Source organism: Pseudoalteromonas sp. SWXJ133 (genome assembly GCF_015864365.1).
Classification (GTDB): domain Bacteria; phylum Pseudomonadota; class Gammaproteobacteria; order Enterobacterales; family Alteromonadaceae; genus Pseudoalteromonas; species Pseudoalteromonas arctica.
Genome location: NZ_JADYXJ010000001.1, coordinates 57,672 through 173,014 on the forward strand (window position 1 = coordinate 57,672; position 115,343 = coordinate 173,014).

Genomic DNA, 115,343 nt, shown 5'->3' on the forward strand with positions numbered 1-115,343 from the left:
TAAAGCCACTCTTAATATTTAATATAACTTCAGAGCAGTAAAGCGGGCCTGTTAAAAACATTAAGGCTTGAGTAATAAAATTTACTTGTATGTTTTACTTTCAACCTATATTGTCAACAATTAACACAATATAAAGAGGGACTATAGTGATTAAAAACAAAAAATCAATTCTTAGCTTACTGATAATTAGCGCTATAAGCTTAGCGGGATGCAGCCAAAACACACAAACGCCCAGTAGCCAAACAAGTAATAACGTTGTATTTTCTGATGTGTCTGAACAAGCAGGCTTAATAACACAAAAAAACTGGAAGTATGGCGGCCCTACCATTGCCGATATAAACAGTGATGGTCATTATGATCTGCTGCTAACAAATCACGACACCACCCCTATTCGTTTATTTATGGCAAATGGAGATGGCACATACACACTACAAAACGATATTTTTCCACGAGCAGATCTACACGGTATGTCGGCCGGTGATTACGACAACGATGGCGATCTCGATGTACTTATTGCACTAGGCGGTGGAAATGGCACCACACCTCAACCCCAGCGACTACTTAAGAACAATAATGGTAAATTTGAAGATAAAACTGTTGAAGCTGGCTTATCTAAAATGGGGGCTCGCGGGCGCTCTGTGCGCTGGGTTGATGTAGATGCCGATGGTGATCTTGATTTTATACAAGTAAACGCCGAAAAATTAATTCACGAAAACTCACCACGCAATATCATTTTTGAAAATCTCGGTAATGGAAAGTTTACTTATCACCCATCAGCTACTTTTGAAAATATAAAAGCCGAGCGTGTATTATTAACCGATTACAATAACGATGACATACTCGATATTTTTGCTTTTGATGGATACAACGATTTAACTATTTATCAAGGTAATAACGACTTTACCTTTGCCAATGTTACTAAAGATCTATTAGGTGCAAATAGTGAAGCCTACAAAGGCACGCTCGCAGTTGCACAAGCTGATATAGATAACGACGGCGATATGGACTACTACCTTGCTCGCGGAAAGCTAAGCTACGCTATCGCTAATAACAGTCTATCGTTTAATAAAGGCAGCAAACGGCTAGACCTGCGTGATGAAGGTAATAAAAGCCACGATGGCATAACACTCATTACCGACAACACAAACTCAGGAAGTCTTATACTAAGTGACTTTTATCACTTCCCGCGTGCCAAGCTATTAAGCCAAATGGATGTATACATAGGTGAGAAAAAAGAACTAATAAATACACCTAGTAAAAACACCACCATTAGCCAGAAAAAAGCGCAAGGGTTTCCAACTAAGCTTGATAAAACCGGCTGGTACATTGGGTATTTAGGGAATAATAAATGGCGAGTGGAATGGGTACTTACCGACAACCTTGCATGGGATGTACGCGCATCATTCAAAAATGTAAAAAACTATCAAAGCGATTGGCAACCACAAAATCTCGCCCTTCCTGATGTATTACTACGTAACGATAATGGTAAGCTGGTTGATATTTCATCTAAATTATCAGCATTAACAAACAGTAATAACTGGGGAGTTGTACCCGGCGATTTTAATAACGACACAAAAATAGACTTTATGGTCTATCGCTTTGGCGAACTAAAAGAGCGAGTTGCTGATGTTTTACTCATTAACCAAGGTGATTACAAATTTAAAGCAACAATCACTCACAACGCTGATACCGAACGTGGCTTAGACTCACACGGCGATATGGGAGCCGCATTTGACTTTAACCTAGATGGAAAACTCGACCTACTAAGCGGAGATGAAGATAACGGCCAATGGCATTTATATAAAAATACCACTGAGTTAAGTCACGCCCACTTCACCCTTATTAGAGTTGGATACTCAAAAAGTGGGGTTGATCCGTATGGTGCAAAAGTACAAATTAAAACAGCAACTGCGAACCAATATCAAGTTATTGGCTCACAAAGTGCTACTCACTCGCAAAGCTTACTTAATATTGTGCATTTTGGATTAGCACAAGCTGATACGCTTTCATCAGTTGTAATTACATGGCGAGATGGCAGCCAAAAAACGCTCACTAATGTTAAGGTAGACTCACTAATAAAAGTGGGAGAATTTAAGTAAGTCCTGTTTAATATGTACTAGCTCAGGCTTGATCTGACAGTTACCCATTTTTCTAATGATGACTGTTAGTTTAGATTTGAGCTAAATTATTTTCTGCCCAAACCGTTTTTCCATCCAGTGATGTTTTAAGTGGTGTTCGACCGCAACATACTTTCCCTTGATGAGTCCGATCATTGTTGTAGTAATCCATCCATTCGTCCAGATCTTTTTATAGTTCTTCCTTAAGCGTATAGCTAACAATTGAACGAACACCACTACCTGAAAAAAACACGCCTAATTTACGAAGCTCATTGCTGCTTCTATGATGGCCGTGAGCAGGATAGTCAACTGCATATTTAATGACGGCTTGCTCTGTTTCTTCGTCAACGCGATTCTTTATATTTAGTGTACGGTGGTTCTTTTCGATTAACGCATCAATCCCCCCTCATTAACGAGTTCTTGATAACGATAAAATGTATCTCGTGATACGCCCATGACTTTACAGGCTCTTGATACATTGCCTAGTTCTTCAGCAAGGTTAAGTAAACCGGCTTTGTGTTTTATGGTTGGGTTGTTAGTGTGCAACATGAGAGTTACCTTTTTGTTTGTTTTGATTTAAAGATTCGACACCTTTATCAAAACGGGTAACTCTCACTTTTTCAAGTTGAATTGTCAGATATTGTCTGAACTAATACATATAAGTTAACTTAATATATTTTTGCCTTTATTCTCTTGTTGATGAATAGTTACTGGCCATCCTGGATACTGATTACTTGCTTTACCATCGGCTATATCTATTAAAAACTTATATGCTTCCATTGTGTATGTCAGCTTTTCAGAATCAAATGTAATAAAGCCAAAACCACTCCCTTTCTCATGTGCCTTTACATAACGATTACTGGATTTACCAACCTGTGGATTTCCTACCGCATAGACATAAATCTTATTACCGAAAGTGTCATTATATTCGCCAGTTTCGCCAAGGCCGTGTGCTGGCCGGTTTTGGTAAGGCATGCTCATCGAATCAGGTTTCCACCATCTTGGCCAACCGGCAGAAATAGCTGGCGTACAAAAAGCCCAATTGCTATCTCTTTGCTGGTTTACGCCATATTGCGATAAAGAACCTAAATGGGTATCTCCACAAATATGTAACGCCATAGAGTCACGCATTGCGTCAATTGCACGGTTACGTGCAGATGCAGGCCAACCACTCGAATCAAAATCATATTTCAAGAAGCGATCAGGTAGGGGCTGATGAGTAGAAATAGCAGCAAACACCGTTTGACTTAATACCGCTTTTAATTTATGCCCACGCCAATCATTACCCCACTTTATAAGAAAGTTCTCTTGGCGGTTTCCTAACAGGTCTAAGCCGGGGGGATTGAATATAGGATTATAAAAAAGTGGGTCTTCATCTTGTCCCGTTTCGCCAACCGCAACATTAATACGCTCTGGGCCACTTTTCCATTGTCTGTCGGCAAGAATCGCAAAACCGACACCGCCATATAGCATAGTGCCATAATACGAGCTAATACCATTAGTTGGCGTTGGATCATAAGGATCTGGATTATGGTTGAGAGTGGTTTTATGTATCATATTTATCACGCGTGCAGAATCAATATAACCACCTAATGCACTTGCTGAAGGGTCTTTGGAAATGTTTTCCATCCTTGCACCACCTTCCCCCCACAAATTACCTTGGAGTACATCATGATCATCGGGCAAACAAATTGTCGGTTGATTACGCATTACCTCTTTGAAAGCCAAGCCAAACTGATAGAATTTGCGTAAGTAATTTAAAATCGCTAAATTATCTGGAGTACGAATTACACCAAATCCGCCATGACTTTCATAAATTTGATCACCAGAAAAGAACACCAAATCGGGGTTTAGTTTTTCGACATTTTGAGCAACAGGTTGGTACGGAAAACCATAATCATTTTGACACGTGAGCGCGGCCATTCGTAATTTTTCACTCGCTGGGTTCGCTTTTATAATCCCTGAATATATATCTGGGGTTTGTGTACCATCTGTGTGTTTTTCACGGTATACAACCCGAAAAGGCGTATCGCGTGTTTCATCCCAATTAGCAATACGAAAGGTCGCCAACCAGCCATCATGGTCTATGACTTGCGAATCAATAGCGAGCCACTGATCATCACGCTGTATTTGTAGTTCTATTTGCTGATTATCTTGTTCACCTATAGGCCCTGTGTAAGCACTCAACTTCATCACAAAGCCTTCATCACTCAATGTATCGTTTAACGAATACATAGTCCAAAGTATCGGACCAAACGCTTGTTCATCTATTACTGAAAATGCTTCACCTTGCATGGTCCAATTACTAAATTTATATCGTGCGCCCAACTTGTCTTCAGGTGCATTTTCATATGTGACGGATGGAATCGAAAAGTTACTCACCAACGCCACATTGCCTAATAATTCAGTGGCTGCAGCCAAATGAGTGAGAGTACCTATCACTTTTCCTGACGACGTTAAACTAGCCGTTAACTCTAAAGCCATGGCACCTGATTGAGGTGTTCCAGTCAGCGTTAAAGTAACAGCTTGATCCTCTATCGGAATCGATATAGGCACGGTGTTATTGCCTAACACTAAATCGTTGTTTTTAATACCAAGGTCATAACCCTGCTGTACAAAACAATTACTACGGTATTCATTTAATTCACTTTTAGCACCAAGACGAATACCCGCGCCACCATCGTTGCTGTTTTGCTCTAAGCGAGACACTTGCACCGACATTGTAAAAGATTGGTCAAGATGCGCTATTTGGTGAGTGAGTGAATGAACACTACGATTACCACCTCTACTTCTACATTCAGCAGCACCATTAACTACGCGCCAATCCTCCATTGGATTAGCCCAATATTGTTTTCCAAGCCATACTCTATCATACGTTTTATACCAATTATCATGATGAGATTTAGTACCGCGGGTAGTTGTTGAAGCCACTGTCCCAAAACTGCTAGTGCAACCAGAAATTCCTGTAGCAGCAACACCAGCAGCAAGCATTTTGAGGACTGAACGACGAGATATGTTTTTGTTCATAGTTTTAATCTCACAAATCAAATATTGTTAACAGTAAACAAACTATATTTGATTTTTTACTAAAGATCAGCATTTTTTTTTTCTAAAAACGGTTACAAATTGATAAAAGTTAATTGCAAGTATTATCAGAGATGTTTACCTAGACACTAAATATTTTAGCTAGCTTGTTATAAAAAGGTATTATTGCAGATAGTTTTCTTAACCCGCCCTATATAAAGCTTTGTTTAGATAACCGATTAGAGCTTCCCACTATGAGAAAACTACAGTAACAATTTCTAAAATGAGATAGATTCTCCACTTTCAGTTAATAAATTTTTTGGGCTTGTTTATAAGTCATATCGCCTTTTTCTACAGCGTCGACAACTTGCAATTTAAAGCCTAATGAATAATCTCGTGTGTTCTTTTAATCGGTGTGTTCTTTTAATCGGTGTATTATTTGACTTGGTCATAATAAGTCCTAAATGTGTAAACACATTTCAGGACGAGACAAGTAACAAAAGCCAAAAAGCCCGCAGAAATGCTGCGGGCTTTTTATTAGATTAAAAATTTAGAAATTAATACGGGTATTAAGTCTCAATGTCCGGCCTGTTTTATATGCGTAAACAGTACGTGATTTAGTTGCATCGCCTTCAAGCGGGCTGCCTTCAGAAAACGTTTGGCCACCAGCATTTAAGAAACGACTGGTAAAGTATTGTCTTACGCCTTCGTCGGTTACATTGGCAACTTGTAGTGATACCGTCATGTAGTTATTTACTTTATAACTTGCAGAAAAGTCGAGCGTTTTACGTCCCTCTTCCCACAGCGATCCGTTTTCCCATGAGCGTTGTACTAGCTGATCGGTTGTCCCTTGGTAAGATAGACGTAATTGATGACCATCTTTTTCCCAAAAACCCGTTACGTTGTAGCTATGCTCTGGCGTATAGGCAACCGCCAATGAAGGAATTTTTACATTATTATCAATCGATGATACTTCTTGATCGTACTTACTGTCTTGATATGTATAGTTAGCCTGCAAGCCAAGGCCGGACCAAATACCCGGTAAGTTATCGTAGGTTTGCATGTATTGAAGCTCTAACCCTTTAATACTTGCCCCTTTACCATTTTTAATTCGGGTGGTGTTAAATTTGGCACACATTTGCTCTAAGTCGCCCGAATACATCCACTCTTTTTGATAATCCTGGCCACCTTGAAAACGCTTAGGCATACATTTTTCTAAGCTATCTTGGCCTGCAATAAGTACTAAATCGTCTGGGTTATAAGATTCGCCCTCTTCGAGTCCCACTCCACGTAGGTCATCCATGTAGGTAACAATCGTTTCAGACTCTTCAAAGTTTGTCATGTCTTTATAAAATAATGATGCTGCTAATAATCCCGAATCGTTGAAATACCATTCATATGATAAATCAAGGTTTATTGATTCAAGTGGATCGAGTTTAGGATTGGTAAGCGTAATTGAGTTGTTACGGTTTTCACCGCCCCATTGTGTTTCTCTTACTTTAAAACCAGGACGTAGTGAATCTATTTGTGGACGAGCCATTGTTTTAGATGCTGCAAAACGAATAATGGTGTCTTCACTTTGCAAGTAGTTAATATTGATACTGGGTAAAAACAAATCGTAGTCGTGCTCACCAGTTACTGCAAACGAGCGTAAGCTTCTGTCTTCTGTTGGTAATAAGTTTCCATTTGCATCAAATTTACGCTCGCCATATATCCAGTTTTTTTCGGTTGATACATCAGAATGGCGCCATAACCACCACTCAGATTCATTTGGATTACCACGTACAGCGTTAGGATCATGACACGCGCCTTGAGCAGGAATAGCCACATCGTCTGATTTATCAATAGTGCCTTTTGTGTCGTAGCCTAGACCATCGGTTCTCGACCAGCGTATTTCTTCGTTGTAATCTGCACCATAAAATTGCGTTGCAGCACACAGTGGTAAGCTAGTATCACGCAACTCTGCTAATTTAAATGGGTCCATTAAACGAGCATTATTTGAAGGGTCAAATGCAAACTGTACACCCGATGCACCTTGCACTTCTACAGTCGTTTTTACATAACGCACACCCACATCACCTGTAACACGTCCATCTGCTAATTCAAAATTTAGCTTGGTGTAAAATGCTAAGTTATCTAGCTCTGTATTGCGAGTGTTTGAATCGTCTGTGGCAAAAGCAACTTCTGGACTCCCTAAAGCTACTTCAAATGCTTTAAAAGCCGAAAATCGATTCCACCCATCGGTTACATTGTCGCGGCCATAACCTAAATCAGCCATAAAATCGTCAACAGGAAACCCTTCACCGTTGGTTATTAAATCACCAGAAATATCTCTTAAACCGCTACCAAGTACTGCAGGTTGGCCTGTTGCAGGGTTTATAACTACAACCCCCTCGCCTACACTATTAAAGGCACCTTGCTGAGCATCTACATATTTTGTACGTTTTGACCATTTTGCACCAAATTCAATTGAGCGTACATAGCTTGTGTCAAGCACGTAATCAAAATCGACAAAGAGCGATTTTTGTTCATCTTCGACTTCGTTGAGGGTTCTGCCCATGTACGATAAATGCTGCGCTTTTAGCTCATCCGGATTAAATCCCGTGGTGCTGTAGTTATCCCATAGATTTGTTGGGTCACCAAAAGTGTCGTTTTCGCCGTAATCAATTAAGCCGGTGCCTGTAACTAATTTACACGGACCGCCTGCTGTACAGTCATAACCAACAGGCTCCATATCCTCTGGTGGCACATTTACTAAGCTCCATGCACTAATATTGGCAAAATTTTGCAGTGCAACGTACACTGAGTTTTCTGGTATTTGCTGCGTTTTAGAGTACCCAACGCCAGCTTCCATCGAAAATGAGTCACTAAAACCGTGATTCATATCAAGTGAGTAAACTTGGTTTTTATTTTCAAATTCACCTTCTGACTGCACTAAACCACCGTTACCAAAGCGGTTGATAAATTTAGTAAATGTATTCGTTTTTAAATCGATTGTACGCCAGCTAGCTTCAGGATCAGTAAATTTAGCTGTCACGCCAGAAAGGCCTGGGTCTTCACCTTCAACTAAGTTTTTAGTTTCCATTGAGCGCGTATTAATACCATGCATTGAGTTATTAACATCTTGTTTTGCAAGGTTTGCGTTAAAGTTAAACTCTGTGTTTTCACTTGCTCGCCACTGCAAACCTAAGTTAATACTGGTGCGGTCATTTTGACTATCAAAAAGCTGATAATTAACTAAACGAGGTGTAATACCTACCGCATTTTCAACAACGTTGCCATTTGTATCTGTTGCTAAAGGCGACTGAACTGCTGTCCACTCTGTAGCAGAGTATTGGTCTTTTCGGTATTCGTTAGTCTCTTTAACTGCAGTAAAAACCACGCCAAAGGTATCGTCAAAAAGCTTTTTCGACATCGTACCCGATATTTTATAATTTTCTTTATCAGATAAATCGTTGTACCTACCTTCTAAAGTCATAGTGGAAATTTCATAATTTAAATCAAGCGGCTTTGTAGTCGAAAGATTGATATTTGCGCCTAGCGAACCCTCTTCATGATCTGCACTCGGTGTTTTTACCACTTCAATTTTAGATAAAATATCGGATGAATACTGCGATAAGTCTACGCCTTGGCTAAAACCTGTAGAACCTAATTGCACACCATTCATGCTAATATTGTTTTGTTGTGAGTTAGCACCACGCACAGATATTCGTGCACCTTCACCATCAACGGATTGTACTGATACACCAGTTACACGCGAAAGCGCATCAGCAATATTTTGATCGGTAGACTTACCTATATCTTCCGCGTTAATCGAATCAACAACGTTTTCAGCAAAACGCTTATCATTAATAGATTTTTTGAGACTGGCGGCTAACCCGCTGACTTCAATTATTTCAATATCGGCTTCTACTTTCGGTTTTTCTTGTGTGCTTTCGTCTTGCTTGGCGTAAACCAATTGTGTTGCAAGTACTGCAGCTGTAATCGCGCTCAACTTGAACGCTTTGTTGATGATTGTCATGTGTGTTCCCTTTCTAAGGTATTATTATGTTGTCAGGTTAATCTTTTGTAAACAATAATATAATAACCAAACAATTGTCAACTGTATTTTGTTAACAATATTTATTTGATTATAAAAAACCAACTTAATGCGTAAGCATTAAATTGCTCTTAAGTAACAGTGTTAAAGTAAATATTTACACAGAGTTTATCGTCAATAGTTCTAGCCTAATCAAAATTCTTTTATATACGGCCAACCAGTAAACTGCTTTTCTGTTGATGGATCTGTATTCCACTCCCAGCACTCTAATTGATAATATTTTTTTGCATGGTTTATTTTAATAATTCCATAACCTTCACTTTTTAAGTTTCTGTCAGCTAAAAACTTACCCCACGTTGTATTTTGTTTAGCAAAAAGTTTATGCGTAACTTTTGGGTTAGCTGCCGCTAGAACTCGCATTTTATTGCCAAACGTGTCGGTAAAATCACCGGTGTTTTTGTCGTTGTTTCGCTGATTTGGTAAAGGTGCGTAGGGTTCAAACCATCGCTGCCAAAATGCTGCGCTAGCTGGGCCTGCAAAAAACAAGCTGCCATCATCAAAAGTATTGATTCCTTGATAGGCAAGCAATCCGAGGTGTTGATCTCCCGCAATTACTAATGCGTTAGCGTCACTTACTAGTTTTACTGCGCGTGTACGCCCATCAGCCGGGTAGCCATTTGCATCGTAATCTATTAATGCTTTGCCATTTTCATCGGTTTGAGGCGACCCCCACATGGAAGCTGTAATACATATTTTAGGTTTACCCGGGTGCATAGTTTGCCAGTCTTTTAAAAAGGCTTCTTGGCGTTTACCTAATAACTCACCCGTTGTGGCAAGCTTATTAGCTTTGTAGTCAGGTGGCGTTTTAAATTTACGATCCTCAACCATCGCAAAACTAATACCGCCATATTCAAATGCAGCATAACTAACCGGAATATCATATTTTATCGGTGTGGGATCGTAAGGGTCCGGATTATGCCCATTTTGCATACGGTAGATCATTCTAACAAGGTCTTTGTCCCACTTATAACCGCCGTCTTCCTCTTTTAGCATATCGGAGTGATCGCCACCATCGCCCCACAAGTTACCTTGCAGCACATCATGGTCATCAACTAAAACAAGTGTAGGCTTATCTTTTATACTATCGGCAAACGCCCAGTACCATAAGTACCATTTATATAAGGTATCTAGTTTGGCATCTTTGGTGTGGCGACCATAGCGAGTCGGGTATGTTTCGTAGTACTGATCGCCACAAAAGACATACATATCAGGGTTATGGTAATTAGCATTTTCTACAAGTTCAGTGTGAGGAAATAAAATATTGTCTTTGGTGTAACGTCCTAAATCGCGCTCGCTACTAATAAGGCGTGTGTAATGTGTGTTGTCTAAGCTTTTAGAAGTAGGAATAATACAAGAGTACAATGCAATCGTGAATTCTTTAGTATTTTGTGGGTCCTTAGCAATAGTGCCAAAGTATAAAGTGTCTTCAGGCTTTTGTGGGTTAACAATTCTGTATTGAGCTTGTTTTAAATAGTTCCAATTACTTAACCTAAACCTTGCTACAAACCCATCTTCAATTTTTGCTGTGCCTGCATGCTGCCAATCCAATTGGTTTTCAAACTTATATTGCAGCTCTACGCGTGAAAATTCTTTAATATTAATAGGCATTAACTGACAAGATAACTTGAGTACCTGTTTATTAACGCTATACATACACCCCATAACCGGGCCTAAGGTATTGGCATTATTTAGAGTTATTTTACCGCCACCGGTTTCAATATCACTAAACCCCCAACGTGCGCCTGCTACAAAAGGCTCTGAGGAGCTTAATAACGAAATCCCCCCTTGCAGTTGTTCTGCGGGTACTTTGTGAAGTACTGCAAATCCTAACTCCTGGGCTGTATTTGTGTTACTTGCCACAAGACGAATATCAAAATGGTGTGCATCTATTGGGTCTAAATGGCAATCGAGTGTTATTTTATCGCCGCTTTTATATTGTTGTATATTAAATGGAGTACGATTAATAATAGTAAAATCAAGCGCTTTGCTTTCATCATCAAACTGTCTAAATGATAATTTACCTAAACTGTCAAAGGCGGCAATTATTCCGCCATTTTCGCCACCAGCTCGCTGTGCTAAAGCAGCACCTTTAGCTGATAGCTCACCTTTGCCAATTCCTAATAAAAATCCACAAAAGCCCTCTTCATTCGGTGTTAAATTGCGTACGGTGGCTTTTATACGCCCACTTTGTAATGAGCCATTAAGTTGCCTGGTGAGTAACGATACAGTACGCGCTTCAAAATCTTTTCCTTCTCGGGTACATAAAAGCTCATTACCTATACGCTGCCAATCTTGTAGTCTGTTGCCCCAAAAATGCTTACCAAGCCACACCTGCTTACTAAAATTAGTATTATCTAATGGCGCAGTTGAGGTTAAGTCACCTCGGTATGATGCAAATAATCCGCTGCAACCACTTAACAGGCTTGAACTTAGTAGACCAGCGCTGAGTTTTAAAAAACTTCTCCGTTTCATTTTAATCACCTTTATTATTGTGTGTTAATAAGACGCCTTGTGTAGACAGTGTTTTTACATAAGGGGGTTATGCATTCAGGTAGCCATTAGGGTTATTACTTTGCCAGCGCCATGTGTCTTTCATCATGTCTGCGAGGGTATATTGACATTGCCAGCCTAAAACAGACTGGGCTTTAGATGAATCGGCCCAAAAGGCAGCTAAGTCGCCATCTCGGCGCTTTACAATGTCAAAGTTAATATCAACTCCGGTATACTCAATAAATGCTTTTACTATGCCAAGCACAGAATAAGGAGTACCAGTGCCTAGGTTAAATGCTTCATATAGACTGTGGTGTTGCTCGCCAAGCCATTTAAGGGCTTTAATATGACCATTGGCTAAATCACTAACGTGTATATAGTCACGCTCGCATGTGCCGTCTTCAGTAGGGTAATCGCCTCCATAAATGGCTAATTTGTCACGTTTACCTACAGCAACTTGAGCAATAAAGGGCATTAAATTGTTAGGAATACCTAATGGATCTTCCCCTATTTGGCCGCTAATATCTGCGCCAATAGGATTAAAGTAGCGTAAGCTTGCTACTTGCAAACCAGTATTTGAGGCTACTATTTCTTGTAGTATTTGCTCAATCATTACCTTTGTTTGCCCATACGGGCTTGCTGCACGCCCTAGAGGTAAACTTTCGGTATAAGGCACCGAGGCGCCTTGTCCATAAACTGTAGCTGATGAGCTAAACACGAGTTTATTAACATTATATTTAAGCATGCATTGGCATAAATTTAAGGTAGACACCAGGTTGGTATAATAATACTCAAGTGGTTTTTCTATGGATTCGCCTACCGCTTTTAAACCTGCAAAGTGAATAACTGAATCAAATTTATGCTCGCTAAACGTGGCAGACAACTTATCGTTATCAAGTAAACTGGCGTGAATAAATTCAACTTTTCGCTTTGATAACGCTTCTACGCGAGTTAGCGATTCACGACTCGAGTTACTTAAATCGTCTATTACTACTACGTCAAAACCATCTTTTAATAAGCTTAAAACAGTATGGCTGCCAATATATCCCGCGCCTCCTGTTACCAGTACTTTTTTCATTAGATTGTCCTTATGCTCTTATAAGTGATACACCAGCTGAAGGTACGCTTGTGTAAATCGTTTCTTTTAATCCTGTTTGTTGCTCGTACTGCGTTTCAATAGCACTAATTACATTCTCTACCAAAAAATTAGGAACAAACGCCACTACACAACCACCAAAGCCACCGCCCGTCATTCTTACGCCGCCGTGTTCGTTAATTACTTTTGCGATAATATTAACAAGAGTGTCGATTTGGGAGGTGGTTATTTCGAACAAATCCCGCATAGAAGCATGGCTTTGTGCCATTAGTGTGCTTAGTTTGGCGATATCGTTATTAGTAAAAGCTTGCATAGCTTCTAATGTGCGCACATTTTCATACACTATATGCTCAACACGTTTAGCTACACTTGGGTCAAGGGTATGCTTTTTACTTTCGTACTCACCAATACTTACTTCCCGCAAGCTCGGTTTAGACAAGGCTTCTGCTCCTGCATAACATTGTTCTCGGCGTAAATTATATTCACTATCTAGCAAGCCACGTTTAACGTTTGAGTTAACCATTAAAATGGTCATCTTTGGGTCAATACTCACTTCAATTAAATCAAGTGAGCGGCAATCTATACCCAATGCTTGTCCTTGCTGACCACACGCCGATATAAGCTGATCCATAATTCCACAGTTGCAGCCCACAAAATTGTTTTCGGCTGCTTGTGCAATTTTGGCTATGTCTTTTCGCTCAATAAACAGTTCGCATAAGTGATTAAATGCATAAGCAATACCTACCTCAAGTGCAGCCGATGAGCTCAGACCAGCTCCTTGCGGGACATTACCTGTGATGCATATATCGCAGCCACTGAGTTTATGATTTCGTTTTTGCAGTTCATCAACTACGCCGCGAACATAATTACTCCACGTTTGCGTACTGTGGCTATTAAGCGGTTTATTTACTAAAAAGTTGTCGGTTTGGTTATCGCAATCAAGTGCAAGTACATTTACTACATCGTCAGTTCGAGGGGACACCGCAATGTAAGTAGCGTATTCAATGGCACAAGGCAGTACAAAACCGTCATTGTAATCGGTGTGCTCACCAATTAAATTAACACGCCCTGGGGCTTTGACAACAAAGTCGGCATCGCGTCCAAAGTGGTTTGAAAAAGCTAACCGTGCGCTTTGTTCAACATTCATTTAGTGCTCTCTTTATAATGCGTTAGTGATTGTTTCTTCAAAATAGTGGCAGCTTGCTCTGGCGTTATATCGCGCTGTGCTTCGGCCATCATCTCGTAACCAACCATAAATTTTTTAACACTGGCTGATCGTAGTAATGGCGGTAAAAACTGCGCATGTAATTGCCAAAATAAGTGGCTTTGACCATCATAAGGCGCGCCATGCCAGCCCATAGAGTAAGGGAACGAGCACTGAAACAAGTTGTCGTAACGAGTTGTTATATTTTTAATAATTTCAGCTAGAGTACTTTGTTGAGCGTCTGTCAGCTCTATCATTTGAGTAACTGCAAACCGAGGTAATAGCAGTGTTTCAAATGGCCATGCAGCCCAATAAGGAACAACCACAAGCCAATCATCGTTTACACATACTACGCGTTCATTTAATTCCATCTCACGTTTTGCGTAATCGAGCAATAAACTACTGCCATACTGTTTATAATAGTTACTAAGGTTTGTATGTTTACGTGCAACCAAACTCGGTAATTTATTTTGTGCCCAAATTTGACCATGTGGATGCGGGTTAGAGCATCCCATTACAGCGCCTTTATTTTCAAATACCTGAACCCAGTTGTAAGTTTTTGATAACTCTTGGCATTGCTCTTGCCATGTGCATACTACATTTGTAATTTGCGAAACACTGAGCTCTGGTAGTGTTTTTGCATGATTAGGCGAAAAACAAATAACACGCGCAGTGCCACGCTCTGTATGCATGCTAAATAGGGGATCGATTTGCTCCACATCAGGCACACCTTCACGCAAGGCGGCAAAGTCATTAGTAAACACAAAGGTGTTTTTGTAATCTGGATTTACTTCACCGTTAATACGCGTATTGCCTTTACATAAAAAGCAGCTTTCGTCGTATTCTGGTTTAACCTCAATATCTACACTTTCTTCTTGACCTTGCCATGGGCGTTTAGCCCGGTGTGGCGACACCAACACATATTCATTTAATAATGGGTTTAAACGCCGGTGTGGATGCTCTGTCGGGTCAAATTGATTTTGTTGCTCACTCATTCTTTACTTTCCCTAGTTACTGTTTTGAAAGGTACCGGCGTCGAGCACTTGCTTACGAGGAGTAAAACGACAAATATAGTTCCAGTTCCAACTGGCATCGTATTTATGGCACAACCCCCAGCTAATTCCAGGTGCTGGATTTTGCTCAAACCCTTGCGCTGGTCGATATAAGCCTATCGCTTCTGGACCGCCTTTTATATGCGCCATAATTTCAAAATTAATACCGTCCTGAGCAAATTGAATGGTGTTTTTTTCAGGGCCATCGGTTGTTAGCAAACTAGCAATACCCCCTTTATAATTCCAAACAACGACCTCATGACCGCTATTTGAAATAGGGTTATAAGGCGATTTAACATAAGGACCTAATACATCATCAGCAATAGCAACACCGTGTTTTATTTCACGACCACCAAAGTTCATTCCTTCGCCTTGGGTTTCGCCTTTGTAGTACAAGTAAAATTTATTATTAAAAAATACTAAACATGGGTCGTGTACTTTATGACTATCAAAACTACCTTTAGCTGTTACTGCAAAACGACTGTCTTCATCACCAAGCCATTTACCATCTTTGCTTGGGCTTACAATCGGTTTTGGTGATTTTATCCACGGCCCAAATGCAGATTCAGAGTGAGCTATTGCAATATGTTCGTACTGACGATTTGTATAAGGTGTTTGTACTGTTTGATAAACCAAATAATAATGACCTTGGTGTTCAAACACTTCAGGCGTAAAAATTGCTCTGTCGTCGTAATCACCTGGTTTACCTGGGCTTACAGCTAAGCCTTGTTCTTGCCATGTAATACTGTCTTTTGAGGTGGCATGCCAAACTTGCGTTAAATCCCATGGAAATACTTTGTCATTCGGATTAGTAGAGTTAAAACCAACCGTTTCCCCCTCACCTTTGGTGTACCAACAATGGTAAACACCATCAATGTATAAAACAGATGAAGGATCGCGACGTATAACCCCTTCTTCATAGGCAAAATCACCCAGCAACGGTTCTATATCAAATTCTGTAAGCCACTGCGGGCCATATTTATCGTAGCCACGCTCTATTGCACGCTTACTTGCTAAACTTAATTTTTTATCAGACATGTTAATTCCTTACTTACCTAGGCTTATATTTAGCGACTGGTATACGTCAAGAGGTAAAATCGCGCCTTGATGCTGCACAACTTGTGAGGCAACACTGTCAGCCATTTCTAATGCATTTTGAGGGTTTTGTGCACACATTCTGGCGGCTAAGTAGGTTCCGGCAAATGAGTCACCTGCCGCTGTACTATCAACTTGCTTTGCAGCGGGTGTAAACGGACATGACGCTTTAAGATCATCTTTGCAATAAACCTGCATCCCGGCACTACCAGCTTTAATAACAATTTCGTCGATATCAAATTGTGTACAGTACTGAACAATCTCTTCAATGCTTGAATGACCGAATAACACACGGTGATCATCAAGACCTGGTAAAACTACATTACTAAGCGCATAAGCACGCTCTAGCCATTCAATAGCGTGGCTTTTTGATTGCCACATACGCGCGCGATAATTAGGGTCGAACGCAATTGTGCAGCCTTGTTTTTTAAGAGCAGCTAATAATGTGAGTAAACCTTGTTTAGATTCATCATCTAAAATACCTAAACTAATGCCACTGAAAAACACCCAGTCTGATTCTTTCAAACCTAAATTAAATGGCTTTTGAGTATATAAACTCATCATATGCTTCGCTGCTGATTGATTACGCCAATAATCAAAGCTTCGCTCACCATCAGCATCCGTTGAAATAGCGTAAATACCCACGTTATAGTCTGCTGTTGTAATCACGTTTTGTGTATTAATACCTTCTTGTTGCCAACATTTGAGCATATTGGCACTCAGGACGTCGCTACCTACAGCTGTAAATAGCGCGCAATTTAGTGTGTTAGCAAAACGCTTTGCATACACAAGAGCATTGTAAGTATCGCCCGCAAATGACTGCTTGCATTCGCTAATACCTGTTGGTACTAGCTCAACCATACATTCGCCTATAGCGAGTAAAGTACTCACACACCCTCCTGTACTTTTTTAGTGTGTAGGCCTTCTAGGTAGACTTCAATTTCTTCTATCGATTTATTTTTAGTCTCTGGCATAAACTTAAATAACAATGCAAAGCCGGCTACACCCGATACGGTATAAAGTAAAAAGATGTTTGCAGCGCCTAAATTACTTAGCTGCCATGGGAAAAACTGCTGAACAAAATAGCTAATTACACTGGCTATAAATGCAAAGGTAGGAATGGCCACACCTCGAATACGAGTCGGGAATATTTCAGAAAATATTACCCACATAATTGGCCCAATCGAAAAGTGAAAGGCTGCAATAAAGCCCGCTATACCAAATGATATAAGTGGCGCGTTTATAGTTGCTGCGCGTGAAATTAAATCGCTTTCAAATAATTGCTGTTGCGAAGCTGTAAGTACGCTCGCTAAAGCCTGCTTAAATTCAATATCACTGTGATACACGGTACCAATTATGTGCTCCAGTCCTGTAATAGAGTTTAACGCTGAAAACGAGGTTATATCTTCAGCCGACAAACTATATTCTGCCTGGCTAAAGCCTAAATAACACATAAACAAACTAATTGTTGCAGCTGCTAATCCCCAAATAACAAGGGGTCTGCGCCCTAACTTATCTATCAAAGCAATAGCTACCACAGTAAATACAATACTGACTAAACCAATTAAAACAGCGTTAAAAAAAGCAGCATCAGTGCCGACTCCCAGTTGTTCAAACACCGTTGGAGCATAAAACATTATGGCGTTAATCCCCGTCACTTGCTGCACAATAGCAATAGTAAAAGCAATAATGACAGCTGTGCGAACACGACTTTCGAGTAGCTGTTTAAATGAAGAAAAATACCCACCTGTTTCGCTGTAATCAACCAAGCTCTCTTTAATACTCTTAAGTTGCTCTTGGGCCAATTCAGTATTTTTATTTAAACGATGCAAGATAGTTATAGCGCGTGTTTCGTTGCCTTTCATAACTAACCAACGCGGGCTTTGGGGAATAGTAAATAATAATAAAAACCATAAAATAGCAGGAATAATCTCAACGCCTAGCATCCAGCGCCATAAATTATCTTGTACATTCCACTGTGTTACCCACTCAAAATTACTGTGAGCTAAATCAACAAGTAAGTAGTTAGCAAAATACGCTGCGGATAATCCAACAACAATATTTATTTGAATCATAGACACTAATTTACCACGGTACTTAGACGGTGCAACTTCACCTATATACATAGCAGCGACCGATAAAGACGTGAATGCTAATCCACCTATAAAACGAGCAGTAACTAATAGCTCGTAACTTGGCGCGAAAACCGATGCAATTGCCGACAGTATGTATATAAACGCAATGCCTATTAAGGTATTTTTTCGGCCAAACATATTGCATATGTAACCGGTAATGACTAAAGCAAATAGCACACCAAAACCAGGCGCACTTACTACAGTGCCTATTTGGATGTCAGATAAATTAAATTCTGCAGATACAAAACGAACCGTACCTGAAATAAGAGCAGCGTCTAATCCAAAAATAAAGCCACCAAAGGCGACGATAAATGCAAAGAAAAACACATTACGTTTGCTACCATTCATACTTCTATCCAACTTTGTTGTTATCATTGTGTGTTGCTTTATATAGAGAATAAAGCGAGTGCTAGTGTCAAAACCCAACATTGTTAACAATTAACCATGAGTAATAACTTCGAGACTATTTCAAAATTAACGCACTTGCAACATCTATTTTAAGAAATCATGCTTTAACTTAAACTCTTTTACAATTAACATTAAAAATTAGTTAAACAAAATCAAAAGTTTATTATAAATAACACATAAAAACAAAAATTGCACATTGTCAACAATATTCAATTTGGTTTTTTTGTTGTATGGTATGTTAAATTGTAATTAAAGGTTGAACAGCAATGAAATATAAAAAGAACATACTACTCACATCGCTCTTACTTGCGCTAAGTGCCTGTAACCAACAAGAAATCAAGGTTGAAAAACCAACCAATGAGCCTACAGAGGTTAATTCAGCAGATACATTAATGTATTTATTTGCTGATGCTGCACACACACAGCTAACCCCAGTTCAATACAAAAGTAATGCAGCCACTGTAAAGGCAGAAAACTCTGTATTAGATGTGACATTTCAATCTAAGAAAAATTCGTACGCTAGTATTGTTTTTTCACCGGAAAAACCTTGGGATTGGAGTGAATTTAGTGATTTTAATCTTGCCTTTGAATTGGCAAACCCAGGAACACACTCTGTACAAATCTATTTAGATATCTCCGATATTGACGGTGCTAACTATACGCGTAGCGTTAATGTGCCGGTAGGTGGATACAACACGTATTACGCAAAACTTGACGGCCACGACCTTGCAACGCCCGATGGCAAAGAAAATGTAGAACTTAACTTTACCTCAGGACTTCGTTCAAACCCTGATACATGGGAGTCTGATGAGGTACAGTTTATTTCTATGTGGGGTAAAAAAAATCTTAACTTAAAAGGCATCGCTAAAATAGCAATTAGCGTGCAAAGTACATTGCATGACAAAGAGCTGGCAATAAAATCTATTTCACTTCGTAAAAACCCTCAATTTAATACTGCTTTTTTAACCAAAATTGTTGATGAATTTGGCCAAAATGCCAAACAAGAATTTTCAGGGAAGGTACATTCAGAAGCCGAGCTATTGAGCGACAAAAAACAAGAAGCAGCACAGTTACTTTCTAAACGCCCTACTAATCGCTCACGCTTTGGTGGCTGGGCAGAAGGTCCAAAATTAGAAGCTACTGGTTATTTTAGAACGGCTAAATATAATGATAAATGGTCATTAGTCGACCCTGATGGCTATTTATACCTTGCAACCGGTATTGATATCATTCGTCTTGCAAACTCAACCACACTAACTGGTTACGATTTTGATCAAGCATTATTGGCAAAACCAGCGGATGCAGGGGTAACACCTGAGGATTCAAAAGGGTTAAACCAAGTAAATAAAGAAGCGCTTAAAAGCCGCTTTGTAGCGTCACAAGTGCGTAAAAATTTATTTGAATGGCTACCTGATTATAATGAGCCTCTAGGTAAACATTTTGGCTATCGTAAAAGTGCGCATTCGGGTCCGTTAGAACACGGCGAAACATATAGCTTTTACGCAGCTAATTTAGAACGTAAATATGGTCAAAATAATGCAGATTACATGCAAAAATGGCGAGAAGTTACCCTCGATAGAATGATCACATGGGGCTTTAGCTCACTGGGTAATTGGACTGATCCGAGTTATTACGATAATCAAAAAGTGCCCTACTTTGCCAATGGTTGGATTATAGGTGATTTTAAAACCGTATCAAGCGGAAGCGATTTTTGGGGAGCCATGCCGGATGTATTCGACCCTGAATTTACAGTGCGTGCTAACGAAACCGTTAGTGTTGTTGCAAAAGAAGTTAAAAATTCGCCTTGGGCAGTAGGCGTATTTATTGATAACGAAAAAAGCTTTGGCCGCCCTGATTCCGTTAAAAGCCATTATGGTATTGTTATTAATACCTTAGGCCGTGATGCTAAAACAGTGCCTACTAAAGCTGAATTTTCTCGTTTAATGAAAGAAAAATATACCGATGTCGCTAAACTTAATAAGGTATGGCACTTAAACTTAGCCTCATGGGTTGAGTTTGACAAAGGTGTAACGGTTGATATAAAAAATGAAGAACAACTGAGTGATTTTGCTATTTTACTTACAGCCTATGCCGACAAGTATTTTAGTGTTGTAGATGCTGCTATGGATAAATACCTGCCAAATCATATGTATTTAGGTGCACGTTTTCCGGATTGGGGCATGCCAATCGAAGTGGTTAAAGCATCTGCTAAGTATGTAGATGTAATAAGCTTTAATGCATACAAAGAAGGCTTAAGAGAAGATAAATGGGCATTTTTATCACAATTTGATAAACCAGCAATTATTGGCGAATTTCATATTGGCGCATCTGACTCGGGTTTGTTTCACCCTGGGTTAATACATGCAGCTAACCAGCAAGACAGAGCAAAAATGTATACAGATTACATGAACTCAGTCATCGACAACCCTTACTTTATTGGCGCACATTGGTTTCAATATATCGACTCGCCAATTACTGGTAGAGCCTACGATGGCGAAAACTATAATGTTGGCTTTATTAGCGTTACAGATCGCCCCTATACTGAAATGGTTGAAGCAGCTAAAGCAATGAATGAGTCTATGTATGAACGACGTTTTAAAAAATAATCGTAAATACAGTCATTAATTGTACATTTATTGGTCTATTGTAATGTGTTGACAATAGACCATTCCACTTTTTTTATATACACTGAGATAAGTACATGATCTTGACTAAATTAACAAAGCTTATTAATTAATGTTAGGGTCAGATAAAGTTAATCAAATTTAGGAATAAATATGGCTGGTAACAGAGCAACTAAAATTTTATCTGTAAAAGATCAAATAGCTGAGCAATTACGCTCAGATATAATCTCTGGTGAAATGCCACCACAAACTAAGTTAAATGAAAAAGAGCTGGCAGAGCGATTTGGTCTCTCCAGAGGTCCAATTCGAGATGTGATTTTGCAATTAACAAAAGAAGGTCTGTTGATTTCGCGAAATAATTGCGGCGCATCAGTCAACAGCGTACTAGAGCCTAAGCTACAGCGTTTAATGATTAAACTTCGTCGCAGCATAGAAGAGTACGCAATCACAGAGTTAAACGGTAATTTAACTGATCAAAACATTGCTGAACTAGAAGGCATTTTAGCATCTTTAGAAGACGCGCTCGATAGAGAAGATTATACCGAAGTAACTAAAATTGATATTTCGTTTCATCAGTATTTAATATACCAAGCTGGGGGCGAAGAGCTGGTAAATATTTGGTATCCGTATGTCATGCGTATGCGTTTAAACTATAAGCGAATTACTTCAAGTTCTGAATGTGTAAACGAGCACCGCGCTATTTTAGAAGCACTAAAAGCACAAGATAGCGCCGCAGCAGTTAAGGCTGTAAAACATAATATCAAGTAACTACTTTCGAAGTCATTTTGATACTCCGTTATATAAACTAGCGGCTATGAAGTCATAAGGGCGTGTTGATCTTTGTAGATTGAAATTTTTTCAATCTAGGAGCCGATTTAATCGCGGCCCGAGATTTGTAGTCTAGTGGGCTACCGAGCAAAAGCTCCGCGTCCAGCTCACGCCCCTTACCATCATCCACATCCATGTAGGTAAGAAAGAGTAAATCGCTCTCGTTTATATAAATTTCAGTTATAAAAAACTACCCTTTATTTATTACATTAAATGCATGAACACTCAATATCACTGAACGAGCTTTACACGCATTGAAACTGATGCGCTACGCCCTAAATTATCAACCACTCTTACGTCAAATTCGCCTACTTGCGGGTGCCAGAAAAAAGGCGTATCTCGCTCTACTTTACCTACAAAACTGTTATCTACAAACCAGTATAAAATACGTGAATCTGTATCTGTGGTTGCACTAAAAGGCAGGCTTTCTTGCTTTAATTTACTGGCTCTTATCGTGTAGCTAATTAAATTACTCGGGGATGTAATACTCGGTGCTGAGCCTCGTGTACTCGTGTCATTAATTAAGCATGAATCTAAATAAGGTGGAGGCTGGCGTTTAACAATACCTGCTTGCTTAAATAATCTGACTAAGTCAGATGGCCAAAATTCATAAACTGCTTTTGTCGTTGTAGATTCATCATACTGACAAGCACGTAATCCCGACGCTTTATCAATATAAATTTCACGATGTACATCGGACACTTTAATTGGCGACTTACCTGGAATAAAAAGCCCTTTTTCTGTTTTAGGGCAATGCACATTAGGTAAATCACCTGTTGTAGAGCAAATATCTACTTCTGTAATATTTAAACCACCTGGTTTTATATTGCCTTTGATTAAGCCGTAACTATCTAATGAACGTATTATTTCGAAAAACAAAGGCGCGGCTGCTTGTCGCCCAATAAAAGATGGGTGCCCTTCTCCTGAAAAATTACCAACCCATGTAGCTAAAACATACGGGCCAATAATACCTACTGACCATGCATCACGAAAAGCAAATGAAGTACCTGTTTTCCAATATACAGGATATGATTGCCTTCTTTCTTTTTGAAATGAGATCTCATCAACTGCACTATTTTTACTTAGCATTTGTAAAGTCAGGTAGGCTGCCTCTGGGCTGATGAGTTGCTTGATATGTTTGTTTGGGTTGTTTGGGCTGTTTGGGTTGTTTTGGTTAATAACAGTGGCGTCTTTTTTTAATATAACTTCATCCTTATACACCCCTAAATTAGCTAACATAGCGTATAACTTAACGAGCTCTAGCATCGTTACTTCACTGCCGCCCAGCGCAAGCGCTAAACCATAAAACTCTTTAGGCTGAAGCTTTTTAACATCGGCAGCAACGAGTAAATCGTATAACCCAACTTTTTGTAAGCGATACATCAAATTAACGGCAGGCACATTACGGCTCAACACGAGCGATTCAGTGGCTGATATAGGGCCTAAAAACTGTTGATCGTAGTTCTCTGGTGTATATCCTCCAAAGCGTTTGGGGGCATCTTTTACAAGCGTTAATGGATGAATTAACCCTTCGTCTATAGCAAGCGCATAAATAAATGGTTTAAGGGTTGAACCTGGCGACCGTTTAGCTCTTACACCATTTACTTGACCGCTAATGTCATTATTAAAAAAATCCACAGAGCCTAATTCAGCAACTACTTCCATAGTTTTATAATTTAGTAAAATAGCAGACGTATTACTAAGCCCGTCTCTTTGCCTACGATTAATATAATTTTTTGCATGGCGCTGAAGTAAGTTTTGTAAATTAAGGTCTATCGACGTTTTATATTCTCCCGGCTTTAGGTGCGGGTACTCGCTTTGTAAATTATTAATAAAATGTGGGGCTTCAAAAGGTAAGTCTGAAGAGGCATATACCTTTATCGGTAATTGCATAGCTGCTAGCCAATGTTTATCCTCTGGATATTTTTCAAGCCAACGAGTAAACAGTTTTTTTCTTGTTTCTAGCAATACCAATTTAGCCGACTTTTTAATGGGATTTCGTTTGGTTGGGTTTTGCGGAATTAAGCTAAGTAATAATGATTCAGGTAAATTAAGATCAATGGCTGGTTTCTTAAAGTAAATTAAACTAGCTGCACCAACACCTTCAATATTTGATCCATAAGGCGCTAAATTAAAATACGCCTCGAGTATTTGGTTTTTACTGTAGTGTCGCTCAATTTGTAACGCTCGAAGTATTTGTTCTACTTTTCCAAAAATAACATGCGTGTTCATCTCAAAGTGCAACCGGGCTACTTGCATTGTTATTGTTGAGGCACCAACTCGGTGACTTCTTTTAATATAGCTAGTATAAAACGCATTTATTAAAGCAATAAAATCGACACCAGTATGCTCATAAAAGTCTTGGTCTTCATACAATAAAGTCGCTTGTTGAACGCTCAAAGGGATTTTATCTATTGGCGTCCATAATCTATATCTATCGTCTGCGGCTAAAATTAAACGAAGTAATTTATCACTGCTATCGTAAAAAGCCGTTGAGTAAGCATTGGGCTGGGTAATAACAGGCTTTGGAGTAAATAAATACAACAGCACTGCAAGCAGTGCTGTTGTAAAAAAAGCCGTTTTTATTATAAAACTAAACTTTTTATTTAGCGGCGGTAACATCAAAACGACCCGATTTTGAGTGCGCTTTAATACTTAAATCATACATAGATTCAGCATAAGCCGATGGCACTACAAAGCTGCCAGATGCAGTAGCCTTAATCTTGTAAGTAAGCTCAGTCATGCTATCGCCAAAGCTGCCATACAATATAACGCGATCCTCTCGAATATCTTTATAATCAGAGGTCCAGCGATTATAGCTATTGCGAACGCTGTCTCTGAGTACTTCAAATCCACCAGGTAGTAAATCAATAACAGCAACATCCGAAATATTTTTACCCGTTGTACTACGCACTCGTAATACAACGTTTAGTTCTTGACCTTGAACAGCGGTGGTTATCACATTACCTTTATCGTCTTGGTATTCTCTGACAACTTCTAAGCCATTACTTAATGACTTTTGTGGCACGTTTGTATCAAAACCAGCTTGGCTCATCATGTAAAATGAGCGAGGTGGCGCTAATACATCTAGCGTTTTAACGTCATTTAAAAACGAGGCTTTAGGATAAGGTGCATAAGTTACGTCTAATGCCTTTTTATCTGCCTTTGTCGTTGTTGCCATTATTTTTACATCTTCAGGCTGGGCTTGTGATAACGCAACTTTTGAGTATGCCGTCATAGCAAGTACAGACCAAGCAGACGACAACGTGTTGTAGTCTCCTTTAAAAATAGGGTCAACTACAGTAAACAAATCATCTTTAGTTAACTGCTTTAAGCGAGCAGGAAAATGTTTTGATAACAAATAAATATACTGTCCGTCGTGAGCTAAACGTGAGTCGTAAGCGCCCCAATTATCGTGTTGCGTATTTTGCCCAATTTTATAGCTATTGATCAGTGCTTGCGCTTTATCGCTTGCACGTAATAGCTGATAAGTTGCGCCCATAAACGCGGACGTTATATCTTGTTGCCATATTTTGCTATTACTCGCATTTACGCTTTTTTCTAAATCAGATAAGTAATTAGTTGTTACCTCACCTTGTCGTGTTAGCAAATAAATAGCATAAGCGCGGTTTCTGTCATTCGTCTCTAAAGATCCGCTCGCTATACTGCGCACACCTTCAAAACCACTGTTCCACATATCATAAGGTATTGCGACGCCCGCTTCTTTTGCATCTAATAAAAAATGCATAACATAAAGAGAAGAATAAATAGATGCACTAGAATTACCCGGCCATAACATAAATCTACCATCAGGTAACTGACGTTGACGAAGGGTGTCTATTAAGTTGTTTATACGCTCATGTTTATAAGATACGTCGCCCATATAACTTGGGTGTTCTAAATAACTCAGCACCGGAAACACACTACTCACCACTTGCTCGGTACACATATGAGGAAAGTTATCTAAATAACTAATAAGACCATCAACAAGGGCTAACGGGCTTTGTGAAGCGGTAATATTATTTTGTGCTAAATTAGCATATAGCTGTCTCGAAACCGCTATTTCTTTTTTACCTGATTCACTAAAGCCACTTTCAAAACTACTAACAAATGCAACCGCAGGGCGTACACTTAACGTAGCCGTACGTTGGCTAACATTGTCTCCCGACAGCGCAGTAAATGTAATTGATGCAGCGCCAAGCTTGTCGAGCACTTTTACTCTAAACGTTAATGTGTCTTCTGATTTTTCATCAATATTTAGCGTTAGTTTTTTATCACTTATTATTTCAATGTTGCTTGAAGCAAGCGCTTCTACCGTAATTGGGAGTTGTTTACCTGAATCCTCAACGCCATTGGCAATACCAAGTACAATATCAAACTCATCGCCTGGTGCCGCTGTCGTTAATACATTAGGGCTTAATACAAAGGGCCCTTTTACAAGTGTTGTACTTTCTTTAACACCAACACCCTCGTCATTTACGGCAATCGCAATTACACGTACCTGACCTGCAAAAGTATCTGGAATAGTGAACGTATGTTTTTTCGTTTTAGCATCAGCCGATAAAATACCAGACCAAAATGCGACTGGTTTTTGTACCTTACGAGAAAACGGGTTAAGTTGCTTGCTCTTGCGGTTCATTGCCATTGATTCAGCATAACCACCACCGGCAGCAGCAAGCTCTTGCACTAGTTTAAATTCAGGTAAAATAAGATCAACAATTTGCATAGTGCTAACTTCTAAAGCACGTTTTTGTAAGAAGTGATTTAACGGCTTTGGCGTCCGATAATTCGCCACTTGTAAAATACCTTCATCTACAGCAAATAACAGAACACGTGACGGTGATTTAGCACTATATGAAATGACTAGATCGTCACCTGGTTTTACTTTATCAGGTATGTTTACGTCAAAATCTATTGCGCGTTTACTACGATCAATCGCAAATGGTTTAACTGCGTAGCTTAATGGGCTTGTAAATATTTCTTTCGATTCAAGGCTTCGAACAAATGAAACATTAACATACGCATTGCCTTCTATCCCTTTAGGTAGCGTTATTGTTTGTATGCTACTTGTTGTTTTACTCTCAAACCATTTAAATGCGTGTACTTTATTGGTTTCAATTGTAATTAAACCCGAGCCAACATAAGGCGCTACAATACTTATTTCAATTGTTTCGCCCGGTTTGTAATCCGGTTTATTTAATTGAACTTGCAGTTCAGCATTCTTTTCAAGCTTACCCGCTATGTTACCCGTACCGGTTACCGTAAACGATACTCTACTGACGGTATTCCCTTTGGCATCAACGAGTTCTATTAAGTAATCACCTGGCTCAGCTGTGGGTAATTCGTAGTTTGCGCCATCTTGTTTAATGTAAAACGGATTGCTTGATACCTGTTTGTTTTTTCTAACCGATTGGTACTTATAAGTGCCGTTATTTTGTTGCACCAACGTAGATACATATTGTTGTTCTATTAAATTTAGCGATAAATCATCACGCGCAACTTGCTCAGTTTCTGAATTAATATTAATAAATTTTACAACACGTTTTGACTCTTTTGATATGTAGCTTAAATCGCCATCGGCTTTATAACCAACTAATTGCTCAACTGGCGAAACAAGCACCGAGCTGCTTGCGCGAACACTTTTACCACCGCCTTCTTCATACCCTTGTACTGCAAAATTTAACTGATAAGTACCTGCCTCATAGCGGGTTAAGTCAATATCAAACTCTGCTTTGCCTTGTTCATCAGTTTTGGTTTCGGTTAATGATTCATTACTGTGTCTAATATTTTTCCCTTCACTGTGGGGATCTGAAAACACATAATCTTTGTATTCATTAAAGTAAAAACCAGCTGGCGATAAACGTAAATCAGCGGTAACGCGTCTATTTTGAGCAGGTGTACCAAATAAGTTTTGAAGACTCACCAATGCTTTAAATTTTGAGCTGTTTACCCACCCCTTAGCAGATGACTGAGAAAATTGACTGCTAATTTTCAATCTATCAGGCACAAACTCTTCAACTTTAAACTCAGTACTGCCTAATTGATCGCGGCTATTATTATTTTTAATAAGTTGCACCGATACATAATACGTTCCTGTGTTGGCGCTACTTTGTGTTTTAAAGTTAAAATCAAGCAATCCGTACTTATCCAAGCTCACACGTTTATTATAAACAGTTGCCCCTTTAGGATCGGTAATTATAAGTTCAAGCGGTATATCGCCCAGTTTTGTAAAGTTTTGTTGCTTCACAATCGTGGCAAGTTTAACGCTATCGCCTGGTCGATAAATTCCACGGTCAGAAAAAACAAACGCATCTATTTTATTACTACCACTGAGCCCAGAACTTACACCGCCGGTATCAAACCGAGAGTAGTTAACCATTCGAGCATAGCGATTATAAGGAATAAAAGACATGTCACTTTTAGTTTCGACTACAAAAGCAACGGGAGTTTGATCATCAGTAAACCACGTTGTGTTGTCGAAAAATGCGTGCCCCTCAGAATCTGTTTTAGTATTTAAAATAACTAATCCGTTTTTACCCAATAACGACACCTTCGCTTTTGCTACCGGTTTTCCTGTTTCAATAGATTGGATAAATATATCGCGAGATCCATCTGCATTATTTTTTACCAAAATACCTAAATCAGTAATAAGGATAAGTCGTTTTTCTTGGGGTCCATATACGTAATTATCTTCTGTATTTAACGCTTGAGCATTTATAAAAAATAAGCCTAAACCAACTGACTCATTATACTTACTACTCAAATCAATAGATGAATAGACCGCTTTTTTAGGGTGCTCCGATTTTAAATTAACTCGTCTGGTAAAAATTGAACTTATGTTTTCTTCTGTAAAGTAATAATTATTAAATTCTGGATTAGAAATATCACCACTGGTTTGACTTATAAGGTGGTTAATTTGATTGGCTTCTACCCTACCTACTTTAACTTGAAGTGCGTTTACACCGCGGGTCAAAAATGACAATTTATGATCGCCATTTTTTGATAATATAGACCCTTTAGACATAATATTTACTTGTGTCGGATAAGCCGGCGTATCTAAAATAGTGTCGTATTTATTCACCATCGTAAACTCACCCGTCGACTTTAATCCCTTATCAATCGCGATATAAACTTGCTGGTTTTGAGGGGCGTCAAACGTAAAACTGTGTAACTTAGTTGTATCTTGCGCGGTAGGAATCGCATTTAACTTAACTTTTTGAGATTGCTTAAGCACTGCATCAGTAACTTCTCGTGGGCTACTGAAGTACTTATAGTTACCTTTTGAATCTTTAGTCGGTAATACGTAAGCAACCGTTTTACTAACCACATCTTGCGATGAAATATCGTCTGTGAAGTCTAAAACAAGTGTTTGTTCGGGCTCCCCTTGCGTATTTTTTACCATCAACACATTGGCAGTATTTACTCTAAAAAAGCTATTTACACTTGGGATCAACACAGCGTCTTTAATCTCTACTGTTGTTTTAGAAGGACCCATAACCGGCTTTACACCGCTATTAAGCACAAAATACAGATAGCTTTCGGTATCTTGAATACGTATTTGCTCTGAAGTAATGTAAATCTCTCGTTGATGTTTGTCGTAAGTAACATCAAATTTATATTGCGCGAGTTCGTTCTTGCCATCTTGATCAAGTGATTGAGTCAGCTTTAAATTATTTTTTATGGTGCTTATATCTGTTGGGTGAGTCGCTTTTAATGTTGCAACCACCTTGTGACTTTTTTTAACGTTAGGATCTTGATAAAAAGCGAGCGAGCTAAGTGTTAGTTCAAAGTTGGGAGTTTTAAATACATGCTCATTATCGCTTAGGTGTATATCGCTTTTAAAAATAGACGAATCAAAACGTACTGTATATTCTTGCCCTGCTGACCAATCTTGTTTTGGGATAAATTTAAGCTGGCTTTCACTATTCCAAGACCACTGTCCAATGAGCTCTGGCGTGACTTTAATACCTTTGGGGATCACTTTACCAACAAGCGCAAGCTTGGCCACAGAGTAAGACACTGCATCCGTGTTTTCTACATCATCTAAAGCGGGAGTAAAATCAATATAAAGCGGTTCAGGGTTTAAAACATCAGATAAAGTGGTAACAGCAGGTGTAGAGTGAGTTGCTTTGTAACTAATTGGCTGTGGTAAGGAAAGAAAAAAACAATAGCCTGCTATAATTAATATCAGCATTAGCACGGCGCTAAAAAATGCTGTTTTACGCTCTTTAGCAAATCTAAGCACATTATTTATAGCAGTAATTAACCACTTTGGCTTGTGCCAAATAATGACACCAAATACATTTAAAATAACAAAAAACGTGGTCAGTAAAATCCACACACTGCCAACTGTTTTTTCGGTTACATTTACGTTGCCAAATAAGCTTGCAACCAAACCAAACAAGCCCGTTCCTATGGCTGAAAAAACAATACTCATAAATAAGCTCGCTATTTTGGGAGCGAGTTTACTTTGTTTAAGATTAACCTCTTTTGGGTTAGCCTCTTTTGAATCGGTTTTTGTATTCACGTTCAAAATCCTTTTTCTTTATACTGCATATCAATAAATGAGAGAACTCATACTTATAATCTGATTATTTATATTCTTGTGGGACGAAACGGTAATGCCCCGTAATTTTAAAATCGAAAAGCATGTCGCTTTTTTCAGGTCCTCGACCAATATTATGAACAATTAATGGATTCCCTGTGTCTTTTGCTAACTCATTCACAACCATACCAATATGCGGCAAATTACCTGGCAGCATCCACGTTACAATGTCACCCGTTTTATAGTCGTTCGCGTTACTTGATTTAGTGAGCACTTGACCATGATTTTTAAAGTAAGCCTGTAAGTTTGGCACTCGGCGGTGATCTATATTTTTATCAGGTTTGGTTAAACCCCAAATACGCTTAGAGGGATATAGCTCAAAGCTTTTTAGCATGTCCTCATGCACAAGCTTTTGCAAATCAATACCTAAAAGTCGATATGATCGAATAACTACATCGGTACACACCCCTACATTAGCGGGCACATCGCCACCCGGATAAGTAATAGAGCGATAAGACCCATCGTAGGTAACGTTGTATGTTGTTCTTTCAAGCAGCGCTGCAACAATATCGTCATCAAACGATGCCGCATAGGCATTTACACTAAGTAAGCTCAGTAAAAAAACAGTAAAGCGTGTCATATGCAATCCTTTGAAAATGTTCGTTAACTACAACGCTTGAACCACGTGTTCAGGCACGTTTATTTTCTTGCCATTATTTGTAAAGTGCTTATCAAGACCATACGCCATTACTTCAAGTGGCGCAGCTGCATAACCAACCTGCTGAATTTCGGTTATGTAACGCAACATAAAAGCCTCGGCGCCAAGTTCACTCCATTGGGCTACGTGAACAAGTTCATGAAAATGCACAGCTAAATTATCAGCCACGTAAGGAAGCATGTAATAAGTGTTTTTGTATGTAGTACCTGCGGCATCCATGTCAATAAAATCGTCTAATCCCATTTCACGCAAAAAAGGAAAGTTAGGTTTGGGTATTTCATCGACACTAACGTAAAAGGCATTTTTTAAAAATTCGACAGGATAAAACCCTGCAAACTCACTAGCAAATTTCTCACAGCTAATTCTTTGGGTTTTATATTTAATATTTGTTGCATCAATCCATTGTTCTATTTGTTCGAGCACGTCCATTCTCTTAATCATCAATGTTTACTGGCTTGACCTTTCCCATTGCGATATAAGCCGATAAGTTAAATGATACCAAAACCAAGGCGAATAATCGAACTCCAAAACCTAAGAAGTGAACTTATAATAGTGTCCAGTTGTAGTTCATTTATTATTTCATCGGTATCAGCATAAACTAATGCACACGTAAAACCAGTGGGGGTAAGTAACGCTAATTAATATAAAACTTATTTTAAATCGTGTAACCATTTTACTAATTTTTGAATATGCCCGCTTGAACATAAGATTAGATGGCAAGCCTGTATGTAACCCATTGAATGTAAAACGTTTAGCGTTTCTTTCGGTAGTTGTTGTAGTGTATCTGCGGCAATAGAATACAAGCCATTGTAGCCTTGTGTTTTGCCATTTGATTTAGTGATGTTTAGCTGCACTGCTTCAATTAAATCGTGTTTTAGTAAGGTATTGATAAAAGCGGTTGTACGTTCGCCGCCATGCATAAGCTTTATCAATTGCTCACTCACATTATTTAGATATGTGGTTGGCTCCCCTGTTTCGTTAAATAACCGTGTTCCCTCACTATTATTTACTCTTGGGTGTTGTTCGTTAATTGTAACAGCGAGATCTGTTTGCTCGGTCTTGTTAGTAAGTTTATTTCCTATTCCTAGCTTAAATGGTTGTCGCTGTAAGTGTAAAGGTACGTAAGTGGCAAGCCATATATCATTTTGTAAAAATAAGTTTTGCCCCTCATCAAAGCCAGTTAAAGCATATAGTTCAAACTGGCCAGTTTGATTGTTCTTCATAAAATAGACTGGGTAGTCTAATGCAAGTTGAGCAAGCTCATCGGCAACAACCGGAATGTAGTTTACTGCTTCGCCGTATTGTGTACCGCGTTCAGTTTTAATGCGAGTGTACTTATGTGTATTTTTATCGAGTAATACTAAGTTTGTCATAGTGTGTCGCTCTTATGTTTTAACTATATTTGCTGCATACCAAATTGATTAATTTGCGCTAATAATGCTTTATTGGTAGGTAATTTATTAAGTAATTTTTGGGTGTATTGCTGGTTGTTATTAACAAGCGCAATGGCCTTTTTAAAATAACTTTCTGAGTTGCCATACAGTTCGCTTGAGCCTGTAAACCCCATGCCATACATGACATATTGATAGCTTGCTGCTGGAAACACTTCTTGTGAATGATCAAAGTGGTTATCGCTTGGTGTATGATATTCCCAAAGTGATAAGTTATCTTTTAAGCTTTGTGGAATAGTATTTTGATGACAGTGCGCTTGCCAAAATGGGCTGTCGGTTCGTTTACTCAACATATAATGCAACTTTAAAAAGTCGATTATTCGCTCCCATCGGTAACTAAATATGCGGTTAAAACGCTGCGCTGTTATATTCATTACATGCCTATTGGCCGGAAATTGCTGCGCAACAAAATTGGCTGATATTTCTACCAGTAATAAAGCAGAGGCTTCCAGTGGCTCCAAAAAACCAGCTGAGAGGCCTACTGCGACACAGTTTTTATGCCAAAATTTTTCACGATGTCCTGGTTCGAAACTAAGCTTTTTAACTTTGTATTCGCTTTGCTGATCTTTATTAATATTTAAGTAATCAAATAATTGCTGCTTAGCATCTTCATCACTAATGTGTTTACTAGAGTACACATGCACTATTCCACGGCGTGTTTGTAATCCTATATCCCAAATCCAGCCCGATGTTTGTGCTGTAGATAAAGTATGCGAGCATATTGGTTCGTCATCTTTGTATGGCATGTGTATGGCTAGCGCACTATCAGCAAATAATACATCTTTACAAGATTTAAACCCGACCCCTAAGTTCTCACCTAGTAATAACGATTTAAAGCCACTGCAATCAATAAATAGATCCCCAGCTATCTCTATTTTATTATTAAGGCTAACGCTTTTAATATCGCCATTTGTGCAATTGTTTACACCAACGACAGTGCCTACAATGTGTTTAACATTAAGATTATCAATGCAGTGGTTTTTTAAGAATGTAGCGAATAAGCCTGCATCCAAGTGATAAGCATAATTTGCTATTGCACTAAATTCGGGTGTGGTGATTTGTTTGGGAGCTAATCCGCTTTCGCATATTGATTGCTGCGCACTTACATACTGGGCAAAAGGAAGTTTTGGCTCGTTTTTAGTTAGCCAACTAGTAGCTAAGTTATGTTCATACATCCCTGTTGGTAGTTCAAGCGGGTGATAGTAATAGTCGTCTTCTTCACCTGTAATCCATTTGGCAAACTTGGCGCCTTGTTTAAACGACACATTACACTTTTGAATAAACTCACTCTCACGTATTCCCATATCTTTAAGGGTTCTTCGCATAGTAGGCCACGTCCCCTCACCTACTCCCACTGTTGGAATATCAGATGACTCTAACAGCGTAATATTTATTTTTTTACTGTGATGCTTTTGTAAATAAGCTGCAATTATTCCTGCACTTAGCCATCCTGCTGTTCCACCGCCAACTATTACTATTGATTTAATATCATCGTTCATAGCAACCTCGTTAGTTAAAAGGCAAAAACGACAGCGCTGAGCTGTCGTTTTGTATTATTTGTCAAAAACTAACTTATCATTTACCATTTAGCACTTAAGCCAATGCTAAAGCGCGGACCATATTGCTCAGCAGATACTAATTGCTCTGCAAAACGACCATGGCGGCGTGTTGTTTCATTAGTTAAATTAAGTGCATCAAAGCTAACACCCAAGGTGTCGTTAATGGTGTAATTAAAACTAAAATCTAGCTGACCGTACGCCTCTGTAAATGTAGGCTCAGTTCCCAAAGACAGTAAGAAATCATCGCGCCAGTTATAGGCTAAACGAACTTGGTAATCATCGTTTTCGTAAAAGCCGACCAAATTACCTGAGTCGCTTAGTCCTGCTAGTGCAATTGTTTGGTCAAAATCATACGGTTTAAACGATTCATCGCTATTAACTATCGTATAATTAGCAACGACGCCAAAGCCTGTATCAGGCACCATGTACTGCGCATTTAATTCCCAACCATCTACTTCACGATTTTGAAGATTATCTGGCGTTGCAATATCAAATTTAACAATCGGGTCTGACGCTTGGCTTAAACATGCTGGGTTAGGTGTATCTGAACTATCAGGACAACCAGGGCGGGGGTTAACACTTGGATCGCGTAACGGCTCGCCATTTACATCATTTAGCGTACCTTGCACTACGCCTGCACCAATGAAGTTTTCAACAAACTTTTTAAAGTAACCAACCGATGCATAGCTTCCGTCGTCTCCATACCACTCAACTGAAAAATCAAAGTTATCTGATGTAATTGGCAATAAGTTAGGGTTACCTTGCGATGCATTAAACGGTCCTTCAGGACGGGCATTAATGGTAGTTGATGGGAACATACCACCAATACCTGCACGGGCTAATGTACGACTATATGAAAAACGAGTTTTAAAGCCGTCATCTAAGTCGGCGCTTATATCAAAGTTTGGTAATATACGTGTATAACCACCTTCAAGCTCCTGCGGTGTTGCTGTTGCAGCAAATACAGGGCGAAGTTCTTCAGCATGACGATAGTTAAAAGCAACAACCCCAGGCTTGACTGAATAACCTGTTACATCGGTGTCTTCGTAGCGCACACCGACATTCATATCAATTGGAATATCGTTAAATTCGGTTTTAAGATCAAATGATACATATATCGCGAGCGTTTGCTCCTCAACCCCATTTGTAGAAATATTTGGCTCAATAAATAATCCTTCATCTCTGACAATATCTACAAAATCGTTGGCACTGTAACGTGGAATAAATGGAAATAGCTGATCCGAACCTGAAAACTCATCAGCAAAGTCACCTTGTTCATCAAAGGTTAGCCCTAGGTTGTCTAGGGGAATATCGACAAATGAAAACTGCTCAGAAAGATAAGTATCAATTTGGTAATCGGTATACATTACACCAAAATTAATAGCGCTGAGTGCCCCACTCTTCAAATTCTCCCATTGTCCACTTGCATGATACTGCTTAATGGTATTTTTCATTTCATAGCCACGGCGCTGATATAAATCAGATACGATATTAGCAGGATCGTATGCACCGCCTGGCAATGTAGAGTCATCGACAGTAATACTCGGAATATCACCCGAAAAGTTAGCACCAATTGATTTAACAGAACCCGGTACATTTTTTAAGTTAGCAATCGTTTCGGCAGTATCTCCATCAGGGTTTGAGTGCGATGTAGAGTTATGAGCGTCAAACGTAAGTTTCAATGAATCGCTGGCTTGCCACGCTAAGTTAAGGCCTAGTGAATCATTTTCTTTTTTTTCGTAGAGTTCCCACGCCCAAAAATTCAACTCATCATTTGCATTTTTAATATCAACTAACGTACCGTTGGCATCAGTTGTACCGGTTGGATTATCGAACCAAAATGCCATTTTATTTGTGTTACTAGTTTCTTCAAAGCGCGATAAAGTGTAATCAAGCGTAGCCGTTAAGTTATCACTTGGAGCGTACTGTAAAACCAACTGCGCATTTTGGCGTTCTCGCTTAGTTTCAAATCGCTCCATTTCTGGCGTCCAAGGTACCCAATAAGTACCGGTTGGATTAGCTGTTGTATCAATTGCACTGCTATCTACTCCTGTGGGGTTAGCGCGATTACGTACCCAGCCTTGCGATGTACCTACGCGCTCTCGGCCACTTTCTCGCTCTGAATGCGACAGCGCAAGTAAAACACCAAATGTATCGTCTGCAAATGTTTGGCTAACCATTCCCGAAATTTCAGGTGTTACGTTTGATTTCTCTGAACTGGTGTCTTTAATTGCCTTTGCATTTGCAAATGCTTTAAAACCGTCAAAATCAAATGGTTTTGCTGTATTTATATTAATCGTTGCGCCAATACCGCCTGAGGCCACATTCGCTTTGCCCGTTTTATAAACGGCTACGCCCGACACACTTTCAGCCGCTATTTCTCTAAAGTTAAAGCTGCGTGAAACACCCGCCTCTTGCAATACAGAGGAGTTAGGCATTTGACGACCATTTAAGGTGACAAGGTTAAAACCTGGACCAAAACCACGGACACTAACTTGGTTGCCTTCATTGTTTGCACGGTCGATTGATACACCACTTATACGTTGCAGCGATTCAGCTAAGTTAGTATCAGGTAACTTACCAATGTCCTCTGCTGATATAGCATCAACTACGCCTGATGAATCTTGCTTTATTGAAGCAGATTTACTTAATGCGCTTCTGATACCTGTTACTTGGATAACTTCAACATCACTTTGTACAGTTGTCTCGTTTTCCTGTGCGGCATAACTTACAGGAGACGTTATCAGCATTGCTGCGCAAATCGCATTTAATTTAAATTGTGTGTTAGTCATTTTTGCACCTAAATATTGTGTTTATTACGTGTAATCGTTGACGGATTATTTACGGGATGATTATTGTCATCATAATATTGTTAACAATTAACTTTACAATAAATTAGTTTAGCTAATTAAGTCAAACAAATTGACCATTTATTTTACAGTTAGCGTTGGTTTTTTATTCGACATTGTAAGCAAGCAGTAAAGTACTGAGACTTATGCATGACTGTTGAGCGGGTTGCTCCCTACAAAAGCGCTAGTTGGTATTAGCGCTCTAATAATGAGGTTATTTTTTGGGCGGTATTTTTAAGCTCGCTAATTACACTGTGTTTATTAGCGTGAGTGTTTAGGGTTGAGTCAAAAGAAGAAATGGTCAATGCAGCTATTAAATTTGCATTAGGCCTGCCAATTAAGACACTAAAATCGTGTACTCCGGCGATAAGTGGATTGCTTTGCATTATGTGCCCTTGCACTTTGATTGTGTTTAGCTCATTTAATAATGCTTTATAGACGTCTTTACTAGCACTGTAAATTTCATCGTGTTCGATAAGCATTTGCCGCACTTCGTCATTACTGTTGGCTAAAAGCAGTTTACCAGCGCTTGAGCTACTAAGTGGAAATAAAGCCCCCTCTGCAATACTCAAATGCATAGGGCTTTTGCTACGCGCTTGCACTACCACCATAGCTTGGCTTTGATAAAGCATACTTAGATGACATGACTGTTCAATATTTACAGCTAGATCTTCCATATGTGGCAAGGCCGATTTTAGTACATTATCCATTGGTGAAATACTTCGCGATAAATTATACAACTTTAATGACAAATGATATCGACCAGAGGTTTCAGAGCGAATTAGATAACCGCGTTTTTCAAGCCCAATAAGTACTCTATAGACTTCGTTAGGTGTTTTTAAAATACCAGCCGCTATCTCACTTTGTGTACAAGGCCTTTTATTTTTTGCTAAAAATTCTAATATATCCAACCCCTTATCTAAAGCAGGAACTGCATATTTAGTTTTTGATTTATCGTTCATTTGTACTTATTTATGCCTTTTAAAATTGATAAACAATACGTTTGTTTATATATAAATTTAAAACTTTTTTTTAGCTTGAAATTTTCAATAATAATTTAAAATCAATAACTTAATAAAACAAAATTCATTCATATATGAATTCTATATTTTTATATAAATTACGCTTGACCTAAATGCTTAACCGAGCAATCATTGTTAACAATATACAACTGTAAGAGAAAATGGAAATATATTTATGTCACACACTTATTTAACACCACAACAAATAGCTGATTTTCATCGTGATGGTTATATTATTGTCAAAAATTACTACAGCGCTGATGAAATTGAGCTATTACAACAAACTGCTTTTAATGACGATACACTCTATGAGCGAGCATGGGACAAAAAAGACGCCGACGGCGCTGTAAGTAAAGTCTGTTTATGGCAAAAAACAGGCGACGATTTATACAGTATGTTTTCTCGCGGTCGTCGCTTAATTGAAGTATGCGAAACACTTATTGGCGAAGAGGTGTACCACACCAGCACTAAAATTATGATGAAAGAACCATTTGTAGGTGGTGCCTGGGAATGGCACCAAGATTTTGGCTACTGGCATCGTGATAACTACATGCTTTATCCAAAATCAATTAGCTGTATGGTCGCCATTAATAAAGCGACGCAAGAAAATGGTTGCTTGCAAGTACTTAAAGGCTCACATCATTTGGGACGATTGGATCACAGTAAAACGGGTGACCAAAAAGGCGCCTGTTTAGAGTTTGTAGAAGAAGCAATGAAGTACCATGAACTTATCAATGTAGAACTTGAACCAGGTGATGTACTGTTTTTCCACTGTAATTTACTGCATAAATCAAATCAAAACCGTGCTGCAGAACCTCGTTGGTCAATGATCAGTGCTTACAATGCGATTAGCAACCAACCATTTAAAGAAAACGAAGCTGTTTATTATCCTTTAAATCGCGTTAACGATGATGCTATTTTAAATTTTAAAGCAAAAGAACGCACTTAAAGTAACCTTCTAGCCTAAACCAGCTTATGCATTATAGCCCAATGCATAAGCTGGTTTTTTTATATGGAAAATTCTGTATGTTAACCTCAGAGCAAAAACACCTTATACCTCACGCTACTCCTAAAAATGACGAAGACCCGCACGGGAAAATAATTGGCCAGGGTCAATTTAAATACAAAATAGACGCCCACTGGGGGAAGTTAAACCCCAATAAATACCCTATAGAAAATTGTCATGCGATGGTGATGGACTCACAAGGGAGAATATTTATGATCACCGATAACACGACTAATAATATTTTAGTGTATAGCCAAAACGGTGAATTACTTGACGCTTTTGGAAGCTCTTTTCCTGGTGGACACGCTATAAAAATTGTAAAAGAAGGCGAGCAAGAATTTTTATACATTGTAGATAGTGGCTGGATTGTTAATCGCCACTGGGATGGTCACAGCACAGAGCAATGGGATAGCCCTACTAACAATGTCATTCCACAGGCTGGCTTTATTTCCAAAATGACCTTAGATGGCAAACTGATTTACAGTATTGGCCACCCACAAACGTGCGGTGCTTATAAACCCGAGCAACCTTTTCGTCCTACTGATATTGCCATTGCCCCCAATGGGGACTTATATGTAACCGATGGTTATGGCAGCGACTTTTTACTGCATTATGATAAACAAGGCCGCTATATAAACCATTGGGGCGGTCACCATAATGATGACGAAAATTACAATTTACACAACACCCACGGTATTGAAGTAGACTTACGCGATCCATCAAATCCCACATTAATAGTAAGCTCTCGTTTTGAGCAATGTTTAAAAGTATTTTCGTTTGATGGTAAGTACCTTGATAGAATTAGCGCTAATGGGGCATATATTGGCGGTCCCGTGTTCAAAGGCGAACTATTTTATGCACCTGTTTGCTGGTCGCATATTGACAATAAAAATGCTGACGACTCTGGCTTTATTAGTATATTTGATAAAAATAACACGCTCATAGCTAATTTAGGAGCACCGCAACCCCAGTACAAAAATGGTGAACTACAGCCGATGCAAAGTAACGGGGACATTTTTAATCACGTGCATTGTATTTGCGTAGATCAAGACGACAACTTATATGTAGGCCAGTGGAACTCCTCTAAAACATACCCAATTAAATTAATAAAACAACCATGCTAAGTTTAACGCTCTGAGAATAGTGTTTATTTTTAATAATGAGTACCTTGTACTCATTATTAAGCATAAAACTCACAGGCTTAACAGCAAAAATACACCTAAAGCCATTCCTCGCATATTTAGTATTAGTTTATTTGTATTGTGTTAGGCAGTTGTAGCGATACAAATAAAAAACTGCGAAGCTATCATATAGATAAACCCGCAGTTTGTTTATTACTAAACCTTTATTACACGTTTTTAGCGAGTAATGCTTTTACTCATTTTAAAGTTTTGTAATGTAAGTGAACTAACAGCGCCGCCAGTGTCTGGAAATGTCACTTCAATACTATTCGTTTTTGCAAGGTCGCTATAAGGTACCGGTATTTCAAGTACACCAAAGAAACGTTCGCGTCCTAACCCTCCATTAACCTGGTCGTACCCTCTAAAATCAGTAGGTACAGCGACTTTATTACCATTAACAGTAACCGTAGGTGTAAGCGACTTACCATGAGGACGACCAACACCTAAGCGTAATACTGCCTCGCCATTAGTTCCTTTATCAACGTTATTAATTGTAAAAAACTGAGTTGAGTTAGCAACAATATCTTTAACCACAGCACTTGCGTAGTGCTTAGTTTCTTGATTAATATTATTAATTATCACATTACTTTGATGACTAATTTTAATGATCATCGTTGACTCTGTGCCCAAATTAACTAAATCAGGTAATACTGTACTATCGTTATCATCAAGGACTGGTTTACCTTGAGCATCAGGATGTAAATGCTTAATGTTTACGCCAGTAACGCTATTAGAACCACCGCCTAAAACACTTAAATCAATATTGGTTGGTGAATTTTCAAGGCTGTTTAATACCAAATAAACATCTTTGCCATCAACATAAGCATCTGCTTGTATATCCAAATCACTCGCCCAGCTATCGATTCGCGTCCCTTTAATATCTGACCAAAGCTGGTAAAACTTAACCATTTCGGTGTAAACCCACTGCTCGCCGGTTTCACCTTCTCCCTCTTTAGCTTGACGTAGTAAACGCCAGTAATACGGAATGGTATCGCTTATACGGCCCCATTCTGCTTTTAATGGAATAAACGGTATGGCTTTATCAATACGGTTAGGCCTTTCCATAAAGCTCATAAGCATAGAGCTCATTGCTTTTAAACATAGCCAATCACGTTGCGGTGTCCATTTAGTGCCAAAAGACCCTTGCAGTTGCGATCCATATTCCGAAATGACTATTGGTTTAATACTCCCCCATTTATAAGCCATGTATTGCTCAACCATATCAAGAGTCGCTTCCATGTTACTACCTTTACGGTATTGCTCTTGATGTTGACCACCAGGGCCGCCTGGAAAGTTTGGAAAATCGTATAAGTGCATCGAAATAAAATCCATTTTATCTCCTGCAATATCTAGAAATGCCTTGTCGCGTTGCTTCCAATTATCAAAATAGTTTGCCCCTTTTTCATAATCAGGAAATGCCACTGTAAAACCGCCTACTTTTACATCGTTCAATGCTGAATTATTATGAACTACATCTGCAACTGAGTTATGTAGCCTAAAGATGTCATATAGACTTTCTTTGTCATAACCTTTATGAGGAAAGTCGTGTAGTTCAAATAGTGGCTCGTTCATAACTTCAAGGTATGTTGGGCGCTTTTGACCTAGAGTATCTGATGCGCCAGCTTTAAAGTACTTTTGTAAAAACTGCGCCATATAATCACCAAGCGCGGTGCCTAGTGGTTCGCCGGCAGTATCAGTTTGCGAAAAAGACCAGTTTTGGTTACCAATTTTAGTACCATCTGGGTAATAAGGGTGCTGCTGTGCTGCGACAATTAAATCACTGTTACGCCCTTCATGCTTTCGCATTGCTTTAGCTTCATCTGTGGTAATATTGGAGTAATTCCATTTAACACCGCCACCATTAGTTGTAGCCGTTACCGCACTTGCATAACCTGGTTTAGCCGAATCTTCTGGTAACTGTGTTAATTGATATTTCATGCTGCCGGTATCGCGGCCAAAATATACATCATAATTTTCTAAAAAGTTCGTCATTAAATTAGGATCAGCATTAGGCGCATTTAAACTTTGAGCATTATTTCCAAACCAGTCACTTTCGGTATTAGATGAGTGCAATGTAATAAACTTACGACGATCAAAACTATCAAACTGACCCACCGCATGCTTAGTATCAATATTAAACTGTACCTTGACTGTATCGTTACTAACGTTTGCACCGCTATTTACTTGTTGCTCAACAACAAACTTACTTTGATTTGCACCACACTGCGATTTAACAACTAAATTACTACCGTCTGATGTGTTAGTTGGTTGAACACATTTACCTCCTGATACATGCTTAATAGCATTAGCCGACGTTTTAGTAAACTTCACTCGGTTATCAAAGTCACAACCCGACCACAAAACAAGTTGCTGTCCATCGACGGGGTTTGCTAAGCCGCCAGGGTGGACGCATAAACCCGACTTAACGTGCTTTATACTCCCACCAGATGTCCAGCTAAACCCTGCTGCATCACCGCTACAGTTATTGTTTAATACTACTTGAGTACCATTTACTGCATTATCAGCGGTTCTAAAACACATTTGTGAAGACGTTTGTTTAATAACAGTGCCAGCGTGTGCATTAAAAACGCTTGAAAGTAATAGCGCGCTCGAAATCGCGCAATACAATGAGCTTTTTTTCATTTTTTGTTACCTATCTTGGTGTGAAAATTAATCCTTTGTATAAAGGCATCGAATTCACAATCAATATAATGTTAACAATTAACTGTATGCAACAATAAATTAATGATTTGTTCAAATTCCACACTTTAGTACCATAAATAGGCACGTGAATTTAAAGTTTAAATGAACAACATGAACACAATATTTATAGTTACAAATAATAGTCACTTATAACACACACGACAAAAAACAACCGTAAGCATATGTTACTAAATACTTTTTAATTTATCGGCATGAAATAAGTACAAGAATTAAATTTTTATATATGCACTTAGTTTTTTAAGAATATATTTTTTTACGACAGATTCGAATTGATATTTTAGAGGTTAAACTGTTAACAATTATTATATTTTATACTTAGACATTTAAGTAAATTGGAAGTTTTAATGAATGTAATTATTAAGATGGCTGGTCTAATTTGTTAATAAAGCAGTATTACCAAAACATTAACGAGTTTAGTTATGCACCCAGATATACAAAACAATCTTAAAATAAGACCTGCTCACATCGCCTCATTTATTGTGTTTTTATTAGTATCTATGTCTACACTTACCGCCAAAGTGTACGCCACAGATGCTGTATGGCCTTCAAAAACCACTTACAAATATGCAAACGTAAATGGTAAAAAAATATTTTATCGAGAAGCAGGCAAGCAACATGAGCAAACAATTGTACTTTTACATGGTTATCCGTCGTCATCACATAGCTACCGTGAGCTTATTCCGCTTTTATCTGGGCGTTATCATGTGATAGCACCTGATTATTTAGGCTCAGGTTATAGCGACCGCCCAAACCCAGAAACTCAAAAATATACTTTTGAATTACTAGCTCAATACGTTGAAGGGTTACTCACAACGCTTAAAGTAAAGCGCTACAGCCTATATATACAAGACTTTGGAGCGCCCGTAGGCTTTAGAATGCTGTTAAATAATCCTAATAAACTTGATGCACTTATTGTACAAAATGGTAATGCGTATTTAGAGGGGCTAACCCTACCGAGGCAAGCATTTTTTAAAGCCGCGAATGAAGATAGTTCGAAAGCTCAGCAAGATAAAATTTATTCGTTCACGTCTGAACAAGCCATTATTAATAAGCAGTATTTACGAGACGTACAAAGTAACCCAGAAGTGATGAGCCCAGATAGCTGGACGCACGATCTTCACTTTTTACAAACCAAAGCCGATAGAGTAATTCAAGTGCAATTGCTACAAGATTACTACAACAACCTTCTCGACTATCCAAAGTGGCAAGCTTATTTACGCAAGTACCAACCACCAACGTTAATTGTATGGGGTAAAAACGACCCAGCATTCATAGCCGAAGGCGCTAAAGCATACTTAAAAGATGTACCGAACGCTGAACTCTATTTACTCGATTCAGGGCACTTTAGCGTTGAAGAAAAACCAGTAGAAATTGCAAAGTACATTATCGACTTTATGAATAAGCTAGCTCAATAGTAAGCCTTTTATTTTGGTTTAGTATTTATAGCGAACATAAAAAAACGCTGAGGGTATAAACCATCAGCGCTTTATTAAGCTCAAGCTAAATCCACAAAAATCACATTTAATATGGATAAGTTATACTTTTATGTATTTAACCTTCTTCTTCAATAAGCGACTCTAGTAGGTCGTGTATTTCAGCTTTAAGCTCTTTGTCTTCAATTTTATTGGCGCTGACTTTAGCATTTTGAAGGTTTTTAATAGCTTCATCTTTTTGGCCAAGCTCAAGCTGTAATGTAGCCATTGAAAAAGAAACCGACGACATGTGATCTTTGTTATTAATCGCAATCGACTTTTCTAATGCTTTTTCGTAAGTAGTAATTGCCTCTTCTAACTCTTCGGTAAAATCAGCTAAAGTTTCCCATTGTACAGGGTGATCTTTTGAGGTGTTTTCGTTTTCAATACAAATAGCTTTTAATTGAGCAAATAACGACTCAAACTTTTCACGGTTATTTTTGTTAGCCGCCGCCATTAAATCTTCTGCTAGATCATGTACCGCTTTATATACTTTTGTATTCATCATCACTGGTTATCCTTTAATGCAGCTAAACTCATTTACTCACTCAATTTAGCTAAAATGTATCATTACAGTCATTATAAAACGTATTTAAACAACTGATTTATTTAATTTGGTGTATAGCGTAATAATACATTAATAATGAACATCGCGTAGGCGTTAAACACTCTGAGATTAAACTTTATCGCAATTACTCTTGGTAAACTTACACGCTGAATAAACTTGCAACCCAATCCAACGTAAAAATGGTCGTAAAGACTTTAAGTGCAATGACAACTAAAAATAATAGGATGATTGCCGCTTTGGCTTTGCTACTTTTAAGATTGTTCCAATACAATAGCTTTGCATTAAATTCTGTTTTTAACTTAGTGACAGCCTCCTTCATAATAACGCCCTGCTTAGGTATCTGCGCTCAGCAACATTTAACAATCACACAGTTGCTCAAGCGGGGTTTGTAATATTTTTCGCTACCTTTAGAGTAAACCATTAAATAAAGCCTGTACTATATAAAATGTAACAAAGGGTTTTAACTTAAGTTATTGTATCTAACTATTGTTTACACACCCAAAAATTAAAGGATGGGTAAATTCAGTAGAGCGTTAATAATAAATTTGGTGCTACACTAATAACTAACTTAAACTCGTTAACAGCCAACCAAATTAGCAAATTATGAAAGAATGCAACCAGTGTGGTAAATGCTGTATTAAATATGGCGGCGGCGATTTAAGCGCAACGAAAGAGGAAATAGATTTATGGGAGCTCTTTAACCCCGAAATTTATGAATACGTTAAAAACAACGAAATTTGGTTTGACCCAAAAACAGGCTTAAGACTTCAAGTGTGCCCATTTTTAGAAATTGCGCCTAAAAAAGATCCTCTCGCTAAAAATATGTATACCTGCAGTATTTACCTCGACCGCCCAGAGGACTGTCGCCACTACCCAAGCCTCATTCCTGAAATGATCAGAGACGAATGCGAAATGATTGAACCTATCGACATAAAAAATCAAACCAGGGCTCAACATAAACTAGATATACTTATGATTGATAGTCGGTAACTCTCTTTTAAACTGCAACAGGTTATTGGTTATTTTTTTATTTTTAAATAAGAGTAAACGTGTATACCAACAACCTATAGCCACAACAATAGAGCCAAAGCAAATTACAAATAAGGGTATTATAGGCTCATTCCATCCCATTGGAATAATTATAATAAATGGAGTTACACTCGCTAAAAGAACCATAGGTAAATTAAAAACATTAAATTTTTTTAATAAAATTGATATTGGTACCCCATAAACAAGTAGTGCGGGATAAACATAAAATAAGCTTCCGCCAACCATTAAGGCATCTGTTTTCTTTTCGGCCAATAGCACAAGTAAATATAATACACATAAAGATCAATCACTAATGCATACGAATTATGCCATCTATTTTTAAAATTTAATAAGACTTCTGTGATAATTAAAGATTGTCTATGAATTTAAAAAGCGGACGAATAACAACTAAGGCCACTAATAATTAGTGACCTTGCTTTTTATATCATAACAAATAGTTAGTTTTTTAAATTAAATATCATCACTGTACTCAAACGCTTGGAGCGTCACGCTGCTAACAAATCCGCCATCATCAGGATATGTAACTAATATTGTATTATTGGTTTTTAACAGCTCGTTTGGTACTTCGATTTCTAGCATACTAAATACTTGTGGGCGAAATACTTGCTCATCACCGGCATAATCGGTTGGTACAGTAACTAAAGTGTCATTTACTTTAACGATAGGTTGTTGAGCTAAATCATGCTCTCTACCAAAACTTAAACGCAATATACCTTTACCATATTCACTTATTTTTACATCGTTAATGTTAAATTTAAGCGCTGTATTGGCTTTAATTGCCTGTTTGTAGGTTGTTGCATAGTATTTATGCTCGTCAGACTCAGCAATAATTTTTATATTGTCGCTGAACGTATATTCAATAATTACTGTGGCTTCTGCGCCTATGTTAATGCTTTTTGGTAACTCATTTTTTACACCAATATTTTGTGATGTTGTTGTAAGTGTTGGCTCACCATTAGCAAAGTGCAAGTGCTTAATTTTAATGTTATTAATCGGATTGCTTGGTAGCTCTGTTAAATTTAGCAAGGCGCTATTAGCACTTGTTTCTAAATTACTGATAATTACATATGCTTTGTTATTGTTTACGTAGCTATCAACTAATAAGTCTGCTTCACTTGAGTCAGTATAAACGCGAGTGCCATTTACATCTGACCACAATTGATAAAATTTAATAATGTCGGTGAATACATATTCATCGCCTGTTTCACCTGTTTTTTCGTCATTGTGGCGTAGTAAGCGCCAAGCATAATCGCGTCCCTCATTACCACTCCACTCTGCTTTTGCTAAACTAAATGGAATGGCTTTAAGTATGAGATTCGGTTTAGCCATAAATTGCATCATCATAGGGCTAAACGATTTCATAGTTTGCCAGTCATTTATTGCAGTCCATGGCGTTGCTTCTGTTTTATGGTCACGCCCGCCGTATTCCGAAATCATGAAAGGTTTTACCTTACCTAGTTTAAGCTTTTCGTATTGCTCCATCATATCCATAGTGGCTTCTATACGGGCTCCTTTAAAGTTAGCAACGCCTTTATCGCGGTTTAAGTAGCCAAAGTCATAAAGGTGAATCGAAAAATAATCCATGTATTCACCGCTGGTATCTAAAAATAGCTTCATTCGCTCATCCCAACGATTGAAATTGTTATCGTCAAACCATGGAAAGGCAGTGGTGTACCCACCAATCTTAATACTTGTATTAACTTTTCGTATGCCTTGGGCTACTTCGTTATGAAAAATAAATGTATCGATAGGCTTACCGTGATGTACATCAACAAGTTCGTAAAGTGGCTCATTAAGTATTTCAAGGTATTGTGGGCGTGCTGGGCCTTTGTTCGGTCCTTGGTTGTCATTTCGATAAAATTCATTTACAAAATGTCCCATGTATTGACCCACGGCATCGGTATTAGCAAAGCTCCATTCGCCTTTGCCTTTATGATTACCAATCCAAAACTGATTAATTTGCCCGCCTATCATTACATGGGCTCTATTGTCGTATTTATGAAGCTTCGACAACGTTTTACCATAATAATCTTCGCGAGCAGTTTTGCCATAAGCAGCGATACTCTCAGGGCTTGCGTACCCTAGATTATTTGGGTTTTGCTCAACTTGAGTCGCGTAATACGGCATAGAACCGTTATCACGACCAAAGTACACATCAAGGTCGTTAAGTAAGTAGTCGAGCTTATCTTCTTCCCCCTTCCAATCGGTTGTTGTTAGCATCGAGTGCATAACAATATATTTGCTTCTATCAAAGGTTGATAGGCCGTCAATACTTCGCTTTACGTTTAAATTTACGGATACTTCTGGCTGTGCGACTAAATTGCTTGATGCAGTACATGCAAATGCAATTAAAAGTGAGCTAATGACTTTCATGGGTTATTTCCTTATTTTAATTGTGTGTGAGTTTTGCTTTCTAATTGAGCAAAAAAGATCATAGTTTTAGCTACATGTTCGTGCCAATACTCCCAGCAATGGGTGCCTGCAAAAATATCGAACGTATGAGGAACATTTTCATCAACTAGCTTTTTTGCAAGCGCAGTATTAGCACTAAAAAGTACATCGTCTTTTCCGCAATCAAATCGCAGTGGCGGTAATGTCTTTTTATTCGCGCTCAATGTTTTAAACACGTCGCCTTTGTACTTATCAGTGGTTTTTTTTAGTGGCTTTAGAGTGTGTTCATCAACAAAGTGATTAAAGTCGTCAAGCTCAGTAATTGATGAATGCGCTGATATACCGCTAAAAATAGTTGGATGCTTTGCACCTAAACATAATGCTCCATACCCTCCCATTGAAAGGCCCGTAATATAAATATTTGATGAGCTCGAGCACATTGGTTGAGTTTGAATAACAGCGCTAATCACATCATCAACTATCCATGCTTCATAATCTGCATTTTTAAGTGGCAAATACCCGCTGCCCTCGGCGTGCGCGCCATCTGATGGCATCACTAATACAAACTCGTTAAGGCCACTGCTACGAAGCTGCTGATACACTTTATGTACGCCCCCTAGCTGGCTCCACACCCAGTGGCTACCATACACACCATGCAGTAATACAATTATAGGTACATTTTTATTACTGGTTGCTTCTTGGTAAATGCTTATATCACCTCGCCCTTTTAAGTGGCTGCTATACGCGGTTAGCGTTACAAAGTTATCAGCGGTGTAGCTGCTATTTGATATTTCTAAACGATGAATTGCCATTTTATACTCCTTTAATCATCAAACACGACGACACCTTTAGCGATACGCCCTGCTAGCATGTCGTCAAAGCCTGTTTGTAACTCATCTAACGAGTAAGTTTTTGTGACTAGCTCATCGAGCTTGAGCTTTTTTGCGTCATAAAGGTCTAGTATTTGAGCAAAGTCGCGCTTAGGATTACATTGCCCGTAGAGCGGATTTATATAAATTTTATCCCACTCAAATAGTTCGCAATCAAAATCTATTTTTTGCTCAATGCCACTCACTTGTACCGCAACTCCCGCGCTGCGTATTAATGCTAATGGCGCTGAACCAAGTGCCGGCACTGCTGTACACTCAAAGGCATAATCGGCTCCGCGACTATTTGTTAGCGCTTTAACTTCGTTTATCATGTGAACTAAATCAGGGTCATACTTTTTAGCAAGTACGGTATGTGTAGCACCAAATGCTTTAGCTTGTGTTAATCGCTCCGGTGACAAATCAATTGCTATTATTTTAGCGGCGCCTGAAATTGCAGCCCCTTGTATTGCATTTAGTCCTACGCCTCCACAGCCTAATACGGCCACTGAAGAACCTGCTTTTACTTTAGCTGCATTAACTACTGATCCGTAACCGGTCATTACGCCGCAACCAACAATACTTGCACTTGGAAAAGGAATGTCACTGTGTATTTTTATAACTGCAGCAGCCTTAACGACGGTGTATTCGCTCATCGTACCTAAATGAAATGAGCGCTCTAAGCTATTGCCATTATGCTCACACGCTTGTTTACCTGCGTGTCCGCATAAACCATTGCCAGTTACGGGGCTATTTACTTCACAAATGTGTAAATTACCCTCTTGGCACTGGAAACACTCACCACACGGAATTGCCCAATTTAGTATTACTTTATCGCCGATAGTAAATTCCGTTATACCTTCGCCCAACTCAACAACGGTTCCTGCGCCTTCATGACCAATGATAAATTTTTTATTCCACGTTTTAATTGAATCCCAATCTGTATGACAAATACCTGAGGCTTTTATTTTAATTTTTACTTCGCCAGCACTTGGTTTTCCGACATTAACGGTATCGAAGAAAAAACCGCCTTTTCCATCTGCAATTGCAGCTTTTGCCTTGTACATGTAGACTCCTAAGTCTCTAAATATAAGTATTATGTTATGAAGCAACCGACAATTTACTGTGAACCGTTTTGTATAAAAGACGGTTACGATTTCGAAATTCATCATGTAAGTTATCTTCAGCACGATAGCTATTCATGTTTTATGCACTTTCATCAGGTGCATGAATTTATATTTTTTGAACAAATTGACGGCACTTATTTTTATCATCAAGGTGAATCGATTCTTTCTGATTTTGAGGCCGTTTTTACACCCGCTATGGAAACCCACGACTTTGCTTTAAATCCGCGCCCTAAATCTTGGTATATTGTGCAATTTATGCCTGAACGCCTTAATAATCAGGCCTTACAAGAATTTATAGAATTACTAAAAACTGGTTTGCATTTAAGCTTTAGCATTGAAATACAAAAAAGGATTCATAAGTTGCTCGCTTGGATGCTTAGCGAATTTAACGAAAATCCTAAAAGTAAAACCTGTGCTCAACTGTTTGATAGCTTAATCACTATGGTGTGCGAATATGGTAAAAGCAGTTTATCTAAGCAGCAAACGTCATTAAGTAGCTCAGCAAGTTTTAAAAAGCTTGCTCCGGTAATTAATGAGCTTAAAACAAATAACGGCCTTAACCTGTCACTTGAGCAAGCCGCAGCCCTTTGCCATTTATCACCTTCGTATTTTTCAAGGATATTTAAAAAGCACTTTAGAGTGCCTTATTCCGACTACCTGATTCAGCACAAGTTATATAATGCCGCACGGTTACTCGGGCAAAGTAATGTTTCGGTGACTGATATATCTTACGATTTAAGCTTTTCTAGCCCGTCGTATTTTATTAAGCAGTTTAAACATCACTTTAAAGTGACTCCGCATCAGTATCGACAGCAGTTACGCCTGAAATAACTGAGGTTTTGCAAGTGCTATAGTCAAATTGTTCAATACCTGTTTGTTTACCTTTAAACCTTGCTTAATAGCCTGTGTGCCAAGTACATAGGCCTTTGCATAATTAACAGCTTCCACACAAAGCAGTGTGTCGTTATTAAAGTACCAAAGTGAAAATTGACCGGGAGCTTCTTGGCGCTTAATAATCTCGTTATAGCCTTGTGATAAACCTACTATTTGTAATTTATATTCGTATTGATCTGACCAAAACCAAGGGAGTGCAGGAGCTGACGTATTATTTTTAGCTAAAAACTGCGCAGCAACTTTAGCTTGGTCAACTGCGTTTTGTATCGACTCAAGTCTGATCCAACGATTATAAATTTTATTAAAATGAATAGTGCAATCACCAATTGAGTAGATATCAGGGTGTGATGTTTGGCATACGTCATTTACTTTTATGCCTTGCTCAACCACCAGCTCAGCATCTGTTGCAAGTTGTGTATTTAGCCTTACACCTACGCCAATTAAAATAAAATCGGCGGGATACTCACTGCCATCACTACATTGCACATAATGTTTATTGTTTGTGTGCTTAATTTGTACAATATCTTTTGCTGTTTGCAGGTCTACCCCCTTCGTTTTGTGTAAATCAGTTAAAAAGTTAGACATAGCAGATGATGTGACTCGCGATAGTATTTTTTCTTGTTTTTCGATAACCGTTACTTTAGCGCCAAGTGCAATAAAGGATGACGCCGATTCAAGGCCGATATAACCTCCACCAATAATCACCACTTCTTTGTTAGTGCTTGCACTTAGCGCTTTTTTTATTGCTACGGCATCACTATGTGTTCGCATTGCGAAATATTGAGAGGTGCCATATTCATCTACAGTTTCACTAAGGCCTGTAATTGGAGGAATAAAAGCTGAGCAACCGGTTGCGATTACTAATTTATCAAATGCTAGATGCTTATTATTTTCAAGAGTAACTATTTTGTTATCTTTATTAATTGCAGTAACACGCTCACCTAAACATAAATCTATATGGCTATCTGTGTAGGATTTTTGCACCTTTAAAGGTATTGATTTTACCTCTAACGATTGCAGCGTTTTTTTAGACAGCGGTGGCCTGTGATATGGCAGTTCAGGATCGCTATCGAGTAATGTAATTTTACCCAGCCAACCTTGCTGGCGTAAGTTAAATGCAAAGTTAACGCCGCCATGGCTTGCACCAATAATAACAACGCTTTGCTGCAGTGAGTTTGGCTCTAATTGTGTGTTTTGCATAATGCTGTACCCGCTTTTAATTGGCTACTCTGAAGGTCATACGATCAATATTTTCAGACACCTCAATTTGGCAACATAAACGGCTGTATTGCGTTACGTTATCGTCCAGCTCTAGCATGTCGCTTTCTATCTCATCGGGTGTACCTACTTTTTTAAAGTCATCCGGTGTTAAGTAAATATGACACGTTGCACACGAACATACACCGCCACAATCACCATCAATACCAGCAACACCATTTGCTGATGCCAGTTCCATTAGCGAGCCACTGTCGCCTTCTACTTCAACTGCATCGTTTGTTTTGGTTATAAATATTACTTTCGCCATCGTATTAATCCTCTACTTTTACTTGTTACTATATTTATTTAACTATTTTCTACGGTGTTTTTATTTTGATTTAAAGCTAACGTGCAGACTGTTAAAGCCAACCTTTCTTGAAAACTCACCGAGTTTTTCAATATTTTCATCTGCTTTTATTGCCTCTATTTGAGCAACTTTATTAGCAAGCGATAACACTAGTTGACGTAAAATTTGGCGGGCATGCGTTGCGCCCAAACAATTGTGATGGCTAAAACCAAAACTAATATGCGGGTTAACTTTTCGATCGAAGTCGACATTGTTAGGGTTTTTGAATACCTTTTCATCGCGATTAGCCGACGCCCAACATAACGAAACTCGTGTGTCGGCTTTTATAGCGTGCTCACATACACTTGTGTCTTGCGTAGCGACACGGCCCATTTGCGTAAGCGGCGAAAAATAGCGAATTAGTTCTTCTACGGCCCTGTTTAATATTTCAGGCTCATCATCAATACGCTTTAAATCGCTGATGTTTTCGCTAAAGTAGGCAATAGAGTTTGTGATCGCGTTTATAACGGTGTCGCGCCCCCCTGCAAAGGTGAGGATCATCACACCTTTTACTTCTTCTTTACTCAGCTTTTTACCGTTCGCCTGTGAATTTAAAAGCACTGAATATAAATCATCACCCGGGATTGCAATGGCGTTTTCTATTTGCTCATCAATGTAGTTGTATAGAATATTGGCTTTATCGCCATCAAGGTCACTGTCTTCACTTCTAAATACATGAGTACCCCAATCTATCCATGTTTGTGCTTTATCCATTGAGGTATTAAGTAACAGCGTTAACGCTTTAGATTGAAGTGGTAAAGCAAATTGTGACACCACATCAAACGACTCTGCTTTAAAGGTGTTTTCAATAGTTTCATCAATAATGGTTTGTAAACGCGCTTGGTAACATTCATCTAATGGGCGTTTAAACCAAGGGTTTAATAGTTCACGAAAACCGCCGTGCTCAGGCGGGTCTACTTCAAATGGAATTTGGCGTGTTTCACGTATTGCCACTTCTGATGGAATTACAATACGTCCAGGTTTAGCACCCGATTGAAAAACAGCACAATTATGCGCTGCTTTTCGTACATCTTTTAAGCCTAAGATCATATTTACAGGATCGTTTTGGTCATCCATTTGACCCATTCCTGTTACTTTTCGTTGCTGTGCAAACGCATCGGGAAACTCGCTAATACCAGTTACTTTTGACGTCATAATGAAACCTAATTTCTATTATTAATCTATTTTTGATACACCATTTTAATCACAACTTAATGATACAAATACACGGATTTGGCTTAAAAATGGTAATTTGATGCTCTTTATTGCTATTTTTAAAATATAAAAAAAGCCAGCAATTTAAGCTGGCTTTGGTGGGGTTGTGAGAGCCCTTAACTAATTAATTTAAAGCATTGAAATAAAACTATTCTCGGCGTTAATTACAACCATCGGGTTTACAGCAGACTTAGCAATTTGGGTTTGTGTAAAACAATCAATATTTGCAATGGCAATAACTATTTACCTTTATAAAAGCGTCCACAAAATCAGTACTCATAAATTAAAACTTATGACAAAGAGATTATCATTCATTCCTTGATAAATAATTTCTACACTGAATTTGTGGACACACAACAACTCTTTTCTTTTATTACTAATTTTTCTAGTTACGACTGTTTAATTAAATGTGTTCTCATTAGTTGAGGGTCAAATTCTACACCCGTCCCAATTATATCTGGCGCGCACGCTTGCCCATTTTCAAGCTTTAAAGGACGTGTTGTATATTCATCTATAGGGAATGAATGAACTTCTAAAAAACCAGCGTGAGGCTGAGATGCCAACAGTGATACATGTAGTTCATGCATGCCATGGCTACAAATAGGTAAATTATGGGTATATGCCATACTCGCTACATGTAACCACCCTGTTATGCCACCAATATTTGATGCATCTGGTTGTAAAAAACCTAATTTAGCTTGACTAATCGCATAGCCAAATTCGTGCAATGTATGCAAATTTTCACCCATTGCAAGCGGTATTGAAGTCGCTTGTGCTATGCGAGCAAAGCCTTTGTAATCATCAGGTATAGTCGGTTCTTCAAACCAGGTTATGTCGTATTTTTCAATTGATTTAGCAAAACGAATAGCTTGCTCAACAGTCATTGAGTAATTGGCATCTACCATAAGTATTTTATCTTTACCTATTAGCTCTCTTACTGCGGCTACACGTTCTATATCTTCTTTAAAGTTGGGTTTACCGACTTTAATTTTTACTGCATTAAAGCCACGATTTAAATAACCATCTATATTACTAAGCAGTTTTTCTTGGCTAAAGTTTAAATCTATTCCGCCTGCATAGCATTTTGTTTGGTCACTGCTACCACCCGCAACTTGCCATAATGGTGCATTTAAGCGCTTACACTTAATATCCCACAGCGCTATATCAACTGCTGAAATCGCAAAGCTAAGTAGTCCACCTCGGCCAACATAATGAAGATCCCACTGCAATTTGTCCCAAATTGCCATGATAGACATAGAATTTTGTCCAATTAGACCGGGCTTTATTTCATCGTTAAGGAGTGAATAAATTGCGCGACCACCTTTGCCGCCAGTGTAGGTATATCCCATCCCTTCATACCCGTCGTGAGTCATAATATGCACTGTAATAACTTCAAAGTGAGTGTGATCGCCATGCTTTGCATCACTTAACACTTCTGCTAGCGGAATTTGGTAATACTCGACTTTTACACTTTTGATTGTTTGTGATGATACTTTCATTAAGCCACCGAATTAGTTAACATGACACTGTTCATTGTTAACAATTTACAACAGGTATTTGTTGTTGTAAAGGTTATCTGTTTAATTAAGCGAAATTATCCGAAGGTCTGTTTATCTTTGAGAATTAAAATTTGTTCAAACTCGAGGCTATTTAATCGCAGCGTGAGATTTGTAACCTAGTGGGCTAAGTAAAAACCGAGCAAAGCTTCCGCGTCCTGCTCACGCCCCTTACCTTCATTCATGTAGGCAACAAAGAGTAAATAGCCCCTATCAAGCGTGCTTATAGGGGCTTTAATTTAACAATAGAATAACAAGACTATTTTAAACCAAGTGCCAATAGCTGTGTATGCGCTGTTATATAAACGCGGTTTTGTGATTGGTTAAACGTTAGATTAGCACTAATATTTGGCATTTCAATTTGAGCTAGTAGCTCAGCATTTTTATTAAATAACCATAACCCATTAGGACCTGTAGCAAATATAATCCCACTTTTATGTACCTTTAAACCATCTGGTAAGCCTTGGTCATGCTTAATTGCTGGTGGTAATTCATAAAATAAAGATTTACTTATCACTGCACCGCTGTCATTTAAATCATACTGATACCACGCAGGTTTATTAGCATTAGATGCCGCCACATATAAGGTTTTATTATCAGCTGATAATGCGACCCCATTAGGATAAATAAGATCACGATCCAATAAGGTAAGTTCCCCTGTATTTTTAAGTGAATATACCCCCTGAAACTTAAGCTCTTTGCCTTCATCATCTAATTGATTAGGTAAACCATAGGGTGGATCACTAAAATAAAGCATGCCTTGGTCGTTAAAAACGCCATCGTTTGGGCTGTTAAACTTTTGTCCATTATAATGACTTACAATTTGTAGGTATTGTGGTTTAGGCGTGCTTAATGGCGTCTTCATTTTTGATATAACACGTGAGCGCGATTGCAAAAGCACAAGCTCATTTTGTTTATTTACAATTAAACCATTTGAATAGCCACTATGCGCTAAGTACAAACTTGCACCTTTACCTGGTGTATATTTATAAACCTGATGATTAGGTATATCAGAATATAATAAATATCCTCCTTGATTAACCCAAACCGGCCCCTCTAGCCAGTCATAACCCGAAGCGAGGGTTTTAACATGGCTATTTAAGTTAAGCACTTCAAGCGCTTGCTCATTAAATATTTTGTAGGGGCCTTGCTCGAATAAAAGTGTGTTACTTTGCTTAGCAGATACACCCAAACAGAAAACACACACAGCGCTTAGTATATATTTAATTTTTTGCATTATTATACCTGCGTTCATACAACGATTTATTCACGCTTTTAGCTGCATCTACAAGCGGTTTGTAAGGAATGTCCGTTACATTTACAAAGCCTACATTGTAGTTTTCACCATCGTATGCTCGCCCAGTTAGTGGAGAGTCGATGTATTGAAACCAGTGCGCACCAACAAAATATGGGTTATCTATAACGCTATTCATATATTTTTTGTATTTAGTACCACGCTCTTGCTGAGATTGAGTGTGTATAAGGCCTGGGTTTAATAGCCCAGAATCAAGCGCACCATTATGAAATTCACCTATTATGCTTGGCATGTCTATATCAGATAAAAATGCCCAAAAATCTTCATTTAATCCCTCTCGGTAATAGTTGTAGCTCATCACATCTACATGCGCGGCAGCGGCGGCTCTTATTTCAGGCGTCATACCCCAGTCAGCAAAACGTGCTCCCATATTCAGCTGATTTGGAAGGTGTTTAGCTATAGCCGCGTCAACCACTGCAAAATACTGATTAGCATAATGAAATAACATCGCTGATAAATCGATATTAGTTTGCTCGTTAAACTGCGTGAGTGTCACGCCTGCAGCAAACTCATCCCATGAGGCAATACGTGTATTCCATGCTTTATTAAGTTTGCTAATTTGGCTGTACTTATTTTTCATTAAGGTAACAAATTGTGCTTTAGTCGGGCTATTTTGGGCGTTATTTTTAAGTGTATTAATAGCAATACCATAACGTGAGGCGTCAGAATTCTTCATGCCCCAGCTTTTTTCGTTATCAATAAATACACCAACACACCAAGGACTGTTTTTAACTTGCTGGGCTACTTTTGCAAGCGTTACATCTGCGCGCTCAACGAATAATGGATCAAATGGGTCAGGTAATGGGCTCCAGTAGTCGTTACCACTGCTTACCGTTTTGAAATTACCAATGATCCACGCATTAGCAAAGTAAGGTAATTGGTTAGTATGGTAATAGTCTTCTTCTATCCAATTGCCAAAAGAAGTAAAGCCCCATGAAAGCATGCGTTTTACAGTGGTATTTTGCCACTGTTTCATTAAGTCGTTGTTGTTATGGGTTTGATATTTTCGCTCTAAATTAGCGCGATAAAAGCTAAACGTTTCACCTTTTTTAATTGCACCACTGTGAACTTCGCGTCTGTAGCCGTAATTATCTGCTAAAGGGTTATTTTTCTCGGGTAGCCAATTAAACATATCAGATCTTAGTGTTGAGCTTTTATAACGTGTTGACCACGCAGTTTTTGGAGCTGGATTTAATCCTAATGAATCCTCTGGTGTTAAATCATTAGCTTCGCGCTGCTTAATATAGCTTTGGTCAAAATCGTAACCGGTAATAGTTGAAGTATTTGCCATACGAACGTTATCAATGCCGGTTGAAAAAAACAGATAACCTTCTGGGTCGACTAAACTCCATTTCCCTTTGTATTTTTCAGTTCTAAAATATCCCGTTGCCTTTAATTGTGGGCCGTTTTTCCAGCCACTATATTTAGAACGTCCTTTCATTGGTGAGTTTTGTAAGTTAATTTGCTCTTTTTGAGAAATAACTTGTAGCTGCTCTGTTGAAGATACTTTATTGGTAAAGTCTAATTTTGCATTTTGCCCAAATTTATCAACTAACCCTTTTAGATAGTTAGTATCAAAATTAGTTGGCTTTATAAGGCGTAAGTTGTCTATTAAAATTCGTTTATCGTCAAGTAGCCCTTTTACTCCAAATGATATTTTTACAATGCTGCTAACGTCGATATTTTTTTGTCCGCCTCTATAGATTATTGGCGTATAACTGCTTTTCCAACTTGGTGGGTTTGAGCGAATACCTGAATTAACATTTAAATTTGCGCCTTTTAATTCTATGTAATACGTATTTTGAGACTTTGCTGGCACAACAACACTTCGAGTTTGAAATTGTCCCGACTTGTCTATTGTCTTTATGTATAGGTGAGTAGAAGCCTCATCAGGGTTTTGTATATCAAGTGCAAGGGCAAAGTTTCCTGTTGCTTGCCAATCCCATCCTTTTGGGTTTATAAATTCAAAGTCACTTTCTACATTAGATTTAGATTTTAATGTAACCGCTAGTTTATGGTTTCCACCTTCCTTTATTAATGTACTAAAGCCATTAATTGTATTTATATATTGGCTGTAATTATCCTGTTCAAAATCAAAAATTATATGCTCTTTTTTTAATGGAGTGGCTCCTTTAGTTGAATTTTGATCTGAAGCTTTCGCATTGTGACACCCTGCAAGTACCGATAAACAAAAAAACGAGGATGCTAATTTTACACTATAAGGATTGAGAAACATGTTGGCCTACTATTGTGCGTGTTTAAATGTGTACTTTTGAGCAATAATTGATAGCTAAAAAGCGTTAAAACTACACAAGATAATTACACACGCGACGATATAAAACAATTAACTGTTAACAATATAGTGCATTTTAGAAGCGTTATATAATAGAGGGAGCTATTAAAAAAATATAAATTATAGGTAAAAAACATAAAATTCAATACTTTAAACACTACTCTCCATAATCATTAGCAGATATTCTTTGAGGGTACTACGAGTAGATTTGTTACAGTAAAATAGAGTTAATGCCAGATTAACTTCTATAGTAAAGCAAACAGTTTATCGGCACTTTTAGTGGTTTAAACGCAAAATACAAAGTTATACTATAACATTGTTGATTCGTTAATTTTACGGTGTTATATTATATCACAACATAATAACCACGAACCAATATATCCATGACAAAGTTAACATTAATCTCCTCTGCTATTTTTTCTGTTTTATGTTCTCAATCAGCTTTGGCTGCAACCGTTACTGGTAAAGTAATGGATGATAAAAATCAACCAATTAAAAATGCCTCTATCCATGTGCATGGCAAAAACCAAAGCGTTAAAAGTAATGATTTAGGCGAGTTTGCTATCGATATAGATGCAAACAGCCAATTACATATTAGTAAAGACAACTACATAGACTCTCGTATTGCTGTTACCGAATCTTCAAATAATCTGTCTGTGTCACTTAAACCAACATCGGTTGAAACAGTGGTTGTTTATGCCTCTGCACTTCATAAGAACAGCCTAGAAATGATATCGCCAGTAAGCGTGCTCTCAGGTGATGAATTAAGAAATAAATCTAAACCAACACTTGGCGAAACTCTTAAAGGTTTACCAGGCGTAAATGCAAGTTACTTTGGCCCTGTATCATCAAGCCCAATTATTCGTGGTTTAGATGGTCCTCGCGTTAAAATTACGCAAAACGGTTTAGATGCCAGCGATGCATCACGCATTGGCCCAGACCACGCAACATCAAGCGACAGCCTAGCGGCAGAGCAAATTGAAGTGTTGCGCGGTCCAAGCACCCTACTTTATGGCTCTGGTGCAATTGGTGGCGTTGTAAACGTGGTTGATAACCGTATTCCTACTAGCAATATCGATGAGCTTACAGGCGCTGCTGAATACAGCCACGATACGGTGTCAAATTCAAACACCGTAGCTGCAAAACTTGAAACAGGTAATGAAGGCTTTAACTTTCATTTTGATGGTACTAAGCGCAGCGGCGATGATTACCAAACACCGACCTTTACTATTGCCGACGATGATGGCGATGTTGAAACCGAAAGCTCGGTAGAAAATACTTTTATTGATAGCGAAACACTCAACTTTGGTACCAGCTATGTTGGCGATCACTTAACGATTGGTTTTTCTTACGGTAGCATTGATACTGATTACGGTATTCCTGGGCATGAGCATCATCACGATCACGAAGGTGAAACTGAAGAAGAGCATGCAGAACATGAAGATGAAGCTGCTGAAGAGCCAGTTTACGCACATTTAGAGCAAGACCGCTGGCAAGGGCTTGTAAGTTACGCTCTTCATAATAACTGGATTGAAACCATCAACCTACGTGTTGGCTATACAGATTATTCACACAGCGAAATTGAAGATGGCGAAATTGGTACTACTTTTAAAAATAAAACGACTGAAGCACGTTTAAATGTAGAGCATAAGTTTGCTGATTGGCACGGAATGATGGGCTATCACTACAGCGATTCTGACTACGATGCTATTGGTGAAGAAGCATTTACACCCGCGAGTGTAACTACAACTAACGCACTATATTTACTAGAAGAGCGTGAATTTGGCGACGTGACAATAGAGCTTGGTGCACGTGTAGAAGATTACAAAATTGAAAGCAAAATCACGGCACACGAACATAGCCACGATGAAGTAGAAATAGATCATAGCGACGAAGAAACTATTGGATACAATAAAAGCTTTACCAATTTAAGCGCCTCTGCCGGTGCCATTTGGCAATACAAGCCAGGTCATAGTATTGCGACAAGTATTTCTCATTCAGAACGAGCACCACTTTCGGCAGAGCTTTTATCAAATGGTTTACACATTGCAACTGGCACTTATGAGCTAGGTCTTGGTTACAACATTGAAGATAATGAAGCGCATTTTGAGCCAGAGAATATCAAGCAAGAAACCTCAACAAACCTAGATTTAAGCTTTAGACGTTTTAGCGGTGATTTTGGTTACACCGTTAACTTTTTCTATAACGATATTAAAAACTTTTATTTCCAAGAAAATACGGGGTTAGTCTACGATGAAGAAGATGGTTTAGAATCAGCTATTGGTGCACATGACGATGCTGTTGCGGTTTATCAGTTTACAAGTAAAGACGCAGAGCTTTATGGAATTGAGTTTGACGCACATTACCAAGTAACCCCAAGCGCTATGGTTAAAGTATTTGGTGACTCAACTCGTGCAAAACTAAAAGACGACGAAGGCAACTTACCGCGCATCCCTGCCAATAAATTAGGCTCTGAGTTACAGTACGATTTAGGTGACTTACAACTAACACTGACGGGTACTCATTACTTTGATCAAAACGATGTAACTGCATTTGAAACAAAAACGGACGGCTATACGTTATTTGATGCACAAGCTAATTACCAATTAGGTTTAGGCAGTGTAGATGCACAGCTTTATATAAACGTGGATAACATTACTGATGAGTTAGGCTTTGTGCATAGCTCATTTATTAAAGATAAAGCCCCACTACCAGGCAGAAACTTCCGCTTTGGTGTTCGTGGTTATTTTTAATAATTAAAAACAGTTTTTAGTTTATATTTTTACAAACCGCATTTTATTAATGCGGTTTTTTTTATTTTTAGAATATATAATATCAACACGCAGTAATACTTAATCGATTTGAAGGATTAAACCTGACGCTAACTGCGTTAAGAATTTCTGATATACGACTGCATGGAGGCAGGAGGCAATGCAAGAGCAATTAGTGGTAACAACTAAACAACGAAATTTTTGCCTTGTTATCGACACAATTTTCTTAGCGAAAAATAGATCACTTAATTAAGCTAATTGGTATAAAACTCTTAAATTACAAACACAAAAAAGCCGTATTCAAATTGAATACGGCTTTTTACACTTTTAAATTAAAATGTATTTAATTTAAGAAATGATTTCGTGTAGCTCAACATCAAATACAAGCGTTGAGAAAGGTGCGATTGCAGCACCTGCGCCACGTTCACCATAAGCAAGCTCATGAGGAACGTAGATACGCCATTTAGTACCTACAGGCATCATTTGTAATGCTTCAGTCCAGCCTTTGATCACGCCACCAACTGGAAATTCAGCTGGTTGACCGCGCTCGTATGAGCTATCAAACACAGTACCGTTAATAAGTGTACCGTGGTAATCAACACGTACTGTAGACTCAGCTGTTGGCTTTTCGCCTTCGCCAGTTGCTAGTACTTCGTATTGAAGACCAGACTCAGTTACTGTGATTTCAGGACGTTTTGCGTTTTCTTCTAAGAATGAAATACCTTCTGCAGAAAGTACTTGTGACTCTTCTTCACGACGAGCTTGAATCTCTTCGTTTATTTTTTCAAATGCAGCTTGGATCTCAGGGATCTCAACTTGAAATGCGCTACCAGCGTACGCATCTTTCATGCCTTCAAATACTGAATTTAGGTTTAAGCCTTCAAAAGGATTAGACTTAAGTTGCTCACCCATTTGTAAGCCAATACCGTAACTTGCTTTTTCAGCATCTGTAGTAAAATTATCTGACATAATGTGTTTTTCACGTTTTGTTAGTTAAAAGACGCGACTATGCTATCACAAAATAAACCGCGTTTGGGGCTAGTTTTTGCTGAGTTTTAGCTTAATTAGGCCAACAATATAACTACAAAGCGGCAAACTGAATAAAATTCCAACAAGTAGAGGCATTGTTAGTAATCCTGATTCGCCAAACAGTAAAAATGGCACTACAAGCAGCCCTATACAACCAATAAAAACAGAGCCAATAACTGGCCAATGCTTATCGTATTTGGTAATAAGATGGGCAGCTAAAACATTAAAACCAACACCATAAATTAAAGCGGTAATTAATGGATACTCTGGTTGAGCATCTATAGCCATTTTTACTAATAAGCTAATAGCACTTTGATAGCAGTAACCAAATACCGTCCATAATAAAAGATGTTTTATTAATTTCTGCGAGGTTGGTAGGTTTGTTGCCTTAGTCATTTAGAAACTCCACAAAGCAAAAAACCGCCCATAAGGCGGTTTTTTTAAATAATGGTGGAGAGATAGGGATTTGAACCCTAGATGGGCTATAAACCCATGCCGGTTTTCAAGACCGGTGCATTCGACCACTCTGCCATCTCTCCGCACGGCGCGAATAATATGGCTAAATACATAACTTGTAAAGAGCTAAATAGAAATTAATATAAAATATTAACATATTGGATAAAATACACCCACTTTGTTCTTTTGTTAAGCTCTTCACTTTAATAAAAGTGTAGTTAATGGACTAAAGTTAAACACATTAATAATATTGTTTTGGTCTGCGCGCAATCCAAGAACAAATTAAACATGCTAATAAACTCAATGCTGTGAATGTTACGCTTTGAAAAATTAAATCAAATCGATTTAAATCATCGCTTGGCACAACCACAAACATAAAAGCAGGTAGTATGCTAAGTAGTAAAACATAGCAGCATATTTTAAATGCACGGCCAAAATCAAAACGCTTGGTCTGTTGCATCCAAACAGTGAGCAACACCAGCATACCGATCGCAGAGCCTGCTATAAAGTGTGATGCATTTGTGCTCATTGCAACATACAGTGTTACAAAGGCACCAATGATTCCCCAAATCGACCACGCTAGCCAATTCTCTTTTTCTTGTAAAAATAAATTTCCCATAGTTTTCGTCTTCTTTATCGTTATTTTTATTAAGACTTTCCATAATGTATCAAAAAACAACCGATTAAAAAACAAACTGAAGAAGAATTATTAACTTTTGTGCTTCCAAGCGCTTCTCACAGCCAAATCACTAACTCCTTTATACTACTATTCGTAACCTTAATGAATTATGACTATGCAGGTTGTGTAAAGTTCATACTATTTCACAAATTACTAAAATAATGCTCAGGCTTGTGGCGAGGCGACTTTTTACAGTCCACTTCCGGTGTACCTATATATAAATATCCTACTATTTCATCTTGCTCATGTAGATTAAGTGCTTTTTTAACTGCTGCACTTTGTGCAAAGTAGCCTGTGCGCCAAACACCGCCTAAACCTTGGGCAAATGCAGCTTGTTGCATTGCAAGCACACTGCACCCTGCACTTTGTACTTGTTCAATACGAGGAACTTTTGGGTGTTCTTGATATTTAGCAATCGCTATGACAATCATAGGTGCACGAAGGGGAAGCTCTTTAGCACGGTTAATTACTTTTTCTGCTTGTTGCTCTGCTACTGCACTTTGATGATAAATGTCACCCAGTTTATTACGCGCTTCACCTTCGGCAATTATAAACTGCCACGGGGCAATACAACCATGATCGGGAACGCGTAATGCTGCTTGCTTTATTATGTCGAGCTGCTCAGGTGTTGGGCCTGGCGAAGTTAGTTTAGAGTCTGATTGTCGGGTAAGTAAAAGCTCGATAGCGTTCATAACAGTTTCTCGAAAGTCAAAATACTAGAGTAACATTTAAAACCTTAATAAATAAATACTGGGAGCCTAAAACGTAAAATGACCGCACAAAATGAATTTATGCGGCCTTTCTTAAAGTAGGTTTAGCGCTATTGATTTAAAATATTTCGCTTTAACCAGAAGTCGATGCTAACAAAGCGACCTCCTCCCACAAAAAATAAGCTAAGGAGCATCGCAAAGTATATTGCAGAAAACTCTATACCATTATTTAAAATAGATGGTTTGCCTTTTTCGTAGAGATAATCAGGAAAGCCGTGCTCTTCAACTAAGCCACGGATTTTTCCTATACGGTCTTGTACTTCTAATGAATTTTCGAGGCTTTCTTTAGCACCGGGAATTGATAACCAGTCGAGTACTTGCGCAGCACTTGTTTCTGGATTAGTTGGTGCTATTGCAAACCAACCATTATGCCAATGCACTGAGGTTGCAGCGACGACCATTGTGAACATAAGTGGGATACTGACCAAGCGAGTTAAAAGGCCAAATAATAAAAACCAACCACCTAAAAACTCACTCCAGCCAGCTAAAAAAGCTAGTAAGTCAGGAAACGGTAATCCTAAACCCCATTCATTATTACCAAACCATTGAACTACATCTGGAGATGCTAAAAAGTTATCAAAGAAACCTTCTGTCTCACCGCTTATAGCAAGTTTGTTATAACCTGCAATGATCATAACAGGGGCTAAAATCAAGCGAAATAGCAATGCAGGTAAACCATCTAAAAATGATAGTTTACCCAATATTGCATCATAAAGATTGGTTAGTTTGTTCATGCGTATCCTGTGTGTTCACTGTTTATTAAGTTATAGACTATAAACAGCAAAGACCGCATGAATTGATAAACTATTTCAATTTATTTACAAAGGTTAAATACTTCTAGCGACCTGAAGTGCTTCAAAAATAGCGCGTTTAGCATCAATAGCTGCAGCTAGTTTAGCTCCGCCTATAGCATGTACCTTTGCGTTATCTGTGTAATTTTCTAGCACTTCGTTATTAGAAACCTGGCCAATACAGGCAATAACCGTGTCTACTGGCAGTACTTGAGTTTCACCAGCAACATTAATAGTTAGTCCGCTTTTATCAAAGCTTTGGTATTGGCAATCAGCAATTTGCTTAACGCCATGCTGCTTAGCAACTTGGCGATGTATCCAACCCGTTGTTTTACCAAGCTCGCTACCAAAACGACCCGCACTGCGTTTTAACATATACAATTGACGTTCGTCTTTATGAGGTTGGGCTTCACACTCAATCCCCCATTGCGTTTTAAACTCGCTAATAGTTTGCGATTTATGTTCGCTTAAAAACGCAACCATATCAAAACCTATACCACCGGCACCTAAAATAGCAATTGATTTACCTAGCTCTACTTCGCCGCGTATAACTTCGTCATAAGCAAATACACGCTTATCATCGCTACACTTAATAGAGGCTTCACGCGGCCTAACGCCAGTTGCAAATACGATGTCATCATAGTTTTTAAGCATTGAATCGTCATAAGCTTTACCAAGCTCTACAGTTACTTTTAATCGCTCAAGCTCATTAGTGAAGTAAGTAAGAGTATGGTTAAAGTCTTCTTTACCTGGTATTTGCATAGCTAAATTAAATTGGCCACCCATTTGCGGTTTTTGGTCAATTAGCGTGACGTTATGCCCTTTTTTAGCCAAGTAACAACTTGCCGATAAACCAGCAGGGCCTGCACCGACTACTAATACATTTTTAGCTTTGGTTGCTTTCTCTAACGGGTAATCTAGCTCAAATGCAGCTTGTGGATTAACTAAACACGTAGCACGTTTATTTTTAAATACGTGATCTAGACAACCTTGGTTACACCCTATACAAATATTAATTTGCTTAGATTGATTATTTGCGTATTTATTAAAAAACTCTGGATCGGCAAGTAACGGCCTTGCCATCGAAATTAAATCAGCCTCGCCTGCATTTAAAATATCGTTAGCAATTTCTGGAGTATTAATTCGGTTAACAGCAATAACTGGCACGCTCACCACGTCTTTTAAACGTTTTGATGCTTCTTTAAATGCACCTGGCGGCACCATACTCGCAATAGTTGGTACACGCGCTTCGTGCCAACCAATACCTGTGTTAAATATATCAACACCCGCTTTTTCAAGCTCGGTAGCTTGTATGACAACTTCCTCTGGTGTTGAACCGTTTGGGATTAAATCAATGACCGACAATCTAAAAATAATTAAGAATTGCTCAGATACTTTTGCTCTTACAGCTTTAACTATTTCAAGCGCAAGTCGCATTCTATTTTCTAGGCTGCCACCAAATTCATCTTCACGTTTATTGGTGTGTGGCGCCATAAACTCATTAATCAAATACCCTTCAGAACCCATAACTTCAACGCCATCGTAGCCGGCTTTTTCAGCCATATAGGCAGAGTGCGCAAAGTCTTTAATTGTTTTTTTAATCGAGCCAAGCGTCATAGCTTTAGGTTTATAAGGATTAATAGGTGCTTTTATTGCACTTGGTGCCTGATTGAATGGATGGTACGCATAACGTCCAGCATGTAATAATTGCAAACAAATTTTTCCGCCGTGTTTATGCACAGCATCTGTGTAAGCGCGGTGCTTAAATACATCGTAATAACTATTAAATGAAGATGAAATAGGTGTTAATTTGCCACGTAAATTTGGGCTGTATCCGCCCGTAATTAACATTGCAGTGCCGCCTTTTGCACGTGCTTCGTAAAATGCACGTAAGCGTTTGCGGTTATGCCATCCCTCTTCAAGGCCTGTATGCATTGAGCCCATCACTAAGCGGTTACGTAATTGTGTGTGTTTTAATTGTAATTGTTGTTCTAACATCTTGTGCCCCGTTAACTGGTCTAACCTGTATACATTAGCTAATTCTGCTTTAATGGCAAGTAATAAGCAATATGTGCCTTCATTTAATTAAAAAAAGCCATAAAAACATGTATTAATAGCACCTCATAAACACTTCGTTACGATTTAGCAGTTAAATTTATTTTTATTCTAGGCTAAGATGGAACTAATGTATTAACTGTACCAAATTAAGGAGCTATTTTGATAGCAAAGGTATTTAAAGGTATTTGGGCTGGAATTAACTTTTCTCGTCGTTTAATACTCAACATTCTGTTTTTATTACTGGTAATTGTTTTCTTAGTGTCACTCTCAAGTGACGACGATAAAATAATAGTTGAAAATGGCTCTGTGCTTAGGCTTAACCTAAATGGCCCTATTGTTGAAGAAAAAACATACATAGATCCGGTCGAAGCTGCAATTAGTGATGCAACTTCTGGTTCTGAAGCGCCAAGCGAAATATTACTCGACGATATTGTTGAAGTAATAAACGAAGCGACTAAAGACGATCGCATTACGGTGATGCTGCTTGATTTACAAGAAATGCCTAAAGCACATTTAAACAAACTTAAGCAAATTACCAATGCTATTGATGCATTTAAACAAGCTGGCAAAAAAGTGATTGCATCGGGTTATTACTATACCCAAGCACAATACTATATTGCATCACATGCTGATGAAATAGCTATGCACCCATACGGTAGCGTAGGTATTGAAGGTTACGGCATGTATCCGCTTTACTTTAAAGATGCACTTGAAAAGCTTGAAGTAACGCAGCATATTTTCCGTGTTGGTACATTTAAGTCAGCAGTAGAACCTTTCATTCGGAACGACATGTCAGAAGCAGCCAAAGAAGCTAACCGTGTTTGGTTGGGCGCTCTTTGGAGTGAATACAAACAAGATGTTGCTGCGGTTCGCCCATTTGATGAGTCAAATTTCGACGAGACAATGGACGTATATCTTGAAAAAATGAAAGCTGCAGATGGCGATGCAGGTAAATATGCACTTGACCACCAGTGGGTTGATTCTTTAAAAACAAATCAACAAGTTCGCAAACAATTAATTGATTTAGTTGGCGCACAAGAAGATGGCAAAACATTTAAGCAAGTTTCATTTCGTGAATACTTAAGCTTGGTTAAACCACCGATTGAATTTGATAACCCTATTACCGAAAAAGTCGCCGTTGTAGTTGCTAAAGGTACAATTGTGGATGGTGAGCGTAAAGCTGGCGAAATTGGTGGCGACTCTACAGCAGCCCTACTTCGTAAAGCACGCCTTGATGACAAAGTTAAAGCGGTTGTACTGCGCATTGATTCAGGTGGCGGTAGTATGTTTGCCTCTGAAGTTATTCGTGCAGAAGTATTAGCGCTTAAAGCTGCTGGTAAGCCTGTTATTGCCTCTATGAGCTCTGTAGCTGCATCAGGTGGTTATTGGATTGCCTCTGCTGCAAACGAAATCTGGGCAGCACCGAGTACTATTACAGGGTCGATTGGTGTGTTTGGTACGTTTATGACATTTGAAAAAACCTTATCTAAAATTGGTGTTTATTCAGATGGCGTTGCAACAACCGAAATGGCTGGTTTTTCTATCACTCGTCCCCTAAACGAAAAAATGGGTCAAGTAATTCAGATGAGCGTTGAAGAAGCATACGGTCGCTTTTTAAACGTTGTCGCTGATGCCCGTAATATGACGCCTGAGCAAGTTGATAAAATTGCCCAAGGCCGCGTATGGATTGCATCTCAAGCACTTGAACTAGGTTTAGTAGACAAACTTGGTGATAAACAAGATGCTATAAAAGCAGCTGCAGCACTTGCAAAACTTAATCACTATGAAGTTAAAACCATTAAACAAGATTTAAGCTCGCAAGAAAAAATGATTCAAAATATTTTTGGTAACGCGTCTATTAAATCGATGCTTGGTTTACAAACACAAAAAACATCTGTGTTAGCAACGCAAGCTAACTTGCAAAGCGTTATTAACCAATTAAGTACTGAAGTTGAAAACCTTAAAGATTACAACGATCCACAAGGTGTATATGCACGTTGTTTAGTGTGTAATGTTGCACAATAAAAGTGCATAGCTTTACCTAATCAGCTGTATTTAAAGTTACTTAACGTTATACTAAGCCCAGTTTTTTTACTGGGCTTTTTTTATGAAACGTAAACGCATTTATATCGCTTATACTGGCGGTACTATAGGTATGAAAAAATCGAGTCGAGGTTATATTCCTGCTGAAGGTTTTTTAACAGAAACCGTAGTGAACAACGCAGAGTTTAACCGTGATGAAATGCCTTTGTTTGATATTCACGAATACTGCCCTCTTATAGATTCTTCAGATATGTCTCCTGAGCATTGGCAACTTATTGCTGATGACATTAAAGATAAATACCAAGATTATGATGGTTTTGTTGTGCTTCATGGCACCGATACAATGGCGTATACAGCCTCAGCACTATCGTTTATGTTCGAAAACCTAACTAAACCTGTGATTGTAACTGGCTCACAAATTCCGCTTTCTCAATTACGCTCAGATGGTCAAGTAAACCTTCTGAATGCAATGTATTTAGCGGCAAATTATCCAATTGCAGAAGTAAGTCTATTTTTTAATAACCAACTGTTTAGAGGTAACAGAGCAACTAAAGCCCACGCCGATGGATTTAATGCATTTGCGTCGCCTAATCTTGATCCCTTAGCGTTATCGGGTATTAGTATTCAACTTATTAAAGGCCAACTTAGTCCTTATGTTGAAAATGAGCTGCAAGTTACTCCTATTACACCTCAACCCATTGGTGTGCTTTATTTATACCCTGGTATTAGTCAAGAAGTGGTTAAAAGCTTAGTTAATGGCAATATTAAAGCCTTGGTGTTGCTTAGTTTTGGTGTAGGTAATGCACCGCAAGATCCTAACTTTTTATCAATACTTGAAGAAGCAAGTAAACGTGGCGTCGTTATTGTTAATTTAACCCAGTGCTTAAAAGGCCATGTAAATATGGGCGGCTATGCAACGGGTAATGCACTGTTAAATATTGGTGTTATTAGTGGATACGATATGACCCTTGAAGCGTGTTTAACTAAATTACATTATTTATTTAGCCAAAAGCTAGAAGTAGAGACGATTCGTCATTTAATGCAAGACAATTTACGTGGTGAATTAAGCCGTTAAATCTCACCGCGCCTAAAATACAAAAGGCACGCTAAATAGCGTGCCTTTATCGTTTTAAACAACTGTTTATTACCTAACTTTAGCGTCGATATCTACTAAGTCAGTTAAATGGCATGTTTCACCGCTATGGGTTTTAACGCCGTGCTCACCAAAGTAATCACGCTGGGCTTGAACTAAATGCCCATTACTCGGTGTGGTTAATGTTGCTAAATACGTTTGTGTAGCACCCAATACAGGGAATGCTAAACCAGTCATTATTGCTTGTCCGGTAATTTTGCGCAAAGAGTTAGACTCTTTCTCAAGGGTATCAATAAATTCAACACCTTGTGCAACGCTATCAAGGTAGTCAGCACGAATAATACAACCAGAACGCCACGTTTGAAGCGTTTTAGATAAATCAACTTTCCACTGATGAGTACGTGATGCACCTTTAATTAACGCTAAACCTTGGCGATACGCTAGTAAGCTTGCAAGTAAGAACGCTTCTTTTAGCTCTTCTAAATCAATTTCAACATTGTTAGTTGATTTAGATGCATACGTCATCTCTTGTGCAGCCGTTGTATTACATGCATTAGTTAAATGACGAGCTTGTACAGCAGCAACAAGTGAAGGAACTGCAATACCAAGTTCTAGTGCATTTTGCGCAGTCCAAAGACCAGTACCTTTAGCGCCAACTTTATTATCAATTAAGTCCGCAAGCGGTACATTATTATGATTTTCAAGTGACAATATGTGGCTAGAAATAGACAGTAAATAGCTATTTAATTGACCTTCTGACCAGTCATTAAATATCTCAGCCACTTCTTTTGGAGAACGATTAGTGCCTAAACGAAGTAATTGGTACACTTCTGCAATAAGTTGCATAAGTGCGTATTCAATACCGTTGTGAACCATTTTTACAAAATGACCACTTGCTGATTGACCAACACGTGCAAAACACGAGTCGCCATTATAGCTAGCAGCTACTTTTTCAAACCATGGCTCAATACGTTCCCAACCACCCTCAGAACCACTTGCCATCATTGCAGGACCATGGCGAGCGCCTTCTGCACCGCCAGAAATTCCCATAGTGGCAAATTCAAATTTATTTTGGTATTTAAGTTTACGCGTTATACCGTCTTTATAATTACTATTACCGCAATCGACAATCATATCGTCACAGTTAACGCCGGCCTCTACAAGTTCATTACAAACTGTATCAACTAACTCACCAGCAGGAACAAGTAATAAAATAGAACGAGGTGCCTCTAAACGCCTTACCATGTCTCTTAAATCAGAGACAATGTGAAGCCTATCAGCCATGCCTTGAGATTTAGCACAACTTAGTAACTCTTCACCCGCATGTGGGTTTTTGTCATAAGCGACTAGCGTTATCCCTTTTTCAATCAAGTTTAGGGCAAGATTTTTTCCCATAACGCCTAACCCTACTAATGCAACTTGCATCTAGTGTCCTCCTCGGTAACAACTATTTGGTTAGAAAATTCAGTGTATAAATTAAATAATACCGCGTGCATTATACTCATGCAGTCATAAAATACTAATTATGAGTCAATACAACATGCTTTTTTATTACAGATAAATAAGCTACGTAATTATATCAAACATCAATGGTCTCGGGGTGACTAAAAGCAAAGCTAATTGAAATTAAGATCATTGACGCATTCTGACACCGGTGTCATAATGATGACACAATAGTTTTGTATAAAATAGTGGCAAACCTTTGAAGTTTGCACATAACTAAAATATTTTATTCTAATATAGATATTTTAAGTCAACAAAATAACGTCAACATGCTTTCACCAAGCAAACAGGAGAAATTGATGCTAAGACGCACAAAAATAGTCGCTACCCTTGGACCTGCTACCGATAGAGATAACAACTTAGAAAAAATTATTATCGCTGGGGCTAATGTAGTACGTTTAAACTTCTCACATGGTGTTGCCCAAGATCATAAAGACCGTGCACAAGCTGTACGCGATATTGCAAAAAGATTAGGCAAGCATATTGCTATCCTTGCTGACCTTCAAGGCCCTAAAATCCGCGTTTCTACTTTTAAAGAAGGTAAAGTAACGCTTGCTGTGGGTGCAAAATTTACCCTTGATGCAAAAATGGAAAAAGGCGAAGGCGACATAAACTCTGTAGGTATTGATTATAAAGAATTACCTAACGATGTAAGCCCTAACGATTTACTACTTCTAAATGACGGCCTTATTCAATTAAGTGTTGATGAAGTAGCTGGGCATTTAGTGCATTGTACAGTCACTGTTGGCGGTGTTTTATCTAACAATAAAGGTATTAACCGTTTAGGTGGTGGCTTAACTGCTCCAGCATTTACTGAAAAAGACAAAGAAGATTTAATAACTGCCGCTGAAATTGACGTAGATTACATTGCCGTATCATTCCCACGTAGTGGCGACGATATGCGCTACGTACGCTCACTTGCTGAAGCTGCTGGTTCAAAAGCACAGTTACTTGCTAAAATTGAACGTGCTGAAGCCGTTGAAACCCAAGAAGCTGTTGATGACATTATTCTAGCGTCTGACGCAGTAATGGTTGCTCGTGGTGATTTAGGTGTTGAAATTGGTGATGCTGCTCTTATGGGCAAGCAAAAACTAATTATTCGTCGTGCTCGTTCATTAAACCGTACTGTAGTAACAGCAACGCAAATGATGGAATCGATGATTGATAACCCTATGCCTACACGTGCAGAAGTTATGGATGTTGCAAATGCTGTTCTTGATGGAACAGATGCTGTAATGCTTTCAGCTGAAACAGCTGCAGGTGATTATCCTGAAGAAACAGTTGCGACTATGGCACGCGTTTGTTTAGGTGCTGAATCGCAAAAAGAAACGCACGTTTCTAAACACCGTTTAGATAGTCGCTTTTCTAACAATGCTGAATCAATTGCGCTTTCTGCTATGTATGCAGCTAATCACTTAGATTCGGTTAAAGCAATTATCACACTCACTGAATCGGGTAGCACGGCTAAATTAATGTCGCGTATCAGCTCAGGTTTACCAATCTACTCGCTTTCTCGTCATGCAAGTACATTAGGTCAAACTGCACTTTATCGTGGTGTTTACCCGGTGTTTTTTGATTCTACAAAAACTGAAAAAGACGGCATGGTAAAAGCAGCACTTGATACACTTGTAGCTCAAGGCTCATTACAAGCTGGCGATACGGTAATTATTACTCACGGTGACTCAATGGAAACTGTGGGCGCAACTAATACAATGAAAATTGTAACCGTTGCATAATTAAAAGATCAATATAAAAAATGCGAGCTTAGCTCGCATTTTTTGTATCTGTAGTAAAAGCGTTGGTTTTAACTTGCTAGTGCTGCTTTTACTTTATCACGGTAGCTACGGCTTACTTTAAGCTCTTGGCCATTTTCAAGTACTAATAAATACTCACCACTTACCTGCGTAACCAACTTACTAATTTGCTTTGTATTTACTATTGCACTGCGGTGTACGCGTACAAACAACTGAGGGTCGAGCTCTTGTTCTAGCTCTTTCATTGTTTTACGTAAAATATGTGTTTGACCATCTTCACAATGTAAACACATGTAGTCGCCAGCAGCATCAACCCATTGAATAGTAGCAACGGGGACTCTAACTATTTCCCCCTGCTCTTTTACAGCGAGTGACTCTGGGTAACGCCTGTCTGTTAAGGTGTCGCCAGTGGCTAATTTTTTTAGAATTTCTTCGCAATTATTACCAGTGATCCCGGCTACAAAACTCGCTAGTTTTTTCTTATGGGCGTTGTCTTGCTGCGTTTTTAAGTAGGTATGCACTTTTTCTACCGCCTGTTTTAGTCTGTTATCATCAACGGGTTTTAAAATGTAATCTAAAGCATGAATTTCAAACGCTTTAACTGCAAATTGATCAAAAGCAGTTACAAACACAATGGCAGGAAGCACTTTTGTGCTTTCACTAAGCGCTCGGGCAACTTCAAAGCCATTCATGCCTGGCATTTGAATATCTAGAAATACTAAGTCTATTTTCTCGTTTTTACATGTTTCAATAGCATCAGCACCTGAGCTGCATAGTTTGATTACTTCAATATCAGCAAACTCTGCAAGCCTTACATCTAAACCTTTACGTGCTAATGGTTCATCATCAACAATAAGTGTTTTTATTTTTATCATTTCTTCACAGCCTTCTCAAACGGGATTCGCAGATTAACTTTTAATCCACTTGGCGTATTATGTGATAATACAAACGAATAATTATTCTCGTAGAGCGTTTTTAATCTATCTTTTGTGTTTGCTACACCAACGCCCTGTGCATTGACTAACTGGCCATCTTTTATGTCTGTACCTGGGCCGTTATCGCCAACTTCTAATAATAATTCGTTAGCAAACACCTGCGCTTTAATATCTATTACACCACCTTCTGTTAGATGAGCAATAGCGTACTTAATTGCGTTTTCAATAATCGGTTGCAAAATTAAGCTTGGCAATAATGCTTGCTTAGCCTCCTCGCTTACTTCAACGTTAACTTTTAGTCGTTCGTCAAAACGAACACGTTCAATTTCAAGGTACAACATAAGTGCATGCAGCTCTTGCTCCAACGGTACTTTTTTAATTGGATCGGTATTGAGTGTATAACGCAAAAAATCACTAAGCTTTGACACCATTAAATTAGCATCTTTGTTTTCTTTTACCAAAATTAATGTGGAAATAGCATTAAGTGTATTAAATAGAAAATGAGGATTAAGTTGGTATCTCAACATTTTTAATTGTGCTTCGTGTGCCATGGTTGTCGCTTTAAGCGCTTTTTGGCGTTCACTTTGTAACAATTGATAATACTTAACACCAAAATATAATCCGCTCCAACACAATATAATATAAACTGAATCTAAGCCTTGTTGCAGGTAATAAAACCACTCCTCTGGCCTATAGCCATGGCGATATATTTCCCACAAATTAAATTTTTGAACGACAGCCCATAAAGTACCTGTTATATAAGAGGCACCAAATACCACAATTATTAATACCCAGGGCGAAGCATTCCAAATTTTACGGTAGATATACCTAAGCGGCACTGTCATTAAGCAACCAGCGTAAGCATTTAATAAAATAACAAATACGTAAATATCACGCATTTCAAATACTTTAGAGCCAATATAATTTACTAACGCATAACCAATCCAGCCTGCAATTTGCAAAAGCCAAAAAAAGCGTTGTCTGTTATCGACTAAAGATTGCCAGTTCAAAATAGATATTTACTCCGTATAGTTAAAGACTAATTTTATAAAATAGGCGTTTGTTATTCTTTATTATTTTTACCTATGTAGGGATGGTTTTTATAAAATTAGGTAGTCTTATTATATAGATTTATGAGTTTGCATAGCACTACAGCCTACCTTGCTTTTTAAGAGTCTTACCGCAAACAGATAGTCGAAGCACTAAAAAAGCGAAAGGTTAATTCACCTTTCGCTTTTTAGACATAAACAGCTTGGTGTAAATTAAGCTAGTTTGTCAGAAGCCACTTTATAAGTAGGATCTTCAATTACATTTACTTCAACTAAATCGCGTGCTTTGTGTAGTAACTGTGTACAGTCTTTACTCAAATGACGTAAGTGGAGTTGCTTACCCGCTTTAGTGTACTTATCAGCGAGTGTATCTATCGCTTCTATTGCACTGTGATCTGATACACGGCTATGTTTAAACTCAACAATGACATTTTTAGGGTCGTTTTTAACATCAAACAACTCTGCAAAGTTTTTAACTGAACCAAAGAAAAGCGGACCATGTAGCTCATATACTTTAGCACCGTCTTCATCAATGTAGTTCGTTGTGTATATGTGTTTAGCATGCTGCCAAGCAAATACCAGCGCAGATACAATAACACCTACACACACTGCAATCGCTAAATCAGTAACAACCGTAACACCCGATACAAGTACTATTACGAAGGCGTCAGATAGAGGCACACGCTTCATCATTTTAAAGCTAGCCCATTCAAACGTACCTAATACAACCATAAACATAACACCCACTAGCGCAGCTAATGGGATCATCTCAATTAAGCTTGAAGCAAAAATAATAAATGCCAGTAGCATTAAAGCGGCACTAATACCCGATAAGCGCGAGCGACCACCTGAGTTAATGTTGATCATTGATTGACCAATCATTGCACAACCACCCATAGCACCAAACATACCACAAGTAATATTTGCAGCGCCTTGGCCTATACACTCTTTATTACTATGACCACGGGTTTCTGTAATCTCGTCAATTAAGCTAAGCGTTAATAATGATTCAATTAAACCAATAGCCGCTAAAATAAGTGCATAAGGAAAAATGATTTGCAGCGTTTCAAATGTGAACGGTACCATTGGAATATGAAATTGCGGTAAACCGCCAGCAATTGTTGCAGCTTCGTCGCCAGTCATACCTTTTAAGAAATCAACAACAGTATGCGCTTCTAAGTCCAAGCCAATTACTAAAGCTGTTACTGTAATAATAGCAACTAGCGTAGAAGGTACAGCCGTAGTTAGTTTTGGTAAAAACTGAATAATAGCCATAGTTAAAGCCACTAACCCAAGCATAATGTATAGCGGATTACCCGTCATCCATTCTTGTCCGCCCATACCATCAGGGACTTTAAATTGCCCTAATTGGGCTAAAAATATAACAATGGCTAAGCCGTTTACAAAACCTAGCATTACCGGGTGGGGAACCATTCGAATAAACTTCCCGAGCTTAAAGACACCGGCTAGTATTTGCAGTATGCCCATGAGCAGCACTGTTGCAAATAGGTACTCAACACCATGATCAAGTACTAAACTTACCATAACAACAGCTAGTGCACCGGTTGCACCTGAAATCATACCAGGGCGGCCACCAAATATAGCCGTAATTAAACCAACGATAAACGCGGCATATAGACCAACTAAAGGTTCTACATTTGCAACAAAGGCAAACGCAACAGCTTCTGGAACTAAGGCAAGCGCCACAGTTAATCCAGATAGAATATCGTTTTTAGCAGAGCTAGGCGCCCTACTGAGTAAGTTAAACATTGAGTTCCTCAAATGGTGTTATGGGTATAAAAAAAGCGCTAAATTCTATCAAAATAGCGCTCAGTTAACAATTGTCATTGTGCGGTAAAGCTAAACTAAAAGGGGTTTAGCTTTACAAAGAAGTGCTTTATAAAGGAAGAGAAGTACTGCGTTTTACACATGTCATTGTTACGTTAGAATGTACTTCCTGTACATATTCTAAGCTTAACAAGTTATCGCGTACAAAGTGCTCATATCCTTCAATGCCTTGTGAAATTATGCGCAGCATAAAGTCCATTGTTCCGGCCATTGTGTAACACTCTGTGACTTGATCGTAACTCATTATAAGTTTTTCAAATTCAGCAAGGTTCTTTTTACCGTGGTTTGATAAACGCACATGTGCGTATACCAGCATATCAAAGCCAAGCTTTTTCTCATCTAAAAGAGCCACTTTGCTTTTTATATAACCATCTTGCTCTAGCTTGGCAATTCGACGCCAGCATGGAGATTGAGACAAGCCTACTTTATCTGCAATTTCTGCGGTTGATAAACTAGCATCTTGTTGTAAAAGTGCCAATATTTGGCGATCTACGTGATTTAGAGACATTTTATTTCTTATTTATCAAATAAACTGGTTAAATTATACAGCCATTTTAAAACACAGTCTGCTTATTTTTAATTTTTATACAGTTAACTAACCTTCAATAAGTTATTTAACCAAACTTACCACTGACAAAGGGATTTGTTTGTTTTTCAAAACCGACTGTCGTGTCGTTTCCGTGTCCAGCTAAAATTTTAGTGCTATCCGGCAGTGTAAGAATTTGCGCTTTAATTGATTCAATAAGTTGCTCACTATTCCCCTTAGGAAAATCAGTGCGCCCTACTGATCCCTTAAAAATAACATCACCTACAATAACGCACTCGTGCTCTTGTTGATAAAACACAATGTGACCTGGTGTATGCCCCGGGCAATGTTTCACTAAAAAGCTAAGTTTACCTACGCTCACGGTGTCGTTATGGTTTAGCCAAATATCCGGATAAAACGGTTCAATGGGTTTAAACCCGAACATTTGTGCTTGTATAGGCAAGTTTTCAAACCAAAAGTACTCATCTTTTTGTGGACCAATAATTTGTACGTTAAATTGATTTCGCAAAATATCTGCCGCACCCACATGATCTAAATGCCCGTGCGTTAACCAAATAGCATTTAGTTTTAATTTATGCTCATTTAGGGCCGTGATTATTTTTTCTGCATCGCCACCAGGATCCACAACTACCGCTTGTTTAGTTTCGCTACACGCAATGATACGGCTATTCTGTGCAAATGCAGTGACGGGTATAGTTATTATTTGCATATTAAATTTCTTTACTTTTTTGATCCGGGATAACCACTTCTTCTTCGAATGACATAAGTATCGGATACTTTAAGTACGCCTGATCATAAAATGGGCTTTGCTCATATAACCAATTTAATCGTGCATCAGCGTCATTCGCGAATGATTTATCTTTAAGCTTTTCGTCAAACTTAAGCGCTAACTTTGGATTGTCTTTTAGCATTTGGCGTGCGAATGGAATTAGCGCATAATTTTCCATGTACTCAGTACGCTGAAAAATTGTATTAAATTCTCCCCAAGCAAAGAATGAATCAGGTGCTTCAGGGTGCAACAAATGCACAGCAAGCTCACCTGCTTTTTGTTGGGTATTGACTTGATACCAGCCATCTAAATCGACATTAATAGCAGGCACATAATCAAAAGTTGCTGATACTCTAAAACGTCCTTCAAAAGGTGCTTTATCAAACGTATAGTCTTTTACTTTAGCCACTTTTAAAGGCTGTGTATTCGCCCCTTCAAGTTTATTAATAGACACACCGTGTAGCTTTAACTTTTCAACAATATTGCCATATACAGGCGAGATAAAAAACGCTTTAGGGACCTCAACTGTGTGCTGTACATCTTTTTGCCAATAAATAGGTAAGTCGGTATAGGTGCGTGCTTTACCTAAATACTTAACTTCATTTTGGCCAGAAAGTGCATTCATGCTTGTTGAGTACTCAATGCCTTTAAACTGTGCAATTGTATCAGCTTGCTTTGCATAACCACGTTTTACTATTAACTGTTTAGGAACAAACGCTTGTTCTTTTTTTACCGCATTAGCTAATTCATGGCTGTGCTTTGATAGCGCATTAATGGCGCCATCTAAAAAGACGTAAGTCCCTAATACACGTTGCTTGTAAGGTTTTAATGAGTGGTTTTCTACTAAAATTGTAGGTAATGATTTTAAATCGCCCCAACCATTTGAAAAACGTGGTGTAGCAACCCACCCCGCTAACCCTTTTTTAAAGTCGCGCTTGTCCATAACAAAAACAAGTGGCCCTGGGGTGTGGCCTTGTTCAGCCAGTGTATCGTCAATCAGAGGTTTAAAAAACTGGTTTAAAGCGTCAGATACCGCAGGCGATTCGCTTGAAAATACCGGATTGTAGCCATAGGTCACATCGTATTGGTAATCTGCCCCATCGGTAACATGTACATCAATGTATAAATTTGGGCTGTAGTCGTTAATAACCTTTAAAACACTTCTGACTTCTGGCGTATCAAGTTTAGTAAAATCGCGATTTAAATTAAGGTTGTTTGCATTTGTTCTAAAGCCCATTTTAGCAGGGCCTCGTTGGTTTATACGATTAAATACACTGCTACGTTCGTGCCCATCTACATTTAAAATAGGAATAAATAATATGTTTACCTTTTTTAAAATATCACGACGCTTACCCGTCGCTATGTCTCTAAGTAGCATAAACATGGCATCTTTACCGTCTATTTCACCAGAATGAATACCTGCCTGAATAAAAATAGTCGGCTTTGTACTATTAGCCATTTGTCTTGCTTCAAAAAAGCCTTGCTCACTGGCAATTAGCATTTTTATTGCACGCTTGCTATTACTATAGCCAATGATTTGAGATTGAAACTGAGTCGGATTTGCAGCAACTAACCTATCTACAAATGCCATTGTATTTGCATAATTTGGTGACGCTTCACCTGAAGATAATTCAAAGTCGGTAGTTAACGGACCTTCTTTTTGTAAAAGCTCTACACTTTTTCCCTGCCACTCTATGAGTGGAGGTAAGTGCGCGTCATACGCCACACTTGCAGATAAAACTAGTAAACTTGCAAACATAAAATTCTCTAACAAACGCCTCAATTATATAAATTATATCAACTAAATTTTTTATAATGAGGAAACTGCGGTGATTCAACAAAAAAATACAGCCAATTACATGTCACTTATTCACCCATGTCTTTTAAGGCTTTATAACACGATTAAGTACAGTAATTCATTACATTACTATTTATAAACCCAATTAAAAAAACACATAAAACAACTCCGCTAAATTATTAAAACTAAAGTGTAAGTTATTAAATTACAGGCACAAAAAAAGGAGCCATGGGCTCCTTTTTAATACTTATATGAAAAAGCTTAAGCGGCTAGGCCTTCTTTTGCTTTTTCTACAAGCGCTGCGAATGCAACTTGGTCGTAAACAGCGATATCTGCAAGGATCTTACGATCGATTTCTACAGATGTCTTTTTAAGACCATTGATAAAACGGCTGTAAGACAGACCATTTTGACGTGAAGCAGCATTGATACGTGCAATCCATAATTGACGGAAAGTACGTTTCTTCGCACGACGGTCACGGTAAGCGTATTGACCCGCTTTAGTAACAGCCTGGAAAGCTACGCGGTAAACACGTGAACGTGCTCCGTAGTAACCTTTTGCTTGTTTTAAAACTTTTTTGTGACGTGCACGTGCGACAACGCCGCGTTTAACTCTTGCCATTTCTAAAAACCCCTATTAAGCGAACGGTAACATACGTGAAACTAGACCATGGTCATTTTTATGAACCATCATCTTAGGACGTAGGTGTAACTTACGCTTAGAAGTTTTCTTAGTCAGAATATGACGAAGATGCGCTTGTTTACGCTTGAAACCGCCAGAAGCAGTCTTTTTGAAACGCTTAGCAGCGCCACTGTGACTTTTTAGCTTATAAGCCATTGCAATAACTCCAAATTGTATTGCTTTTAAATTAGTAAGCAGGCGTGAGATATATTTCTATAGCTCCACTTTTAGGCCTAACTTACTGCCATGTTCCGGTGAAGACCCAGCATAAATGCCGCAATCTTACTTTAATACCGGTTAACTCAGGTGAATATTCGCATATTACTTGCAGACCTGAGCTAATTTCGGTGCGTATTATCGCTTAAAAATTATTTTTTAGCAACAGGCGCCATCATCATAACCATTTGGCGACCTTCAACACGATTTGGGAAAGACTCAACTACTGCAAGTTCTTCTAAATCGGCTTTGATACGGTTTAATAATTCTATACCAATTTCTTGGTGAGCCATTTCACGACCACGGAAGCGGATAGTAATCTTAGCTTTATCGCCAGCTTCTAAGAACTTACGTAAGTTGCGAAGCTTAACCTGATAATCACCTTCATCCGTACCAGGACGGAATTTGATTTCTTTTATCTGGATTTGCTTTTGCTTCTTCTTCTGCTCTTTTAGTTCTTTGCTTTTTTCAAAGATGAACTTACCGTAATCCATGATTCTACAAACAGGCGGCTCAGCGTTTGGACTGATCTCAACAAGATCAACACCCGCTGCATCGGCCATAGTTTGCGCGTCTTGTAATGACTGAATTCCAGCTTGTTCGCCTTCAATGTCAATTAAACGAACTTCTTGCGCTGTAATTTCTTCGTTAATACGATTTTTTTGAGCTGTTTGTTGCCCTTTCTTGCCGCCTCTAATAGTACGTTCCTCCAAGAATATCAATAATATAAGCGTGTAATTGGCTGTTTGTTAATGCCTTACACGCTCGATTTTTACTGTCGATTTTTAATTTCTTCGCTAATTTTAGCTACAAAATCATCGACATTAAATTTGCCTAGGTCTTCACCTGTGCGAGTACGCACTGCTACTTCTTGTTGTTCAACTTCTTTATCGCCAACAACAAGCAAGTATGGAATACGCTTCAGTGTATGCTCACGGATTTTAAAGCCAATCTTCTCATTTCTCAAGTCAGCAGCGGCTCTAATTCCAAGTTTATTTAATTTTTGTACAACTTCTTTAACATAAGGAGCCTGTTTATCGGTAATATTCATAATTACCACTTGCTTTGGCGCAAGCCACGTCGGGAATAAACCAGCGTACTCTTCAGTTAAAATGCCAATAAAGCGTTCAATAGAACCTAAAATAGCACGATGTATCATTACAGGTGTACGACGTTCGTTATTTTCTGCTACATAAGTAGCGCCTAAACGACCCGGTAATGCAAAGTCTAATTGCACTGTACCACACTGCCACGCTCTGTCTAAACAATCGTATAAAGTAAATTCAATCTTTGGACCATAAAACGCGCCTTCACCCGGAAGATAATCAAATTCAATATCGTTTAGCTTAAGTGCTTCGGCTAAAGCAAGCTCTGCTTTATCCCACATATGGTCTTCACCAATGCGTTGTTCTGGGCGAGTAGATAGCTTAACTACAATCTTCTCAAATCCGAATGTTTCATATGTATCATAAACCATCTTAATACACGCTGAAACTTCGTCCATTATCTGCTCTTCGGTACAGAAAATGTGAGCATCATCTTGGGTAAAGCCACGTACACGCATTAAACCATGTAGTGCACCTGATGGTTCATTACGATGACAACAACCAAATTCAGCCATACGAAGTGGTAAATCACGGTACGATTTTAAACCCTGGTTAAAGATCTGCACATGTCCTGGGCAGTTCATTGGTTTAATCGCGTATTCACGCTTTTCAGACTCAGTGGTAAACATTGCTTCTGAATATTTTTCCCAGTGACCTGATTTTTCCCAAAGTGAACGGTCCATCATCATTGGACCTTTTACTTCTTCGTACTCATATTCGCGTAATTTTTCACGTACAAATTCTTCAAGCTCGCGGTAAATGCTCCAACCATCGTTGTGCCAAAATACCATACCTGGCGCTTCTTCTTGCCAATGCCATAAATCAAGCGCTTTACCAATACGGCGGTGATCGCGTTTTTCAGCTTCTTCAAGGCGTTTTAAATACGCTTTAAGTTGCTTTTTATCGCCCCACGCTGTGCCGTAAATGCGTTGTAGCATTTTGTTTTCTGAATCACCACGCCAATATGCACCCGCAACTTTCATTATTTTGAAGTTTTGGCAAAATTTCATGTTAGGAACGTGAGGTCCACGACACATGTCTACATATTCTTCGTGATGATATAACCCTGGGTGGTCATCTTTAGCGATGTTTTCGTCCAGAATTTCTATTTTGTATGTTTCGCCACGCGCTTCAAATGTATCGCGTGCTTCTTGCCAGCTTACTGTTTTTTTCACTACGTCGTAGTTGGTTTTTGCAAGTTGCAACATACGCTTTTCAATTGCTTCAAGATCATCTTGTGATAATGAATGTTCCATATCGATATCGTAGTAAAAACCGTTATCAATGGTAGGACCTATTGCCATTTTTGCGTCTGGGAAAAGTTGCTTAACTGCATGACCAATTAAGTGAGCACAAGAGTGACGAATGATTTCAAGGCCGTCATCGTCTTTAGCGGTAATGATCTCAAGACGAGAGTCTTCACTAATTAAATCACATGCATCAACACGGTCGCCATTAACACGACCCGCAATGGTCGCTTTAGCTAAACCAGGGCCAATATCGTTTGCAACATCAAGCGTGCTTACAGGGTTTTCAAAACTACGTTGACTTCCGTCTGGAAGAGTAATAACTGGCATTATAAATCCTTGCTACAGTGGTGACACCTACAATGTATCACGTGTATTTTTAATAAATTAAATGAGAATGACTCGACAACGCTTTTACGAATAAGCATTGACTAACAAATGTAGATGCAGAGTCTATTCAACTACAAAGATATATTGTCGCGTGCTGCGCATTTAATTACAAGTTTTAAGGGGTGAAATCCACCCGTTTTGAGCACAAAATGTAACTTTTAGAGCAAAAAAAATAATTTCATTAAAATATAAAAGCATCAACGCACTAATTACGCACCTACAACTATACCTACACTCGCATTTTAATGTGTGTTGCGTATAATACTGCGTAATTAAGTTATTTTAGAGAATAGACATGAGAACATGTGGTGTAGAAATTACCGGTAGTGATGTACTACTTTGTATTTTAAGTAAAGATAATGACGTATTTGATATTCGCGATGTGCGCCAAACACGCTTTACCTTAGGTAACGGTAACGACACTGAAGTAATGCGTAAATTTCAATTCGATTTTGCAAAACTAATGCAAGATTACCAAATTGATTCTGTTGCAATCCGTGAGCGTCAGCCTAAAGGTAAATTTGCTGGCAGCGCAAAAGGATTCAAAATGGAAACTGCGATTCAATTAATCGACAATTTAGATGTACGTTTATTTACCACAACTGAAATTAAAGAACAGGTAAAGCGTAATCCTATTCCTATTGATTTTGAAGAAACAGGCCTTAAAAAGTACCAAGAAAATGCATTTGTAAACGCTTACGTTTACATAATGAAAAAAACATACCGCAGCGACGAAATGTAAAGTTATTGCTCGTTTAAAAACGCGTACTTACAGTGTAAGACGCGTTTTTTTGTATCTAAAAAACATAATTAGATTTTATTAATCTAATTATACATTAGTCTAACTGCACTTCTCTTTGTCGACAATATGTGTTTATTTTAACTTTGTAGTTTACATAACTCACACACATTTTCATGGAGAGAGCAATGCACACACACACTATTGCGGTAAAAGAAGTAGAACAAATAAATCACTTACCGTTATCGCAAAGCTATTTTAAAGGTATACAAAGCACACCTTTAACAAATTCGACTATCGGGGAGTACTTTGACTTTATTGTCGACAAAAATCCAGAGGCGTTAGCTGTTGTAGTTCATCACCAGGGTATTCGCTTAACGTATAAAGAATTTCAAAAAGAAGTTAATCAACTTGCTATGGGGTTGCTGGCACTTGGCGTGAAACCAGGCGAGCGTGTTGGTATTTGGTCTCCTAATAATATTGAGTGGTGCTTAACCCAATTTGCAACGGCAAAAATTGGCGCAATAATGGTTTGCATCAACCCTGCATATCGCCCTAACGAATTACAATATGCCTTAAATAGTGTTGAATGCTCTACTCTAATCACAGCATCAAACTTTAAAGGCAGTGATTATTTAGAAATGCTCAATGGTTTGGCTCCAGAACTTGCAACTTGCGATAAAAACAAACTTAATTTAAAAGCACTGCCCACTCTTAAAAATATAATTCGTATCGGTGATGAAGAATCTCCTGGTATGCATGCGTTTAATGATGTTATTAACTTGCCAACATCGGCACATGAGCTTGAATTAAAAGCAATAGGTGCAAACTTAAATGCTGAGCAAGACATCAATATACAATTTACATCAGGCACAACAGGCAACCCAAAAGGCGCAACGCTCACTCATAAAAATATTTTAAATAATGCGCTATTCGTCGCCGAATCTATGCACTTTACGAGCGATGACAAGTTATGTATCCCTATCCCGTTATATCATTGCTTTGCAATGGTATTGGGTAGTTTATTGTGTGTTAGTAAAGGTGCAGCAGCCATTTATCCAGGCGATTCGTTTGATGCAAAAACCACACTAGATGTAGTTCAACAAGAAGGATGTACAGCGCTGCACGGTGTACCTACCATGTTTATTAGTGAGCTTGAGCTAAGTAATTTTAACGATTATGACTTAAGTACTTTACGCACGGGTGTAATGGCAGGCTCTACATGCCCAGAGCAAGTAATGCGCAAAGTACAAACACAAATGAACATGCATCAAGTACTGATTGCTTACGGGCAAACTGAGTGCAGCCCCATAAACAACATTACCGAAACAGACTCTTCAATAGAGCGGCAAGTAACGACGGTTGGCCGCGCACTTGCCCATACCGAGGTTAAAATTATTGACGAGTTGGGTAACATTCAACAAATTGGTCAACCTGGCGAAGTGTGTAGTAAAGGTGCAGGTATAATGCGCTGCTATTGGAATGACGATGCTAAAACAAAAGCCACAATAGATGACAACGGTTGGCTACACTCTGGCGATTTAGGTGTCATGGATACAGAAGGGTTTGTCACTATTGTTGGCCGTATTAAAGATATGATTATTCGTGGCGGCGAAAACATTTACCCGCGCGAAATAGAAGAAGTGCTTTACACCTACCCGGGCATTCAAGATGCTGCCATATTTGGTATAACAGATGAAAGGTATGGCGAGGAAGTGTGCGCTTGGATCCAACCAAAAGAAGACGCTGTGCTTGATGAGCAAGCAATTCGTGTGTTTTTAAAAGACAAACTAGCCTATTTTAAAATGCCACGACATATCCGTTTTGTAGAAAACTATCCAATGACAGTAACAGGTAAACTGCAAAAATTTAAAATGCGTGAGCAAATGCAAGAAGAGCTAAGCGACAAAGCCTTCTCCAAATTTTTCTCTACAAAAAATCTGAACTCTGAATAATAAATCTACCTCAAGTAACGATTAAAAAGCACAGCCAATTGGCTGTGCTTTTTGTATACTAAATTTATTATAAATCTAACATTCTCTTTTTTAAACGTTCTAAATCAATCGCACTCGAGCGCACTGTTAATTTAATGTGGCTGTATTCATATTCTTCTTTAACAACACTCATACTCGATCGGATTTCGCCCACAATACCTTTAGCTGTGTACGGGATAACAATCTCTTCTTCAATCATGTCCTCTTGAGCAATGCCAATAATGTATTTGTGCAATTTACTAATATCATCTGGATTACGCGTAGAGGTCATCATCGCATCAGGAAATTCATCCATTAGCGACTGCTGCTGCTCAGTACTTAATTGGTCTGACTTATTCAGTACTAATAATTTTTTGCTGCCTTCCACCCCAACTTCTGCCAGTACTTTATGTACTACTTCAAGCTGTGAGCGAAAAGAAGGGTCTGACGCATCAACAACATACAAAAGTAGCGACGCATCATGTGCTTCAGCGAGCGTTGAGTGAAACGAAGCAACCAAATCATGAGGTAATTTTTTAATAAAACCAACCGTATCTGAAACCAATATACGTGGCTGCGTAATCGGGTACAGTGCGCGAACAGTGGTATCTAGCGTTGCAAAGAGTTTATTTTCGCCTTCTACATCACTACCTGTAATTGCGCGCATCATTGATGACTTGCCCGCATTGGTGTAACCAATTAAAGCCACTGAAAATAGCTCAGAGCGCTGCGTACGTCTGTCCATCATTACATCTTGAACACTAACAAGCTCACGCTTTAATTCTGCTAATTGATCGCGCACCTTACGGCGATTTAGCTCAAGTGTGGTTTCACCCGCACCTTTACCCATTTGGCGTTCTTTATCACCTGTTGATGTTTCACGCAGTCGTGGCGCTACATAATTAAGGCGAGCAATTTCAACTTGTAGTTTTGCAGTTTTAGTACGCGCATGACGGCTAAATATTTCAATGATAATACCGGTGCGATCAAATACTTCTACACCCAGCTGGTTCTCAACATTACGTAGTTGAGAAGGCGTTAAATCACAGTCAAATACCACTACATCGGCACATGCAAAATCAAGTTCGTCTGATGAAATTTCTGACGATATTTCGGTTAAAGGGTCTTCATCAAGTAAATTATCTTCTTGCTCGTCTTCAACCATCCCTTTATTGCCGGTAAGGTGAGCTATTTCAGCTAGTTTACCTGAGCCCAGTACATTAACTTTTTGAGTTGAGCTTTGCTTTTGCGATTGCGTACCTACTACTTTAAATCCTAACGTGGTCACCAAACGAGCAAGCTCTGCAAGCGACTCTGTTGCTTCGTCACCTTTAAATTGTGGTGTACTAATAGAAATAAGTAACGCATTAGGAAGTGATGGTTTTGCAGTTAGTTGCATAATTTTTTGTCTTAATGCACCTAAAGTGCAAACCTAATTTTCATTCGAAAGTAACTTGATCCTACGCTGTTATAGCCCAGCTTTATAGGGTTATAGTTCACTAATGGCGTTAATATTTAAAACTAACCATAATATACTCAATTTTATGGCTAGTTTTAAAATAACATTATAGTAAAGCCTTATTGTTCAGCTTTAATATTAAACGACGCCCTGCTCAATCATTGCATCGGCGACGCGCTTAAAGCCTGCAATGTTAGCGCCTAATAAAAGGTTTCCAGGCTCACCAAATTCTGTAGCAGTGTCGTTGGCGGTAACAAATATATTTTTCATAATTTGTTTTAGCTTTTCGTCAACTTCTTCAAAGGTCCAACTTTGCATACTCGCATTTTGTGCCATTTCTAATTGGCTTGTTGCAACGCCGCCGGCATTGGCCGCTTTACCTGGTCCATACGCAATTTTTGCAGCAATAAAGCAATCAATAGCCTCTTTTGTTGAAGGCATGTTTGCGCCTTCACTTACTAATAAACAACCGCCGGATAATAAAGCGCTTGCATCCGCCTGTGTTAATTCATTTTGTGTGGCGCACGGAAAAGCAGCGGCAGCATTAAAGCGCCAAACAGCGTGCCCATCTTTAGGGTAGTCATTTACAGAAATATAAATAGCATCGGGGTGAGTTTGTTTATATACACTCAAGCAATCACGCGATTGCTCTTTCAAACATTTAATAAGATTTAAATCTATACCCGATTCATGATACACAGTGCCACGAGAGTCGCTGCAACTTACTGGTGTTGCCCCCATTTGATAAAGCTTTTCCATTGCATAAATAGCAACATTACCTGCGCCCGAGACCAAGCAGCGCTTACCTTGTAGGCTATCGCCGCGCGCTTGCAGCATGTAGTCAGCAAAATAAACAGCGCCGTATCCCGTGGCTTCTTTTCGTACAAGCGATCCACCCCACAATAAGCTTTTACCTGTTAAAACACCTTCATAGCGCCCAGTCAAACGCTTATATTGACCAAACAAGTAACCTATTTCTCTCGCCCCTACTCCAATGTCTCCAGCGGGTACGTCGGTTGTAGGGCCAATATGGCGATAGAGCTCGCTCATAAATGATTGGCAAAAACGCATTATTTCAGCATCTGAGCGCCCTTTTGGATCAAAGTTTGCCCCGCCTTTACCACCACCGATTGGTAAACCTGTTAAAGCATTTTTAAATATTTGCTCAAACCCTAAAAATTTAATTATGCTGGCATTCACACTTGGGTGAAAACGTAAGCCACCTTTATAGGGGCCAAGTGCAGAGTTAAACTCAATTCTGTAGCCTTTATTTACCTGAATATTGCCTTCGTCATCAACCCAGGGAACTCTAAACATAATTTGGCGTTCGGGCTCAACTAAGCGTTGTATAATGGCATTTTTTTTGTATTTTTCTGAGTTTTCTAAGATAGGTTCGAGTGATTCAAGTACTTCTTCAACAGCTTGATAAAACTCGCATTGTGCAGGACTACTATTTTTTAATTGTGCTATTGTGCTATGGATATAATTCATAATTATTCTTCCGTGTTAATAATAAAAGTATTTATCAGATGTTAAAGTAAACGTGATCAAGTTTATGATTCATGCTTTAAGGTCTTAATTTAATATAATTAACTATTACCTTAGCATGAAAAATTGAGATATTTAACGCCAGCTACGTGAATTATTTTTGATTGGAAGTTTGATTTTTATTTATTAAAGATGAATTTAAATTCACAGATTTAAAATCGAAACAGTGCCAAGTGAGTTTTTATATTTTCAAAAGGGAGTTTTAGAAGTATTAGGTTAGGTGTGGATTTGTTTAAAAATATAACAATTAATGGGCTTTATACTGCATTGCGCTCGCAAAAAACCCATTAACTAAAAGCTAATTAGCTAAAACCAGTTACTCAGCAGGCTCTTCTGGACGGTGCTGCTTTTGTACGCCGGTTAAAAACAAGCGTAATATTTGATCGTTACAAACACGGTAATGTTTGTTATCTACTTTTCGAGAAAACGCGCTTAACTCATGCTTACTTAGATCAAAATCAACAAGTGCAAGTGTTGCTATAACATCTTCTGCTTTCATATTTAAAGCAATACGTAGCTTCATAAAGATAATATTGTTGTTTAGCTTTTTCTCAGGCTCTGGTTGCTCACCTTCGCGTTTGCCACGTTGGGTATTAATAAACCCATTTAAAAAGCTAGCAAACTCAGTATCACTTATTGGGGTAAAAGCCTCTTCACCTTCTTTAGTTAACCATGCAATTACTTGCTCTTTGGTGACCGTATGCTCTGCTGATGCAAAAACATTGACCATAGCAGTATCAGTTAAGTTAAAAGTGTAGCGAATGCGGCGTAAAATATCGTTATTAGTCAAAGTAAATCCCAAAGTGAGGTATAGCAACCAAGCAGTTATTGCTTAATTTTAAATAAGCACCTAGTTTAACAGGTTTACTAATACCACCCTATTAATTTTTATCTGAGCTTCTTATACCTAGTTACCAAGCACCTTGGCAGGATCTACGCGCGTTGCTTGCCATGCAGGATAAATAGTGGCAAGTATCGCAAGCACAAACGTAACAATCACTGTAATACCAATGTCTTCAAGTACTAATTTACTTGGTAAAAACTCTATAAAATAAACGCCCTCAAGTGGATTGGCTCCAAATAATTGGCTTATCCACGTAAAAAGCTCACTTATATTAAGCGCTAATACCACACCAATTAGTGTTCCTAGTGCCACGCCTACAAATGCTTGCATTAAGCCTTGCATTACAAAGGTGGCTAAAATAGTACTGTCTTTCGCGCCCATGGTTTTTAAAATTGCGATATTGCCTTGTTTTTCGCGTACTTCCATTACCAAGGAGGACACAATATTAAAACTGGCTACCGCTATAATTAAAAACACCACAATATAAACAATGGTACGTACCATTTGAATATCTTGATAAAGGCTGCCTTGGGTTCTAAACCAACTGGAAACATACACGTAGTCGTCAATAGTTTGGCCCACTTTTAGCGCTATTTGGTGCGCCGAAAACACATCATCAACACTTAACCGCAGCCCTGTTACTTGAGTTTCATCGTAACCCAATGTTTGCTGCGCTTTATTAAGATGTATAAACGCAGCGGTACTATCAATGGGGCCGCCCATTTCTATAACACCTGCAAGGTTAAGTGTTACGCGTTTAGGCGCTAATAATGACTGACCTTTTTGGCCTATTTGCGGAATAAGTAACGTAATGTTGTCGCCTACTTTTGCATCTAACTGTTTTACTATTTGCTTACCTAAAATTACATCGTCAAGGCCTAACTGGCTCACTAACTTACCACTGGTAAACTGATTTACCGCCGATACATTACTCTCGAGCGATGGCTCAACACCTCGAATTTCTATCGCTTTTAGCTGGCTTTTATATTGCGCCATCCCATTCACTGCAATAAATGGCGCAGCCCCTGTTACATGCGGTTGTGTTTGTAAATCCTCAACTTTTTGCGACCAATTCGCGATGGGTCTACTTGGTGCTACATATTCAACCTGCGGCACAACACTTAGCAATCTATGTACTAGTTGCTGCTCAAAACCATTAATTACCGACAGCGCCACAATTAAAACCGCGACACCTAATAAAATACCAATAGTCGACGCTTTAGCGATAAAACTAACAAAGCCGTTTTTTTCATCTTTGTGGCCTGAATAGGCTCTAAAACGTTTACTTAAAAATGCACTAAGCAACATACTGCGACTCTTTAATAGCTAGTTTTCCATCGTCTAAATAAGCTATTTTGCCTAGCTTATCGGCAAGTTCTAAATCGTGTGTAACTACCACAAAACTCGTGTTTAAGCTTTGGTTAAGCTCATTTATTAAATCGTAAATTTTAATCGCATTTTGTTTATCTAAATTACCGGTTGGTTCATCAGCAAGCACAAGCGCAGGTTTAGTAACCAGTGCGCGGGCAATAGCCACGCGTTGGCGCTCTCCACCAGAAAGCGCAGACGGTTTATGCGAGCTGCGATGTGCAAGGCCTACTTTTTCGAGCATATCGAGCGCTTGAGCTTTGGCTTCTTTTGCACTCAAGCCTTTAATTAATAATGGCATAGCCACGTTTTCGACTGCGCTAAACTCCATTAATAAGTGATGAAATTGATAGATAAAGCCCAAATTTTGGTTTCTAAATGCGGCTTGCTCTGTTCGCGAAAGTTTTGCAACTTCTTGGTTTTTAATTTTAGCGCTACCTGAGCTTGCGGTATCTAATGTGCCAAGTATGTGTAAAAGCGTACTTTTACCAGAGCCAGAACTCCCCACAATAGCGAGCATTTCACCTTGCTGAAGCGCTAAATCAACGCCTTTTAATACTTCAACTTGGTTGCTGCCATCTTGATAAACCTTACTTAAATTTTCACAACTAATTACTAAATCATTCATAACGTAATACCTCTGCTGGTTTTACTTTTGCGGCTTTACGCGCAGGATATAAGGTAGCTAAAAAGCTCATAGCAATACTGGCAAACGCTATTATTACTAAACTCAAAATATCAAATTTTACCGGAAGCTCTATACCCGCCAATAAGTTTAAGCCCACTAATGCAAGTAGCTCATTTATATATAAACTAAATATTACACCTAAAAATGCGCCTATTGCGGTACCAATTACGCCGTTATATAGGCCTTGCACCATAAACACTTTTTGCACTTGCGAAGGTGTTAAACCTAACGTTTGTAGTATGGCCACTTCGCCTTGTTTTTCGCTTACCATCATGGTTAATGCCGATACAATATTAAATACAGCCACCAATACAATGAGGGCAAGCAACATAGACATAATGCGCTTTTCCATAGCAACGGCTGCAAATAGAGTACCTTGGGTACTGCGCCAATCACTATAATTATGATCTTGTAAAATACGCTGGCTTGCTTCAATAAACTCATCTAGTTCGAAAGGTTCGTGCAATGAAACACTTAAATTTGGGGCAGTGTTTTTATCCAGCTTTAACACCCGTTGTAGTGAAGCGCCACTCGTAAACGCAAGTGCCATATCTATCTCAGATCCGGTTTCGTATATTGCGGCAACTTTAAATAAACGCTGGCTGGGTACTCGCCCAAGTGGTGTATACGTTGAAGCATTAGGCATAATAACGCGAAGCTTATCACCCACGCTAACGCCTAATTTACGACTCAAATAACGGCTTATAGCAATGTTGTAATTTTTGTTTAATACAGTTTTCCAATCGCCTTGCACTATTTTATCGGTAATTCTATACAAAGAACCACTATCGTTATAAAGGCCTTGTAATAAAACGCCGTGCAAGTCTTTATTCGTTTGCAAAATAGCTTCACCGTGGCGATATAAGCTTACATGATCAACATAAGGAGATTGTTCGAGGTCGGTTTTTAGGGTGTTCATTTGGGTGGCAGTGTGTTTACCTGCGCTAACTTCAACATGCGGAATAAGTCCAAGCATATTGGTTTTTAGGCTATTTTCAAACCCGTTCATTACACTGCTTACCGTAAATAATGCCATTAAACCAATAGCGATACCGGCAATAGAAAAAAACGAAATAAACGATATAAACGCATTTCCTTTAGAGGAGCGACTATACCTAAGCCCTATAAATAAGCTAACCGGTTGAAACATATTATTTTTAACACTTATAGTAAAAGTATTGAGCAATAGTAGCACGAAAAAAGTGCCTTTGGGTATGGCGTAAAATGTAAGAAATAATTTAAAAATCTGATACTTGGCTATATTTACAGCAATATGTATTTAACCATTAACTCGCGGTTAAGCTTTCAGCCCGTTAACTAAATAATCGAGCAATACCCGTACATTAGTGGCCACAAACTGCCTTGGTGGATATACGCCCCATACCCCTTCTTGCTGTGGTTGATAGGGTGTTAAAATAGGCACTAATTGTCCTGAGTTAATTTCGTTTTCTATGTAGTAGTCTGGGAGTTGTACAATACCGAGCCCCTTTTTTGCGCCATCCACCAGCGCCCAACCACTATTACACTGTAGCCGCCCCGCTATTTTAATGTGTTTATCGCGCCCATTTTCGTTTACGCGCCAGTAGCTACTATTCCCAATTAAACATTCATGGCTGTTTAGCTCGCCTAAAGTATGCGGCTCACCAAATCGCGTTAAATACTGTGGTGCCGCGCACATAATAAAACGCCGCGCACTTAACCTACGCGCTTTTAAGCTCGAATCTTTTAAATGCCCAAGCCTTATTGCTAAATCAAATCCGCCTTCTAATAAGTTTTCTTGCTCGTTACTTAGTGTGGCAACAACTTCTACCTCGGGATGATCCTTCATAAAATTATGCACTATAGGCATAATGAACGTTTCCCCATACATAACAGGGGCTGTGAGCTTGATTTTACCCTTTGGTGTAGTTTGGTGCGTGGCAAGACCTTGAGTTGCCTCATCCATAGCATGTTGTAAGTGCTTTATTTGATGTAAGTACACTTCGCCTTCTTTGGTTAAAACCACTTTACGGGTTGTACGAGTTAATAGTTGTGTATTTAAACGTTGCTCAAGCGCTGTTACATGGCGGCTAATATGCGCAACCGAAAGCCCAAGCGTTTTCGCAGCCGCAGTAAAGCTGCCCTCCTCCCCTACAGCTATAAACTCATCTATTCCATTCCAACGCGCCATTATTACCATACTGTAAAAGTGTTTTAATAAAATTGAGATTATCATTATTTGAGAAACAAATACAATAAGCACATCACCCAAGCAAATTGGGTCTACAATTATTTTTTAATAGCCAGTTAAAGGAAATAAAACACATGTCTGAATTTATTAAATCAAAAGCTGCCATTGCTTGGGGTCCTAATCAACCACTTAGTGTTGAAGAAGTTGATGTGATGATGCCTAAAAAAGGCGAAGTCATGGTAAAAATTACCGCTACAGGTGTGTGTCATACCGATGCATTTACATTATCGGGCCAAGATCCTGAAGGCATATTTCCTGCTATTTTAGGTCACGAAGGCGCTGGTGTTGTCTATGCTGTTGGCGAAGGCGTAACGAGTGTTGAAGTTGGGGATCATGTTATTCCTTTATACACTGCAGAATGTGGCGTATGTAAAATGTGTACTTCAGGTAAAACTAACCTGTGTTCAGCCGTGCGCGAAACACAAGGTAAAGGCCTAATGCCAGACGGCACTACACGCTTTTTTAAAGATGGCCAACCAATTTATCACTACATGGGTACATCAACGTTCTCTGAGTACACTGTATTGCCAGAAATTTCACTCGCTAAAGTAAATAAAGAAGCATCACTAGAGGAGATTTGCTTACTAGGCTGTGGTGTAACAACAGGCATGGGCGCAGTTACCAACACAGCTAAAGTAAAGCCTGGCGACACTGTTGCTATATTTGGCTTAGGCGGTATTGGTTTATCTGCGATTATTGGCGCAAAGATGGCTGGTGCGGGTCGTATTATTGGTGTTGATATAAACACCACTAAATTCGATTTAGCTACAAAACTAGGTGCAACTGATTTAATTAATCCAAAAGATTTCGACAAGCCAATTCAAGAAGTTATTGTTGAAATGACAGACGGCGGCGTTGACTACTCGTTTGAATGTATTGGTAATGTTGATGTTATGCGCTCAGCGCTTGAGTGTTGTCATAAAGGTTGGGGTGAGTCGGTAATTATTGGCGTAGCCGGTGCTGGCCAAGAAATATCAACCCGTCCGTTCCAACTGGTAACTGGGCGTGTATGGCGTGGTAGCGCATTTGGTGGCGTTAAAGGTCGCTCGCAACTACCTGAAATAGTAGAACGTTATATGGCTGGCGAATTTGCTCTTAACGACTTTATTACCCATACAATGGGCCTTGAAGATATTAACGAAGCATTTGATTTAATGCACGAAGGTAAAAGCATTCGTACGGTAATTCATTACTAATATTTGCTTAAATACGTTTAATAATAAGCCGTAATACTTTTAAGTTTACGGCTTTTAAGGATTAAGTATGTTAGAAAATATCTCAAGTGTAAAAGTGTCTGGCGGTTGGCATAAACAATATACTCACGCTGCAACAAGTACACATTGCACTATGCGCTTTGCCGTATTTTTACCGCCTGGTGCAAGTGAGGCAAACAAAGTACCTGTGCTTTATTGGTTATCAGGTTTAACCTGTACTGACGAAAACTTTATGCAAAAAGCAGGCGCGTTTAAAAAAGCAGCCGAGCTGGGTATTGCAATTGTAGCGCCTGATACCAGCCCGCGCGGCGAAGATGTACCCAATGAAGACGCTTACGATTTTGCACAAGGTGCTGGCTTTTACGTGAATGCAACGCAAGCTCCTTACAACACCCATTTTAATATGTACGATTATGTTGTTAGTGAGTTACCGGCTCTTATTGAACAACACTTTCCCGTCACAAGCACAAAGGCAATTAGTGGTCACTCCATGGGCGGGCACGGTGCATTAATGGTCGCGCTTAAAAACCCTAAAGCATACGTTAGTGCATCTGCGTTTAGCCCTATCGTTAACCCAATAAACTGTCCGTGGGGCGAAAAAGCATTTACAGGGTATTTGGGCAGTGATAAATCGCTTTGGGCACAGTACGACACGTGCGAGCTGATGAAAAAAGCCAAACAAACTGATTACTTACCGATGCTGACTACTCAAGGCGATGCTGATGGTTTTTTAGAGGAGCAACTTAAACCACAAAACTTAGTGGCTGTTGCTAACGAAAAGAGCTACCCGCTAACACTGGAGATGCAAGAAGGTTACGATCATAGTTACTTTTTTATAAGTAGTTTTATTGACCAACACTTATTATTTCATCATCAGTTTTTAACTGCTTAGACTCATTAGTGCGTAGAGATGACTTTTCTACCTCTACACACTCTTTTAGACTTTTAGTGACCTGCCTACATACTTGCGTTGTAGTGCTTTCGCCTTTTACTAGGCTAACAAGAGCCGAATCTATCTTTAATCCCATATCAGTAAAGTTAAATCCGTTTTTATCTGTAGGTATTGGCTCTAGTGGGTTTTTATAAGGCTCTGAACGAGCAGGACTATTATTATATTTATTATCACGTGCATTTGACTGTGCTTGGCCGTCAATAATAGCGCCGGCAAATGTGCAGCCACTTAGATAAATAACACATAAAAATAAAATTAGCGTTCTCATGATTCATCCTGTTCAAAAACATTACCTAAATTATATACAACTTTAAAAATAGCATTGTAAAAATATGTCGGCATGATTACTTAAACTCATTTATAAACTCTTTTGTAAAACCCACCAGCTGAAAAATAAAAATAACTAAAAATGGCAAAGCGCCAATAATCGCAACACTTCTGTTTAACGGTTCGTTATTTTGTACTAACAAAACAAACGCGCATAAACCTAACGCAAACGACCATGCATATAAGCTCCATGTTTGAGCTTCACTTGCACCACTTAATTGGCGAATTACTAAAACAGCAGAGTCTGCTGAAGTTGCTACAAAAATAAGTAACAGTAATAAGCTTGACCAAATTAATAAACCGCCTTGCCACCCTAGCTGCTCAAAAAATACAAATAGCCCTTGTGTATAATCGGCTTTAATAGCCGCTAAAATACCTACATTATGCGTTTGATCCCACGCAATCGCAGAGCCCGAAAACACACTAAACCAAATAATGGTCACTAGGGTTGGTACAAATACAACACCAACAATATATTGCCAAACTGAGCGCCCTTGGCTAATTCTTGCCAAAAACACACCAACAAACGGGCCCCACGCTAACCACCAAAAATAGTAATTGTATGTCCAGCCGCTTGCCCACTCAGGCTTTTTCAGTATGCTTTCAAACTGCCATGTGCCTGTGGTTATAAGTTGAATGTAATCCCACGTACCTCCCAAAGCTATATCTATAATTGGCTGTATAGGCACAAAAATTAATAGCCATACAATAAGCATAAAAGCTAAAAGCACATTAAATTTACTAAGCGTTTGAATTCCTTTTTTAAGCCCCAACTTTGCAGAAATGGTATAAAGCAGCGCAATTAAAAAAATAATAATAAACCCCGAAAATAAAGCAGACTCAACCCCTAGCTCAAGCTCGAGCCCTTTACGCAGTAATAAAGTTGAATTAGCAATTGTGCCCACGACACCAAAAAATATTGCAAGTATGGCAATTAATTTAATGCTAAAGCTCAACTGTAACTGCCAAGCCCGATTAATAACGCCTTTAGTTGCACTGATCACAGGAGCACTAATATCGCCCGCTTTACCACTATTGCGAGTAAGCCCACCTAATAACAAGCCAAATACTGCATAGAGCGCCCATGCATGCGCGCCCCAATTAACTAAGGTAAGTGCCAAACCACTTGTTTGATTGTTAGGATACAAGCTTTGCTTTAAAGGCGAATTAACCGTGTGTAGTGCAGGCTCTGCTACTCCCCAAAATATAAGTCCTGAGCCCATTCCTGCTGCAAACAACATAGAAAGCCAACCAAAGGTACTAAACTCAACAAGTGCTTGCGCTCCTCCTATTTTTCGTTGCCCTAATGGGCTTATAGCAATAGCTATCACAGAAAAAAGTAACAAGTTTACCAATATAAAAAATGGCGAGCCTAAATAACCTAAAATTTTATTAATAGCGGGTTGTAAGTGCTCTGTGAGTAATTCAGGAAATAAAAAAGCAATAACAGATAACCCAACGCAAAATAGTAAGGCTGTTTTTTCAAGCTTAGTGGGTGTGCTTAATGTTTTATTTAAAGGCAAGAGATTCACATAGGTGTCTTTTAGTCTGGATAAAAGAATACGGGGCTTTAAAACTCAGATCAAATTAACTATTGCGTAAAATAGTAATAAAAACATGTAAAAGTTTCCTCAATAATTCTTGTTAAATACAGCTATTAACAATAACTAATTGATTAATAATCATTTATTCCATGGCTTACTGTTTGCTTATTATTAACAAAGTTAACCAGCACAGGCTCAATAATGGAAATTGATTTACAGTGGAATGAAATCGTCGATAATTTAATACATTTAGGTATTGCTTACCTACTTGCACTACCCATGGCTTACGACAGAGAACGCAGCCATGATGGCGCAGGACTTCGTACCTTTCCGCTTGTTGCGGTAGCATCGTGTGGGTATGCACTTATTGCTATGTCGGTTTTAGATGGCGCAGAAGCGCAATCTAAAATGTTACAAGGCATTATTACCGGTATTGGTTTTATAGGCGGTGGCGCAATTTTAAAAAATAACCGTACTACGTCAGGCACTGCAACCGCAGCAAGTATTTGGAACATGGGTTTAATTGGTATAGCCGTAGCGTACAGCCGCTACGAAATAGCAATTTTACTTGCCATTATTAACTTTATAACGCTTAGGTATGTAAAAAAGTTTAAGTAAATTTAATATAGTTAACGTTCAGATTAGCGAATAAATCAGCTCGGTAATTAAGCTTGATATTAAATAACGATATTCCTAATAAACAAGGCTATCAGGAATGGCGGCAGTGTGCCATGAGCGGACATTGATATCGCTTTACTGAGCGGGTTAGAATATGGAACAAAGATAAGTATAACCTACCGTTTCAATTGCGTTTAAATAAATTACGATGCATTAAAATCCGTAGAACTTGCTGATGGCGGTTGCTAATAAACTTCCCGCCGCGCCAACTTTAACATCCCAAGCAGTGGAGGCTGCTTTTCCAATCATTTTACCCATCCAATTGGACACCTCTGTTCCATACTTACCTTCTTTTATTTCATCAGAACTGTTGTCATTCTCAATAGATGTTTCAAGTTCAGCAATATCTTCATCGCTGACTTTATGTTGTTTTAGAACTTCAATTAATGACGGAAGATCATTTTTAATAACAGAGTTTTTAATGGTTTGCGTATTTGAGTCACCCACCACAATTGTAGCGTTATCACCAAATACAGCATTGTTAAATAAATCACTCACTCCAACCTCCTTTGACCTAGTTTTCATTTCATCTGAATCCATTTCAGATGGGAATTTTTCAGAAAGCGCCAAAACGAAATCTAATAACCTAGAGTTTACTTCAGTTAATATTTGAGTCATTGCTCCAGCTGAGTGTACTGCCCAAGCATTTTCCACTTGATAACTACTATCATAGCCTTCTGACAAATAAGGATAGAACTCAGGGGCAACAGATATATTTAGATTTTCCTGTTTCGAGTACTGCTCAATAACAGCAATACCATCCATTAAGTATTTTGTAACCAAACGTTCTCGGATTACTTCATCTAAATGCATAACGGGTAATGTCTGATTTGAATATCTGTATGCCATATTGCTGACATTACCCATTATAGTTACGTGTAGTATTCTATAATCGGGAACCGATTCATTTCCCGAGTATCCTTTCAACTCACAATTAACCCAATCTAATAACTCTTTTTCACCCAACTTATGAAGTAGCACTTTGGTTTTAAGTAATGCTATTTTTAAGTTAAATTCACCAGAGCTTAGTAGATCAATTATTTCTTCAATTAATTTCATAGGGCAACCAATATTGAATTAATGCATAACGCCCGCATTTGCGGCTGGTTTGGAGCCCAGCGGAGAAGCAGTCCTACAACATGCGTTTGTTATGTTTGCCGAATTCTTAGATAAGATCATCAAGAATATCGTCTAAGCCAGCAGCTTTTTCCCTTGCTGCATTGAACAAGTCAAGTAATGCAGGGAAATATTCATTTGCCTCCCATACAACTCGATCATTTTCATCGACAATACAAAGACCTATGCTTTCAGACCAATAAAACTCATGCTCGTCATAGAAATGTTTGGTCCGAAGGTCATAAACACCTATGGACTTTCCCTTGTACTCAGTTTTCAAGAATAGAGGAACTGATTGCTCAGTCTCTTGGTTTAAAGATCTAGGTGTTTCGTATACATTCCATTTAATATTTCCATTTTTGCTTTCAACGAATAGCTTTTTAACTAGCTGTTCAGTTTTGCTGTTTACACTCATAATTAGTTCCAAGTATTGTCTTTAGCTAGTTCAAGGAGAGATGTGACCAAACCGTTTAATTCAGAATACAATTTAAATGCTTCATCTCTGTCTAAACCTGAAATTTCTCTTTTCTTTAGCAAAGAGCGTTTTGGTTGTAGCAAATTTAAATACCTCTCAACCTTTCTGCGTTCATCTTGAGGCAGTTTTTTCTTAATATTTTCCAGCAATGCTTTTGCATGCGAAAATTTTTCAAGTGCTGGCTCTTTATTGCTTTCCCATGTTTTTATGTGAGTAGAAATTTCAGATGTTGCTTTTGCTAGATCCTTATTCAATTCAGGAAGCCTAGCCTTGCGTAGAAAAGACTTTCGAATACTCCGAGCTTCCATGAAAAGAAAAATAGTCACAATCAGACCTATTATAGAGGCAGCTGATCCGATGATATTAATATCTGACAGCCATTCAGGTATCTATATTATTCCTCATGATTTTGTAAAAAATAACAATTTAATAGTGCGCTCATCGCGCATATTACTGCTGGCTTAACCCTCATTTAATATAGTTTTAACAAATTACCTAGAGCAAAAAATTAGGGTGGATGTCTAGTTTATTAGTTTGCTAGGCGACAAATCACGGTTAGTGGCCGCGAATCTTTGAGTAATAAATAGTACAATTCTATAATGGCTACTCAGAAATTTTTTACCGCACTTCGTATATCCGACTCAATTGGTAATTTAAACATAGAAACGATATTACATGCCTCCTCGAACTTTCCTACCTTATACACATTAGACGCTTCTATCACAAGATTATCCTTATAGTAATCCTTAAAAAAAACGTATATCCAATTGAACTCTTTATTAATAGAGGTTGAAGAAAAAGAGCCATTTTTAATACTTTCAAATAATTCTATATTTTTTACCTTGATCATTGCTGCGGGTAAAAAATATTGAAATAGCTCTGTGCCCATGTCCTTATCCAATGATGCAAAACAAAAACTCACATAGCTGAAAGTCCGTTCTACTTCGCGACTATTCATTTTAAGATGTTTATTCGAGGATAAAGAAATAAACATACTCTTTAATCGCTCTAATTTGGGTTGTTCCATTGAAAATTGGATATTAAACTCATCCATAAAACTATTAAACAATAACTCGTATGAATTTTCGTGATGTTTGTTATCTACAGTTGGCAAATTCACTTCAATATGGACAAACTTTTCTAAGTATTTAAGTGAGTCCTCACGATCAACACCGTAAACGTTTGAAATTATTTTTGACAGCTGGCTTTTATTATAAGAAATAACAAATATGACATTTTTAGCCGAAAAAAGATGTTTTATTTTTTCTAATACTTCTACGGCAAAGTCAGGGCGACAGCGATCAAGCTCATCAACGAAGAACACGACTTTTTCGCTACCTGTGGAGACTGACTGTAGGGCTTCAACATAAGACTTAATGGTGGCTTTAGAGCCCTCATAGGCTTCAAATTTTTTATTTAAGTCAAGCTCTAGTGTACCAAATGTAGCTGTATTAAATGCACTAGTAGTAACCTTTACTAGCTCAGAGCTATCTACTATCCCCGCCGTTAAAGATTTAACTGCTAAATTAGTACCTAGCTTAACAAGTTCTATAGCAGTATTTTTAGTAACCTTTTTTAAGTGCTGAAGTTGTTTTTGATTTTTTTTATGATTTTTGTCTTTTTGATCCTGCTTATTGAAATGGTTTTCTACCCCGTATGTAATCGTGGCCCCAATAGATAAAAATGTGTCGCTTGCAAAGTCGTTCGCGAAAGCATCGTAGTATATTGGAATTAAATTGGTTGAGAACTTTAAATCGTGAATTAGTTGATGAATGAATGAAGTTTTCCCCTCCCCCCAAGTTGCATCAATCGCTAAAACAAATCCCCCATCGATATTGTAAAAGATATTTTTTAAGCTGGTCGAAAACTCCTTACGACCAAATATATAACGACTATTATTATCAATCCTTGTCTCTTGGTGCTTTATTGCTAACTTCATAAGTGCCTTATCTCCACCTTGGTCCAGCGCTAGGTTTTGGATGGGTAGTAGTAAATTCTATTGTCTTTAAACCATAATCATTTTTAATAAACTGTGAAACCATATCTATCTCAGGAAAAAGCTTAGCTTTAGAAATACCGATACCAACAAGCTGCTTCAATATTTGATCTTTATCTGAAGCCTTTATGATATATTTTTTTCCATTCAGCCTGTATATCCAACTTTCAGGTATCGATGCTGGTGTATGTTTATTTTGTGCTGTTCCAAATAAAAGAAATGCCCCATCTTGCCTGATAACCCGCTGGTTATCCATTTTAGGTTTTACACAAACAACACTTTTAATATGTGTTGGCTGTATTCTAGGTGAAAAATAAGGCTTTTCTTGTTGAATATCATGCATTAATTTGGTCGCATGATGATTACTTTCATTATGGAAACGTAGTGCGGAAGAATAACTTTGAGCTATCTCAAAATCTGATTTTGACCAAGCTATATTAGAAATAACGCTAACAGTATCACTATCGAAATATTTAACTTCTTCCCTAGGTATTTTAAAAAATAAAAATTCACCATCTTTATTTTTATTTTTCTCGCAAGTACATGCAAAATATAAAGCGACTAAAGGGTTTTCTGATAAATCGAGTAATCTTGTAGGAAGATCATAATGTTGCATTTTTACCAGCTTTTCAAAGCTAGTCTGCATAAAAGAAAAATCATTTGGGCAACGCATTAGCATTTCCCTTATCATCTTATCTTCATTACTTAACCATTCAGATTTTCTATAAATAGACGGTAGTAGCTGGAATGACTTATCAGCATGTCCTCTAAAAAAATATAGATCATCACTTTGCTCTAGTTCAGAGAGTATAGTAAGTAGTGTTCTTACACTACCTAATTTTGATTCTTCAAATAGCATATAAGTCCGTATCAACTGTGGCTTTTTAACAATTTAATAATGCGTTAATCGCGATTTTTTCTGTCGATAGCACGCAACTATTTCTTTTTATACTTTTAACAAATTACCTATGATATTACCAACAAAAGCAATTTATCATTTCTAAACAAAGCTTAATTAAACAATATCCCTCCTTCACTCAAAGCCTTAAAAATATGGAATAGCAGTTTAACTGACTACCCAAGGCCTAACCACACCAGTCCTTCGCTTTAGTACCACTATCATAAGCAACACCTAAGCTCGAGCTGATTAGAATGTCAGTCAGGTTTTTATCATCCACGTATACGACAGCCACTATTCTAAAATACTTACCACGTTTTGTATTTCTAAGCTCAATATCCTTGCTGAGCGAAGCGCTTCAACCGTTACTTGCTTCCACTTACCGTGCATTTCAGGACACCCGCAACACGAATGCCAATCCTCTATCAGAGAATGCAAACTCGCTATATTGGCGCGAAAGGTGTCACCGCCATAGATTGAGGTAACTGTTTCAACTGTCAGCGTTCCGTGGTTTTTGTTTTTGATAAGTTCGGAGTGAGCATTTAACGCCTGATGTATGAATATAATAAATAGTCTCGTAGTGTATTTTCGACGTTTTAATAATTAATACTTACCCTACTATTGCGAAAAAACTGAATCGGACATGTGGCGAGTAATAAAGCTTGTTTAACAGTGCTTGAGACAGTGAATTTTAGAACGGTTTAGAGCGGAGAAATAGGTCTGTTTGTGGCTCCAGTGAGGGTCTTTTCTTACGGTGAAGTCTGTGCTCGCTCTGTACCGACTCCAATGTTTAAGAACTCATAATGATGCTACAGCCTATTAAATAAGGGGTGTTGAGTATTTTTGTAGGAATGCATTACGTAATTTCAGACATTAAAAAAGGCGCTTAAAAAGCGCCTTGCTAACAAGTATGAGTGCTTAAAACATATCTTGATAGGAATTTGTTGTACTAAACGTAATTGCTTTTTTAAAGCCAGGTAAATGAATACTTTGCTCGTCAATTACAATGTCGTTGTCGTCAATGAGTCCGTCGCCAAAGCGGTAAATAAGCTCGTACTGGCCTAAATCGGCTTGTGTTTTATACGTTTGCTGCGCAGCTTTAATTGCTACATTTTTCTGCGCGTAACTAGTCATAACGTCATTGCCATGGCGCTTAGTGAGCATTTGCATTGTCACTTTTGGTGACAGCACAGTAGAGGTTGCATTGTTACCGCCAAAGCCTTTTGAATTTATAAAAGCTATATCCATATCGCCGCATTCGTAATGGCTATTACGAATATCAAGATGATCGGTGTAAACATCGTCAGCCACTTTATCAATTGTGGTAATACCCGGCATAATGTTGTGACTAAATACACCTAGAGCTATCGCTAATTGGTCACCACTTGCTGGTGCGATAGTATGTCCAACATAAGCTTTTGGCGCTGTCACTTTCCAATTATCAATAGCAAATGTTTGTGCCACTTTGTGATATATCAGCGACTCTGTTACGCGGTTTAACGGTGTACTTGAGCCATGCGCTAAAATAAAGCTACGTTCTTGCAAAGCTTCTTTACCTAAAAGGCTCGTTGCCAAAGCAGCCGATTTAGCCATAGTAATATAGTTACCAGGACCAGGTGATGTAATTGATTTTTTTATGCCATCTGCATTAACAAATACATCCGGCACAGAGCCCATAATGTCAGCACCTAATTCAAGGGCTAAAGCATCGTCCATTAAAATAGCAACTTGTGCGCCTTCACCTAATGTAAAGCCGCAGTTATCCCCAAACGGGCGACTACTTTTACGGTAATCAGGTTCTTCATCATGTGATAAGTTATCTAAACGACGCAAACCTTCAACATTGGCAAGTGCGCTCATGTTACCAAAGCCTTCAATCACTTCGGGTGTAATAGCACACTCAACACTTGCTACAACTGCAACACGCGTACGCCCAGCTTGTATATCGTTTACTGCTGCACGTAAGTTATATAAAAACGTAGCACAGGCTCCTGAGGTCGAAAATGTAGTCCCCACATTGCCAGTAACATACGCGTTAATAAAATCAGTCGACATGGTATTTAAACCCAGTGCTAACTGTTTAGTACTAACACGGTCGCCTTGTTGGCGCGCTTTTACTAAACCGCCAAGGCCTTTGTCGTCCATTTGGCCAATTACCGATGCTGAATAAGTACCAATTTTATCTGGCTCTACGCTATTCATAATGTGTTGCCAATCAAGCCCTGTTGATTTAATCGCATCGGTAGCTGCAAAAATTGTCGCTTGCAGGCCACGTGGCTGATAACGGCTGTTATACATAACAGACGGATCAAACCCTGTCGGAAACTGCCCTGCAGATTTAATTGGGTTATCACGCGTTGAGTTGTGTTTTACATCAATGTCGGCGGCAATAGTAACTTTAACTTTTTTGCCTTCAAGTTCTTCAACCTGCCAACTAGCCGGAACCGGCGTTGGTAAGTCGCGAGCACGTGTTTCAAACACAATTGCGTTTTCGTTTGATGCGCTTAGTGTCATTTTTTGCTGCCACGGTGTGGCATCAGCATCAAAATGTTCTTTTTCAATTTTACGAATAAGTGTACCGGCAATAATTTGCTCACCAAAGCGTGCTTCTATGTCGCTTTGCTCAACATTATTACCTTGTGTATCTTGTAATTGGCCGTTTACAACGCTTACTAGATTCATCAGTGTGGCGAGGCCTAAAAATGTTTCACTGCGATCTTGAGCGTTTAAACTATCTAACACGATACGGCGATAACCTTGATGAAAAGAAGTACGGCCAGCGGCGTTAATACCACCCATGCCTACTATAACGGGTAATGCAGTCATAATTTACCTTTAAAAAACGTGTTATTAGAAGAACAGCCAGTTTAAATGGATTATGCACTATGCATTGTGCTTTAATAGCCAAATATCCAGCACAAAAGGCCAAAATGTACTGGTCGGAGCATTTATATGACTGACAAACACACTAATCCACCACTAAACATTGCTATAGCGGTTTATCCGCATTTATTAGTGACTAGTTTAACGCTGCCAATTGAGATGTTAAGAGCCGGCGAGGCCTTTGCTAAAGGCCATATTGATAAACAAAGCTTTAGACCGCTTGCTATAAATTTAGTGGCTAAAAATGCAGAATCTATAGCTACTCGCGCAGGCCTTGCGATAATTCCTGATTGCATAACAACTAGTGCGCCCTATAGTGATTTAATTATAGTGCCTGGTATTTGGCGCAATCCGCGCCCAGTGGTGCGTACAAATCAAGACGTAGTTGACTGGCTAAGCGAGAGCTTTAGCGCAGGCAGCCATATAATTGGTGTAGGCACTGGCAACTGCTTACTAGCTGAGGCTGGCTTACTTGATGGGCACCCTGCTACAACCCATTGGCACTACGCCAATCAATTTAGCCACGACTACCCGTTAGTGCGTTTAAAACCCGACTTTTTTATAACTCAGTCAGAACGCATGTATACCGTAGCAAGCCTTAATGCCCTTGCAGATGTGATCGTACATATTATTAGTCAGTACTATGGAAAAGCCGCCGCTCAACATGTAGAGCGAAACTTTTCGCACGAAATACGTAAACCCTACGAAGATCAACGCTACTTAGAAGGCGCAGTTGACCGCCACCCCGACGAGCTAATTGCGCAAATTCAGTTTTGGCTAAAAACAAATTTAGCCACCGAGTTAAACCTGCAAGAAGTCGCTGCCCAATTTAGCTTGAGCTACCGTACTTTTACCCGCCGTTTTAGAGCCGCCACTAATCAAAGCCCTATTGAGTATTGGCAACAATTACGCGTAGAAGGTGCGAAGGAGTTACTAGCGTCATCAAATCTATCAATTCAAGAAGTAGCCTTAGAAGTGGGATATAACGACCAAGGGCATTTAACGCGTGTGTTTAAAAAGGTATTAAGCCAAACGCCCAGTGGTTATAGAAAAGTAGTTAGACGAAAGTTATTTGGTTAGTCGTCATTTTATAGCACTTGTTCAAAATGTAATTATTTAAATAGCACTAAAAAACGCCACTTTTAGTGGCGTTCTGTGTCGTTAAATTCTTTTCGATAATAGCGTTTTTGATAGTTTTTTACTTTAGTGTGTACGCCTTTGCTTAAGCTTTTAAATTTAGCCTCGAGTACGTCTACACCGTATAAAATACCGACCACCAGCACCGAAAGTTTTATTGCAGCGCCAAGGTTTTCGGTCGCTATCATAACGCCTATTGATGCTAGCACCCAAATGGTTGCGGCTGAGGTTACACCAACCACCGCACCATCTTTTGCGAGCATAACGCCTGCCCCTAAAAAGCCAATGCCTGTAATTATTTGCCCAACCACACGAGAATGATCAATTACATCCCCTTGTAAATTAAACGCGGTGGATAAAAACAAATACGTGCCCAGCGTTATTAGGGCTGATGTACGAATACCGACAGGTTTACCGCGTAATTGGCGCTCTATACCAATAATGGCACCGCAAAAAGCCGCAGTACCAATAGCTGCCCACGAATACGGGGCTACATCAATTAAATCTAAAAAAGTCACTGTTAACCTTATATTTTATTAGCTATAGCCACCGCTGTTCTTAAACGTTGGCTACCAAACGCTGACATTTTACTAAAATCACTTCGTGCAATAGGTACATATTGGCAATCTATTGCGAGTTGTTTATCGTTACCGGGCTCACAAAATGGGTCGTGAACATACACGCAGTGCTCATCAAGGTGTGTAACACACACCCAATGCGGTGATTTTTTACCATCAAAACTGTATGTACTAATTAATAACAGCACACTAAAGCCTTTACTTAACCACTGCTCAATATGCTCAAGCTCTACATCTTTATGTGTAAGCGGTATATTTGCTTGCGCTATACCATCTACAAATTGTTGATGCACTGTGGCAAGTACCACTTTTTTGTTTTCGTTACGTACGCCATCTAAAAACAAAGGCTCTGTGGTATTAACCATTACCTCGCTTTTAAAACCCCGCTTGTTAGCGGCAAGTGCTAAACCAAACGGATGACAACCACCATGACCCGATGTCATAAAAATGGTGGTGCCTTCACGCCAAAGTGCCAACTCATGCGACTGGTTAAGCTCAGTAGTCGGCTCAAGTGCACCCATAGCCATTAATAGCGCAGCAGGCCCGCACGTAAACTCGGTAGTTTGCTGATACCACGGCGTTAAACGCGCCACTTTTAACTCACTCGTTTGTCGAATGTTTTTTTGCATTCGTAGTGCGTCACTGTGGTCATCGTAATAATCGCTGTATTGGCCAAACACTCTATAACCTAAACTTTTATAAAGCCCAATTGCACTTTCGTTATTTACGGCCACTTCTAAGCGAAGGTAAATACGCCCGCGCTCATACGCTTCTTTTTCAAGGCGAGTAAGCAGTGCTTTTGCAATGCCCTTACCTTGCATTGTGGGTAACACAGCAAGCGAATATAAACGCGCTAAACGTGTGCCTTTATGGCACCATACTAGCCCGTAACCACATAGTTGCTCGCCATACTCTGCAACGAGTAAAATACCATGCTTAGCACTTAGCCAGCGCTTTAAACTGCGCGGGCTAAGTTTATCGTTATTAAAGCAAGTGTTTTCAACGTCAATCAGTGCATTTAAATCACTGCCAATAGCCTTTCGAATAACAAGGTTGCTCATGTTATTACCCACGACCTCGTGCTTCTAAACGTTGTTTAAACTCATCCATAATGATCATATATAGCTCATCGCCTAAATAGCCGTCTTCTACTTTGTGATCAATACTTGGGTTGTCGTTTACTTCAAGCACGTATGCTTTGCCTTGATGCTCTTTAACATCAACGCCATATAAACCCCTACCTACCGTTTTACACGCTTTTAATGCGGCATCTAACACCGCTTTTGGTAACTCAAAGGTTGGTAATGTTTCAAAGCCACCAGAGAAAAACCGTTTAGCGTCGTGGTTATAAATTTGCCAATGGTTACGCGCCATTAAATAACGACATGCATAAATAGCACGACCGTTTAACACACCCACTCGCCAATCGTATTCGGTATACATGTACTCTTGTGCAAGCACTAATGCGCTAAATTCAAACAGCTCTGTAAGCTTAGCGGCAAGCTCATCACGGTTTGAAACTTTAAACACACCTTTTGAGAAAGACCCTTCAGGCATTTTTAAAACAAGCGGATATGTAAACGCTTCTTCTAATTGCTCAAGCGTTTCATTTGCTTGATCAGCCACTACAACCGTTTTTAAACTTGGCACTTTTTGATAATTAAACGCATCGTGTAAATACACTTTATTACAACAACGTAAAATAGACTCAGCATCGTCAATAACCACTAAACCAAGGCTTTGCGCTTTGCTCGCAAGGCGATACGTTGGGTGGTCAATCGCTGTAGTTTGGCGAATAAATAACGCATCAAACTGAGCAATATTATCAATTTCGTCAAAGCTTAATGCTTGTGCATTAATGCCGTGTTTAGCAGCGGCTTTAATAAAGCGTGCAATGGCGTCTTTATCGCTCGGCGGTACTTTTTCGTTATGATCAACAAGTATTGCCATGTCCCATCTAAAACGACGTTGCACTGAGCCAATGCGCCATTGTGTTTTAGTAAAGTTATCTAGCTTGGCAACAAAGTCGCTGTACTGCTGCTCATTTAAAGACGACAACGAACCTTGTTGTAATAAGCCTTGCTCATCAACAAATAAAATAGGCGCTGGGTATTGTTTAAATACCGACTTTGCCGCTTTTGATTGTAAATCGTTTAGTGCATTACCAAAGTAAAGTGTGCCGTCTATTTGGCCCACATTTAACATAGGGGCTTGGCCACTACGAAGTGCGTTTATTGTTTTTACACTTGGCAAAACTTGGTGCTTGCGCGCCTCAGCAAGTAACGAGCAGTAGTAACCTTTGCTCAAGTATTGGCTTGAGTCGCACAGATTAATAATGCGTGTTTTTGGTTCATTTTGTTTTGGGTAATCACGTAAGTAGGTATTAAACGTAATTACATTTTCGAACGATTGAGCAAGCGTTTGCTCGTTGTTATCAACCACAATTAAGGTTTTAAACACGACTTTTCCTAGTTAAGTCAAAATATAAAAAGCATGCTTAAGTAACATTACTAAGCATTATAAATAGAAACACCCATCGTACTAAGTGGGCATTGCGCGAATCACTTAATACGATGGGTGCTTTAACAGGTACCTACTGTACGAGTTAGCGCTTAAATTGCTTAAGCGACATGTGCTTTATATGCCCTTTTTTAAAAACGCACAAACGAGATATTTTTAGCGTGAAGATAAAAAATATTGATTAACTAATAACGCAGATTAAAATACGCGAAACAATACTTTATGAGAGTTAAAAATGTCGCTGCCAGCTTGCCCAAAGTGCCAATGTGAATATATTTACGAAGACCAACAGCTGCTTGTTTGCCCTGAGTGCGCTCATGAGTGGAACCCAAATAATACAAACGATGAAGACGCTATTTTAGTTAAAGATGCCAACGGCACTGTGCTAAATGATGGCGACAAAGTGACAGTAGCCAAAGATTTAAAAATTAAAGGCAGCTCGCAAGTAATTAAAATTGGCACCAAAGCGGTAGTTAGAAGAGTGCTTGATAAAAAAGATCACGAACTTGATTGTAAAGTAGATGGTATTGGCGAAATGATGGTAACTGCAAAGTTTGTAAAAAAGGCTAACTCGTAGGTCGGATAAATGGCGAAGCCATGCTATCCGACAATAGATTTATGAACAAAGGTAATAGTTTATCGTGTTGGTAATTAGGATGGGTGATGTGGGGCTTTAGGTTAGAGAGCTCTGGCTACCCGATTATGAATATTTTGATACTAAACAATTTCGATTTTATAGCTGTTATTTTGCAAACGAGCCGTTTTAATTAATATATTTTTACAAAGCCCAGACACAATTTTTAAAAGTAGATTCCTTTCCGCTTCAGGCATTTTGTCACCAATAACTATTTCTTTTAATGAACTGGGTGAGTAATTATGAAAAGATTCTTGGTTCAATGACATGACTCTAAATTCTTTTTCATATTCCCAATCAGTTGATTTAGTGGCTATTGTTTCTGTGACCTTTTGAACAAAATTGATATCTGAATTACTATAAAGACCTTCGGAATGTATAAACTCATTTAATTTTAGTATGTTGGGTTTATCTTTATACTCAACAATAATGGGTCTCATAGACTCCTTTGTTGACTTAAAAAGGTCTTTTAATAATTCATCGCCATTAAAAACTAAACAGAACCCTCTAAGCCCATTGGCATAATGTGACCACATTAGGTTATTTGTCAGAGGATTTTTAGTTTCATCTTCCATTGAGAAACAAATGACTTTGGAATTATGAACAATACTTATAAATTTATCTAAATCATGCTCTGCAAATTTTTTAAAAAGCTCTGTTTGAGCATATTTCCCATCGACCAACTCTAACTCTGAGAGAATTTTATTATATTCTTCAACACCAACTTCATCTTTGATTTTGCATTCAAAGTTTGTAAGTTCATCAATATTTATATGGTGGTCTTTAATATGGGCACCTTCAAAAGGATCATTAAAATCATTTAAGCTTGAGAACCAGAGCTGATTATTAGCTAAAGCAGAAAGATTATTAGTATTCACTTCTCTGAATTTAAATAAAGACAAAAATATCTCCAAATTAGTTGTGACAAATATTGCTAATATACATAACAGCTTGAACACAACTGTGGGAGCTATACCCCCCAAACGACGTGTATTACTTAGCCCAATAATTCCACTAAATAACTTTAATGTAAACAGATGATTACCCATGTAATAAAATGGGCTCTGTTGTTTTGCACCAAAACGACTTTTAATAATGTTATGAGACAAAATTATCTTTGTCGGATGGCACTTCGCTTACCCGACCTACATTTAAATATTACATATTCACTATGTTAGGTATCAAAGCATAGCTGTAGGTTGGATAAATGGTGAAGCCATGCCATCCGACAATTAATTTATGAATATAAATAAGCGATTATTACGTTGGCATAGCTTTGTCAGATGGTGTTCTCTTAAAAAAAACAAAGCTTTATAAGATCTCTACCACCACGTATTCGTGGGCTTTACCTGCAATAGTTAACGTAATTTCATCATCAATCTGTTTATTTAATAACTGCTTTCCCATTGGTGCGCCGGGTGTTACAACAGCAATTGCGTGCTGTTTAACGTTTACTGTTAAACCACCAGCTGCAGGGCCTAAATAAAACCATTTTTGGGCTGCGTTATCATCTTCTAAACATACCAGCGAACCGATAGCTATTTTGTCGGTTGGTTTTTCGTTAAAGGCAGGTTCGAACAATTCTATGCTTTTATAGCAATCGTTTACGCGCTGGGCTTGGCCTTGTGCTAAATAAGCGGCTTCGAGCCCTAGAGTATCGTATTTATTTTCGGCTATGTTTTCTTCATGTGTGGCGGTGTCGTGCGCAGTTTTTGCCGCTACTTTTGCTGTTGTAAGCTGCGCTTCTAGCGCAAAACGAAGATGTTCGATAACGTGGGTTTTATTCATGGGGATTAGTACAATACAGGCTGTAAAAATAAGGCAGCTAGTTTAACATTTTTGCGGGGCTTAAAACCATTGTTTTAAACCCCGCAAGCTTGGTGGGAATACTAGCGGGGCTTAAATTTGCATTAAACTAACAAAGAGCCGTTGGTTGGTGCAGCTCTTTGCTTGTGTTTTATTAAAAACCTTATGGCATATCTAATAATGTTTGCGTGTGGGCATCTACTTTAACTTCGTAGTTTTTAGCGCTTAAGCCCAATAGTTCCGGCAAGGTTGCCGCTATACAAATAGACGAGAACGTACCCACTACAATGCCGGTAAATAATGCAATAGCAAAACCTTGCAGTGGTGCGCCTGCAAGTAACCAAACGCTCGCAACCGTCGCAAGTGTGGTACCCGAAGTTATTAAGGTGCGCGTTAGTGTACTTTTAATCGCATTATTAATAATAGTCGCTGGGCTAAGTATATTATTTGATTGAACACGTAAAAGCTCGCGTACTCTATCCCCTACTATTATTGAGTCGTTAAGTGAGTAACCAATAATAGCCAGTAAACTTGCCAGTACGGTTAGGTTAAACTCAATTTGTAATAGTGAAAATAACCCAAGTACAAGTATTAAATCGTGCACTAGCGCAACCACAGAACCGAGT

87 protein-coding genes, 1 tRNA gene and 1 pseudogene (1 of these 89 only partly in view) are annotated in these 115,343 nt (G+C 38.6%); 19 read left to right on the forward strand and 70 right to left on the reverse strand.

The features are described 5' to 3' along the window. The first annotated feature begins 146 nt into the window (after nucleotides 1-146). On the forward strand, nucleotides 147-2,099 hold the full coding sequence (locus I6F40_RS00260; protein ID WP_197112186.1) for a CRTAC1 family protein: 1,953 nt from the start codon (nucleotides 147-149) through the stop codon (nucleotides 2,097-2,099). 70 nt (nucleotides 2,100-2,169) lie between these two features. Here the strand turns inward: I6F40_RS00260 and I6F40_RS00265 are convergent. From I6F40_RS00265 to I6F40_RS00310, 10 genes and pseudogenes are all read right to left on the reverse strand, one after another. After that, nucleotides 2,170-2,666, reverse strand: a pseudogene (locus I6F40_RS00265) (helix-turn-helix domain-containing protein). A gap of 114 nt (nucleotides 2,667-2,780) precedes the next feature. Next, nucleotides 2,781-5,144, reverse strand: a complete 2,364-nt coding sequence (locus tag I6F40_RS00270; RefSeq protein ID WP_197192320.1) for an alkaline phosphatase D family protein — start codon at nucleotides 5,142-5,144, stop codon at nucleotides 2,781-2,783. Between the two features lie 547 nt (nucleotides 5,145-5,691). After that, a complete protein-coding gene (locus I6F40_RS00275) occupies nucleotides 5,692-9,162 on the reverse strand; it encodes a TonB-dependent receptor (RefSeq protein ID WP_165741745.1) in 3,471 nt (1,156 codons plus the stop codon). A gap of 210 nt (nucleotides 9,163-9,372) precedes the next feature. Continuing rightward, on the reverse strand, nucleotides 9,373-11,712 hold the full coding sequence (locus I6F40_RS00280; protein WP_166419028.1) for an alkaline phosphatase D family protein: 2,340 nt from the start codon (nucleotides 11,710-11,712) through the stop codon (nucleotides 9,373-9,375). Between the two features lie 67 nt (nucleotides 11,713-11,779). Beyond that, nucleotides 11,780-12,808, reverse strand: coding sequence for a UDP-glucose 4-epimerase GalE (gene galE / locus I6F40_RS00285; protein WP_166110879.1), 1,029 nt, complete (start codon nucleotides 12,806-12,808; stop codon nucleotides 11,780-11,782). A 10-nt stretch (nucleotides 12,809-12,818) separates the two neighbouring features. Further along, nucleotides 12,819-13,973, reverse strand: a complete 1,155-nt coding sequence (gene galK, locus I6F40_RS00290; protein ID WP_007582997.1) for a galactokinase — start codon at nucleotides 13,971-13,973, stop codon at nucleotides 12,819-12,821. Next, nucleotides 13,970-15,025 carry a UDP-glucose--hexose-1-phosphate uridylyltransferase gene (locus tag I6F40_RS00295; protein WP_197192321.1) on the reverse strand — a complete coding sequence of 352 codons (1,056 nt, stop codon included), beginning with the start codon at nucleotides 15,023-15,025 and terminating at the stop codon, nucleotides 13,970-13,972. Before I6F40_RS00295 ends, galK begins: the two co-directional genes overlap by 4 nt. Nucleotides 15,026-15,037: 12 nt before the next feature. Beyond that, a complete protein-coding gene (locus I6F40_RS00300; protein ID WP_165727475.1) occupies nucleotides 15,038-16,120 on the reverse strand; it encodes a glycoside hydrolase family 117 protein in 1,083 nt (360 codons plus the stop codon). Nucleotides 16,121-16,129: 9 nt separating this feature from the next. After that, nucleotides 16,130-17,068 carry a sugar kinase gene (locus I6F40_RS00305; protein ID WP_165727474.1) on the reverse strand — a complete coding sequence of 313 codons (939 nt, stop codon included), beginning with the start codon at nucleotides 17,066-17,068 and terminating at the stop codon, nucleotides 16,130-16,132. Further along, nucleotides 17,065-18,660 carry an MFS transporter gene (locus tag I6F40_RS00310; protein WP_165727473.1) on the reverse strand — a complete coding sequence of 532 codons (1,596 nt, stop codon included), beginning with the start codon at nucleotides 18,658-18,660 and terminating at the stop codon, nucleotides 17,065-17,067. Before I6F40_RS00310 ends, I6F40_RS00305 begins: the two co-directional genes overlap by 4 nt. Nucleotides 18,661-18,986: 326 nt before the next feature. Between I6F40_RS00310 and I6F40_RS00315 the strand changes: the two genes are divergently transcribed. Together I6F40_RS00315 and I6F40_RS00320 are read left to right on the forward strand one after the other, a co-directional pair. Further along, nucleotides 18,987-21,326, forward strand: coding sequence for an agarase (locus tag I6F40_RS00315; RefSeq protein ID WP_197119164.1), 2,340 nt, complete (start codon nucleotides 18,987-18,989; stop codon nucleotides 21,324-21,326). A 171-nt stretch (nucleotides 21,327-21,497) separates the two neighbouring features. Next, on the forward strand, nucleotides 21,498-22,112 hold the full coding sequence (locus tag I6F40_RS00320; RefSeq protein WP_149605600.1) for a GntR family transcriptional regulator: 615 nt from the start codon (nucleotides 21,498-21,500) through the stop codon (nucleotides 22,110-22,112). 291 nt (nucleotides 22,113-22,403) lie between these two features. Here the strand turns inward: I6F40_RS00320 and pbpC are convergent, their stop codons facing one another. The 8 genes from pbpC to I6F40_RS00360 all read right to left on the reverse strand — a co-directional run bounded on the left by pbpC (nucleotide 22,404) and on the right by I6F40_RS00360 (nucleotide 38,256). After that, nucleotides 22,404-24,794 carry a penicillin-binding protein 1C gene (pbpC, locus tag I6F40_RS00325; RefSeq protein WP_197192322.1) on the reverse strand — a complete coding sequence of 797 codons (2,391 nt, stop codon included), beginning with the start codon at nucleotides 24,792-24,794 and terminating at the stop codon, nucleotides 22,404-22,406. Next, on the reverse strand, nucleotides 24,775-30,699 hold the full coding sequence (locus tag I6F40_RS00330; protein WP_197192323.1) for an MG2 domain-containing protein: 5,925 nt from the start codon (nucleotides 30,697-30,699) through the stop codon (nucleotides 24,775-24,777). Before I6F40_RS00330 ends, pbpC begins: the two co-directional genes overlap by 20 nt. 64 nt (nucleotides 30,700-30,763) lie before the next feature. Further along, nucleotides 30,764-31,357, reverse strand: coding sequence for a DUF1287 domain-containing protein (locus I6F40_RS00335; RefSeq protein ID WP_165740628.1), 594 nt, complete (start codon nucleotides 31,355-31,357; stop codon nucleotides 30,764-30,766). 27 nt (nucleotides 31,358-31,384) lie between these two features. Beyond that, nucleotides 31,385-31,864 carry a hypothetical protein gene (locus tag I6F40_RS00340; protein ID WP_197192324.1) on the reverse strand — a complete coding sequence of 160 codons (480 nt, stop codon included), beginning with the start codon at nucleotides 31,862-31,864 and terminating at the stop codon, nucleotides 31,385-31,387. Nucleotides 31,865-32,085: 221 nt separating this feature from the next. Then, nucleotides 32,086-32,808, reverse strand: a complete 723-nt coding sequence (locus tag I6F40_RS00345; protein ID WP_197192325.1) for a SapC family protein — start codon at nucleotides 32,806-32,808, stop codon at nucleotides 32,086-32,088. Nucleotides 32,809-32,831: 23 nt separating this feature from the next. Then, a complete protein-coding gene (locus I6F40_RS00350; RefSeq protein WP_197192326.1) occupies nucleotides 32,832-34,385 on the reverse strand; it encodes a tryptophan halogenase family protein in 1,554 nt (517 codons plus the stop codon). Nucleotides 34,386-34,465: 80 nt separating this feature from the next. Then, nucleotides 34,466-37,237: a TonB-dependent receptor gene (locus I6F40_RS00355; RefSeq protein ID WP_197192327.1), complete on the reverse strand. Its 2,772-nt coding sequence runs from the start codon at nucleotides 37,235-37,237 to the stop codon at nucleotides 34,466-34,468. Between the two features lie 251 nt (nucleotides 37,238-37,488). After that, a complete protein-coding gene (locus I6F40_RS00360; protein ID WP_166376298.1) occupies nucleotides 37,489-38,256 on the reverse strand; it encodes an IclR family transcriptional regulator in 768 nt (255 codons plus the stop codon). Between the two features lie 235 nt (nucleotides 38,257-38,491). Between I6F40_RS00360 and I6F40_RS00365 the strand changes: the two genes are divergently transcribed. Both I6F40_RS00365 and I6F40_RS00370 read left to right on the forward strand, forming a co-directional pair. After that, the gene (locus tag I6F40_RS00365) at nucleotides 38,492-39,265 is read left to right on the forward strand and encodes a phytanoyl-CoA dioxygenase family protein (protein ID WP_007378079.1); all 774 of its coding nucleotides are present in this window, start codon (nucleotides 38,492-38,494) and stop codon (nucleotides 39,263-39,265) included. 77 nt (nucleotides 39,266-39,342) lie between these two features. After that, nucleotides 39,343-40,446, forward strand: a complete 1,104-nt coding sequence (locus I6F40_RS00370) for a 6-bladed beta-propeller (RefSeq protein WP_197178695.1) — start codon at nucleotides 39,343-39,345, stop codon at nucleotides 40,444-40,446. 234 nt (nucleotides 40,447-40,680) lie between these two features. Here I6F40_RS00370 and I6F40_RS00375 read toward each other — a convergent pair whose 3' ends face one another. Further along, a complete protein-coding gene (locus I6F40_RS00375; protein ID WP_165741213.1) occupies nucleotides 40,681-43,146 on the reverse strand; it encodes a ricin-type beta-trefoil lectin domain protein in 2,466 nt (821 codons plus the stop codon). 500 nt (nucleotides 43,147-43,646) lie between these two features. Between I6F40_RS00375 and I6F40_RS00380 the strand changes: the two genes are divergently transcribed. Continuing rightward, nucleotides 43,647-44,642, forward strand: coding sequence for an alpha/beta fold hydrolase (locus tag I6F40_RS00380; protein WP_166419039.1), 996 nt, complete (start codon nucleotides 43,647-43,649; stop codon nucleotides 44,640-44,642). A gap of 136 nt (nucleotides 44,643-44,778) precedes the next feature. Here I6F40_RS00380 and I6F40_RS00385 read toward each other — a convergent pair whose 3' ends face one another. Then, nucleotides 44,779-45,207, reverse strand: a complete 429-nt coding sequence (locus I6F40_RS00385) for a hypothetical protein (RefSeq protein WP_007586178.1) — start codon at nucleotides 45,205-45,207, stop codon at nucleotides 44,779-44,781. Nucleotides 45,208-45,406: 199 nt separating this feature from the next. Beyond that, nucleotides 45,407-45,586 (reverse strand): hypothetical protein, encoded by a 180-nt coding sequence (locus I6F40_RS00390; RefSeq protein ID WP_024592379.1) that lies wholly within the window; start codon nucleotides 45,584-45,586, stop codon nucleotides 45,407-45,409. A gap of 284 nt (nucleotides 45,587-45,870) precedes the next feature. Here I6F40_RS00390 and I6F40_RS00395 point away from each other — a divergent pair, with 284 nt between their 5' ends. Then, nucleotides 45,871-46,257 carry a YkgJ family cysteine cluster protein gene (locus tag I6F40_RS00395; protein WP_007586180.1) on the forward strand — a complete coding sequence of 129 codons (387 nt, stop codon included), beginning with the start codon at nucleotides 45,871-45,873 and terminating at the stop codon, nucleotides 46,255-46,257. Here I6F40_RS00395 and I6F40_RS19635 read toward each other — a convergent pair. The 4 genes from I6F40_RS19635 to I6F40_RS00410 all read right to left on the reverse strand — a co-directional run bounded on the left by I6F40_RS19635 (nucleotide 46,228) and on the right by I6F40_RS00410 (nucleotide 50,641). Next, nucleotides 46,228-46,569, reverse strand: a complete 342-nt coding sequence (locus I6F40_RS19635) for a hypothetical protein (RefSeq protein WP_166418992.1) — start codon at nucleotides 46,567-46,569, stop codon at nucleotides 46,228-46,230. The genes I6F40_RS00395 and I6F40_RS19635 overlap by 30 nt on opposite strands. Before the next feature lie 198 nt (nucleotides 46,570-46,767). Continuing rightward, nucleotides 46,768-48,690: a beta-agarase gene (locus I6F40_RS00400; protein WP_166376294.1), complete on the reverse strand. Its 1,923-nt coding sequence runs from the start codon at nucleotides 48,688-48,690 to the stop codon at nucleotides 46,768-46,770. Between the two features lie 11 nt (nucleotides 48,691-48,701). Continuing rightward, nucleotides 48,702-49,520: an alpha/beta hydrolase gene (locus tag I6F40_RS00405; RefSeq protein WP_165727460.1), complete on the reverse strand. Its 819-nt coding sequence runs from the start codon at nucleotides 49,518-49,520 to the stop codon at nucleotides 48,702-48,704. Nucleotides 49,521-49,531: 11 nt separating this feature from the next. Further along, the gene (locus I6F40_RS00410) at nucleotides 49,532-50,641 is read right to left on the reverse strand and encodes a Zn-dependent alcohol dehydrogenase (RefSeq protein ID WP_007586186.1); all 1,110 of its coding nucleotides are present in this window, start codon (nucleotides 50,639-50,641) and stop codon (nucleotides 49,532-49,534) included. A gap of 36 nt (nucleotides 50,642-50,677) precedes the next feature. On the opposite strand from I6F40_RS00410, the gene I6F40_RS00415 reads away from it, so the two are divergent. Further along, the gene (locus I6F40_RS00415) at nucleotides 50,678-51,532 is read left to right on the forward strand and encodes a helix-turn-helix domain-containing protein (protein ID WP_231609274.1); all 855 of its coding nucleotides are present in this window, start codon (nucleotides 50,678-50,680) and stop codon (nucleotides 51,530-51,532) included. Here the strand turns inward: I6F40_RS00415 and I6F40_RS00420 are convergent. From I6F40_RS00420 to I6F40_RS00445, 6 genes are all read right to left on the reverse strand, one after another. Then, nucleotides 51,518-52,795 carry an NAD(P)/FAD-dependent oxidoreductase gene (locus I6F40_RS00420; protein ID WP_197192328.1) on the reverse strand — a complete coding sequence of 426 codons (1,278 nt, stop codon included), beginning with the start codon at nucleotides 52,793-52,795 and terminating at the stop codon, nucleotides 51,518-51,520. The two genes, I6F40_RS00415 and I6F40_RS00420, sit on opposite strands and share 15 nt — an antisense overlap. Before the next feature lie 16 nt (nucleotides 52,796-52,811). Then, a complete protein-coding gene (locus I6F40_RS00425) occupies nucleotides 52,812-53,120 on the reverse strand; it encodes a 2Fe-2S iron-sulfur cluster-binding protein (RefSeq protein ID WP_197192329.1) in 309 nt (102 codons plus the stop codon). Between the two features lie 60 nt (nucleotides 53,121-53,180). Beyond that, the gene (locus tag I6F40_RS00430; protein WP_197192330.1) at nucleotides 53,181-54,353 is read right to left on the reverse strand and encodes a cytochrome P450; all 1,173 of its coding nucleotides are present in this window, start codon (nucleotides 54,351-54,353) and stop codon (nucleotides 53,181-53,183) included. A gap of 449 nt (nucleotides 54,354-54,802) precedes the next feature. Beyond that, nucleotides 54,803-55,912, reverse strand: coding sequence for a mandelate racemase/muconate lactonizing enzyme family protein (locus I6F40_RS00435; RefSeq protein ID WP_165741463.1), 1,110 nt, complete (start codon nucleotides 55,910-55,912; stop codon nucleotides 54,803-54,805). A gap of 316 nt (nucleotides 55,913-56,228) precedes the next feature. Then, nucleotides 56,229-57,206 (reverse strand): SMP-30/gluconolactonase/LRE family protein, encoded by a 978-nt coding sequence (locus I6F40_RS00440; RefSeq protein WP_197192331.1) that lies wholly within the window; start codon nucleotides 57,204-57,206, stop codon nucleotides 56,229-56,231. Beyond that, on the reverse strand, nucleotides 57,193-59,520 hold the full coding sequence (locus tag I6F40_RS00445; protein WP_197192332.1) for a beta-galactosidase: 2,328 nt from the start codon (nucleotides 59,518-59,520) through the stop codon (nucleotides 57,193-57,195). The genes I6F40_RS00440 and I6F40_RS00445 overlap by 14 nt, the downstream gene beginning before the upstream one ends. Before the next feature lie 440 nt (nucleotides 59,521-59,960). Between I6F40_RS00445 and I6F40_RS00450 the strand changes: the two genes are divergently transcribed. Next, nucleotides 59,961-62,330 carry a TonB-dependent receptor gene (locus I6F40_RS00450; protein WP_197110844.1) on the forward strand — a complete coding sequence of 790 codons (2,370 nt, stop codon included), beginning with the start codon at nucleotides 59,961-59,963 and terminating at the stop codon, nucleotides 62,328-62,330. Between the two features lie 366 nt (nucleotides 62,331-62,696). Here I6F40_RS00450 and I6F40_RS00455 read toward each other — a convergent pair whose 3' ends face one another. The 7 genes from I6F40_RS00455 to I6F40_RS00485 all read right to left on the reverse strand — a co-directional run bounded on the left by I6F40_RS00455 (nucleotide 62,697) and on the right by I6F40_RS00485 (nucleotide 68,071). Next, complete coding sequence (locus I6F40_RS00455) at nucleotides 62,697-63,317, reverse strand: FKBP-type peptidyl-prolyl cis-trans isomerase (RefSeq protein WP_165727452.1); 621 nt, start codon at nucleotides 63,315-63,317, stop codon at nucleotides 62,697-62,699. A 69-nt stretch (nucleotides 63,318-63,386) separates the two neighbouring features. Continuing rightward, nucleotides 63,387-63,773 carry a hypothetical protein gene (locus I6F40_RS00460; protein ID WP_010554477.1) on the reverse strand — a complete coding sequence of 129 codons (387 nt, stop codon included), beginning with the start codon at nucleotides 63,771-63,773 and terminating at the stop codon, nucleotides 63,387-63,389. A gap of 52 nt (nucleotides 63,774-63,825) precedes the next feature. Beyond that, nucleotides 63,826-63,916 (reverse strand) — tRNA-Ser (locus tag I6F40_RS00465). Between the two features lie 158 nt (nucleotides 63,917-64,074). Continuing rightward, on the reverse strand, nucleotides 64,075-64,452 hold the full coding sequence (locus tag I6F40_RS00470; RefSeq protein ID WP_197192333.1) for a hypothetical protein: 378 nt from the start codon (nucleotides 64,450-64,452) through the stop codon (nucleotides 64,075-64,077). Between the two features lie 203 nt (nucleotides 64,453-64,655). After that, nucleotides 64,656-65,204: an NAD(P)H nitroreductase gene (locus I6F40_RS00475; protein WP_197192334.1), complete on the reverse strand. Its 549-nt coding sequence runs from the start codon at nucleotides 65,202-65,204 to the stop codon at nucleotides 64,656-64,658. A 128-nt stretch (nucleotides 65,205-65,332) separates the two neighbouring features. Next, the gene (locus tag I6F40_RS00480) at nucleotides 65,333-66,016 is read right to left on the reverse strand and encodes an HvfX family Cu-binding RiPP maturation protein (protein ID WP_197192335.1); all 684 of its coding nucleotides are present in this window, start codon (nucleotides 66,014-66,016) and stop codon (nucleotides 65,333-65,335) included. Nucleotides 66,017-66,109: 93 nt separating this feature from the next. Continuing rightward, nucleotides 66,110-68,071: an oxidoreductase gene (locus tag I6F40_RS00485; protein ID WP_197192336.1), complete on the reverse strand. Its 1,962-nt coding sequence runs from the start codon at nucleotides 68,069-68,071 to the stop codon at nucleotides 66,110-66,112. Nucleotides 68,072-68,290: 219 nt separating this feature from the next. Here I6F40_RS00485 and sppA point away from each other — a divergent pair, with 219 nt between their 5' ends. Next, nucleotides 68,291-70,156: a signal peptide peptidase SppA gene (gene sppA / locus I6F40_RS00490; RefSeq protein ID WP_024590136.1), complete on the forward strand. Its 1,866-nt coding sequence runs from the start codon at nucleotides 68,291-68,293 to the stop codon at nucleotides 70,154-70,156. 82 nt (nucleotides 70,157-70,238) lie between these two features. Then, nucleotides 70,239-71,249: an asparaginase gene (gene ansA, locus I6F40_RS00495; protein ID WP_007582693.1), complete on the forward strand. Its 1,011-nt coding sequence runs from the start codon at nucleotides 70,239-70,241 to the stop codon at nucleotides 71,247-71,249. A gap of 69 nt (nucleotides 71,250-71,318) precedes the next feature. On the opposite strand, the gene gndA is transcribed toward ansA, so the two are convergent. Next, nucleotides 71,319-72,692, reverse strand: a complete 1,374-nt coding sequence (gndA, locus tag I6F40_RS00500) for an NADP-dependent phosphogluconate dehydrogenase (RefSeq protein WP_165740831.1) — start codon at nucleotides 72,690-72,692, stop codon at nucleotides 71,319-71,321. A 377-nt stretch (nucleotides 72,693-73,069) separates the two neighbouring features. Between gndA and pyk the strand changes: the two genes are divergently transcribed. After that, nucleotides 73,070-74,506, forward strand: a complete 1,437-nt coding sequence (gene pyk / locus I6F40_RS00505; protein WP_197192337.1) for a pyruvate kinase — start codon at nucleotides 73,070-73,072, stop codon at nucleotides 74,504-74,506. A gap of 68 nt (nucleotides 74,507-74,574) precedes the next feature. Here pyk and I6F40_RS00510 read toward each other — a convergent pair whose 3' ends face one another. The 10 genes from I6F40_RS00510 to thrS form a co-directional block, all read right to left on the reverse strand. Continuing rightward, complete coding sequence (locus tag I6F40_RS00510; protein WP_197178743.1) at nucleotides 74,575-75,399, reverse strand: LytR/AlgR family response regulator transcription factor; 825 nt, start codon at nucleotides 75,397-75,399, stop codon at nucleotides 74,575-74,577. Beyond that, a complete protein-coding gene (locus I6F40_RS00515; protein WP_197192338.1) occupies nucleotides 75,396-76,469 on the reverse strand; it encodes a sensor histidine kinase in 1,074 nt (357 codons plus the stop codon). Before I6F40_RS00515 ends, I6F40_RS00510 begins: the two co-directional genes overlap by 4 nt. A gap of 252 nt (nucleotides 76,470-76,721) precedes the next feature. Continuing rightward, a complete protein-coding gene (locus I6F40_RS00520) occupies nucleotides 76,722-78,278 on the reverse strand; it encodes a SulP family inorganic anion transporter (RefSeq protein WP_166419055.1) in 1,557 nt (518 codons plus the stop codon). 127 nt (nucleotides 78,279-78,405) lie between these two features. Then, nucleotides 78,406-78,864 (reverse strand): Lrp/AsnC family transcriptional regulator, encoded by a 459-nt coding sequence (locus I6F40_RS00525; protein WP_007375323.1) that lies wholly within the window; start codon nucleotides 78,862-78,864, stop codon nucleotides 78,406-78,408. A 106-nt stretch (nucleotides 78,865-78,970) separates the two neighbouring features. Further along, nucleotides 78,971-79,612: an MBL fold metallo-hydrolase gene (locus I6F40_RS00530; protein WP_197192339.1), complete on the reverse strand. Its 642-nt coding sequence runs from the start codon at nucleotides 79,610-79,612 to the stop codon at nucleotides 78,971-78,973. Nucleotide 79,613: 1 nt separating this feature from the next. Then, nucleotides 79,614-81,431, reverse strand: coding sequence for a M14 family metallopeptidase (locus tag I6F40_RS00535; protein WP_197192340.1), 1,818 nt, complete (start codon nucleotides 81,429-81,431; stop codon nucleotides 79,614-79,616). Nucleotides 81,432-81,731: 300 nt separating this feature from the next. Next, on the reverse strand, nucleotides 81,732-82,091 hold the full coding sequence (gene rplT / locus I6F40_RS00540) for a 50S ribosomal protein L20 (RefSeq protein ID WP_002960711.1): 360 nt from the start codon (nucleotides 82,089-82,091) through the stop codon (nucleotides 81,732-81,734). A gap of 15 nt (nucleotides 82,092-82,106) precedes the next feature. Beyond that, nucleotides 82,107-82,307 (reverse strand): 50S ribosomal protein L35, encoded by a 201-nt coding sequence (rpmI, locus tag I6F40_RS00545; protein WP_002960713.1) that lies wholly within the window; start codon nucleotides 82,305-82,307, stop codon nucleotides 82,107-82,109. 212 nt (nucleotides 82,308-82,519) lie between these two features. Next, nucleotides 82,520-83,080 carry a translation initiation factor IF-3 gene (gene infC / locus I6F40_RS00550; protein ID WP_002960714.1) on the reverse strand — a complete coding sequence of 187 codons (561 nt, stop codon included), beginning with the start codon at nucleotides 83,078-83,080 and terminating at the stop codon, nucleotides 82,520-82,522. Between the two features lie 59 nt (nucleotides 83,081-83,139). Next, entirely contained in the window at nucleotides 83,140-85,050 is a 1,911-nt protein-coding gene (gene thrS / locus I6F40_RS00555; RefSeq protein WP_197139590.1) for a threonine--tRNA ligase, read from the reverse strand. A gap of 355 nt (nucleotides 85,051-85,405) precedes the next feature. On the opposite strand from thrS, the gene I6F40_RS00560 reads away from it, so the two are divergent. Continuing rightward, nucleotides 85,406-85,852 carry a DUF3010 family protein gene (locus tag I6F40_RS00560; RefSeq protein ID WP_007582681.1) on the forward strand — a complete coding sequence of 149 codons (447 nt, stop codon included), beginning with the start codon at nucleotides 85,406-85,408 and terminating at the stop codon, nucleotides 85,850-85,852. A gap of 185 nt (nucleotides 85,853-86,037) precedes the next feature. Continuing rightward, nucleotides 86,038-87,804, forward strand: coding sequence for an AMP-binding protein (locus I6F40_RS00565; RefSeq protein WP_197192341.1), 1,767 nt, complete (start codon nucleotides 86,038-86,040; stop codon nucleotides 87,802-87,804). Nucleotides 87,805-87,871: 67 nt separating this feature from the next. Here the strand turns inward: I6F40_RS00565 and hflX are convergent, their stop codons facing one another. The 7 genes from hflX to I6F40_RS00600 all read right to left on the reverse strand — a co-directional run bounded on the left by hflX (nucleotide 87,872) and on the right by I6F40_RS00600 (nucleotide 95,899). Next, complete coding sequence (gene hflX / locus I6F40_RS00570) at nucleotides 87,872-89,221, reverse strand: GTPase HflX (RefSeq protein WP_197192342.1); 1,350 nt, start codon at nucleotides 89,219-89,221, stop codon at nucleotides 87,872-87,874. A 198-nt stretch (nucleotides 89,222-89,419) separates the two neighbouring features. Continuing rightward, nucleotides 89,420-90,772, reverse strand: coding sequence for an NADP-specific glutamate dehydrogenase (gene gdhA / locus I6F40_RS00575; RefSeq protein WP_197192343.1), 1,353 nt, complete (start codon nucleotides 90,770-90,772; stop codon nucleotides 89,420-89,422). Between the two features lie 373 nt (nucleotides 90,773-91,145). Beyond that, entirely contained in the window at nucleotides 91,146-91,619 is a 474-nt protein-coding gene (locus I6F40_RS00580) for a DUF1456 family protein (RefSeq protein ID WP_165721539.1), read from the reverse strand. A 117-nt stretch (nucleotides 91,620-91,736) separates the two neighbouring features. After that, nucleotides 91,737-92,981, reverse strand: a complete 1,245-nt coding sequence (locus I6F40_RS00585; RefSeq protein WP_008134012.1) for a lipoprotein-releasing ABC transporter permease subunit — start codon at nucleotides 92,979-92,981, stop codon at nucleotides 91,737-91,739. Further along, complete coding sequence (gene lolD / locus I6F40_RS00590; protein WP_182769664.1) at nucleotides 92,971-93,669, reverse strand: lipoprotein-releasing ABC transporter ATP-binding protein LolD; 699 nt, start codon at nucleotides 93,667-93,669, stop codon at nucleotides 92,971-92,973. Before lolD ends, I6F40_RS00585 begins: the two co-directional genes overlap by 11 nt. Next, nucleotides 93,662-94,879, reverse strand: a complete 1,218-nt coding sequence (locus I6F40_RS00595; RefSeq protein ID WP_024590127.1) for a lipoprotein-releasing ABC transporter permease subunit — start codon at nucleotides 94,877-94,879, stop codon at nucleotides 93,662-93,664. The genes lolD and I6F40_RS00595 overlap by 8 nt, the downstream gene beginning before the upstream one ends. 147 nt (nucleotides 94,880-95,026) lie before the next feature. Then, nucleotides 95,027-95,899, reverse strand: a complete 873-nt coding sequence (locus I6F40_RS00600) for a LysR family transcriptional regulator (protein ID WP_197192344.1) — start codon at nucleotides 95,897-95,899, stop codon at nucleotides 95,027-95,029. A 134-nt stretch (nucleotides 95,900-96,033) separates the two neighbouring features. Here I6F40_RS00600 and I6F40_RS00605 point away from each other — a divergent pair, with 134 nt between their 5' ends. Together I6F40_RS00605 and fghA are read left to right on the forward strand one after the other, a co-directional pair. Next, nucleotides 96,034-97,155 (forward strand): S-(hydroxymethyl)glutathione dehydrogenase/class III alcohol dehydrogenase, encoded by a 1,122-nt coding sequence (locus tag I6F40_RS00605; protein WP_182720871.1) that lies wholly within the window; start codon nucleotides 96,034-96,036, stop codon nucleotides 97,153-97,155. A gap of 67 nt (nucleotides 97,156-97,222) precedes the next feature. Continuing rightward, nucleotides 97,223-98,065: an S-formylglutathione hydrolase gene (gene fghA / locus I6F40_RS00610; RefSeq protein ID WP_197178774.1), complete on the forward strand. Its 843-nt coding sequence runs from the start codon at nucleotides 97,223-97,225 to the stop codon at nucleotides 98,063-98,065. Here fghA and I6F40_RS00615 read toward each other — a convergent pair. Together I6F40_RS00615 and I6F40_RS00620 are read right to left on the reverse strand one after the other, a co-directional pair. Next, nucleotides 98,019-98,393: a hypothetical protein gene (locus I6F40_RS00615; RefSeq protein WP_197192345.1), complete on the reverse strand. Its 375-nt coding sequence runs from the start codon at nucleotides 98,391-98,393 to the stop codon at nucleotides 98,019-98,021. The genes fghA and I6F40_RS00615 overlap by 47 nt on opposite strands. Before the next feature lie 76 nt (nucleotides 98,394-98,469). Continuing rightward, nucleotides 98,470-99,984, reverse strand: coding sequence for a BCCT family transporter (locus tag I6F40_RS00620; protein WP_331460290.1), 1,515 nt, complete (start codon nucleotides 99,982-99,984; stop codon nucleotides 98,470-98,472). Nucleotides 99,985-100,197: 213 nt separating this feature from the next. Between I6F40_RS00620 and I6F40_RS00625 the strand changes: the two genes are divergently transcribed. Then, complete coding sequence (locus I6F40_RS00625) at nucleotides 100,198-100,614, forward strand: MgtC/SapB family protein (protein ID WP_197192346.1); 417 nt, start codon at nucleotides 100,198-100,200, stop codon at nucleotides 100,612-100,614. A gap of 213 nt (nucleotides 100,615-100,827) precedes the next feature. Here I6F40_RS00625 and I6F40_RS00630 read toward each other — a convergent pair whose 3' ends face one another. The 6 genes from I6F40_RS00630 to I6F40_RS00660 all read right to left on the reverse strand — a co-directional run bounded on the left by I6F40_RS00630 (nucleotide 100,828) and on the right by I6F40_RS00660 (nucleotide 107,985). Next, complete coding sequence (locus I6F40_RS00630; protein ID WP_197192347.1) at nucleotides 100,828-101,733, reverse strand: AbiTii domain-containing protein; 906 nt, start codon at nucleotides 101,731-101,733, stop codon at nucleotides 100,828-100,830. A 106-nt stretch (nucleotides 101,734-101,839) separates the two neighbouring features. Then, on the reverse strand, nucleotides 101,840-102,205 hold the full coding sequence (locus I6F40_RS00635) for a hypothetical protein (RefSeq protein WP_197192348.1): 366 nt from the start codon (nucleotides 102,203-102,205) through the stop codon (nucleotides 101,840-101,842). Between the two features lie 2 nt (nucleotides 102,206-102,207). Continuing rightward, a complete protein-coding gene (locus I6F40_RS00640; RefSeq protein ID WP_197192349.1) occupies nucleotides 102,208-102,591 on the reverse strand; it encodes a hypothetical protein in 384 nt (127 codons plus the stop codon). Nucleotides 102,592-102,872: 281 nt separating this feature from the next. After that, on the reverse strand, nucleotides 102,873-104,204 hold the full coding sequence (locus tag I6F40_RS00645) for a KAP family P-loop NTPase fold protein (RefSeq protein ID WP_197192350.1): 1,332 nt from the start codon (nucleotides 104,202-104,204) through the stop codon (nucleotides 102,873-102,875). 7 nt (nucleotides 104,205-104,211) lie between these two features. Next, nucleotides 104,212-105,120, reverse strand: coding sequence for an FRG domain-containing protein (locus tag I6F40_RS00650; RefSeq protein WP_197192351.1), 909 nt, complete (start codon nucleotides 105,118-105,120; stop codon nucleotides 104,212-104,214). Between the two features lie 957 nt (nucleotides 105,121-106,077). Further along, nucleotides 106,078-107,985, reverse strand: a complete 1,908-nt coding sequence (locus I6F40_RS00660; RefSeq protein ID WP_197192352.1) for a beta-ketoacyl synthase — start codon at nucleotides 107,983-107,985, stop codon at nucleotides 106,078-106,080. Nucleotides 107,986-108,111: 126 nt separating this feature from the next. On the opposite strand from I6F40_RS00660, the gene I6F40_RS00665 reads away from it, so the two are divergent. After that, nucleotides 108,112-109,122 carry a GlxA family transcriptional regulator gene (locus I6F40_RS00665; RefSeq protein WP_166376275.1) on the forward strand — a complete coding sequence of 337 codons (1,011 nt, stop codon included), beginning with the start codon at nucleotides 108,112-108,114 and terminating at the stop codon, nucleotides 109,120-109,122. A gap of 62 nt (nucleotides 109,123-109,184) precedes the next feature. Here the strand turns inward: I6F40_RS00665 and I6F40_RS00670 are convergent, their stop codons facing one another. From I6F40_RS00670 to I6F40_RS00680, 3 genes are read right to left on the reverse strand one after another with little or no spacing between them, the layout of a single operon-like run. Then, entirely contained in the window at nucleotides 109,185-109,697 is a 513-nt protein-coding gene (locus I6F40_RS00670) for an MgtC/SapB family protein (RefSeq protein ID WP_007582656.1), read from the reverse strand. A gap of 8 nt (nucleotides 109,698-109,705) precedes the next feature. Beyond that, the gene (locus I6F40_RS00675) at nucleotides 109,706-110,818 is read right to left on the reverse strand and encodes a GNAT family N-acetyltransferase/peptidase C39 family protein (protein ID WP_197192353.1); all 1,113 of its coding nucleotides are present in this window, start codon (nucleotides 110,816-110,818) and stop codon (nucleotides 109,706-109,708) included. Nucleotides 110,819-110,822: 4 nt separating this feature from the next. Then, nucleotides 110,823-112,217 (reverse strand): RimK family protein, encoded by a 1,395-nt coding sequence (locus I6F40_RS00680; protein ID WP_166419073.1) that lies wholly within the window; start codon nucleotides 112,215-112,217, stop codon nucleotides 110,823-110,825. 295 nt (nucleotides 112,218-112,512) lie between these two features. Between I6F40_RS00680 and I6F40_RS00685 the strand changes: the two genes are divergently transcribed. Beyond that, complete coding sequence (locus tag I6F40_RS00685; RefSeq protein ID WP_197192354.1) at nucleotides 112,513-112,854, forward strand: zinc ribbon domain-containing protein YjdM; 342 nt, start codon at nucleotides 112,513-112,515, stop codon at nucleotides 112,852-112,854. A gap of 140 nt (nucleotides 112,855-112,994) precedes the next feature. Here I6F40_RS00685 and I6F40_RS00690 read toward each other — a convergent pair whose 3' ends face one another. The 3 genes from I6F40_RS00690 to secF all read right to left on the reverse strand — a co-directional run. Next, complete coding sequence (locus I6F40_RS00690) at nucleotides 112,995-114,020, reverse strand: DUF2971 domain-containing protein (RefSeq protein WP_197192355.1); 1,026 nt, start codon at nucleotides 114,018-114,020, stop codon at nucleotides 112,995-112,997. A 202-nt stretch (nucleotides 114,021-114,222) separates the two neighbouring features. Next, entirely contained in the window at nucleotides 114,223-114,699 is a 477-nt protein-coding gene (locus I6F40_RS00695; RefSeq protein ID WP_007582643.1) for a GreA/GreB family elongation factor, read from the reverse strand. A 181-nt stretch (nucleotides 114,700-114,880) separates the two neighbouring features. Continuing rightward, nucleotides 114,881-115,343: the end of a protein translocase subunit SecF gene (secF, locus tag I6F40_RS00700; protein WP_197192356.1), read on the reverse strand. Its footprint extends 482 nt past the window's final position; the window shows 463 of its 945 coding nt (coding positions 483-945); the start codon falls outside the window, past its right edge; its stop codon occupies nucleotides 114,881-114,883.

Excerpts from the sequence above, each read along its gene's own strand:
- I6F40_RS00275 (WP_165741745.1), bottom strand. The coding sequence starts at position 9,162 with ATGACAATCATCAACAAAGCGTTCAAGTTGAGCGCGATTACAGCTGCA.
- I6F40_RS00445 (WP_197192332.1), bottom strand. The coding sequence starts at position 59,520 with ATGTTTCTCAATCCTTATAGTGTAAAATTAGCATCCTCGTTTTTTTGT.
- I6F40_RS00470 (WP_197192333.1), bottom strand. The coding sequence starts at position 64,452 with ATGGGAAATTTATTTTTACAAGAAAAAGAGAATTGGCTAGCGTGGTCG.
- I6F40_RS00310 (WP_165727473.1), bottom strand. The coding sequence starts at position 18,660 with ATGAATGGTAGCAAACGTAATGTGTTTTTCTTTGCATTTATCGTCGCC.
- I6F40_RS00360 (WP_166376298.1), bottom strand. The coding sequence starts at position 38,256 with ATGAACGATAAATCAAAAACTAAATATGCAGTTCCTGCTTTAGATAAG.
- I6F40_RS00485 (WP_197192336.1), bottom strand. The coding sequence starts at position 68,071 with ATGTTAGAACAACAATTACAATTAAAACACACACAATTACGTAACCGC.
- I6F40_RS00345 (WP_197192325.1), bottom strand. The coding sequence starts at position 32,808 with ATGACAAACTTAGTATTACTCGATAAAAATACACATAAGTACACTCGC.
- I6F40_RS00645 (WP_197192350.1), bottom strand. The coding sequence starts at position 104,204 with ATGAAGTTAGCAATAAAGCACCAAGAGACAAGGATTGATAATAATAGT.
- ansA (WP_007582693.1), top strand. The coding sequence starts at position 70,239 with ATGAAACGTAAACGCATTTATATCGCTTATACTGGCGGTACTATAGGT.
- I6F40_RS00605 (WP_182720871.1), top strand. The coding sequence starts at position 96,034 with ATGTCTGAATTTATTAAATCAAAAGCTGCCATTGCTTGGGGTCCTAAT.
- I6F40_RS00520 (WP_166419055.1), bottom strand. The coding sequence starts at position 78,278 with ATGTTTAACTTACTCAGTAGGGCGCCTAGCTCTGCTAAAAACGATATT.
- I6F40_RS00475 (WP_197192334.1), bottom strand. The coding sequence starts at position 65,204 with ATGAACGCTATCGAGCTTTTACTTACCCGACAATCAGACTCTAAACTA.
- I6F40_RS00665 (WP_166376275.1), top strand. The coding sequence starts at position 108,112 with ATGACTGACAAACACACTAATCCACCACTAAACATTGCTATAGCGGTT.
- I6F40_RS00350 (WP_197192326.1), bottom strand. The coding sequence starts at position 34,385 with ATGAACGATGATATTAAATCAATAGTAATAGTTGGCGGTGGAACAGCA.
- I6F40_RS00530 (WP_197192339.1), bottom strand. The coding sequence starts at position 79,612 with ATGCAAATAATAACTATACCCGTCACTGCATTTGCACAGAATAGCCGT.
- rplT (WP_002960711.1), bottom strand. The coding sequence starts at position 82,091 with ATGGCAAGAGTTAAACGCGGCGTTGTCGCACGTGCACGTCACAAAAAA.
- I6F40_RS00385 (WP_007586178.1), bottom strand. The coding sequence starts at position 45,207 with ATGATGAATACAAAAGTATATAAAGCGGTACATGATCTAGCAGAAGAT.
- I6F40_RS00370 (WP_197178695.1), top strand. The coding sequence starts at position 39,343 with ATGTTAACCTCAGAGCAAAAACACCTTATACCTCACGCTACTCCTAAA.
- I6F40_RS00335 (WP_165740628.1), bottom strand. The coding sequence starts at position 31,357 with ATGACACGCTTTACTGTTTTTTTACTGAGCTTACTTAGTGTAAATGCC.
- I6F40_RS00685 (WP_197192354.1), top strand. The coding sequence starts at position 112,513 with ATGTCGCTGCCAGCTTGCCCAAAGTGCCAATGTGAATATATTTACGAA.
- I6F40_RS00600 (WP_197192344.1), bottom strand. The coding sequence starts at position 95,899 with ATGGCGCGTTGGAATGGAATAGATGAGTTTATAGCTGTAGGGGAGGAG.
- galK (WP_007582997.1), bottom strand. The coding sequence starts at position 13,973 with ATGAATGTTGAACAAAGCGCACGGTTAGCTTTTTCAAACCACTTTGGA.
- I6F40_RS00650 (WP_197192351.1), bottom strand. The coding sequence starts at position 105,120 with ATGCTATTTGAAGAATCAAAATTAGGTAGTGTAAGAACACTACTTACT.
- hflX (WP_197192342.1), bottom strand. The coding sequence starts at position 89,221 with ATGCAACTAACTGCAAAACCATCACTTCCTAATGCGTTACTTATTTCT.
- I6F40_RS00410 (WP_007586186.1), bottom strand. The coding sequence starts at position 50,641 with ATGTACAAGGCAAAAGCTGCAATTGCAGATGGAAAAGGCGGTTTTTTC.
- I6F40_RS00595 (WP_024590127.1), bottom strand. The coding sequence starts at position 94,879 with ATGTTTCAACCGGTTAGCTTATTTATAGGGCTTAGGTATAGTCGCTCC.
- I6F40_RS00480 (WP_197192335.1), bottom strand. The coding sequence starts at position 66,016 with ATGAACAAACTAACCAATCTTTATGATGCAATATTGGGTAAACTATCA.
- pyk (WP_197192337.1), top strand. The coding sequence starts at position 73,070 with ATGCTAAGACGCACAAAAATAGTCGCTACCCTTGGACCTGCTACCGAT.
- I6F40_RS00635 (WP_197192348.1), bottom strand. The coding sequence starts at position 102,205 with ATGAGTGTAAACAGCAAAACTGAACAGCTAGTTAAAAAGCTATTCGTT.
- I6F40_RS00660 (WP_197192352.1), bottom strand. The coding sequence starts at position 107,985 with ATGACTGCATTACCCGTTATAGTAGGCATGGGTGGTATTAACGCCGCT.
- I6F40_RS00320 (WP_149605600.1), top strand. The coding sequence starts at position 21,498 with ATGGCTGGTAACAGAGCAACTAAAATTTTATCTGTAAAAGATCAAATA.
- I6F40_RS00295 (WP_197192321.1), bottom strand. The coding sequence starts at position 15,025 with ATGAGTGAGCAACAAAATCAATTTGACCCGACAGAGCATCCACACCGG.
- galE (WP_166110879.1), bottom strand. The coding sequence starts at position 12,808 with ATGAAAAAAGTACTGGTAACAGGAGGCGCGGGATATATTGGCAGCCAT.
- I6F40_RS00380 (WP_166419039.1), top strand. The coding sequence starts at position 43,647 with ATGCACCCAGATATACAAAACAATCTTAAAATAAGACCTGCTCACATC.
- fghA (WP_197178774.1), top strand. The coding sequence starts at position 97,223 with ATGTTAGAAAATATCTCAAGTGTAAAAGTGTCTGGCGGTTGGCATAAA.
- I6F40_RS00405 (WP_165727460.1), bottom strand. The coding sequence starts at position 49,520 with ATGGCAATTCATCGTTTAGAAATATCAAATAGCAGCTACACCGCTGAT.
- thrS (WP_197139590.1), bottom strand. The coding sequence starts at position 85,050 with ATGCCAGTTATTACTCTTCCAGACGGAAGTCAACGTAGTTTTGAAAAC.
- I6F40_RS00375 (WP_165741213.1), bottom strand. The coding sequence starts at position 43,146 with ATGAAAAAAAGCTCATTGTATTGCGCGATTTCGAGCGCGCTATTACTT.
- I6F40_RS00425 (WP_197192329.1), bottom strand. The coding sequence starts at position 53,120 with ATGGCGAAAGTAATATTTATAACCAAAACAAACGATGCAGTTGAAGTA.
- I6F40_RS00435 (WP_165741463.1), bottom strand. The coding sequence starts at position 55,912 with ATGAAAGTATCATCACAAACAATCAAAAGTGTAAAAGTCGAGTATTAC.
- rpmI (WP_002960713.1), bottom strand. The coding sequence starts at position 82,307 with ATGGCTTATAAGCTAAAAAGTCACAGTGGCGCTGCTAAGCGTTTCAAA.
- I6F40_RS00450 (WP_197110844.1), top strand. The coding sequence starts at position 59,961 with ATGACAAAGTTAACATTAATCTCCTCTGCTATTTTTTCTGTTTTATGT.
- I6F40_RS00365 (WP_007378079.1), top strand. The coding sequence starts at position 38,492 with ATGTCACACACTTATTTAACACCACAACAAATAGCTGATTTTCATCGT.
- I6F40_RS00420 (WP_197192328.1), bottom strand. The coding sequence starts at position 52,795 with ATGCAAAACACACAATTAGAGCCAAACTCACTGCAGCAAAGCGTTGTT.
- I6F40_RS00460 (WP_010554477.1), bottom strand. The coding sequence starts at position 63,773 with ATGACTAAGGCAACAAACCTACCAACCTCGCAGAAATTAATAAAACAT.
- I6F40_RS00400 (WP_166376294.1), bottom strand. The coding sequence starts at position 48,690 with ATGAAAGTCATTAGCTCACTTTTAATTGCATTTGCATGTACTGCATCA.
- I6F40_RS00695 (WP_007582643.1), bottom strand. The coding sequence starts at position 114,699 with ATGAATAAAACCCACGTTATCGAACATCTTCGTTTTGCGCTAGAAGCG.
- I6F40_RS00535 (WP_197192340.1), bottom strand. The coding sequence starts at position 81,431 with ATGTTTGCAAGTTTACTAGTTTTATCTGCAAGTGTGGCGTATGACGCG.
- I6F40_RS00585 (WP_008134012.1), bottom strand. The coding sequence starts at position 92,981 with ATGTTGCTTAGTGCATTTTTAAGTAAACGTTTTAGAGCCTATTCAGGC.
- I6F40_RS00455 (WP_165727452.1), bottom strand. The coding sequence starts at position 63,317 with ATGTCAGATAATTTTACTACAGATGCTGAAAAAGCAAGTTACGGTATT.
- gndA (WP_165740831.1), bottom strand. The coding sequence starts at position 72,692 with ATGCAAGTTGCATTAGTAGGGTTAGGCGTTATGGGAAAAAATCTTGCC.
- lolD (WP_182769664.1), bottom strand. The coding sequence starts at position 93,669 with ATGAATGATTTAGTAATTAGTTGTGAAAATTTAAGTAAGGTTTATCAA.
- I6F40_RS00395 (WP_007586180.1), top strand. The coding sequence starts at position 45,871 with ATGAAAGAATGCAACCAGTGTGGTAAATGCTGTATTAAATATGGCGGC.
- I6F40_RS00390 (WP_024592379.1), bottom strand. The coding sequence starts at position 45,586 with ATGAAGGAGGCTGTCACTAAGTTAAAAACAGAATTTAATGCAAAGCTA.
- I6F40_RS00340 (WP_197192324.1), bottom strand. The coding sequence starts at position 31,864 with ATGGACGTGCTCGAACAAATAGAACAATGGATTGATGCAACAAATATT.
- I6F40_RS00430 (WP_197192330.1), bottom strand. The coding sequence starts at position 54,353 with ATGACGTCAAAAGTAACTGGTATTAGCGAGTTTCCCGATGCGTTTGCA.
- I6F40_RS00615 (WP_197192345.1), bottom strand. The coding sequence starts at position 98,393 with ATGAGAACGCTAATTTTATTTTTATGTGTTATTTATCTAAGTGGCTGC.
- gdhA (WP_197192343.1), bottom strand. The coding sequence starts at position 90,772 with ATGAATTATATCCATAGCACAATAGCACAATTAAAAAATAGTAGTCCT.
- I6F40_RS00280 (WP_166419028.1), bottom strand. The coding sequence starts at position 11,712 with ATGAAACGGAGAAGTTTTTTAAAACTCAGCGCTGGTCTACTAAGTTCA.
- I6F40_RS00630 (WP_197192347.1), bottom strand. The coding sequence starts at position 101,733 with ATGAAATTAATTGAAGAAATAATTGATCTACTAAGCTCTGGTGAATTT.
- I6F40_RS00355 (WP_197192327.1), bottom strand. The coding sequence starts at position 37,237 with ATGACTAACACACAATTTAAATTAAATGCGATTTGCGCAGCAATGCTG.
- I6F40_RS00675 (WP_197192353.1), bottom strand. The coding sequence starts at position 110,818 with ATGAGCAACCTTGTTATTCGAAAGGCTATTGGCAGTGATTTAAATGCA.
- pbpC (WP_197192322.1), bottom strand. The coding sequence starts at position 24,794 with ATGTTACCGCCGCTAAATAAAAAGTTTAGTTTTATAATAAAAACGGCT.
- I6F40_RS00525 (WP_007375323.1), bottom strand. The coding sequence starts at position 78,864 with ATGTCTCTAAATCACGTAGATCGCCAAATATTGGCACTTTTACAACAA.
- I6F40_RS00565 (WP_197192341.1), top strand. The coding sequence starts at position 86,038 with ATGCACACACACACTATTGCGGTAAAAGAAGTAGAACAAATAAATCAC.
- I6F40_RS00510 (WP_197178743.1), bottom strand. The coding sequence starts at position 75,399 with ATGATAAAAATAAAAACACTTATTGTTGATGATGAACCATTAGCACGT.
- I6F40_RS00560 (WP_007582681.1), top strand. The coding sequence starts at position 85,406 with ATGAGAACATGTGGTGTAGAAATTACCGGTAGTGATGTACTACTTTGT.
- I6F40_RS00440 (WP_197192331.1), bottom strand. The coding sequence starts at position 57,206 with ATGCAAAAAATTAAATATATACTAAGCGCTGTGTGTGTTTTCTGTTTG.
- I6F40_RS00625 (WP_197192346.1), top strand. The coding sequence starts at position 100,198 with ATGGAAATTGATTTACAGTGGAATGAAATCGTCGATAATTTAATACAT.
- I6F40_RS00300 (WP_165727475.1), bottom strand. The coding sequence starts at position 16,120 with ATGTCTGATAAAAAATTAAGTTTAGCAAGTAAGCGTGCAATAGAGCGT.
- I6F40_RS00415 (WP_231609274.1), top strand. The coding sequence starts at position 50,678 with ATGAAGCAACCGACAATTTACTGTGAACCGTTTTGTATAAAAGACGGT.
- I6F40_RS00315 (WP_197119164.1), top strand. The coding sequence starts at position 18,987 with ATGAAATATAAAAAGAACATACTACTCACATCGCTCTTACTTGCGCTA.
- I6F40_RS00270 (WP_197192320.1), bottom strand. The coding sequence starts at position 5,144 with ATGAACAAAAACATATCTCGTCGTTCAGTCCTCAAAATGCTTGCTGCT.